General features: G+C 35.4%; 97 protein-coding genes and 1 pseudogene (1 of these 98 only partly in view). 32 read left to right on the plus strand and 66 right to left on the minus strand.

The annotated features are described in order from the left end of the window. The 6 genes from rbsA to AC3WTI_RS25525 form a co-directional block, all read right to left on the minus strand. On the minus strand, positions 1-1,074 hold the 5' portion of the coding sequence (gene rbsA, locus AC3WTI_RS25500; protein WP_071759404.1) for a ribose ABC transporter ATP-binding protein RbsA. It extends 411 nt beyond the left edge of the window; 1,074 of the gene's 1,485 nt are visible here — the first part of the coding sequence; the start codon lies at positions 1,072-1,074; its stop codon lies beyond the left edge, outside the window. A gap of 18 nt (positions 1,075-1,092) precedes the next feature. Further along, on the minus strand, positions 1,093-1,488 hold the full coding sequence (gene rbsD / locus AC3WTI_RS25505) for a D-ribose pyranase (protein ID WP_087955402.1): 396 nt from the start codon (positions 1,486-1,488) through the stop codon (positions 1,093-1,095). Then, on the minus strand, positions 1,485-2,381 hold the full coding sequence (gene rbsK / locus AC3WTI_RS25510) for a ribokinase (RefSeq protein WP_087955403.1): 897 nt from the start codon (positions 2,379-2,381) through the stop codon (positions 1,485-1,487). The genes rbsD and rbsK overlap by 4 nt, the downstream gene beginning before the upstream one ends. Positions 2,382-2,394: 13 nt before the next feature. Next, complete coding sequence (gene rbsR, locus AC3WTI_RS25515; protein ID WP_142286453.1) at positions 2,395-3,387, minus strand: ribose operon transcriptional repressor RbsR; 993 nt, start codon at positions 3,385-3,387, stop codon at positions 2,395-2,397. 116 nt (positions 3,388-3,503) lie between these two features. Further along, positions 3,504-5,117, minus strand: coding sequence for an MDR family MFS transporter (locus AC3WTI_RS25520; protein ID WP_048525035.1), 1,614 nt, complete (start codon positions 5,115-5,117; stop codon positions 3,504-3,506). A 19-nt stretch (positions 5,118-5,136) separates the two neighbouring features. After that, a complete protein-coding gene (locus AC3WTI_RS25525; RefSeq protein WP_087955405.1) occupies positions 5,137-5,595 on the minus strand; it encodes a MarR family winged helix-turn-helix transcriptional regulator in 459 nt (152 codons plus the stop codon). A 272-nt stretch (positions 5,596-5,867) separates the two neighbouring features. Between AC3WTI_RS25525 and glpT the strand changes: the two genes are divergently transcribed. From glpT to opp4A, 6 genes are all read left to right on the plus strand, one after another. Next, positions 5,868-7,217, plus strand: coding sequence for a glycerol-3-phosphate transporter (gene glpT, locus AC3WTI_RS25530; RefSeq protein WP_087955406.1), 1,350 nt, complete (start codon positions 5,868-5,870; stop codon positions 7,215-7,217). Positions 7,218-7,501: 284 nt separating this feature from the next. Next, positions 7,502-8,521 (plus strand): ABC transporter ATP-binding protein, encoded by a 1,020-nt coding sequence (locus AC3WTI_RS25535; protein WP_000795376.1) that lies wholly within the window; start codon positions 7,502-7,504, stop codon positions 8,519-8,521. After that, the gene (locus AC3WTI_RS25540) at positions 8,508-9,434 is read left to right on the plus strand and encodes an ABC transporter ATP-binding protein (RefSeq protein WP_001196373.1); all 927 of its coding nucleotides are present in this window, start codon (positions 8,508-8,510) and stop codon (positions 9,432-9,434) included. Before AC3WTI_RS25535 ends, AC3WTI_RS25540 begins: the two co-directional genes overlap by 14 nt. Before the next feature lie 14 nt (positions 9,435-9,448). Then, a complete protein-coding gene (gene opp4B / locus AC3WTI_RS25545; RefSeq protein WP_087955407.1) occupies positions 9,449-10,414 on the plus strand; it encodes an oligopeptide ABC transporter permease in 966 nt (321 codons plus the stop codon). A 17-nt stretch (positions 10,415-10,431) separates the two neighbouring features. Then, positions 10,432-11,337, plus strand: coding sequence for an ABC transporter permease (locus tag AC3WTI_RS25550; protein ID WP_087955408.1), 906 nt, complete (start codon positions 10,432-10,434; stop codon positions 11,335-11,337). A 12-nt stretch (positions 11,338-11,349) separates the two neighbouring features. Then, complete coding sequence (gene opp4A, locus AC3WTI_RS25555) at positions 11,350-13,125, plus strand: oligopeptide ABC transporter substrate-binding protein (RefSeq protein WP_087955409.1); 1,776 nt, start codon at positions 11,350-11,352, stop codon at positions 13,123-13,125. Between the two features lie 100 nt (positions 13,126-13,225). Here opp4A and AC3WTI_RS25560 read toward each other — a convergent pair whose 3' ends face one another. From AC3WTI_RS25560 to AC3WTI_RS25575, 4 genes are all read right to left on the minus strand, one after another. Beyond that, the gene (locus tag AC3WTI_RS25560) at positions 13,226-13,351 is read right to left on the minus strand and encodes a DUF4027 family protein (protein WP_000738295.1); all 126 of its coding nucleotides are present in this window, start codon (positions 13,349-13,351) and stop codon (positions 13,226-13,228) included. Between the two features lie 211 nt (positions 13,352-13,562). Next, entirely contained in the window at positions 13,563-13,985 is a 423-nt protein-coding gene (locus tag AC3WTI_RS25565) for a universal stress protein (protein ID WP_087955410.1), read from the minus strand. A 65-nt stretch (positions 13,986-14,050) separates the two neighbouring features. Beyond that, positions 14,051-15,502: a SulP family inorganic anion transporter gene (locus tag AC3WTI_RS25570; protein WP_087955411.1), complete on the minus strand. Its 1,452-nt coding sequence runs from the start codon at positions 15,500-15,502 to the stop codon at positions 14,051-14,053. A gap of 157 nt (positions 15,503-15,659) precedes the next feature. Then, positions 15,660-16,907: a cell wall-binding repeat-containing protein gene (locus tag AC3WTI_RS25575; RefSeq protein WP_144488458.1), complete on the minus strand. Its 1,248-nt coding sequence runs from the start codon at positions 16,905-16,907 to the stop codon at positions 15,660-15,662. 174 nt (positions 16,908-17,081) lie between these two features. On the opposite strand from AC3WTI_RS25575, the gene AC3WTI_RS25580 reads away from it, so the two are divergent. Beyond that, entirely contained in the window at positions 17,082-17,759 is a 678-nt protein-coding gene (locus AC3WTI_RS25580) for a response regulator transcription factor (RefSeq protein ID WP_087955413.1), read from the plus strand. An 11-nt stretch (positions 17,760-17,770) separates the two neighbouring features. Continuing rightward, positions 17,771-19,156, plus strand: coding sequence for a sensor histidine kinase (locus AC3WTI_RS25585; protein ID WP_087955414.1), 1,386 nt, complete (start codon positions 17,771-17,773; stop codon positions 19,154-19,156). 168 nt (positions 19,157-19,324) lie between these two features. On the opposite strand, the gene AC3WTI_RS25590 is transcribed toward AC3WTI_RS25585, so the two are convergent. Next, the gene (locus tag AC3WTI_RS25590) at positions 19,325-19,849 is read right to left on the minus strand and encodes a dihydrofolate reductase family protein (protein ID WP_097841291.1); all 525 of its coding nucleotides are present in this window, start codon (positions 19,847-19,849) and stop codon (positions 19,325-19,327) included. Between the two features lie 107 nt (positions 19,850-19,956). On the opposite strand from AC3WTI_RS25590, the gene AC3WTI_RS25595 reads away from it, so the two are divergent. Next, positions 19,957-20,898, plus strand: coding sequence for a helix-turn-helix transcriptional regulator (locus AC3WTI_RS25595; protein ID WP_087955416.1), 942 nt, complete (start codon positions 19,957-19,959; stop codon positions 20,896-20,898). 42 nt (positions 20,899-20,940) lie between these two features. Here AC3WTI_RS25595 and AC3WTI_RS25600 read toward each other — a convergent pair whose 3' ends face one another. The 15 genes from AC3WTI_RS25600 to AC3WTI_RS25670 form a co-directional block, all read right to left on the minus strand. After that, on the minus strand, positions 20,941-22,359 hold the full coding sequence (locus tag AC3WTI_RS25600; RefSeq protein ID WP_087955417.1) for a DUF4367 domain-containing protein: 1,419 nt from the start codon (positions 22,357-22,359) through the stop codon (positions 20,941-20,943). Next, positions 22,325-22,882: an RNA polymerase sigma factor gene (locus AC3WTI_RS25605; protein ID WP_000869298.1), complete on the minus strand. Its 558-nt coding sequence runs from the start codon at positions 22,880-22,882 to the stop codon at positions 22,325-22,327. Before AC3WTI_RS25605 ends, AC3WTI_RS25600 begins: the two co-directional genes overlap by 35 nt. A gap of 159 nt (positions 22,883-23,041) precedes the next feature. Then, the gene (locus AC3WTI_RS25610) at positions 23,042-23,479 is read right to left on the minus strand and encodes an HIT family protein (protein ID WP_253621477.1); all 438 of its coding nucleotides are present in this window, start codon (positions 23,477-23,479) and stop codon (positions 23,042-23,044) included. 59 nt (positions 23,480-23,538) lie between these two features. Next, positions 23,539-23,916: an OsmC family protein gene (locus AC3WTI_RS25615; protein WP_253621476.1), complete on the minus strand. Its 378-nt coding sequence runs from the start codon at positions 23,914-23,916 to the stop codon at positions 23,539-23,541. After that, a complete protein-coding gene (locus tag AC3WTI_RS25620) occupies positions 23,891-25,318 on the minus strand; it encodes an amino acid permease (protein ID WP_253621475.1) in 1,428 nt (475 codons plus the stop codon). The genes AC3WTI_RS25615 and AC3WTI_RS25620 overlap by 26 nt, the downstream gene beginning before the upstream one ends. Before the next feature lie 204 nt (positions 25,319-25,522). After that, positions 25,523-26,167, minus strand: coding sequence for an amino acid ABC transporter permease (locus AC3WTI_RS25625; protein WP_087955421.1), 645 nt, complete (start codon positions 26,165-26,167; stop codon positions 25,523-25,525). Continuing rightward, positions 26,168-26,824, minus strand: a complete 657-nt coding sequence (locus AC3WTI_RS25630) for an amino acid ABC transporter permease (protein WP_087955422.1) — start codon at positions 26,822-26,824, stop codon at positions 26,168-26,170. It abuts the gene before it with no gap. Between the two features lie 100 nt (positions 26,825-26,924). Then, positions 26,925-27,752: a glutamine ABC transporter substrate-binding protein GlnH gene (gene glnH / locus AC3WTI_RS25635; protein ID WP_492304474.1), complete on the minus strand. Its 828-nt coding sequence runs from the start codon at positions 27,750-27,752 to the stop codon at positions 26,925-26,927. 12 nt (positions 27,753-27,764) lie between these two features. Next, positions 27,765-28,667 carry an amino acid ABC transporter ATP-binding protein gene (locus AC3WTI_RS25640; RefSeq protein ID WP_142286455.1) on the minus strand — a complete coding sequence of 301 codons (903 nt, stop codon included), beginning with the start codon at positions 28,665-28,667 and terminating at the stop codon, positions 27,765-27,767. Beyond that, the gene (locus AC3WTI_RS25645; RefSeq protein WP_087955424.1) at positions 28,630-30,090 is read right to left on the minus strand and encodes an alanine/glycine:cation symporter family protein; all 1,461 of its coding nucleotides are present in this window, start codon (positions 30,088-30,090) and stop codon (positions 28,630-28,632) included. Before AC3WTI_RS25645 ends, AC3WTI_RS25640 begins: the two co-directional genes overlap by 38 nt. 158 nt (positions 30,091-30,248) lie before the next feature. After that, entirely contained in the window at positions 30,249-31,220 is a 972-nt protein-coding gene (locus tag AC3WTI_RS25650; RefSeq protein WP_097841292.1) for a phosphotransferase enzyme family protein, read from the minus strand. A 164-nt stretch (positions 31,221-31,384) separates the two neighbouring features. Continuing rightward, the gene (locus AC3WTI_RS25655) at positions 31,385-31,984 is read right to left on the minus strand and encodes a TasA family protein (RefSeq protein ID WP_087955426.1); all 600 of its coding nucleotides are present in this window, start codon (positions 31,982-31,984) and stop codon (positions 31,385-31,387) included. A 245-nt stretch (positions 31,985-32,229) separates the two neighbouring features. Beyond that, positions 32,230-36,471, minus strand: a complete 4,242-nt coding sequence (locus AC3WTI_RS25660; protein ID WP_492304475.1) for a S8 family serine peptidase — start codon at positions 36,469-36,471, stop codon at positions 32,230-32,232. 403 nt (positions 36,472-36,874) lie between these two features. Beyond that, positions 36,875-37,516, minus strand: coding sequence for a response regulator (locus AC3WTI_RS25665; RefSeq protein WP_087955428.1), 642 nt, complete (start codon positions 37,514-37,516; stop codon positions 36,875-36,877). Position 37,517: 1 nt separating this feature from the next. Continuing rightward, positions 37,518-39,350, minus strand: coding sequence for a GAF domain-containing sensor histidine kinase (locus AC3WTI_RS25670; protein ID WP_097840603.1), 1,833 nt, complete (start codon positions 39,348-39,350; stop codon positions 37,518-37,520). Between the two features lie 352 nt (positions 39,351-39,702). Here AC3WTI_RS25670 and gerKA point away from each other — a divergent pair, with 352 nt between their 5' ends. The 3 genes from gerKA to gerKC are packed head-to-tail and all read left to right on the plus strand — an operon-like array spanning position 39,703 to position 43,397. Then, complete coding sequence (gerKA, locus tag AC3WTI_RS25675) at positions 39,703-41,205, plus strand: spore germination protein GerKA (RefSeq protein ID WP_087955430.1); 1,503 nt, start codon at positions 39,703-39,705, stop codon at positions 41,203-41,205. Next, entirely contained in the window at positions 41,186-42,292 is a 1,107-nt protein-coding gene (locus tag AC3WTI_RS25680) for a GerAB/ArcD/ProY family transporter (RefSeq protein ID WP_087955431.1), read from the plus strand. The genes gerKA and AC3WTI_RS25680 overlap by 20 nt, the downstream gene beginning before the upstream one ends. Next, positions 42,273-43,397 carry a spore germination protein GerKC gene (gene gerKC, locus AC3WTI_RS25685; protein WP_087955432.1) on the plus strand — a complete coding sequence of 375 codons (1,125 nt, stop codon included), beginning with the start codon at positions 42,273-42,275 and terminating at the stop codon, positions 43,395-43,397. The genes AC3WTI_RS25680 and gerKC overlap by 20 nt, the downstream gene beginning before the upstream one ends. Before the next feature lie 32 nt (positions 43,398-43,429). On the opposite strand, the gene treC is transcribed toward gerKC, so the two are convergent. From treC to treR, 3 genes are all read right to left on the minus strand, one after another. Then, on the minus strand, positions 43,430-45,091 hold the full coding sequence (gene treC, locus AC3WTI_RS25690; RefSeq protein ID WP_087955433.1) for an alpha,alpha-phosphotrehalase: 1,662 nt from the start codon (positions 45,089-45,091) through the stop codon (positions 43,430-43,432). A 13-nt stretch (positions 45,092-45,104) separates the two neighbouring features. Continuing rightward, complete coding sequence (treP, locus tag AC3WTI_RS25695; RefSeq protein ID WP_097840604.1) at positions 45,105-46,532, minus strand: PTS system trehalose-specific EIIBC component; 1,428 nt, start codon at positions 46,530-46,532, stop codon at positions 45,105-45,107. Positions 46,533-46,671: 139 nt separating this feature from the next. After that, positions 46,672-47,382, minus strand: coding sequence for a trehalose operon repressor (gene treR, locus AC3WTI_RS25700; RefSeq protein ID WP_087955435.1), 711 nt, complete (start codon positions 47,380-47,382; stop codon positions 46,672-46,674). Positions 47,383-47,831: 449 nt separating this feature from the next. On the opposite strand from treR, the gene AC3WTI_RS25705 reads away from it, so the two are divergent. Then, positions 47,832-49,229, plus strand: coding sequence for an amino acid permease (locus tag AC3WTI_RS25705; RefSeq protein ID WP_087955436.1), 1,398 nt, complete (start codon positions 47,832-47,834; stop codon positions 49,227-49,229). A gap of 32 nt (positions 49,230-49,261) precedes the next feature. Here the strand turns inward: AC3WTI_RS25705 and AC3WTI_RS25710 are convergent, their stop codons facing one another. After that, on the minus strand, positions 49,262-50,965 hold the full coding sequence (locus AC3WTI_RS25710) for a putative bifunctional diguanylate cyclase/phosphodiesterase (RefSeq protein WP_097840605.1): 1,704 nt from the start codon (positions 50,963-50,965) through the stop codon (positions 49,262-49,264). Between the two features lie 495 nt (positions 50,966-51,460). Continuing rightward, positions 51,461-51,793, minus strand: a complete 333-nt coding sequence (locus AC3WTI_RS25715) for a cobalt transporter (RefSeq protein ID WP_087955438.1) — start codon at positions 51,791-51,793, stop codon at positions 51,461-51,463. A gap of 437 nt (positions 51,794-52,230) precedes the next feature. Between AC3WTI_RS25715 and AC3WTI_RS25720 the strand changes: the two genes are divergently transcribed. The 3 genes from AC3WTI_RS25720 (at position 52,231) to AC3WTI_RS25730 (ending at position 56,668) form a co-directional block, all read left to right on the plus strand. Next, positions 52,231-53,760, plus strand: coding sequence for a cardiolipin synthase (locus tag AC3WTI_RS25720; protein ID WP_087955439.1), 1,530 nt, complete (start codon positions 52,231-52,233; stop codon positions 53,758-53,760). Between the two features lie 127 nt (positions 53,761-53,887). Further along, a complete protein-coding gene (locus AC3WTI_RS25725) occupies positions 53,888-54,781 on the plus strand; it encodes an ATP-binding protein (protein WP_087955440.1) in 894 nt (297 codons plus the stop codon). Positions 54,782-54,784: 3 nt separating this feature from the next. Beyond that, entirely contained in the window at positions 54,785-56,668 is a 1,884-nt protein-coding gene (locus AC3WTI_RS25730) for a vWA domain-containing protein (protein WP_087955441.1), read from the plus strand. Between the two features lie 39 nt (positions 56,669-56,707). On the opposite strand, the gene AC3WTI_RS25735 is transcribed toward AC3WTI_RS25730, so the two are convergent. Genes AC3WTI_RS25735 through AC3WTI_RS25745 form a run of 3 tightly spaced genes read right to left on the minus strand, consistent with a single transcriptional unit; the run spans position 56,708 to position 59,385 of the window. Further along, the gene (locus AC3WTI_RS25735; RefSeq protein ID WP_087955442.1) at positions 56,708-57,130 is read right to left on the minus strand and encodes an NUDIX hydrolase; all 423 of its coding nucleotides are present in this window, start codon (positions 57,128-57,130) and stop codon (positions 56,708-56,710) included. A gap of 54 nt (positions 57,131-57,184) precedes the next feature. After that, complete coding sequence (locus AC3WTI_RS25740) at positions 57,185-58,150, minus strand: L-threonine 3-dehydrogenase (protein WP_144488460.1); 966 nt, start codon at positions 58,148-58,150, stop codon at positions 57,185-57,187. Positions 58,151-58,194: 44 nt separating this feature from the next. After that, positions 58,195-59,385, minus strand: coding sequence for a glycine C-acetyltransferase (locus AC3WTI_RS25745; protein ID WP_000095906.1), 1,191 nt, complete (start codon positions 59,383-59,385; stop codon positions 58,195-58,197). Positions 59,386-59,597: 212 nt separating this feature from the next. On the opposite strand from AC3WTI_RS25745, the gene AC3WTI_RS25750 reads away from it, so the two are divergent. Continuing rightward, positions 59,598-60,329 carry a class I SAM-dependent methyltransferase gene (locus AC3WTI_RS25750; RefSeq protein ID WP_097840607.1) on the plus strand — a complete coding sequence of 244 codons (732 nt, stop codon included), beginning with the start codon at positions 59,598-59,600 and terminating at the stop codon, positions 60,327-60,329. A gap of 31 nt (positions 60,330-60,360) precedes the next feature. Here the strand turns inward: AC3WTI_RS25750 and AC3WTI_RS25755 are convergent, their stop codons facing one another. The 3 genes from AC3WTI_RS25755 to AC3WTI_RS25765 are packed head-to-tail and all read right to left on the minus strand — an operon-like array spanning position 60,361 to position 63,254. Then, on the minus strand, positions 60,361-61,182 hold the full coding sequence (locus tag AC3WTI_RS25755; protein WP_087955445.1) for an ABC transporter ATP-binding protein: 822 nt from the start codon (positions 61,180-61,182) through the stop codon (positions 60,361-60,363). A gap of 12 nt (positions 61,183-61,194) precedes the next feature. Continuing rightward, complete coding sequence (locus AC3WTI_RS25760) at positions 61,195-62,253, minus strand: FecCD family ABC transporter permease (protein WP_087955446.1); 1,059 nt, start codon at positions 62,251-62,253, stop codon at positions 61,195-61,197. Next, on the minus strand, positions 62,250-63,254 hold the full coding sequence (locus AC3WTI_RS25765) for a FecCD family ABC transporter permease (protein ID WP_097840608.1): 1,005 nt from the start codon (positions 63,252-63,254) through the stop codon (positions 62,250-62,252). Before AC3WTI_RS25765 ends, AC3WTI_RS25760 begins: the two co-directional genes overlap by 4 nt. A 162-nt stretch (positions 63,255-63,416) precedes the next feature. Between AC3WTI_RS25765 and AC3WTI_RS25770 the strand changes: the two genes are divergently transcribed. Both AC3WTI_RS25770 and AC3WTI_RS25775 read left to right on the plus strand, forming a co-directional pair. Continuing rightward, the gene (locus tag AC3WTI_RS25770) at positions 63,417-64,382 is read left to right on the plus strand and encodes an ABC transporter substrate-binding protein (RefSeq protein ID WP_087955448.1); all 966 of its coding nucleotides are present in this window, start codon (positions 63,417-63,419) and stop codon (positions 64,380-64,382) included. Between the two features lie 381 nt (positions 64,383-64,763). After that, entirely contained in the window at positions 64,764-66,149 is a 1,386-nt protein-coding gene (locus tag AC3WTI_RS25775; protein WP_087955449.1) for a peptide MFS transporter, read from the plus strand. Between the two features lie 40 nt (positions 66,150-66,189). Here AC3WTI_RS25775 and AC3WTI_RS25780 read toward each other — a convergent pair whose 3' ends face one another. Beyond that, positions 66,190-66,369: an acid-soluble spore protein H gene (locus AC3WTI_RS25780; RefSeq protein ID WP_087955450.1), complete on the minus strand. Its 180-nt coding sequence runs from the start codon at positions 66,367-66,369 to the stop codon at positions 66,190-66,192. Between the two features lie 191 nt (positions 66,370-66,560). After that, positions 66,561-66,848, minus strand: a complete 288-nt coding sequence (locus tag AC3WTI_RS25785; protein WP_000081429.1) for an ArsR/SmtB family transcription factor — start codon at positions 66,846-66,848, stop codon at positions 66,561-66,563. An 821-nt stretch (positions 66,849-67,669) separates the two neighbouring features. Between AC3WTI_RS25785 and AC3WTI_RS25790 the strand changes: the two genes are divergently transcribed. After that, complete coding sequence (locus AC3WTI_RS25790; protein ID WP_087955451.1) at positions 67,670-69,289, plus strand: L-lactate permease; 1,620 nt, start codon at positions 67,670-67,672, stop codon at positions 69,287-69,289. Positions 69,290-69,328: 39 nt separating this feature from the next. Here the strand turns inward: AC3WTI_RS25790 and aspA are convergent, their stop codons facing one another. The 3 genes from aspA to gloA2 form a co-directional block, all read right to left on the minus strand. Continuing rightward, complete coding sequence (gene aspA / locus AC3WTI_RS25795; RefSeq protein ID WP_087955452.1) at positions 69,329-70,762, minus strand: aspartate ammonia-lyase; 1,434 nt, start codon at positions 70,760-70,762, stop codon at positions 69,329-69,331. Between the two features lie 172 nt (positions 70,763-70,934). Beyond that, positions 70,935-72,233: a hemolysin family protein gene (locus tag AC3WTI_RS25800; RefSeq protein WP_087955453.1), complete on the minus strand. Its 1,299-nt coding sequence runs from the start codon at positions 72,231-72,233 to the stop codon at positions 70,935-70,937. A gap of 106 nt (positions 72,234-72,339) precedes the next feature. Continuing rightward, positions 72,340-72,726, minus strand: coding sequence for an SMU1112c/YaeR family gloxylase I-like metalloprotein (gloA2, locus tag AC3WTI_RS25805; RefSeq protein ID WP_087955454.1), 387 nt, complete (start codon positions 72,724-72,726; stop codon positions 72,340-72,342). 91 nt (positions 72,727-72,817) lie between these two features. Between gloA2 and AC3WTI_RS25810 the strand changes: the two genes are divergently transcribed. The 3 genes from AC3WTI_RS25810 (at position 72,818) to AC3WTI_RS25820 (ending at position 76,697) form a co-directional block, all read left to right on the plus strand. Further along, positions 72,818-73,996, plus strand: coding sequence for a NupC/NupG family nucleoside CNT transporter (locus AC3WTI_RS25810; protein WP_087955455.1), 1,179 nt, complete (start codon positions 72,818-72,820; stop codon positions 73,994-73,996). 187 nt (positions 73,997-74,183) lie between these two features. Continuing rightward, the gene (locus tag AC3WTI_RS25815) at positions 74,184-75,200 is read left to right on the plus strand and encodes an LCP family protein (RefSeq protein ID WP_301290537.1); all 1,017 of its coding nucleotides are present in this window, start codon (positions 74,184-74,186) and stop codon (positions 75,198-75,200) included. Between the two features lie 234 nt (positions 75,201-75,434). Then, on the plus strand, positions 75,435-76,697 hold the full coding sequence (locus tag AC3WTI_RS25820) for a VanW family protein (protein WP_087955457.1): 1,263 nt from the start codon (positions 75,435-75,437) through the stop codon (positions 76,695-76,697). A gap of 49 nt (positions 76,698-76,746) precedes the next feature. Here AC3WTI_RS25820 and AC3WTI_RS25825 read toward each other — a convergent pair whose 3' ends face one another. Both AC3WTI_RS25825 and AC3WTI_RS25830 read right to left on the minus strand, forming a co-directional pair. Then, positions 76,747-77,019 carry a hypothetical protein gene (locus tag AC3WTI_RS25825; protein ID WP_048525081.1) on the minus strand — a complete coding sequence of 91 codons (273 nt, stop codon included), beginning with the start codon at positions 77,017-77,019 and terminating at the stop codon, positions 76,747-76,749. A 15-nt stretch (positions 77,020-77,034) separates the two neighbouring features. Further along, positions 77,035-77,553 (minus strand): RNase A-like domain-containing lipoprotein, encoded by a 519-nt coding sequence (locus AC3WTI_RS25830; protein WP_000822712.1) that lies wholly within the window; start codon positions 77,551-77,553, stop codon positions 77,035-77,037. 377 nt (positions 77,554-77,930) lie between these two features. On the opposite strand from AC3WTI_RS25830, the gene AC3WTI_RS25835 reads away from it, so the two are divergent. Continuing rightward, positions 77,931-78,479: a TVP38/TMEM64 family protein gene (locus AC3WTI_RS25835; RefSeq protein WP_087955458.1), complete on the plus strand. Its 549-nt coding sequence runs from the start codon at positions 77,931-77,933 to the stop codon at positions 78,477-78,479. Positions 78,480-78,542: 63 nt separating this feature from the next. Here the strand turns inward: AC3WTI_RS25835 and AC3WTI_RS25840 are convergent, their stop codons facing one another. From AC3WTI_RS25840 to AC3WTI_RS25850, 3 genes are all read right to left on the minus strand, one after another. Beyond that, positions 78,543-80,234 (minus strand): M4 family metallopeptidase, encoded by a 1,692-nt coding sequence (locus AC3WTI_RS25840; protein WP_253621474.1) that lies wholly within the window; start codon positions 80,232-80,234, stop codon positions 78,543-78,545. A gap of 167 nt (positions 80,235-80,401) precedes the next feature. Next, on the minus strand, positions 80,402-80,527 hold the full coding sequence (locus tag AC3WTI_RS25845; RefSeq protein ID WP_000738188.1) for an NprX family peptide pheromone: 126 nt from the start codon (positions 80,525-80,527) through the stop codon (positions 80,402-80,404). Between the two features lie 2 nt (positions 80,528-80,529). Beyond that, positions 80,530-81,801 (minus strand): helix-turn-helix domain-containing protein, encoded by a 1,272-nt coding sequence (locus AC3WTI_RS25850; RefSeq protein ID WP_087955460.1) that lies wholly within the window; start codon positions 81,799-81,801, stop codon positions 80,530-80,532. 199 nt (positions 81,802-82,000) lie between these two features. Here AC3WTI_RS25850 and AC3WTI_RS25855 point away from each other — a divergent pair, with 199 nt between their 5' ends. Beyond that, positions 82,001-83,464 carry a nicotinate phosphoribosyltransferase gene (locus AC3WTI_RS25855; RefSeq protein ID WP_087955461.1) on the plus strand — a complete coding sequence of 488 codons (1,464 nt, stop codon included), beginning with the start codon at positions 82,001-82,003 and terminating at the stop codon, positions 83,462-83,464. Positions 83,465-83,697: 233 nt separating this feature from the next. On the opposite strand, the gene AC3WTI_RS25860 is transcribed toward AC3WTI_RS25855, so the two are convergent. From AC3WTI_RS25860 to fdhF, 7 genes are all read right to left on the minus strand, one after another. Beyond that, positions 83,698-86,064 carry a heavy metal translocating P-type ATPase gene (locus AC3WTI_RS25860; RefSeq protein ID WP_087955462.1) on the minus strand — a complete coding sequence of 789 codons (2,367 nt, stop codon included), beginning with the start codon at positions 86,062-86,064 and terminating at the stop codon, positions 83,698-83,700. 21 nt (positions 86,065-86,085) lie between these two features. Continuing rightward, the gene (locus tag AC3WTI_RS25865) at positions 86,086-86,463 is read right to left on the minus strand and encodes an ArsR/SmtB family transcription factor (protein ID WP_000918377.1); all 378 of its coding nucleotides are present in this window, start codon (positions 86,461-86,463) and stop codon (positions 86,086-86,088) included. Between the two features lie 267 nt (positions 86,464-86,730). After that, complete coding sequence (locus tag AC3WTI_RS25870) at positions 86,731-88,146, minus strand: amino acid permease (protein ID WP_087955463.1); 1,416 nt, start codon at positions 88,144-88,146, stop codon at positions 86,731-86,733. A 103-nt stretch (positions 88,147-88,249) separates the two neighbouring features. Continuing rightward, entirely contained in the window at positions 88,250-89,383 is a 1,134-nt protein-coding gene (gene ald, locus AC3WTI_RS25875) for an alanine dehydrogenase (protein WP_001219741.1), read from the minus strand. A 369-nt stretch (positions 89,384-89,752) separates the two neighbouring features. Beyond that, positions 89,753-91,624 carry a glycerophosphoryl diester phosphodiesterase membrane domain-containing protein gene (locus AC3WTI_RS25880; protein WP_087955464.1) on the minus strand — a complete coding sequence of 624 codons (1,872 nt, stop codon included), beginning with the start codon at positions 91,622-91,624 and terminating at the stop codon, positions 89,753-89,755. Positions 91,625-91,780: 156 nt separating this feature from the next. Continuing rightward, positions 91,781-92,263 (minus strand): helical membrane plugin domain-containing protein, encoded by a 483-nt coding sequence (locus AC3WTI_RS25885; RefSeq protein ID WP_001040528.1) that lies wholly within the window; start codon positions 92,261-92,263, stop codon positions 91,781-91,783. Positions 92,264-92,275: 12 nt separating this feature from the next. Beyond that, entirely contained in the window at positions 92,276-95,212 is a 2,937-nt protein-coding gene (gene fdhF, locus AC3WTI_RS25890) for a formate dehydrogenase subunit alpha (RefSeq protein WP_087955465.1), read from the minus strand. A 303-nt stretch (positions 95,213-95,515) separates the two neighbouring features. On the opposite strand from fdhF, the gene fdhD reads away from it, so the two are divergent. Together fdhD and AC3WTI_RS25900 are read left to right on the plus strand one after the other, a co-directional pair. Beyond that, a complete protein-coding gene (gene fdhD, locus AC3WTI_RS25895; RefSeq protein WP_087955466.1) occupies positions 95,516-96,322 on the plus strand; it encodes a formate dehydrogenase accessory sulfurtransferase FdhD in 807 nt (268 codons plus the stop codon). 225 nt (positions 96,323-96,547) lie between these two features. Continuing rightward, entirely contained in the window at positions 96,548-97,054 is a 507-nt protein-coding gene (locus tag AC3WTI_RS25900) for a GNAT family N-acetyltransferase (RefSeq protein WP_000405875.1), read from the plus strand. Between the two features lie 382 nt (positions 97,055-97,436). Here the strand turns inward: AC3WTI_RS25900 and AC3WTI_RS25905 are convergent, their stop codons facing one another. Beyond that, a complete protein-coding gene (locus tag AC3WTI_RS25905) occupies positions 97,437-97,559 on the minus strand; it encodes a hypothetical protein (RefSeq protein ID WP_001068392.1) in 123 nt (40 codons plus the stop codon). Positions 97,560-97,888: 329 nt separating this feature from the next. Between AC3WTI_RS25905 and AC3WTI_RS25910 the strand changes: the two genes are divergently transcribed. The 3 genes from AC3WTI_RS25910 to AC3WTI_RS25920 all read left to right on the plus strand — a co-directional run bounded on the left by AC3WTI_RS25910 (position 97,889) and on the right by AC3WTI_RS25920 (position 100,747). Beyond that, complete coding sequence (locus AC3WTI_RS25910; protein WP_000238949.1) at positions 97,889-98,560, plus strand: response regulator transcription factor; 672 nt, start codon at positions 97,889-97,891, stop codon at positions 98,558-98,560. A 65-nt stretch (positions 98,561-98,625) separates the two neighbouring features. After that, complete coding sequence (locus tag AC3WTI_RS25915; RefSeq protein WP_087955467.1) at positions 98,626-100,089, plus strand: HAMP domain-containing sensor histidine kinase; 1,464 nt, start codon at positions 98,626-98,628, stop codon at positions 100,087-100,089. Positions 100,090-100,234: 145 nt separating this feature from the next. After that, positions 100,235-100,747, plus strand: a complete 513-nt coding sequence (locus tag AC3WTI_RS25920) for a GNAT family N-acetyltransferase (protein ID WP_000351212.1) — start codon at positions 100,235-100,237, stop codon at positions 100,745-100,747. 34 nt (positions 100,748-100,781) lie between these two features. Here AC3WTI_RS25920 and pdxR read toward each other — a convergent pair whose 3' ends face one another. Continuing rightward, positions 100,782-102,182, minus strand: a complete 1,401-nt coding sequence (gene pdxR, locus AC3WTI_RS25925; protein ID WP_097840611.1) for a MocR-like pyridoxine biosynthesis transcription factor PdxR — start codon at positions 102,180-102,182, stop codon at positions 100,782-100,784. Between the two features lie 120 nt (positions 102,183-102,302). Between pdxR and AC3WTI_RS25930 the strand changes: the two genes are divergently transcribed. Both AC3WTI_RS25930 and AC3WTI_RS25935 read left to right on the plus strand, forming a co-directional pair. Next, a complete protein-coding gene (locus AC3WTI_RS25930) occupies positions 102,303-103,229 on the plus strand; it encodes a DMT family transporter (RefSeq protein WP_087955469.1) in 927 nt (308 codons plus the stop codon). A 115-nt stretch (positions 103,230-103,344) separates the two neighbouring features. Beyond that, complete coding sequence (locus tag AC3WTI_RS25935; RefSeq protein ID WP_000719652.1) at positions 103,345-103,869, plus strand: DUF4871 domain-containing protein; 525 nt, start codon at positions 103,345-103,347, stop codon at positions 103,867-103,869. Between the two features lie 297 nt (positions 103,870-104,166). On the opposite strand, the gene AC3WTI_RS25940 is transcribed toward AC3WTI_RS25935, so the two are convergent. The 10 genes and pseudogenes from AC3WTI_RS25940 to AC3WTI_RS25985 all read right to left on the minus strand — a co-directional run bounded on the left by AC3WTI_RS25940 (position 104,167) and on the right by AC3WTI_RS25985 (position 115,218). Then, complete coding sequence (locus AC3WTI_RS25940; protein WP_087955470.1) at positions 104,167-105,366, minus strand: NAD(P)-dependent malic enzyme; 1,200 nt, start codon at positions 105,364-105,366, stop codon at positions 104,167-104,169. A gap of 59 nt (positions 105,367-105,425) precedes the next feature. After that, on the minus strand, positions 105,426-106,772 hold the full coding sequence (locus tag AC3WTI_RS25945; protein ID WP_087955471.1) for a 2-hydroxycarboxylate transporter family protein: 1,347 nt from the start codon (positions 106,770-106,772) through the stop codon (positions 105,426-105,428). Positions 106,773-106,894: 122 nt separating this feature from the next. After that, a complete protein-coding gene (locus AC3WTI_RS25950) occupies positions 106,895-107,602 on the minus strand; it encodes a response regulator (RefSeq protein WP_029437405.1) in 708 nt (235 codons plus the stop codon). Then, positions 107,599-109,203 (minus strand): sensor histidine kinase, encoded by a 1,605-nt coding sequence (locus tag AC3WTI_RS25955; protein ID WP_087955472.1) that lies wholly within the window; start codon positions 109,201-109,203, stop codon positions 107,599-107,601. Before AC3WTI_RS25955 ends, AC3WTI_RS25950 begins: the two co-directional genes overlap by 4 nt. Before the next feature lie 78 nt (positions 109,204-109,281). Continuing rightward, positions 109,282-110,229 carry a methyl-accepting chemotaxis protein gene (locus AC3WTI_RS25960; protein ID WP_441296275.1) on the minus strand — a complete coding sequence of 316 codons (948 nt, stop codon included), beginning with the start codon at positions 110,227-110,229 and terminating at the stop codon, positions 109,282-109,284. Beyond that, positions 110,221-111,264 (minus strand): annotated as a pseudogene (locus AC3WTI_RS25965) (HAMP domain-containing protein); the annotation flags it as partial. The gene AC3WTI_RS25960 and the pseudogene AC3WTI_RS25965, both read right to left, overlap by 9 nt. 247 nt (positions 111,265-111,511) lie before the next feature. Next, the gene (locus tag AC3WTI_RS25970; protein ID WP_253621473.1) at positions 111,512-112,228 is read right to left on the minus strand and encodes a C39 family peptidase; all 717 of its coding nucleotides are present in this window, start codon (positions 112,226-112,228) and stop codon (positions 111,512-111,514) included. A 43-nt stretch (positions 112,229-112,271) separates the two neighbouring features. Beyond that, entirely contained in the window at positions 112,272-113,093 is an 822-nt protein-coding gene (locus tag AC3WTI_RS25975; protein ID WP_087955475.1) for a transporter, read from the minus strand. A 206-nt stretch (positions 113,094-113,299) separates the two neighbouring features. Beyond that, positions 113,300-114,535, minus strand: a complete 1,236-nt coding sequence (locus AC3WTI_RS25980) for a sensor histidine kinase (RefSeq protein WP_142305804.1) — start codon at positions 114,533-114,535, stop codon at positions 113,300-113,302. Positions 114,536-114,546: 11 nt separating this feature from the next. Then, entirely contained in the window at positions 114,547-115,218 is a 672-nt protein-coding gene (locus AC3WTI_RS25985; RefSeq protein ID WP_087955477.1) for a response regulator transcription factor, read from the minus strand. Positions 115,219-115,343: the final 125 nt, after the last annotated feature.

The following is a 115,343-nucleotide window of genomic DNA, read 5'->3' on the forward strand; positions in this document are numbered from 1 at the left end:
ACTTTCTAAATTCGGTAAAGCTAAATTTTCTCGAATTGAGAAATCTAACACTAATCCTTCAGATTTTCTATCCTCTGTAATAAAAGCTATTCTTTGTCTAATCGCATCTATCGGACTATCAATCTTTACTTCTTGTCCATTTATGAAAATTTGGCCAGAATCTAAAGGTTCGTATCCAAATATCGCTTTCATAATATCTGTACGGCCAGCTCCCATCAAGCCAGCAACACCAAGGATTTCACCTTTTCTCACTTGAAACGATACATTTTCAAACTTCCCTTTTTTCGTTCCATTACGCATTTCAAAAATAACATCGCCAATTTGACTATTTCGTTCTGGGTAACGTTCACCAATGCTGCGCCCCACCATCATACTCACTACTTCATCAAACGATGTTTCCGGAATGGATCTCTTTCCGACGTATTCCCCATCACGTAAAATTGTAATGGCATCACAGATTGAAAAAATTTCTTCCATTCGGTGTGAGATATAAACGAACGAAACGCCTTCTTTACGTAATTGATTAATAACAGTAAACAACGTTTCAATTTCACGATCTGTTAATGCAGCTGTAGGTTCATCCATAATAATAACGCTAGCATTTGTCATTAACGCTTTTGCAATTTCGATAATTTGCTGTTGTCCAACCGATAACTCTCCTGCCAACATAGCACCTTTTACATGTAACCCTAACTTCGCCAGTTGCTGCTGCGCAATCGCATTCATTTGACGCGTACGCAAAATACCTGTCTTCCCATACATCAACTCTTTACCGAGAAACATATTTTCAGCTACTGTTAAATTCGATAATATGTTCAATTCTTGATGTATAAATGCAATGCCGTACTCTTCAGCTTCTTTCGCATTTTTAAAAGTTCGTTCTTGTCCATCAATCGTGATTGTTCCACCATCTCTTTTATATACACCTGTTAAAATCTTCATGAGCGTTGATTTCCCCGCTCCATTTTCTCCCATCAATGCATGGACTTCTCCTGTTTCAATCATAAATTGTGCACTCTTCAAAACAGGATTGCCATTGAACGCCTTTGAAATATTTTTCATTTCAATACGCATTCTCATCACTTCCCTTTATTAAAAAATCACGCCTGCATGTAAAATTACATTGGCATAAGGAGTAGCCTCTCCTGTACGAATAATTGCCTTCGCTTTCTTTGTATGCTCTTTAAATTGTTCATGCGATACATATTCAAACGCTGGCTCTATTAATTTCATCTCAATCTCTTTATTTACTTCCGCATTAGTGTTAATGACTTCTTCTGCTAACGTTACTTTTTCAATTGCCATATCATCAGCTACCACCTGCAATACGTCTAAAAAACTAGGTTTTCCAAGCTCAACTGCTAAATCAATTCGCTTTACTCCGTCAGGAATTGGTAACCCGCAGTCTGCGATTACAATCGTATCTGTATGCCCCAGTGAAGCAAGAACAGATGCAATCTCACTGTTTAATACACCGTGCTTTTTCATCCGACAATCACCTGCACTTCACGTACTTTATCTCTCGTTGGCATACCACCTTGCGCCCCAAGCTTCGTTACAGAAAGACCACCAGCAATATTTGCAAAACGAATTGCTTTTTGAAGTGTTTCTCCTTCAGAAAGTGCAACTGCTAATGCACCATTGAATGTATCACCAGCTCCAGTCGTATCTACTACATCAACAGCAATGCTAGGAACATGGACAATCTCCGTACCATTATGGAAACGAACACCGTTAGAACCTTCTGTCATCAATAGTTTATTTGGATATTTAGCTAGTAACTCTTCAATTGGTGATGTGAAATCATCTAATACGATGCGGCACTCATGTTCATTTGGCGTAATATAAGTTGCCTTTTCTAATATATCTTCTGATAACACTTGTGCTGGCGCTGGATTTAACATAACTGGGACTTTGTGTTCCTCACAAATGGCTAATACATATTTTACTGTTTCAAGTGGGATCTCTAGTTGAAGAACAACCATATCTGCTTTTATAAGAAGATCTTTTGAACGATCTACAATCGACTCGTTTACAAGAGCATTCGCCCCTTGCACGACAACAATACTGTTATCCTCTTCTGCTAAAACGATATGAGCAATTCCTGTCGCTGTATCTGTAACCGGTACCACATAGTCGATAAAAACACGTTCGTTCTCTAAATTTTTCCTCACTACAGTTCCATAATTATCGTTTCCTACCGCTCCAACCATTGCTACATTTGCGCCTAATCTAGCTGCAGCAACCGCTTGGTTCGCTCCTTTTCCTCCTGGAATTGTATGAAAAGCTTCACCAATTACTGTTTCTCCTGCTTTCGGACGCTTTTTTGAAACGGCCACTAAGTCCATTGAAATACTACCTACTACTGCAATATTTGGCATCTGTTTCATCTCCTTACTTCGTTGTATTTCGTTCTATAATTTCAATCGGTAAACGATAGTGTTTCTCTTCTAATATGTTTCCTTCCATCTGCTCTAACAGCAGTTCTGTTGCAATTTTCCCCATCTCATAAATTGGCTGTGCAACAGTTGTAATAGATGGATACATCATCTCTGTTAAAGAAATTCCATCGAATCCGATAATTTGTAAATCATCTGGAATAGAAATCCCCTTTTGAAGTGCAGCCTTTACAATACCTATTGCAATTAAATCATTACCGGCAACAATTCCATCGATATGTGGGTACTCTTCTAATAACTCCACCGCTACACGCTCACTATTAGCTGGATCAAATGTACTCTCTGCAATCATATAAGAAAGATTATTTTGCGTAATAACGTCTATAAAGCCTTCAAATCGTTCATTAGCGGTGCTTACGTCACGCGGTCCGCGAATATGCGCAATATGTTTACAGCCTTTATCTATTAATAACTTTGTCGCTGCCTGACTTCCCGCATAGTTATCTGCATACACAGCAGGTATACGCTCATTAAACATACGGTCAATTGCAACAACTGGTACTGACAAATTCATGTAATTAACGCTATTTTGTGGATTTGTTGCTACAATAAATCCGTCCACATTATTTTGCCTAAGTACATCAATATATTGCTTTTCTTTTTCTAAACTTTCATCAGAGTTACAAAGTACAACTGTGTATCCTTGCTTATGAGCTACATCTTCTACGGCACGCGCAACTTCTGGAAAGAATGGATTCACGATATTTGGAACAACTAAGCCAATTAAACGAGATTTTTTATTATACAGTGAACGCGCTACTGTACTAGGTTTATAATCTAGCATCTCAATCGCTCGTTCTACTTTCTTTAATGTATCTTCATGAACATATCCATTTTTATTTAACACTCTGGAAACGGTCGCAACAGATACTCCCGCTAATTTTGCAACGTCTTTAATCGTACTCATTCTTTTCTCTCTCCATTTCATGTAACCGTTTACAGAAAATAATATAACGTATTTCTAGAAATACGTCAATCATTTCTCACGAAAAAGCTTTTAAGGTTATACTCAAAAAAGCACCGCCATAAGGCGATGCTTTTTCATTACGAATAGGATACAGTTTGTTCTTTCTCCTCTGTAGCTGGCTCTTCAGCATCTTTTTTACGATCTGACAATTTAATCTTCTGTAAGAAAATCGTAAAGATAGCGCCTACCACGATAAATACTAATCCTGTTAAGAATACAGTATGAAGTGAGTCTACTAAAGAATTTTTCAAAATTGGTACAATGCTGTTAGCAAACGCTTCTGGCATTTGTTTTAATGCCTCTGGACTAAATAGCATCGAATATAAACCTTGTGGATCTGTATGAATCATATCTTTAAATTTCGTTACCATTTGTCCCGCTTCTTTCGGGAACGTATCTAATACAGGTACTAAATTCTTTGTTAATGTTGTACCTGAAGTGTTATTCATAATTGATCCTAAAATTGTAATACCAAATGTTCCACCAATTTGACGGAAGAACTGACTTGATGATGTTACGACACCAAGGTCTTTTTTCGGGAAGCTTTCTTGTAATGCTAATGTTAATGTTGGCATTACAAGACCCATGCCTAAACCGATAACCATCATATAAGACGTTGCAGTTAATTTAGTTGTGTGCATATCCATCGTTGTTAATAACCAGAATCCTCCAGCCATTATAAGCATTCCTGTAATAATTTGTGGTTTTACACCAACTTTTAATACAAGTTGCCCGCCGATAATACTCATCACAATCATTGTAATCATCATTGGCGTCATAATTGTTCCTGATTCAGCAGCACTTACTCCTACAATTCCTTGCATGAAGAATGGTACGAACATAATTGCACCGAACATTCCAATGCTCATAAAGAATCCAATCGCATTCAGTAATGTAAATGTGCGATTTTTAAAGAAATGCATCGGTAAAATCGGTTCTTCTGCCTTCGTTTCAACGATAATAAAGCTAACGATACCAATTAGAGCTAATGCAAATAAACCGATAATTTGCCAAGAATCCCATGGGTAATCTTTTCCGCCAAACGTTAATGCAAGTAATAAACTTACAACACCGAGAATCATCGTGAAAATTCCAGCGATATCAATTTTAATTGGTCCTGTTTGTTTATGTGATTTTAATCCCATTGCAATAAAGATTGTTGCTAAAATACCAACTGGTAAGTTAATGTAGAATACCCATCTCCAGTTCACTGCGTCTACAATCCAACCACCAACTTGTGGTCCAATTACAGAAGCAAGACCGTATAACGCACCAAAAATACCTTGCCATTTTGCACGTTCTTTTCCCGTGAACATATCTCCGATAATAATCATAGCCATTGGCATCATAATACCGCCACCAAGACCTTGAATACCACGGAAAATAATTAATTCTGTCATACCATTTGCCATACCACATAACGCCGAACCAACCATAAAGATAACTAGTCCTGTTATATATACGTTACGACGGCCAAGTAAATCCGCTAATTTACCTGCAATTGGTACAACTGTCGTTGATGTTAACATATAAGCCGTTGTTAACCACGTCATTAAGCTTAATCCGCCTAGTTCACCGACGATACGCGGCATTGCTGTACCAACGATTGTTCCATCTAATGCAGCAAATAGCATCGCGATTATTAAACCAATTAACAGCAACTTTCTATTTATGTTTTCTTGTTGCTCCATGTAATCTCCTCAATTCCTCTTATTTATTCTCTTTTTTCTCTTGTGACCCGCAAATAATTGTTTCTAACTTCTCAAAGAGGCGTAACAAGTCTTCTCTTTCTTGTAATTCTAAATGTGAGAAGTATTTTGCAAGGTGCTCATTACGAGCGATCATTGCCTCTTCTACTCTAGATTTCCCCTTTTTTGTTAACTCAATGACGACAACACGACGGTCATCTTTGTCGTGATAGCGCTCTACAAGCTCTTGGTCAATTAGGCGATCAATCATCACTGTAATTGCACTAGGCTTTACATACATCTTTTTTGCTAATTTTGTCGCCCTTGAAGCTCCATAATGATCTAAAATCTTTAAAATATAAAACTGCGGTGGTGTAAGTCCTGTTGCTTGCATTTGTTCTAATAACTCCGTCTGCATTTTCTTTCCAATCGAAAAGGCAAGAGCTTGAATTTTATCGATATGCGTCATATCATTTGGCATGTTATCCACCTCTTATTTAAACAATGAAATATTTAACGTATTTAAATATTAATCCCGCGAACAAAATCCGTCAACACTTTTTATTTATAAAAACGTTTACAATTTTGTCACAAAGTTGTATAATTTTCGACGAAGTTAATATTGACAGTCACGGAGAATCGGAGTACACGGCTATGAATCATAAAAAAGGAAACTTTTTTATATTTCATGGCCTTTTTATATTCTCTCTGCCTTACAACACTTCGAATTAATTAGGGGAGGATTTTCATTTTATGTTTTTCACACAATTCTTTAAACCTGCGCCCCACGCGGAACGCTTACCAGCTGATCGCGTTGATAGTGAATACCGTAAATTACGTTTACAAGTATTCTTAGGTATCTTCATCGGTTATGCAGGTTATTATTTTGTTCGAAAAAACTTTTCACTAGCAATGCCATACTTACTCGAACAAGGCTTTAGTAAAGGGGAACTTGGGGTTATCCTTTCAGCAGTTTCTATCGCTTACGGATTAAGTAAATTTCTTATGGGTATCGTATCCGACCGTTGTAATCCTCGCTACTTTTTAGCAGCTGGGCTATTTTTATCAGGTATCATTAATATTATTTTCGGCTCATTTTCTTTCATTACAACGAGCATTATACTTATGTTTGTACTTCAGTTTTTAAACGGATGGGTACAAGGTATGGGATGGCCTCCTTGTGGCCGTACGATGGTTCACTGGTTCTCTATTAGTGAACGTGGTACAAAAATGTCTATTTGGAACGTCGCTCATAATGTCGGCGGCGCACTTATGCCTTCTCTTGTAACATTAGGGTTATATTTCTTTGCAAATGACTGGCATAGTATTTTTTACTTCCCAGGTATTCTTTCAATTTTAGTTGGTATTTATGTGTTAATTACGATGAAAGATACACCTCAATCTTGCGGATTACCTTCTATTGAAGAACATACTGGAGAATATCCACCAGATGAAAAAGTACAAGACCGAGAACGTGAACTTTCGGCAAAGGAAATTTTATTTAAATACGTACTAAACAATAAATTTTTATGGTACATCGCTATCGCGAACGTTTTTGTTTATTTCGTTCGCTACGGTGTTGTAGACTGGGCTCCTACTTATTTAGTAGAAGAAAAAAGCTTTACTCATAGTAGCTCACGTACAGCTTACGCTCTATATGAATGGGCTGGTATTCCGGGTACACTTCTTTGTGGCTGGATGAGTGATAAACTATTTAAAGGACGCCGCGCACCTGCTGGTATTTTATTTATGGTTGGTGTATTTATCGCCGTTCTTGTTTACTGGTTAAATCCTCCTGGTAATCCAATGGTTGATAGTATCGCACTTGTCGCGATTGGATTTTTAATTTACGGACCTGTTATGTTAATCGGTCTACATGCACTTGACTTAGCACCAAAGAAAGCGGCTGGAACTGCAGCGGGATTAACTGGCTTCTTCGGTTACTTAGGTGGAGCTGCTTTCGCTAGTGCCGCTATGGGCTTTATCGTAGATGCATTCGGATGGGATGGCGGGTTCATCTTATTACTTGCATCTTGTGTACTTGCAATGTTCTTCCTTGCTCTTACTTTAAAAACAGGCTCTGCAAAACAAAAGCACGCTTAAATACTAATATTATTCTTATCAAAAAAAGAGAGACTGTTCTTTCCAGAACACCTCTCTTTTTTCTACATATAATACCTTTTTCTTACAAAAGATTTATTCTCCTAACCTATATATGTTAGCGTTTTCAAATTACTTCAACTACTAATACAACTGCATTCAATTTTTGTATAAAAAGATTTTTGAATATTTTATTAACTTTTTCTTGTCAAACATTGTCAATTTATATTAAAATAACAACAACATACAAAATATTTAGTCTTTTCTGAAAAGATGGAGGGATAGCCATGAAGAATCCACTTCTTCGCATTGAAAACTTACAGACTTCCTTTCGCATACAAGATCAATATCATGCAGCAGTTGATGATGTGTCGTTAACAGTCCATGAAAATGAAATTGTCGCGATAGTTGGTGAATCAGGTTGCGGAAAAAGTGCACTTGCCCTTTCCATTATGCGACTGCATAATGAAGCAAATACAAAATTACAAGGGCAGCTTAACTATAGAGATAAAGATTTACTGACTATGTCAGCCGCAGAAATGAACAAAGTACGCGGATCCAACATCGGTATGATTTTCCAAGAACCTCTTACAGCACTTGATCCTCTTATGACAGTTGGAAAACAGATCGAAGAAAACTTAGACTACCACACAAGTCTTTCAAAAGTTGAAAAGAAAGAACGCACCCTAGAACTACTTCATCAAGTTGGTATTCCAAAACCAGAACTTACATATAAACAATACCCACACGAATTATCTGGCGGAATGAGACAAAGAATTGTTATCGCAATTGCAATTGCTTGTAACCCAGCACTCATTATTGCGGATGAGCCAACAACGGCTCTTGACGTAACCATCCAAGCACAAATTTTAGACTTACTAAAATCTATTCAAGAACAAACGAAAATGGGCATTATTTTAATTACTCATGATTTAAGTGTTGTCGCAGAAACAGCCGATCGTATCGTCGTTATGTACGCTGGACAAGTTGTAGAAACAGGAAAAGTTGAAGAGATTTTTAACAACCCTCTTCACCCGTATACTCGTTCTCTATTAAACTCCATTCCATCTGCGTACGCTGAAAAAGAAAAATTGCATGTAATTCAAGGGGTGGTCCCTACATTGGCGAAGCTTCCTCGCACAGGTTGCCGTTTCCAAGCTCGAATTCCATGGATTAGACCGGATCAACACGAGGAAAATCCAATTTTACATGAAGTAAAACCAGACCATTGGGTACGTTGTACTTGCTACAAGCATTTCAACTTCCAAGATAAGAAAGGAGATGACGTAACTCATGGCACTGCTTAAAGTAGAGGATTTAAAAGTACATTTTCCAATTAAAGGTGGTTTCTTCGGCCGCACATTAGATTACGTGCGTGCTGTCGATGGTGTAAGTTTTGAATTACAACCTGGTGAAACATACGGAATCGTTGGTGAATCAGGAAGTGGCAAATCAACAACTGGTAAAGCAATTATGCATTTAACGAAAGCAACAGAGGGCAGCATTCATTTTAATAATAGAGATTTAACAAAGTTAAGTCGCTCTGAGCTACGTGAACAACGAAAAGATATTCAAATGATTTTCCAAGATCCATATTCATCATTAAATCCGAAGAAACGTGTTCTCGACATTATTGCTGAGCCTCTTCGAAATTTTGAGAAGCTCTCACCTGATGAAGAACGTAGAGCAGTTCAAGAATATCTTGATAAAGTTGGTCTAAATCCAGAGTCAATTTATAAATATCCACATGAATTTTCCGGTGGGCAAAGGCAGCGGATTGGTATTGCACGCGCTCTTACATTAAAACCGAAGCTTATTATCGCTGATGAACCAGTATCAGCACTAGATGTTTCTGTACAAGCTCAAGTATTAAACTTCTTGCAAGATTTACAAGCTGAGCTCGGACTAACGTACTTATTCATTAGTCATGATTTAGGTGTAATTCGTCATATGTGTGATCGTATCGGTGTTATGTATCGCGGACGTATCGTCGAAGAAGCAACTAGTGCAGAAATATACAGCAATCCGCAACATATTTATACGAAGCGCCTAATATCAGCCATTCCTGATATTCGTCCTGAAAACAGGGAGAGACAGCGTAAGCTCCGTCAACAAGTAAGCTCTGAATACGAGAAATCATACGAAAATTATTTCAATGAAAACGGTCGGGCTTATGATTTAAAACCAATCTCGCCAACGCACCGTGTGGCATTACCATAAGGGAGTGATAAAACATGTGGAAGTTTATATTACGGAGATTTTTAGTAATGATCCCGCAATTATTCGTGTTAAGTGTACTTGTCTTTCTATTAGCTAAGGCAATGCCAGGCGATGCCTTAACTGGCAAAGCAATGAATCCAAAAGCGGATCCAAAAGTAATTGAAGAACAACGTGAAAAACTTGGATTAAATGACCCAGTTACAACACAATATGTTCGCTGGATTAAAAATGCCGTCCAAGGTGACTTCGGTATTTCCTATGCACATAAAATGAAAGTAACTGATTTAATTGGAGAACGACTTGGAAATACAGTATCTTTAGCACTTGTCATTCTTATTCTTACTTATTTAATTGCCATACCACTAGGAGTTATAAGTGGGCGGTGGAATGATACATGGGCTGATCGACTCATTACCATTTACAACTATCTAGGATTTGCTACACCACTATTTATATTTGCATTAATTATGCTCTTCCTATTCGGGTTTAAGTTTGCAATATTCCCAACCGGTGGTAGCGTAGATCCTCAAGTTGCAACAGGTACATTTGCTTACTATTTAAGCAAATTGAATCACCTTCTCTTACCAGCTTTATCCGGCGCATTAATTGCAACAGTTGGTACTGTTCAATATTTACGAAGCGAAATTATTGATACGAAACATAAAGATTTTGTTCGTACAGTAAGAGCAAAAGGTGTTCCAGAATCAAAAATCTATTCTAGACATATTTTACGAAATTCATTCTTACCAATTGCAGCCTTCTTAGGCTATGAAATTACAGGATTGGTTGGCGGTGCCATCTTCTTAGAAAGTATTTTTAGCTATCCAGGCATTGGACAACTATTTATACAATCTATCTCTCAACGCGATTTTAGTGTAATAACTGCACTCGTTATGTTTACTGGATTTGCAACGTTACTTGGAACTCTCCTTTCAGATATTATTCTAAGCATCGTCGATCCACGTATTCGTATTGATTAAAGAAAGGAGCAGACGTTATGTTAGCAAACCCTGAAAAACAAACTGAAGTTGTTCATTACGAAAAAAGCCCTTCTGGTTTCTCTATTATGTGGCGAGAACTTCGTAAAGATAAATTAGCAATGTTTTCACTTGTTTTCCTAGCAATCTTATTACTAGCAGTCTACGCAACATCTTTTATTATGAAACAAGAAGATATTGTACGAGTTGATTTATTCGCTATTTATGCTCCTCCCTCTGCTGAACATTGGTTAGGAACAGATTACGGAGGACGCGATATTTTCGGCCAACTTATTATTGGTACACGTAACTCTTTTACAATTGGATTAGCAATTACTATTCTTTCTTGTTTCATTGGTCTTTCAATTGGATTAATTGCCGGTTATTTTGGAGGAGCAATTGATAATATCATTATGCGCATTATCGACTTCGTTATGGTTTTACCATTTTTAATGCTTGTAATTGTATTTATTACACTTGTTCCTACATTCAATATCTTCACTTTCATTTTAATTATGAGCGTGTTCTTATGGACAGGAAAGGCAAGGTTAATTCGCTCAAAAGTGTTAACTGAAAAAGAACTCGATTATGTCTCTGCATCAAAAACTTTAGGAACACCAAACTGGAAGATCATTCTTTTCCAAGTACTACCTAATTTAAGTTCAATTATCATTGTTAGTGTTACATTAAACCTTGCTGGAAACATCGGTATTGAATCTGGTCTAACGTTCTTAGGATTTGGTCTACCAGAAAGTACACCGAGCCTTGGTACACTTGTTAGTTATGCTAGAAATCCAGATGTTTTACAAGAGAAGTGGTGGATTTGGTTACCCGCATCAATCATGATTTTAACATTGATGCTGTGTATAAATTTTATTGGTCAAGCGCTACGCCGTTCGGCCGACGCAAGACAAAGAAAAGGATAAGGGGTGGAAGAAATGACAAATAAGCCAAAGTTTTTCAAAGTATTAAGTACACTTGCAGTTTCAACATTACTACTTTCAGCATGTGGGGGCAGTGGTGGTAGTGAAAAAACGAGCAGCACAAAAAAAGTAGATACAAATAAATTTAGTACAAATGTTAAAAATGATAAAAAAGAAGTGAAAGATGGTTCATTAACATATGGTCTTGTTTCTAACACACCATTTGAAGGACTTTTGAACTTCGCTGTATATGAAGGAGATCCTGATAACCAAGTCATTACAATTTTCGATGAATCTTTATTATCAAATGACGAAAACTGGGAATACACGAATGATGGCGCTGCTACATATGAAATTTCTAAAGATAAAAAGACAATTACATTAAAAATCAAAGATAATGTAAAATGGCATGATGGAAACCCTGTTACTGCTGAAGATTTAGAGTACTCTTACCTAGTAATTGGTAACAAACAATATGCTGGTTCTCGCTATGACACTCAAATGCAAATGATTGAAGGTATGGAAGATTACCATAATGGAAAGGCTGAAAAAATTTCAGGTATCAAGGTAACGGATCCAAAAACAATTTCGATTACGTTTAAAGAACCAAATCCTTCAGTGAAAACTGGGCTGTGGACATACCCTCTTCACAAGAAATACTTAGGAGATGTACCAATCGATAAATTAGCAGAATCTGATAAAATCCGTAAAAACCCAATTGGTTTCGGACCTTTTAAAGTGAAGAAAATCACTCCTGGAGAATCCGTTGAATTTGAACGTTTTGATGACTATTATGGTGGAAAACCAAAACTGAAAAGTATGGTTTTAAAAGTTGTTAACCCTTCCGTTGTTAACGCGTCCTTAAAAAATGGTGATATTGACATTGCTGAAGTAAGTGCAGATCAATATCCAAATGTAAGTAAATTAAAAAATGCGCAATTAGTCGGTAAAACTGATTTATACTATAGCTATATCGGTTTTAAATTAGGCCATATGGATAAAGAAAAAGAAGAAGTAGTAATGGATAAGGAGAAATTTAAAGATGTTCGTGTACGTCAAGCAATGGCGTATGCTATCGATCGAAAAGAAATTGGTGAAAAATTATATCACGGCCTACGTTATCCAGCTAACTCACCAATTCCACCATCTCTACCAAAATATCATAACAATAAAGCTGGTTCCTATGATAAAGATGTAGAGAAAGCTAAAAAGTTATTAGACGAGGCTGGCTATAAAGATACGAACGGAGATGGATTCCGTGAAGATCCGAATGGTAAAGAATTTAAAGCTAATTTCTTATCAATGAGTGGTAGCGATGTAAGTGAACCACTTGCAAAATTCTTTATTCAATCTTGGAAAGATATCGGCCTAAAAGTAGAGCTTCTTGATGGCCGCTTACATGAATTTAACTCATTCTACGATATGATTAAAAAAGATGATCCAAAAGTTGATCTTTTTGCGGCAGCTTGGGGAACTGGATCTGATCCAGATCCTTCTGGTATTTGGGCTAAAGGGGCAGCGTTCAATTACACACGTTGGGCTACTGACAAAAACACAGAATTATTAAAACAAGGTATTTCTAAAGAAGCTGCTGATGAAAAATACCGTAAAGATGTATACGATAAATGGCAAAAATTAGTTCACGACGAAGTACCATTAATTCCACTTCATTATAAATTTGACTTAAAAGGTGTAAATAACCGCGTAAAAGATTATAAATACACACCAGAAGATCAATACAAGTGGGGTAAAGTTAGCGTAACAAGCGATAAAGCAGAAACAGAGAAATAATAAAATAGCTCCTGGCGCTAAGATACATGCCAGGAGCTATTTTTTATTTACCATCATTCTCTTGCTAGTAATAACAATCAATTCCTTCCTTACTTTAAAATTAAAAGATTTGATGAATCATCTTTATTACAACAGCTAACGTAACAGATGCAGCAAATCCTCCTAAACAAATAAGACCGACACCTTGGCTATATGATAAATTTTGAAATGCTTTCATCTTTTTCATCCTCCCTCTCTCCCCTTCGATATGTTTATTTTACCAATGGAATAATTTTCATAACATCGATTTCACTAACAACTAACTTACAAATTTGTAAGTTAACAATTTCTCTTTAAACTTATATATCTAGTATGCCCGCACTCCCCCTCTTTATACGCAAAAAAAGACCTCGCATTATATCAAGGTCTTGCTTACACTACAGAATATCTCGCTCAATTTATTTAATAATCATTACCGGGCATTTCACTCGTTTCGCTATTTTATGACTAACACTCCCAAGCACCATCTCTTGTAGTGTATTTAATCCTCTACTTCCAGCTATAACAAGGTCTATATCCCCTGTATTTACATATTGAACGATTGTATCTCCAGGATCACCATGTAATATCGTAATTGTATAAGGAATGTCCTCTTGCTTTAATAAACCTTCAATCTCTTTTAATTTATCTTTTCGGCTAGCCGATATTGTTTCTAAATCTGTTTGGCCTTGTATAATATCTGATTTTGCTGTTCTATTATCTACTACGTACACAACTTCAACATTTGTTTCTTCGCTACATTTCGCAATATATGTTGCATGTTCCGCTGCTCGAAGCGCATGTTCAGAGCCGTCACATGCTAATATAATTTGTTTGTACATATGCTGAATCCCCTTTTCGTTATCCTACTCGTATTATATAATAAAGCCCCCTAAAAAGGAGGCTTCTAACTAGCAATTCTTTTATTATAAGTAGCTAAATTTGAAATAATCTTCGAGCTTCGTTCATTTAATCCCGTTATACTTACTTTCACGCCACTTTGTTCATACTTCATGATAGCTTTATCAATTGCTGCTACCGCTGAATCATCCCATACGTGTGCGTGAGTAAAATTCAACTCAACTTCTTTTACACCTTCCTCAAATGTAAAATTATTTATAAAGTCCGCTGTAGATGCAAAGAAAAGTTGACCATGAATTTCGTATATTTTCTTATTTTCAATATATAAATGTTTCACGTGAATCTTTGCCATATTGAATGCAAATAAAACCGCACTAATTACTGTTCCGATAATTACACCTAATGCTAAATTATGTGTAATTAAGACAATCACAACTGTTACGATCATAACAAATGCGTTTCCTTTCGGTACTTTATGAATCGTTGTTACAGAGTTCCAATCAAATGTTCCGATTGAAACCATAATCATAACTGCAACTAAAGCTGCCATTGGAATATGAACGACATAGTCACCTAAAACGAACAGTAATACGATTAAAAATCCGCCCGCTACAAATGTTGATAAACGGCCTCGTCCACCTGATTTAATATTAATAACAGATTGTCCAATCATTGCACATCCTGCCATTCCTCCGAAGAAACCAGCAACAATATTTGCAATACCTTGCCCACGTGCTTCTTTATGTTTATTACTTTCCGTATGCGTCATATCATCTAAAACTGAAGCTGTTAATAAGGACTCTAGTAAACCGATAATTGCAAGCATAACTGCGTACGGTAAAATAATTCCTAATGTCTCAAGTGTAAAAGGCACGTCAGGCATGCTAAAGAACGGTAATTCTTTTGGCAGGCTTCCCATATCCCCGACTGTTTTTAAATGTAATCCGCTCATAAGTGCAATACTTGTCACAATAATAATTGAAATAAGTGTAGACGGTACAGCCGTCGTAATACGTGGAAATACATATATAATTACAAGTCCTAATGCGACAAGTGCATACATTTGCCAAGTTGCATTTTTAAAATGTGGCAATTGCGCTGTAAAAACTAAAATTCCAAGTGAATTTAAAAAACCACTCATAACAGATTTCGGAACAAACTTCATAAATGAGCTCAGTTTGAACACGCCAAAAATAATTTGGACAATCCCCGTTAATATTGTTGTAGCAAATAAGTATTGCAAACCATGATCTTTAACGAGCGTCACCATTAACAATGCCATTGCACCTGTTGCAGCTGAAATCATCCCAGTTCGTCCGCCAACAAATGAAATAGTAACCGCAATACAAAAGGCTGCATATAACCCAACGGTCGGATCCACACCTGCAATAACAGAAAAAGCAATCGCTTCAGGAATTAACGCTAAAGCAACGACAATTCCCGATAGCACGTCCCCTCTCACGTTGGAGAACCAATCATTTTTTATCGTTTGAAACAAAATACCACTCCTCTACTCTTTTATCATTTGATTTTCTCCATAAGAAAATCTAAGCCGACTGCACGAAGGCTATTATATAACGAGTAGAGAGATTTTTGCTATGTAAAAGTTTCCTAAAGAAAAAGACGCTACCTTCATAGCGTCTTCTCTCACTCTATTAATGTCCACCGTGACCTTGACCACTTTCCTGAACAATCTCTAACCTCTCATCCAGTACACCTTGCGTTTCAAATGAAATATCACTCGTACCTCCTAATAAGAAGCCGTGGTTATACGGCCCAAGCGTTGGGTCATCTTTAAACTTCGGCTGAATACTAGCAAGGAAGTCATACACTGGTTGTGAAGCTTTCCCTTCTTCTAACAATACGACAGGTGCGTGTTTACCCATATGCGAAAAAGGGGCTCCTGCAACTGCTAAGTCTGGTGTTTTGCTTGAAACAAATGATAAACCGTGGCCTGGTTTTGTGAACCCCCAGCCGAATTTCGTTTTCTCATCTTTAAACTTCGCAAATGCAACCGAATTTTCTGTTGGAGTCTCACCACTAATACGCGTTACTTTCCCGTATTTACTTAACTCTTTTTCTACTGCTTTTGAAATGATTTTTTCTGGTCCTAACACATATATATTCGCTTTATCTTTTCTCATCTTTAATGCCTCTATCGTCGCTCCTGGCACCTTCTCTTTTTCTGTATATAAAAGCGGTTCTGGCATATGGGAGATCCAATTTACAGCTGGTGTTGTGTATAAACGTCCTTCTTCTTCAGACGAACCGATAATAACACTATTTGGATAGCTTCCTGTTATATCCGCATATTCTTTATCCACATCTTTTGCAAATGTAGCTGGATCTGTTTCTTTTATTTGCTTTACTTTATATTCTTTTAATTGCTCAAGGATAGATGCACCTACATCCCCCATCACCATAATTTGTGTTCCATCTTTCGTTCCGAGCGGATTTAATCGTTTTATTTCTTGTAACGTCATTTCGGGTACCTTTTCTTTTTCTATAAATAAAATTGGCCCGTTATTCGGATGATGAATAAGATCGGCACTCGCAGTACCTAATTGCCACTCGTTTACTGGTACTAAAATAATAGCGCCTGGCTGATTCTCTTTATGCGTTGCTGGCCATATCGTTTGTGAAGTTAATACTGCCATTTGCAAAGGATCATTTGTGTTTAATCTCGTTACATTTTTTAAACTTGTCGTTAATAAATCATTCGATGCACTTTCGTTCATTTCTTTCGGTGCAGTTACCTCCTGATTTATTTTCATTTCCTTTTGCTCTATTTTTTTCTCTTCTTTAGATTGATGATTTTTATGATCCGTGTTCGTTTGTCCACATGCAGCAAGACCAACTGCTGTAATTATTGTTATCCCAAAGACTCGGGTCATCTTTTTCACTATACCGCCTCCGTATGAATCGTTTTTGAGCCAATATGATTACCTAAAATGGAATTTCAACTTTACAATAACAAGCAATTCTGAAGAAATTATGCAGATGCATGATAATCTGCACCATTTCTTCATGATTTTGACTTACAATTTAAGTAATAACTACAAATACGGAGGTACTCTATGGTCGATATACTACTCGTAGATGATGAGCCGAGAATGCTTGAATTATTAACACTTTATCTTACTCCAATCGGATATAACTGCGTATGTGCAGTGTCCGGGGAAGAAGCTATTTCACATATAGAAAATCGAAACTTCAAATTTGTTTTACTCGATATCATGATGCCAAAGATGGATGGGTGGGAAACGTGCAAAAGAATTCGATCCTTTAGTAACGTCCCTATCATTATGGTAACGGCTCGTGATCAAACGGTAGATGTCATTCAAGGGTTAAAACTCGGAGCGGATGATTACGTAACGAAACCTTTCCATGAAGATGAGCTTTTCGCAAGAATTGAAGCTGTTTTAAGGCGAACGAATCAACACGCGCAAATCCAATATCACGGAATTTTATGGGATGAGGCAAAGCATTTCGTCTCTGTCGATAATGAAGAACTTCTTCTCACTCCAATCGAATTCTCTTTACTCGGATTATTTTTACGTCATGTAAACTACGTATTAAGCCGCGATCAACTCATTGAACGAATTTGGGGATTAAATACAAATACAGAAGATCGAACAGTCGATTCACATATTCGTAATTTGCGTGATAAATTACGAAAAGTAAATTTCCCTATTGATCACCATTTAAAAACAGTTTACGGAGTCGGGTATCGATGGATTGATACTTTAGATTAAGGAGCAAAACGATGAAACGAATTTCTATTCAGCTCGGATTTTATTTTTTAATTGTTACACTTTTAATCGAAAGTGTTCTATTTGTCTTGCTTTATTATAGCCTTGTCAACAATAGAGTAAATGAAGAAATGACAGCTTTATTAAAGCGCGGGAATAGTCACCGAGATGTCCTTGAAAAGTATTTTGATAAGCAAACAATCTCCCATGTTGCACTAATGGAATCCGAAGCCGAAACCACTGTTGTTATTACAAATGCAAATAAGGATGTACTAGCTAAATCTAATGAAATTAATACTACTATAAAAAAGCATATTGAAAAGATGCAGACACGGACAGATCATAACGGAGCAATTATAGAAAATCATTGGAAAACATCTAATTATATATGTACAGTTAGCCCCATTATAGTGGCAGGGAAAACGGAAGGCTATGTATATATGTTTCTCGGAACGGAATCAATCGAGGAAATGGTTAACGGGCTAACAAGACAATTTATTATTGCCGGAGTCATTACTTTTCTATTAACAGCCATCACCATCTTTCTCTTATCACGGTTGTTAACAAAACCATTGTTACACATGAAACATGCCACTGAAAAAATGAGTAAAGGCGATTTGTCCGTTTCGTTAACAACTAGTCGAAATGACGAAATTGGTGAACTAGCATCCTCTATTCAAACGCTCGCTAATGATTTACATTATATGAAAACAGAGCGAAGTGAATTTCTAGCAAGTGTTGCTCACGAATTACGAACACCATTAACATACGTAAGAGGTTACGCTGACATTGCTTTAAAAGAAACCACATCTCCTGAGCAACGTTTGCGATATTTATCTATTATAAAAGATGAGTCTGATTACATTACAAACTTAGTTCAAGATTTATTTTCACTTGCACAAATGGAACAACATAACTTTTCTATTCAAGTAAAGGAAGTACATTTACACACATTCCTTACTCGCATAGCCGAAAAAGTTAACGCTATGTATAAAGAAAGGTACATTAAAGTTTCTTTCTCTTGTCCTCCTACACTACTAGTAAAGTTAGATGAACAGCGATTTGAACAAGTGATAATAAACATTTTAAATAACGCTTATAGACATTCAAAAGAACATTCTCATATAAACATTTCTGTTATAGAAGAACATAAACGTATTTCCATTATAATTGAAGATGAAGGCGAAGGTATTCCGTCTGAAGACCTCCCTCACATTTTTGATCGTTTTTATCGAGTTGATAAAGCAAGATCACGAGCTACAGGCGGAACTGGTTTAGGACTATCTATCGTAAAAGAAATTGTAGAACTACACGGCGGGAATATTACTGTAACGAGCGAAGTTGATCACGGTTCTTGCTTTATCATTTCATTACCTTCTATAAAGAAACACGACTACTGATGGTAGTCGTGTTTCTTTATCATTTTACTTTATCCCGCTTTAATGGGCAGTAAGACCCCCACCTCAAAATGCAGAGAAAGCAAAGAAGTTAGGTGGGGGATCAACTGCCCATAAAAGTCCGATTGGTGAGGGCTAATAATCAGTGGGGATGAAGAAAACCCCCACTGATTAAAGTTTTACTTTATAATATAAATTTACAAATTGCCCAAAACGTTTCGTATCCGTTAGAGTTAAATTAATTTCTGGATTCTTGTCTTGAAATAACGGAACTCCAGAACCTAATATATGTGGTGTAATCGTAACAACATATTCATCAATTAGATTATTCTTAAAGAACTCTTTCAGTAAACTTCCTCCACCGACCATCCATATTTTAGACCCTTCTTGTGCTTTTAGCCTTTTCGTAAACTCCACTACATCTTCATTTACAAACTCAACATGTTCGTTTGAACCTTTTTCTGAGTTAGAAAAAACATAACATTTTTTATCTAAATAGGGGAATGGTTCTATATGCTCTACTACATAAGCGTACGTTCTTTTTCCCATAATTATTGTATCAATCGTTTCATACATTTCTGTATAACCGTTATCTCCCTCTCCTTCTGTTTCCATTAACCACTCTAAATCATCATTTTCTTTCGCAATATATCCATCCAAACTAGCGGCTATAAATAAAACAATTTCACGTGCCATCTCTTTTCCTCCTTACAACGTATATTGATAAAATCACCTTATACACACTATACTAACCTTAAAACATGACAATTCATGTCATATTAAAAAAGAAACGAGTGAGATAGTTGTCCAAAGCAAAACGTTTACTAGACATTCTTATATTCGCTTCTGCGAAAAGAACATTTACAGCTCAAGAAATAGCTGATGAATTTAACATTTCCGTTCGTACTGTTCATAGATATATTTTAGATTTAAGTGATATGGGATTACCTATTTATGCAGAACAAGGTCGCAATGGAGGCTATAAAGTATTAACGAATAAAGTCATTCCCCCTATTTTATTTACGGAAGAAGAAGCGGTCTCCATCTTTTTTGCTTTTCAATCTTTAAGTTACTATCGAGATTTGCCTTTTAACACAGAAATCAATTCCGTTACGCATAAACTGTATAACTCCCTACAACATGATGCGAAAGTAAAAGTTGATAAAATACGTTCTTATATCGCCTTTTGGAATCCGAAGAGAATAATTGATACACCTCTTTTAAACGAAGTGTTAACCGCGGCTATTGAAAATAAAAATTTACATTTTCAATACGAGTCTAAATCGGGGATAAAAACAAAACATGTTCACCCTATCGGTGTATACGCTCATGACGGGCTATGGTACTTACCATCCTATGACTTTAGCAGAAAAAAAGTATTACTGTATCGCGTCGATCGTATTCTTTCTATATTATCAACAGAAGAAAATATAGATACGTTCATGAATTTAGAAGAATGGTTCGGCTCTAACTCTAACTTCATAAGCATTCCTACCCAGTTACATGTTTTATTAACGACAGAAGGCGTGCGCCAATGTAAAAGCGTTCCTTACCTTGAAGAATTCGTGGTAGCCAATGAAGACGGGACAGGATATATACATTCAACAATTGATAAAGGTGAAATTAACTTTATTACCCCTTTATTTTATAGACTTGGAAAAGATGCACGAGTTTTAGAGCCGAAAGAATTGATAGATGGTTTACGTATACGTGCAAAGGAAATTTTACATATGTATGAAGACTAAAAAGCTACTACATATAAGCAGCTTTTTAGTCTAGTTATTTAACTATTGACGAATATCAATCCACCAGCGATATGACGCATTCATATTTTCAGTACTTCCATTCCCTCTGTAATGGAAAGCATCAAGGAAGATGGAATCTAGTTTATCCTCATCTACAAAATAACCTAACTTAACATTTACCGTTTGTCCTGGTCGGATACTACCAATATTGTAAAAGCTTTTTCCCTCTCCGTGAGGTTCTAAATAATCAACCTCGCCCGTCATAATATTTTTCTCGGCAATTCCATCTTCTTCAGCGTATTTCCATGCATTACCTTCAGATTTAAGCAGCTTTATAGATGGATGCATATAGATTTCTTCTGTCGCTTGCTTACCTATATTTTTAACTGTTGTTGTTAAGTAAACAAATTTAGGATGAACTGATTTTGACTCTACTAATTGATGAATTGAATCTTTACCATTTCCTAGCTTATATTTATCCCTTCTATATGGTTTCAATTGTCCAGCTTGATCCAAAGCTTGATTCTTGCTTAGTATCCCTAAGCCCATTTCATAAAAGTTCTCTTGTTTAAAATCTTTGATTGAATCAAAGACTTCAACTTTTTCTATCACATATTCAATTTGACTGTTATCCATAGATATCGTTACTGGAACCTTTTGCCCTATATGAAATAGTCGTTTGCTATCCTTCTTCAAAGGAATTACCTTAGTTGTTTTACTTTCTTGGCTAAAATACTTTTTATCATAATCGCTTATATATGATGACTTTTCTTTTGACGTGGGCTCAAGTGAAATGCTCCCTAGCACATCTATCATTTGTTCTTCATTTACATCAGATCCGATATAGCTTTCTAACATAATCCCTTCTTTCTCAAAAAGGAGAAAGACCTTCCTATCAAACATTATATTGTTATTTCCAGCTTCTTTATGAACAATTACTGCTTTCTTACCACCTATCTCTTTTTCTTCGTAGCTTTTTGAATATAAAGTTTGAAATTCCGCATTTTCCCCTACTCTCCAAAGACTAAATGAAAAGCCTCCATTTGCGTCGTTATCTTTAAATGAATACTTCATAGCTGAATCATCAATTGCTTCCATATTTTCTGGCAATTTACCAACCTTCAACTTATACCACTGATCACTCTTTTTCGAATCCTTATTTGTTAAGGAAACATTTACTTCATAATTTTGTTTTTGAACGATCATATTATAGACTTTCACTGCTCCAAAAACGGTTGTCGGCATGCCGATCAATAAGCAAGCAGCAGCGATTAACATACGATGTCTTTTACGCTTTTTCTGCGGTTGTCCATCTTTCAGCTTCATTTCCTCCATAAACAATTTCTTTTTGCGCGTATATGTATGTGAAAATTCATGTTGTTCTTCAAGTTTATCAAAATCATCTAAAGCAATTTTTTCAGCAAGTTCATATATTTCTTTGGAGTTCTTTGAATTCGTCATGTTGTATACCTCCTATCATATTTTGGACTCGTTTTCGAGCCCGTTCAAACTGCTTACGGACATTGACTTCCGTTATCCCCATAACACTTGAAATTTCTTGATACGTTAAGTTATAAAAGACTTTGTACTTAAACACCTGTCTGTTAGATTCATTTAACTCTTTTAGTAATGCATCAATTTGAACCTCAGACATTTTACGTTTTTCCCACTCTTCAATATTTTCATCTACTGCTTCTATCGATTCTCTTTCATATTCTTCTAAAAATGTTTCATGTCGTTTATTTTTCCGGTAACTATCAATCGCCTTGTTTTTCGCAATCCTCAAAATGTAGCGTTTAAGCTCTTGAGTATTCAAACTATGGAGCTTTTCCAAGTTCTTATAAAGAGTAATAAACGTCTCTTGAACTGCATCTTCAGCTTGCTGAATATTATTTAAAATAGAATAAGCTACGTAATAAATTTTTTGTTCGTACAACTCGTATAGCTCTTCCATCTTTTCATAATCGGTGTTTGTAACTTTCATATAATTCCTCCTCTCACTCTATATAACGAATGGACGATATAATTTGTGACACTATAAAATCTATTTATATATAAAATTTAATAAAAGAATAAACAAAAGCCCAATTTCTCTATTTTAACTGAGAAATTAGGCTTTTTAATATTAGAATTTCCCTGACCGCTACGCCTTTTCAGTAAACAGCATTTGCTCGATCACTTCTTTTAACAAATGCTTTGTCTCTTCCAAGTTATGATTCTGCTTTTCTCCTGGTTGTATCGTATAAAACTCAGCAAACGAGCGCTCTTTATATCTTGGCACGACATGCATATGATAATGCGTTAACTCGTTAAAGATTCCACCATTTTGGCAAATCGTAATTCCATCCGGTCTATATAATAGCTTAATTGCTTTTGCAATCAGTTTAGAAGCATCCATAATTGCTTTTGCTACAACATCATCTAATTCGTCTACTTCTACAACATGCTGCTTTGGCACAATTAAAGTATGACCTGAATAGAAAGGTTCATGATCTAAAAAGCATGTTACATACTCATCTTCATATACTTTATATATGTTTTCCTCTTCGCTTGCTAATTTACACCCTAAACATTCCATCATATTTCCCCCTTTATTAAAAACATAAAAACGTGAGATCTGTATTCTCACGTTTTTATGTTTCACTTTATTAGTTCAATTGTTTCCGTAACTTTTATACTATCTTTTACAGATTGAACAATCGTACAATTTTTAACTGCAAGCTGCAGCGCCTTGTCCAACTGCTCCTCTGTAATGTTTTTTACTTTAATTTTATAGTGCAAATGAACACTTTCAACTGGTTTTGATAAAGCTTCACTTCTACCAATTTCCATTTCAATTGTAAACGTATCATATGTAATACGTTTCTTTTCTAAAATTGTTCGAAAGACAATTGCACTACATCCTGCGATAGAAGAAACGAGTAATTGTAACGGTGAGTACCCGTTTTCTTTTCCAATCGCTAATGGACCATACGATAAATCTGCCTCAATATCATCGTGTTTGATTGTTAGTTTCATTTGCTTTTTCCATCTCCACTTTCATCGGTTTCTGCCGTTTCTTATTTATATAATAATATATGTAGCAGAAAATGATAAATGGAATACCACAATATAACGCCATTCTTTGTTCTGGAATAAACGCTAAACTAATAACAACGATACTATTTGTAATTAAAGCTAAAATAGGAACAATTGGATATAACGGTGTTCTATACTTTAAGTCCTCTAACTTTCCTCCGCCTTTTATATGCTGACTTCTAAAGCGAAGTTGCGATAGAGCGATAATGATCCAACTTGAAACAGCTGATAAACCAGCTATAGATAATAAGTACATGTATACTGTATCTTCTGCAAGGAAACTTGTGAATAAAGAAAGGCCAGCTACTGCAATCGTTACAACTAGTGCAGTAATTGGAATACCACGCTTATTTACTTTCTGGAACGATGTTGGTGCCATTCCTTCATTTGCAAGTGACCAAAGTATGCGAGTTGCCGCATATAATCCTGAATTCGCTACAGATAGTAACGCAGTAATAATAACGAAGTTCATAATATCAGCTGCGTATGGAATACCAATTTTATCAAATACGACTACAAATGGACTTTCAATTACCCCTGCTTCTTTCCAAGAAATTAATCCTACTAAAATCGTCATTGTTAAAATGAAGAATAACATAATGCGCCATACTGTATTACGAATTGCACGTGGAATTGTTTTTTCTGGATTTTCACTTTCTCCCGCTGCAATCCCGATTAACTCTGTTCCTTGGAACGAGAAGTTAACTGTAATCATCGTAAGTAATACGGCAGCTAGTCCATTCGGGAATAATCCACCATCGCTTACAAAGTTAGAGAAAAGAGGTGCTGCTTCTTTTCCGTCATATGATATAAATCCTAGTAATGCACTACCACCAAGAACAACAAATGCAAGAATTGTAACTACTTTAATACTAGAGAACCAAAATTCTAATTCAGCATAACTTTTCGCTGAAATTGCGTTTGAAGCATATAAAATAACGCCGAATACGAGACACCATACCCAAACATCAACATGTGGAAACCATCTTTTCATCATTAAACCGATTGACGTTAATTCTAATCCTACTGTTACTGCCCAGCCAAGCCAATATAGCCAGCCAATCATAAAGCCCGTTCCTGGTCCAATAAACTTCGTCGCATACTTTTGGAAAGAACCTGAAACTGGCATTGCTACCGTTAACTCTCCAAGACAAAGCATTGTTAAATACATAATAAATCCGCCTACTAAATAGGAAAGGATGGCTCCCCCTGGTCCAGCCTGATTAATGGTGTAACCTGAACCTAAGAAAAAACCAGTTCCGATTACACCACCTAGTGCGATCATAAATAAATGTCTACTCTTCATCGTACGATGTAATTTCTCATTCGTTTGTTGCTGCATCTAAATCCTCCCCCTACCGATACCCCTATATCTTGTTAAAATTTTCTGATAATAAAAATATACACGAAAGCGGTTACAATTTCTATATAAAATTAAAACTTTTCTGATAAAATAATATAAAAAATCGAATTATCGTGAGATTCAGATTCTAATTAGAGGAAAATAAGGTTAAACAAGGAAAAACCTTTACATATATTGTAAAGGTTAACGAAGTTCTAATCTTCTCGATAAAATTGATAAACTATAATTTACGATAAAGTACATACAAGCTACTACTATAAACGTTGGAATCATATAATTTACATTCTGTCCGCTAATAATTTGAGCATTATGCATAAGCTCTGGCAGTGATATAACAACTGCTAATGCTGTATCTTTCAGCAATGAAATAAACTGACTAACAAGCGGCGGAACCATTCTTCTTAACGCTTGTGGTAAAATGATATGCCAAAGCGCTTGAACATACGTTAATCCTGAAGATCTTGCGGCCTCAATCTGTCCTTTTTCAATCGATAATAGACCACTTCGAACAATTTCAGATATCATTGCTGCTTCAAATATTGTTAAAGCAACAATTACAGCTGTTATAATTTCTAATTTCAAACCTGCTTCTGGAAGTGCAAAATACGTGAAAAATATAATTAATAGTAGTGGTAAGTTTCGAATCACTTCAACGATAATTCCTAATACTTGTGAGACGACAGGGATTTTCATATAGCGCAATATTCCTATTACACTACCAATAATAAAGCTAAGTACAATTGCTATGAGCGCTACCTCTAACGTTATAAGTAATCCTTTTAATAAAAACAGAATATGATCTCCTGTAATTGCTCCCTTAAAATCCATTTACACCGCCTCCTTTGCTAAGCGTTTTTCTAAATAACGCACTAGCATACTGAGCGGAATTGTTAATATTAAATAAAACATCCCGACAAATATATAGACGTCGAACGTAACAAATGTCTTCGTTGAAATTAAGTCTCCTTGATACATTAAATCCATACCAGCGATAATTCCGAGTATGGAAGAGTTTTTTACTAAATTGAGAAATTGATTTCCTAAAGGAGGGATTACAATTTTCATCGCTTGGGGTAAAACAACATAATACATTCCCTGTACATACGTTAATCCTGAAGACCGCGCCGCTTCCATTTGACCTTTTGCAACTGATAAAATACCAGCGCGAATGACTTCTGCAATAAATGCTGCCGTATATACGGTAAGCGTAACTGTTCCTGCTACAAAACCATTTAAAGTAATTCCTATTACAGGTAAAGCGAAATAAAATATAAATGCGATTAATACGAGTGGAATATTTCTTACAAACTCTACAAAAGCTGATCCTATCCAATTTAAAATACGAATAGGTGCAATGCGCATTACAGCCAAAATTACTCCCAAAATAAAGCTGCCTATTAACGCAATTACACTAGACATAACTGTATATTTAAAGCCCTCTACATACATATCAATGTTATTCGTTAATATAGAAAAATCAGGCACATATTCTCCCCTCTTTCTTTACAAGAAGAGGATGAGCATACCTCACCCTCTTGCTATTTATCAATGGGAATACAGCTCCATTAATTAAAATATCACTTTACTATTCTTGCTTTTGTCCAATCCACTTCTCATACAATTTGTCGTACTCCCCGTTCGCCTTCATATCTTTTAGCAAGCTATTAATCTCTTTCGTTAAATCATCTGCACCTTTTTGCACCGCAATCCCGTACGGCTCATCCGTGAAAATTTTCCCTACAACTTCATAATTCGAATCTTGTTTTGCCATGCCGTAAAGAATTGCATTATCTGTCGTTAAAACATCGCCTTTCCCTGCTTTTAACGCCGTAAATGCCTCACTGTAATTTTCGAATTCTAATACAGTCGCTTCTGGTGACTTTTGACGAATATTATTTGTAGACGTTGAACCTTTTACCGCTAACACTTTCACACCTTTTTTCACATCATCAATGCTTTTTATATCGCTTCCTTTTTTCACAAGTAACGATTGTCCTGCTTTAAAATATACATCTGAAAAATCTACTTCTTTTTTACGTTCTTCTGTAATAGTCATTGTTGCGATAATTGCATCAATATCACCGTTTTTCAATAGTGGAATACGCGTTTTAGACGTTACTTCTTTTAATTCTAGTTTCTTTTCATCTCCAAAGATTTTTTTCACAAGCGCCTTTGCGATATCAACATCAAATCCTTCTACTTGCCCTGTTGAAGGATTTTTCAAGCCAAATAAGTTCGTATCATTCTTCACTCCAACTACTAGCTTCCCGCGCTTTTTAATTTGCTCAACGGCCCCACCTTGCTTTGTATTCGTTTCTTTCGCCTCATCTTTTTTACTTCCGCACCCGGCAACGACAAGTACGAATAAACATGAAAATACGATTAACGTAAACAACTTTTTCATTTTAAGCATAAAACTCCTCCTTTAATGGTTTAACACTCGACTTAAAAATAGACGTGCTCTTTCTTGTTCAGGACTTGCAAAAAATTGCGCCGGTGTTGTATCCTCAATGACCTTGCCATCATCCATAAATAAAATCCGATCTGCTACTTCTCGCGCAAACCCCATTTCATGCGTGACAACGACCATCGTCATCCCTTCTTTAGCTAGCGTTTTCATAACATCAAGTACTTCCCCAATCATCTCTGGATCAAGAGCAGACGTAGGCTCATCAAATAACATAATTTCAGGCTGCATCGCGAGTCCTCTAGCAATTGCTACCCTTTGCTGTTGTCCTCCAGATAATTGATGCGGGTATACATTAGCCTTCTCCGGTATTCCTACTTTCTCTAAATAAAACATCGCCGTTTGCTCCGCTTCCTCTTTTGAAACTTTATTTACTTTAATCGGTGCTAGTGTAATATTTTGAAGAACCGTTTTATGTGGATATAAATAAAAATGTTGAAAGACCATCCCAATATTTCGGCGTAATTCATTCATATCTGTTTTGGCATTGTGTACCTCCGTATTTTGTACAATTAACTCTCCGTCTGTAATTGTCTCTAACTGATTTATGCAACGAAGTAACGTGCTTTTCCCTGACCCTGAAGGCCCAACAACTACCACCACTTCACCTTTTTTCACTTGCACATTAATATCTTTTAAAACTTGAAAGCTGCCATAATATTTATTTACATTACGAAACTCTATCAACATACTCCCCCCTTCCATTAACAAAGCATGTACATTCTTTTTATATTCAAAAATAGGCAAAAAAATAACTGCCTGCCTCATTTTGCCCATAAAAAAAGCAAAGGGATTTTCCCTTTGCTTTTTCATTTCTATTCTATTAAGATACTTCTTCTTTCTTATCTTTTCCGTATTCATGCTCCCAAAAGTCAGCGTTTTTAATTCCTAATGGCCCTGGATCAAATACTGGATCTTTTCCTTCTTTTTTCTGCTTTTCATAATCCTTTAAAGCTACTAATGCGGGTTTTTGTAGTAGTAAAATCGCAATGATATTTACCCATGCCATAATCCCTACACCAATATCACCTAAAGCCCAAGCTGTTGCTGCTGTTTTTATACAGCCGTAAAATACAGCTCCTAAAAATACAAACTTTAGTACCATAGACATCCAAGGACGATCTTTATCACGATTTAAGTACGCGATATTCGTTTCTGCAATGTAGTAATACGCCATAATTGTTGTAAAGGCAAAGAATAATAGCGAAATTGCAACAAAACCGTTTCCAAATCCAGGGAAAACAGATTCTACCGCTGCCTGTGTATATCCTGGTCCTGGCTGAGCACCATTTAATTTATTTACGATAAAGTTTTTTCCGCTTGCATCAAATACGTTATACATGCCCGTAATAATCATCATAAATGCTGTTGCTGAACAAACAAATAATGTATCAATGTAAACGGAAAATGCTTGCACTAAACCTTGCTTAGCTGGATGTGATACTTCCGCAGCAGCTGCTGCATGTGGCCCAGTTCCTTGCCCTGCTTCATTGGAATAAATACCACGTTTTACTCCCCAAGAAATTGCTAAACCGATAATACCACCGAAAGCAGCCTCTAATGCAAATGCACTTCTTATAATTAACATGAATGCTTCTGGCAATTTTTCAATATTCATAGCAACAATAACGCAAGCTACTAAAATATAACCAACTGCCATAAACGGTACGACAACTTGTGCCACGTTAACGATTCGCTTTACGCCACCGAAGATGATAATAGCTAATACTACAACTAATAAAGCCCCTGATACGGTAGTGTTAATTCCAAAAGCTGTTTCTAAACTTACAGCAATACTATTTGCTTGCACACCTGGCAATAAAAGCCCCGTTGCAATAATTGTCGCTGCAACGAATACTAATGCATACCATTTCACACCTAATCCTTTTTCAATGTAATAAGCAGGTCCACCGCGAAATTGTCCTTGATGTTTCGTCTTATATATTTGCGCGAGTGTTGATTCTACATAAGCTGATCCTGCTCCTAAAAAGGCCACTGCCCACATCCAAAATACAGCTCCTGGTCCACCGAAGGCAACCGCTGTTGCTACTCCGGCTATATTCCCTGTCCCAACGCGTCCTGATAACGAAAGTGCTAACGCTTGGAATGAAGAAACACCAGCCTCTGATTTTTCTCCTTTAAATGTCAGCTTCACCATTTCTCCCACATGCCTTACTTGTAAAAACCTCGTTCGAACGGAAAAATATAAACCTACTCCTAAACATAAATAAACAAGTGCGGGACTCCAAACAATACTATTTATCCAATTGACGATAGCTTCCAATATTCCCCCTCCTTCTTTATAAAGAATTTTCAGAATATATAAAAATTATAAATGTATACCGAATCTATGACAATATTATTTTAATAAAACAAACATATTTTTGTATAAAAAAACAAAGTATATATTTATTTTATATACTTTGTTTTGAACAAAATGTATTATATATTCACAATCGCTTCTTTACTTATAATTCTTTCATATAATTCTTCACATAATTTCCGGAAGTTATCTGGAATATCTTTCCCTTTAAACTTCTTTTGAAGCGTGCCATATAAACCTATATCACGTAAACGTAAAAATAGCGGTAACGATTCATACCAACTATCCGCCAGCTTATGTTCATATTCGTATCCTTTTCTTAGCACCTGTAACTGTTTACGAGCGAATGTCGTCTTCTCCTCCGCTGTCCATGGTGCAAATAGAACAGAGTAGTAGAGAACCATCGCTAAATCATGTATAAAGTAATTATAAGCCGCATCATCAAAATCAAAGATTGTTAGCTCTTTTCCATCATAATGAAAATTACCTGGATGAATATCACCGTGCATAAGGCCGAACGTTTCTCTTTCAACTGGAAGAGCCTTTATCTCATCCATTAATACAGTAGCAATCTTTTTCACTTGATCATCGTCTAATTCATTCACAATCCCACTCTCATCTTCTTCCCACGTATCACGATAGCCTGTTTTAGGATAGTTCATTGTTAGGCGATGAAGTTGGCCAATCGCTTTTCCCCACGCTTCAAAGTAAGTCTCTCCCCAATAAGGCGATTCTTCTCCTTTTACTTGCTCACCTTTTGCATATGTAAATAAAGAAGCAAAAAAGAAAGTTTCATCCTCTGCTCTAATTTCTTCTACAAGATTTTCAGACGTTGAATACAGAGGTCCTGCTACCTTTGCTCCATTCTCCGCAACATACCGTAAAAAATCTAGTTCCGCTTCGACTTCTTTTTTTGAACGATGAGAAGAGTGGGTTAAACGTAATACGTAATCTTCACCACGATCGCCCTTCGCCTTAAAAATATAATTTTCAAAATCTCCAAGTGGCTTCTCTTCCACTGTTACATGAAATACCTTTGCTGCTCTTTTTAAAATCTCTTTTGTAAAAACTCGTTCTACTGCTATTTCCATATGTATCCCTCCTATATCTCTTCTTAATTCGACACAAATGTGAGAAGTACTGCTATGAATAATCTAAAAACAAAAAAGGTTGATTCATTAAATCAACCTTTACACTATTAAAAGTTCTATTTATCAATTCTTCATCAATTGATTCTCGTATATAACATTTATTTTTACTTCTCTTCACCTTTTGTCTGCATTGAATTGAAAGTCCAATTTAATTTTAATGAATCTCCTTGAAATATATTTTGCTCTTCATCATTATCTACAAATGTGAACATTACATAGAAAGTATCATCCTCACCAGGAGCAAGTCCATTTCCTTCTCGGTCTACAACACCTTTTTGTACGAGATTAGGAATACTTCCGTTTTGCGTAGCTACCTTTAATTCAGATAATGTAGTAGACCAAATTGGAACCTCATTTTTATCCAAATTCCACAAGAAATCAACACGGATATGATCACCAAAATCAGCATTTCCATTATCTCCTTTAGCATCGATTACACTGTAATCTGTCAGAAGTTTCACATCTCCTATTGCTAAAGTTCCTTTGTTTACTAATTGAAAACCACGCTCCATTTCATCACCTGGTTTAATATTGTCGACATTAATAACAACTTCAGGATTCACACTCAAATCTAAAGTACCCGCTGCAAAAGTGTTTTGTGATACTTCCTTATCACTAAAATACGCATATGTTCCCCCGCCAATTAAAGATACGCCAAGTGCTGCAGTTACAACACCCATACCAAGTTTTTTCTTCATACTCATTTCACAAGTCCCCCTATTTTTAAAGTTCAAACTACAAACCTTATTTCCATCCCACAAATAATAATTAAACAACAACCTTGCCCCATATCGAAAGCTAACTTAGTTTAAACTAATTACCTCATGTACCCAAACGACTATTACTTTCAAAATGACCGGTAATATTACCGTGAATCATTACCGGTCATTTGTTAGCTAATCTCATTTCATTTACTATTCATTGTCTGATTGCATTGAAGTTTGTCCACTTATTTTTTGGGTTCTAAGCCAATAGAGCGTAAGATTTTATCTAATGTCACTGGCCCTACATTTTCTTTCGGTTTCTGATTTCCTTTAGCATCTGGACCCTTTTTCAAGAAGTTTTTCTCAATAAAACGAATATCTGTTTCATCTACAACACCATCTTGATTTATATCTCCATCTTTTACAGATACTTTTCCTTTTCCATACGATAAAGCTGCTATTCTAGCATCTTGAATATCTACCATTTTATCGCCGTTTACATCACCTGCAAGGTTATCATCCATGTCAGCTCTAAAGTTTTGTCCCACTAATTCACCGTCTTGCATCTTCCCTATTTTTGTTGTTAATTTACTATTTAAATGACCTGGCATTTCTACGAAAATATCATATTCTTTATCGCTTACTGGAACACTATGAATCTCAAATTGCCCATTTTCATTAATCGTTCCTGTATATTTCTTTCCATCCTTGCCAACTGCGTACACCTTTGCTCCTAGTTTTGTATAGTCTTTCTTACCTAAATATCCCTCTTCATTCAAGAAAGCTTCCGGACCAATATATCCTGTAACCGTTGAATGTTTTGAAACAATAGCAAAAGGTTTATCTTTAAACACAGGAATCTCATTGCCTTCTGTTGCACCAACTTTTGTATAAGAGAACTTATCTACTCCAAATGCAGTTAAATCATTAAAGTATTCATCACTCGTCATCTCGAATGTAACATCTAAAAATGGTGTATCTCCATCTAATCCTTTAAATTCTTTTCCTTCCAATGACGCGCCAACTTTCACCTTGTTTTCCCAAGCTCCTTCCTCACTTATCTTTGTATCTTCTAATTTAAGGTTAAGTCCATGTTGTTTTACATATTCCGTAAGTGCTGGATTTGGTTTCACGTCCGTAAATTTAAATAACTGCTTGTAATAAGGAATTTCAAATGTACCTGACATAAGCTGTTTTACATTATTAAGATTCAAAGTTAACGTAATTTTCTCTCCTAATTTGATTTTATCTTTGTCATAACTTGGAACAGCGTATTCTGTACCTTCTTTTACAAAGACATAATCTTTATATCCAGTTGCCATATTCCCTGCAGTTGCGAGGTCATATCCAAATAATTTTAAATTTAACGGCTCATTTATTTCCTCTGGAAGTACTCCAAATTTAAAATCACCATTTGCTTGAATTGTATTCAACCAACCTGATGGGAAGGCTGAGTTTTGATAATATACGATTTGATTCGCTTTTTGATCATACTGCAAGCCTTTTGCCTTTAATGCATCTACTGTAGAATCATAAATATTACCATGCACCCATAATGCACGTTGGCCGTCTTCTTCTTTAAACATGGAATCATTGACTTCGTGTATACCAGGTTGTACATCCTTAAATTTCATTTCAGGTATTACATTATCAATGATAATGCTATCGCCTTTTGTATAAGATTTTCCTTCTTTATCATATCCAACGAAGTTCAATTCGTAATCTCCATCAGGCAACATAACAGGTTTATCCCCAATTGGATGAGCTGGATCTCCTGTGAATGGAAGTACATACCCTCCCATACCAGAAAACATCATATACTCAACATTTGGTGTTAGGCTACTTGCATTAAGTGTACCAACGACTCCTAATGCCTTCCCTGTCTTTCGGTCCTTCACAACTGCATCAATGGTTTCAAGAGGACTATTTAATTTAAATGTCAAAGGCGAACTAGGTCTTTCCATAAATGGATGGAATTTAGATGTATCTGTTGCCATTGCATCTCTCAGTAAATCCACAGACGCAATCCCTTTTTCTGTGAATTTAACTGCAAAGGGTACTTGATATACTTCTTTTTCATTGTTTTTATTTGAAAGATGAATATATCCCTCATATCTACCGAATTCAGCGTTTTCTGGGATGATAATTTCAGGGCTAATTTCCCCTGATGTACCAGGAGCTACTTTAATAGAATCTTGTACGTTTAGCTTCACACCATTCTTCGCTGCATCTTGCACACCTACACTCGTAGGTGAAAACTCTACTTCTAATTTAAACTCTTTCCCATCTGTTTTACTGCTGTTCTTAATTAGGACTTTTCGGCTATCTTTAATAGGCCCAATTTCAATTTGATTTTTATACCCGAATGCAATAGAACCTGTTTTTTCTTCAATTTCTATTTCTTCATCATTTACAACGTTTGATGTTTTATCAATAACCTCGATAGCTGTATCTGCATGAACCGCACGATACGCATCAATTCGACCTGATCCTACTTCAAATACAGAACGCTCTTCTTTTAAGTCAACCGCGGTATTCATAAGCGCTTCTTTTACTTCAAATGGACTATAGTTTGGATGCTCTTGTAAAATGAGTGCTGCTACCCCCGCAGTATGAGGAGTTGCCATAGATGTACCTGACATACGTCCATACGCTACCGGATAATTTTCTCCATCCTTTGGATCATTAATATATTCAGGAACAGTTGAGAAAATAGACACACCTGGCGCTACAATATCCGGCTTAATATCATCTGTTTTCGTTGCAGGACCACGAGAGCTGAAATCAGCTAAATGATCTCCCTCTGTTTTTATATTACTAAGCTCACCGAATGTTAAAGCCACATCCCCTTGGGCAGCTTTTGCTTGTAATTTCTCACCATCTACTTTTGTTAAGCGGAACGATGGAATAGATGAAGTGCTTTCTCCAAGATAACTTGTGATTTCACCATCAACATTGTTATATACAATTACAGCCTTTGCACCTGCTTCCTTTGCATTCTTAATTTTTTCATCAAATGTAATCTCACCGCGTTGGATAAGAGCTATTTTTCCTTTTACATCTTTTCCTGTAAAATCAACTGATCTCCCAATTCCTGCATGTACAACTGCTAAAGATTGACCTTTTAAATCTTCAAGCTTATCAGTAAAGCTTTTTCCAAGTAGCATCATCTTATCCACATGTAAATCACCTACAGAGGCAGAAAACGTTGGGATAGTCATCGCAGCGTCACTTGCTCCAACTGTAATTGGAAGTGCCGCCGCACTAGGTGATCCAAGGGTACCTTCACCTGGACCACTATTACCTGCAGCTACTACTGTAACAACACCAGATAACATGGCATTATTCACTGCCACAGAAGTAGGATATAAAGGATCATTAATAGCCGCACCTAATGATAAATTGATAACATCCATATCGTCTTTCACTGCTTTATCAATCGCAGCAAGGATACCACTTGTTTGCCCACTTCCATACGGCCCCAATACACGATATGAATATAAATCTACATCTGGAGCAACGCCCTTAATCGCATAATCTACATTATTCTTTTTGTCTGCAGAAATTGTCCCCGCTACATGAGTACCATGGGATGTATAATATGCACTTCCATCATAAAACTCAGGATAGCCTCCAGAATTTTGCCAATCCTTATACGTTGTCTCCATCGGATCAGCATCATTATTAACAAAGTCCCATCCCTTTATAGAATTTGGATCAATTTTGCTTGGATCTTCACCTTGCTTTGCACGATATCCTTTATATGCATCTTTTAAATCAGGGTGGTTATAATCAATACCTGTATCCAGTACCCCCACCTTAATTCCTTTACCTGTTATTTTTTCATCGTGTAGCTTGTCCACACCAATTTGTGGCACACTATCTGCCATTTTTGGCTCGACACCCGCCTTAGCTGTTTCTTTTGGCAAATCGATTTTGACCTCACGATCTTCCCATACACGCTTAACCATACCGGTACGAACTAAATCTTCAATCATGTTCGCAGGTATAGAAATCGCTACACCATTAAAAGCATTCTTATATTCTCTTGTTATTTTGGCAGCTTTTAAATTTGTCCCTTTCTCTTTATTCTTTTGAAGCTGTTCAAGCTCTGCTTTAAATCCTTTATGTGATGCTTCTACCTTTTGTTCCGCATTTGAAAGAGCTACCTTTTTCCCTTTAGCCGCTTGTTTTAATACTTCAATTTTGCTAGGTGCTTGCTTAAATTCTATAATCACATTCACATTATTAGGACTTGCGGTATTGATACCTGGCGAAATAACAAAACCCGGTTTTATATCTAACGTTTTTAAGGCATTACGTTGTTCCTTTGTAAGGCCTTTTAAGATAGCATTTGCATCATCAATTCCAGTTAAAGTAGATGTATTTACCTCTTCCGCTAATACGTTATATGGAATTCCTTGAGACAATAACATTCCAGCTGTTAACGTTCCAATAAGAATCTTTCCAAATTTCCCTCGTTTCATATTGCATCTCCCCATTTTTAATATTATTTTTTGAAACAAATTGATTCTTAGATTCCCATTTAGCATTGGAAACTCTATTAATCTTAATCTTTTGTATCATGAAAGATTTCCAACACTACAACCATCCCCATACCTCATATAGCTAATCACTCACTTTACTCTTTCTATAAGAGCCCCCCATCATTTATTTTCAACACAATATTTTTACAAAATGAATTATTAATAAGGTTAAAATGTAATTCTATTTTTATTATTCCACATTTAGATTATTCTGAAAATTGAACAAAAGGAGTATCTTTTCTCTAAGGATTCTATGCCTACATAGTACAAAAGAACTATCTTGTCCTTTATTCTTTGTGATACAGAATAAAGCAACACGATAGTTCTTTGAAAGATTTCTTATTTAATCTAGCGGAACCAATTGATTTCGGACTGCATAAATCACTGCTTGCGATCGACTTTTTACATTTAGCTTTTTAAAAATTTTATTGATGTGAATTTTAACTGTTTTATCACTAATATACAGAGCTTCAGCAATTTCTTTATTACTAAGTCCTTTTACTAATTCAAAGAGAATTTCCTTTTCACGTTCCGTCAGTTCATTTTCATTTGATTCTACTTTCATTTTTTGCTGATGATATGTAATTAATTTTTTAGTCATACGCGGATGAATTACTGAATCGCCTCGATATAACATTCGAATCGCTGTTACTACCTGCTCCGATGATGAATCCTTCAATAAATAACCATCAGCACCGGCCTGAAGTGCATCCATTAAATACTCATCATGCTCATACATTGTAAACACAAGTACTCGGCAATTCGGATATTTTTTTTTCACTAACTCTGTAGCTTCAATTCCATTTTTCCCCGGAAGATTAATATCCATCAAAATACAATCTGGTCCGCATTCTTCTACTTTTCCCAATACTCCATCCCCAGAGCTAGCTTCTCCAACCACTTTCATATCAGATTCATCCTCTAGTATGCTCCGAATTGCGTCCCGTAAAAAAGCATGATCATCTACGACTAATATTTTAATCATTTTACGCACCCCTTGTTTGTGAATCTGGAATTAACAGTGTAATTTCTGTCCCTTGCCCTACAGAACTATCAATCTGTAAAGTAGCCCCCAATTGTTCAGCTTGTTCATTCATATGTAATATACCATAATGTGGCTCATTCTTCGTTTTAACCATAGACTCAAATAATGAAAAACCAACTCCATTATCCTTAACCCTTAAAAGCACGTGCTCACTTTGATAACTAAGTAAAACATCAGTCTTTTCTGCTTTTGCATGTTTTACAATGTTTTGCAAACTCTCTTGTAATGTATCAAAAATAACTCTTTCTTTTGAAAAACTAAGCGCACGTGCATGACCTCTTTCATGATATGTAATATCTAGTTCATATTCTTGTTTTAAAAATTTTATTTTACTTGCTATCGCCTCCTTAAGCCCTAATTGTTTTGTCGGATATGGTTTTAAAGCATAAATAGAATAGCGAACTTCTCCTAGGCTTCCTCTTAAATCTTTTATACTTTTCTCAACTACTTGTTGCATATCTATTGGTTTATCACGATATTTTTTTTGTGCGGATTCTAATTGATATATCACCCCGGCCAATGTTTGCGCAATACCATCGTGAATTTCGCGTGCTATTCTATTTCTTTCTTCTAAAATCATTCTTTTTTCTTGTTCAGAAATCAGTATCCTTGTTTTAACTACGTTAGCTAATTGGTTAGAAAATGTAGCTAACGACTGTACATCTTCCGGAAAAAAACCTGCAGTTCTACTTTTCCCTGCAACAAACATCCCAACTAGTTCACCATTTACAATAAGAGGAAAATACACAAGTGAGCGTATGACACTATCAAATATTTCATCTTCAGGAGCCGTACCAATTTTCCAATCATTAAATACTAGATTTTTAGAGAGTTCCTCAAACGCCTTGTTTTTTTCTGAATGATCAGAAATATGAGGGCGGACTTTCCCATCTTTTAATAGAATATTCCAGTTCCCATCATCTTTTGTCCATATTACATATGCTTGTATGCCGAAAAAACCTTTAAGTGCTTGTTTAATATGCTTTAAGTTTCCTCCGGTTAATCCTCGACTAATTTCGGTCGTAATAAGAAATAACTCATATAATCGTTCCTTCTCCATCTTTATCCGTATAGAAAAAGAACTAATAATTGAAGCTGCTACAAGTGGAAAAAAGAAAAACAGTACTGTAACCTCGTTTACTTCCACACTATATGTACTAATTAATACATGCATCAGTGCTGCATAAGAAAAACCAAAAGTTTCGCAAAGAAATACAGTTACAGTTTTTTTATACCACTGATAGATTGAATATGGTTGCGGAAGGAGTATCATTAACAAATCGTAAAAGCGGTTGTTGAAAAAACAAAAAAACACACAAAATAATAACAAAGATATTAAATTTTCATATAGAACTGACATATCTATCTCGTTAATTAATAAGGACATACATTTATTTGAAAACCATTCGGCCAAGATCAAACTAAGCGCATGCTGAGTACTATTAAATAACATTCTTTGTATCGGCGAACGACGATGCAGGTGAATAATTAGTGTTACGAGTACAATAGCAATAATAGTTATATGGATTCCAAACTGCCAACTCATAGCGTAAATTATCGGAAAGGTAAGCGAGCTCGTTCCTCTCCAAAATCGTACAGGAAAATACTCTGCAATCCCCATAAATATTAATAACAATATTAATATCGTTGGATAAGAAGGGATTTTAATTTCAAGTAAAGATATAGTTATAGTAATCAAACCAAGAAAAGAAATGAAATAAAGATAAGAACTAGCAATCTTTTCTCTCATAAAGATAGAATTTATATCCTTCAAAACAACCCCTTCTTTCTTTATAAAACTTCATTTTCTCTATTATCCAATAAAAAACCGGCACTGGCAAAATGGAATAACCTCCACTAGCCAATCACCGGCTGTGTACTGTACCTAAAAAGGCAAGACACAATACTAGTATTATAAATCGCTTTTCTTAAATTTCCTATTCATCGAATGATGTAATTATACATACCGCTAGGTTTACCACCTTATAGTACAAAAGATATATATTAATATCTCAAATATATACTTTCTTTCCATCCCCCTACTTTTTCTAAATAATCCAAGCATAATTTTCTCACAAAAAGCAAAAATTAACAGAAATAATTTCAATGTAAAGGAGATGGAAAGTATGACCGAACAAAAAAGTTCACAACAAGATAATAACAAAAAGCATATGTTTCCATCACTTCCGGAGAACATTAATTACATTGAAAATAAACTTTTCCATTCTGATGATATAAAAAAATTAGATCTCCCTTTTCAAAGCGGAAAAGGAACGATCTTATATATAGAATCTTTATCAGATCCAAATTTAATTCATCAATTAGCTCTTGAGCCATTATTAACGCGGTCTGATTTATCTTTAGAGAAAGCTTTTTCCACGTTAAATATGAAAAAAGAAACAAATTTAAATTATGGTGTACAGCTCTTATTACAAGGTAAATCATTATATTTCCATGAACATGTCGATAGTTTTTGTATTTTCGAAACAGCTTTATCTTTAAAAAGAGATATAACCGAACCTGATAATGAGGGAGTTGTCCGTGGACCGCATAACGGTTTTGTAGAAGATTTAGCAACTAATTTAACCTCTATTCGTAAACTCATTAAGAGTCCAAATTTAGTTGTTAAGTATTTTACAATCGGTGAAGAAATGCACACGAAAGTGGCAATTGCTTATATGCAAAATATAGCGAATGACGATTTAGTTACAGAAGTGAAAAGAAGATTAGAAACGATTAAAACGGATGCACTTATGTCACCAGGATACATACAAGAATTTATAGAAGATACGTCTTTCTCACCATTTCCGCAGCAATTAAATACAGAGCGTCCAGATAGAACTGTTGCTAATTTAATGGAAGGACGTGTTGCCATTTTATCTGACGGAGATCCAACAACGCTCATCGTACCTGTTACTTTATTCGCTTTTTATCAATCACCAGATGATTATAATAACCGCTGGATTGTCGGCTCTTTCGTCCGAATGATTCGGTTAGTAAGTTTTTTAATTGCCTTTCTCTTACCAGCTTTATATATTGCAACTGTCGCTTTTCATCCGGATGTGTTGCCGCTCGAACTTGTGTATACAATTAAAGCTTCACTAGAGAAAGTACCTCTTCCTCCTATTTTTGAAGCTCTCTTAATGGAATTAATCTTTGAATTGTTACGAGAGGCTGGTATTCGCTTGCCGAGCCGCGTTGGACAAACAATCGGTATTGTAGGTGGTTTAGTAATTGGGGATGCAATTGTAAAAGCTGGGCTCGTTTCTTATACGATGATCATCGTAGTAGCTTTAACTGCAATCTCATCTTTTCTCGTTCCATCAAATGATATGAGTTCAGCAGTTCGGATTCTTCGTTTTCCATTAATGCTCCTTGCTGCCATATTCGGATATGTAGGAATATCATTCGGTCTCATTATAACTTTCGTTCACTTATGTCAGCTTCATTCATTTCATACACCATATCTTTCTCCTGTTGCCCCGATGCGGATTAAAGATATGAAAGATTCATTTGTAAGACTACCAATTTGGTCATTTTGGGAACGACCACATGATCCAAAACCGAAAAAAATGCAACGCCAACATGTAACGAGAGAGGATGAGGACGGTGACAAACACGCAAAGTAAAATTTCACTTGTTCAATTTACCTTTTTCGTTATTCAATGCCAAATTGGAGTCGGTATACTATCTCTACCTAACCGGCTTCATCCGATAGCAAAAGGTGGTGGATGGATTTCTGCACTCATCGCTGGATTGGCAATTCAACTTATCATTTTACTTATGTGGCTTTTCTTAAAACGATTTCCTGATGCAGATATGTATGAGAGTGTTTGTATGCTATTTGGTAATAAGTTTGGAAAACTATTAGGTTTTGCTTATGTTTTTTATTTTATCCTTATCGGTATGACGGTCATGTTAAATGTTTGTAATGTCATTAAAGTTTGGATATTACAAGCAACTCCGTGGTATGCCATTCTCATGCTATTTACAATAGCTTGTTGTTATGTAGCTTATAATACGTTTAAAGTCATCGTACGATTTTATGTCATGACCTCTATTCTCATTTTACCTATGGCGCTTTTAATTGCCCTAGGGCTTTCCCGAGCTGATTTTTCTTATATTTTTCCCATTACAGAGGCTGGATGGTGGAATATTATTCAAGCATCGAAAGAAACAATTACAGCTATGTATGGTTTTGAAATCTTTCTCATCGCATTTCCTAAAGTAAATGGGAGTTCTGTGGCAAAACTGAAGGCAATTTCTATCGCTAATGGATTTGTGACTCTCTTTTATGCTTTTACTGTTTGGATTTGCTTTATCGTATTTAGTCCAAAACAAATTGAACTTATCCCAGAACCAGTTGCTTACTTATTACGTTCCTTACATATCGGGATTATAGATCGAACTGATTTACTATTCATACCAATTTGGATGATAACTGTTGTAGCTTCTATTGCGAGTTATTATTACGCTGCTTCAATCGGAATTAGACATATATTCAATCTTGCTAATCATAAAAAAGCTGTTCCAATCGTTGGTATTATTGCTTTTAGTGTAGCCTTATTTATAGATACACCTGAAGAATTAAAAGTAATTGCAACTTTCACTGATAAGTTCACCTATACTTTCATCGTTGTCCTCCCTCTTTTATTTCTACTTTATTCAGTAATAAGAAAGAAGAAAGGAGAACAATATGTTCCAAAAAAGAGTTAAATTACTTTTTATATTATGTACTAGTTCCCTCCTTTCTGGCTGTTGGGATCAAGAACCATTAAGAGAAGCGAGATTAGCTTATAGTATTGGATCAGATATTACAGAAGAGAATAAACTCCAGCAAACAATCGAGCTCGTAAAAAGTTCAAACGGAGAACAATCTTCATTCGAGAATGAAATACATTCAGCAACCGGGCATAACATAAGGGATACAAGCGATGCCCTAAAAAAAAATGTGACTGGGAATATTCGCTATTTTAAATATGGTGTTCAATTACTAGGAACCAAAATTCTAAAAAAAGGTATACTACCCTATTTAGATGTCAGTTTTCGGGACCCAACAAATCCAACTGCTTTAGTAAAGCTTATTGCAGTAGATGGTGAAACGTCCGAGGTACTCGAAAAAAAGAAAGTAGGAAATTTATTAATTGGAGATTTTTTAAAGAAAAAAGTGAAAAGCTTAGAAGATATGAGTGTATTTCCAAAAGAAACTTTAGAAACAGCTGCTACAAAAATGTTAGATCCCGGTAAAGACTTTACCCTCCCTTCTATAAAAATAAAAGGAAAAGAAGTAGTTACAAATGGGTTAGCTTTATTTAACAATGATAAATTAACTGGGCATTTACCTTTGAAACAATCTGTTTTATTCGTGTTATTAACCGGAAAAATGGGAACAAGTGCCCGTATAACCCAAAAACTTACTAGCGATGAATCAGAGAAGACATCTGATTATTTAACAATGGAAATTAGCAATCGAAAGTTAAAACGAGACTTAAAAATAACAACAGATAAAAAAGGAAATGTTTATGCTCACATTAAGCTTCAATTAAAAGTTATCGCTCTTGAAGCTCCGAGAGATAATCTTTACAAAATGGACGAAAGAAAAAAACTAAATAAAGAACTGTCTAAACAGCTTACGAAAGAAGCTAAAAAAATAACGAAAAATTTACAAAAGGCAAATTGTGATGCTTTCGGAATTGGTAGACACCTTATCGCATATCATCCTGACTTATGGAAGAAAAAAAATTGGAATAAAGATTATGCAAAAGTAAAATTCAAATCAGAAGTAGACGTAAATATTTTATATAGCGGTGTCTTAAAATAAAAAGGTTGTATGCCGCGCGGGCATACAACCTTTTATTTCGTATATCGATAGACAATCGATTCATATGGTCTTAAGTTTAGATTTGTAATATCCTTGCTGGAATCTTTATAATTCGAAAGTAGTATTTCTTGTTTCATTCCATTTAATCGAACATGGGCTGGTACTGAATACGTTATTTCTTCTCCGTAGAAGTTATTGATAACAAGCAGCACTTCACCCTCTGTAGTACGAGTATATGCCCAAACCTTAGCATGATTTTCATCTAAAATAGCATATTCTCCTTCTGTAATAACATCATATGTTTTTCTTAGCTCGATTAGTTTTTTATAATGATAAAATACAGAATCTTTATCTTCTAATGCCTTCTCTACATTTATTTCTGTAAAGTTTTCAGCCACTGAAATCCAAGGTGTACTCGTTGTAAAACCACTGTTCACCTCTTCATTCCACTGCATCGGAGTACGGGAGTTGTCACGAGATTTTTGTTTTAAAATCCCGATAATCTCTTCTTTTGATAATCCTTCTTCTCGCTTCATATCGTATATATTTAACGATTCAACATCGCGATATTGCTCGATGGATTCGAATTTAGGATTTGTCATACCGATTTCTTCGCCTTGATAAATGTAAGGTGTGCCCTGCAACATATGCATAGCTATAGCTAACATTTTCGCAGATTCATTTCGGTACGTTCTATCATCACCGAAGCGTGACACAATACGAGGCTGGTCATGATTACACCAAAATAACGCATTCCATCCCCCGCCCTTTTGCATTTCAATTTGCCAATTAGACATAATCTCTTTTAATTTAATGAAATCAAAATCCGCTTTCGTCCACTTATCTCCATTCGGATAATCTACTTTTAAATGATGAAAACTAAACGTCATACTTAATTCATTGCGCTCAGGATTTGAATATTTAATACAATTATCAATTGTCGTAGATGACATTTCTCCAACTGTAATTACATCTTTCCCTTCAAAAACATTTCGGTTCATCTCTTGTAAATATTCATGAACACGCGGACCATCTGTATAATATTTACGGCCATCGCTTGTCGTCGTACTTCCATCATCATCTAAGAACTGTTGATCTTTTGAAATTAAATTAATAACATCTAATCGGAATCCAGTTACCCCTTTATCCAGCCAAAAACGCATCATATCATATACTTCTTCACGAAGTTTTTCATTTTCCCAATTTAAATCGGCTTGTGTCTCATCAAATAGATGCAAAAAATATTGCTCTGTCTTCTCATCATATTTCCAAGCAGATCCGCCAAACTTAGATTGCCAATTATTTTTTTCATCACGCCAAATGTAATAATTACGATATGGGCTATTTTTATCTTCCTTCGCTTCCTTAAACCACTTATGCTCCGTCGAACTATGATTTACAACGATATCAAGCATAATTTCAATGTTACGTGCCCTTGCTTGTTCCAAAAGCTCTTCAAACTCTTCCATCGTTCCGTAAGATGGATCAATGCTGTAGTAATCACTTACATCGTATCCATTATCATTTTGTGGTGATTGGTATATCGGTGTTAACCAAATATAATCTACTCCGAGTTCTTTTAAATAATCTAGTTTCTCTGTAACCCCTTTTATATCACCGGTTTCTTTATTGTAATAGCTATTAAAGCTCTTCGGATAAATTTGATAAACTACACTTTTATGCCAATCCTTCATGTTTAACTTCCTCCTACTTCTGTTTTACTCGTTTTGCAAATAACCATGTTAACGTAAATGGGATTACAACTGCGATAATCATTCCGACAATAAACATCGGAATCGATTTCGGAATGATAGAAATAAATGCTGGTAATCCGCCAATTCCGATAGCTGGTGCTAATACACCATTTAACGTAATAAATATAGCTGCAATAGCCGATCCTATAATCGCTGCATAGAACGGGAATTTATTTCGTAAGTTTACACCAAACATAGCTGGTTCTGTAATACCGAAATATGCTGAGATTGCTGATGTAGATGCCATGCTTTTATCATTTTGATTTTTAGAAATCCAAAACATCGCAAGCGCCGCACTACCTTGCGCAATGTTAGAAAGGGCAATCATTGGCCAAATGAATGTACCACCGTGTTGTGCAATTAATTGTAAGTCGATAGCAATAAACATATGATGCATACCTGTAATTACGAGCGGTGCATATAATGCTCCAAACAATATTGCTCCAACTACTGGTACTGTTTCATATACACCTACTAATCCAGCTGTTAATAAATCTCCAATATGACGTGTAACTGGACCAATAATTCCTAGTGCTAACACACCTGTTACGACAATCGTTGTAATTGGTACAACTAATAGTTGAATTGCATTTGGTACATGCTTCTTCAAGAAAATTTCCACTTTACTTAATACAAATGCAGCTACTAAAACCGGCAAGATTTGACCTTGATACCCTACCTTTTCAATTTGAAATAATCCTAAAATATCGAAGTACTCAATCTTGTGTCCGTCTAAACCAGTCGCTGCTTTTCCGTAATCCCACGCGTTTAATAAGGCTGGATGCACAAGCATTAATCCCATAACAATCCCTAATATCGGACTACCACCAAAACGCTTCGTTGCTGACCAACCAACAAGTGCTGGTAAGAATACGAATGCTGTATTCGCCATCATATTAATTAAATCCCAAAGCCCACTTAAGTTTGGATACACATCTAATAAATTTTTACCTTCAAAAAATAAGTCCTTCGCTCCTAATAGGTTGTTAATTCCCATTAGTAAACCAGCTGTTACGATTGCTGGTAATATCGGCATAAATACATCTGAAAATACTTTTACAAACTTTTGAGCTGGATTTAACTTTTGATTTCCCGAATCTTTTACGTCAGCTACTGTTGCTTCCTTCATGCCTGCAAGCGTTATCAATTCAGCATATACTCGATCAACATCTCCTGGACCGATTACAATTTGAAATACCCCAGCGTTATGAAACGCTCCCTTCACTAATGAAACAGACTGCAATTTATCGTTATCTATTTTACTTTCATCTTTTAAAGCGATACGGAGTCTCGTTACACAGTGTGCAGCTTGTTCAATATTGTCTTTCCCACCAATATACTGCAACACTTCCTCTGCTGTTTTACGATAGTCTTTCCCCATATTCCCGTCCCTCTTTTCTTTTTTTGATACCGTTTACAATTACATATTAACTCGTATATATAAGTTAGTCAACACTCGTATATACGAGTTTGCGATTTTTTTATAAAAAAAGAGATGAAACGTTATTACGTTCCATCTCTTATTTTCTCCGCGCCACATCCGAAAAATGAAAAATATCTAAGCGGTGGCGGGATTCTGTATATTCGAACTGACTTCCATCATAAAAATGCGTAAAGTTTTTCACGACAACAACATAGTCTGTTCCATTTAAATCTAAATACTTTCTATCGTCCTCTGTACATGGCTGTACTTCAATTACTCTCTGCGAATAACTAATATGAAGACCTAGTTCTTTCTCAATGTATTTATAAATGGACTCCGCTGCAATTTCACTCGTTAACCCAGGAATATATTCCGATACAAAATGGTTGATATCCAAAATTACTTTTTCTCCATCAATATTCCGTACGCGTTTAATATGATCTATTTCCGTTTTCTCTTTCACATTTAATAGCTTTGCAACTTCTTTTGTCGCGTTTACTTTCTCCATTTCCACGACTTCTGTAATACAATGGCGTCCTAAACGTTCATTTTCTTCTTGGAAACTTACAATACCACCAAAGTTGAATTCAATGTTTTTTCGCTTTAAAACAAAAACACCTTTTCCATGTATTTTTTGAACATATCCACGCTCTTGTAATAAATCTACAGCTTTTCTTACCGTACCGCGGCTTGCTTCATACTGCTTCATTAATTCAGTTTCTGATGGGATTTTGCATCCCTCTTTTAATTGTTTATTATCAATAGACTTGCTGATTGCTGTATAAATTTGTTCATACTTACTCATCATCTACAATAGCCCCTTGTCACCTTCTAATTCTATATGTATTATACCACGCTACACTCTTCTGCCAATCTCTCACTTATTTTCCAGTATAGGAAAAATACAGGTAAATATTTAATCTCTAAAACGTATTTTTATAAAAATTTTTATATTTTTCTTTTCATTCAAAAAAACATGTAGTATACTAACTTCAAAATCAGAGGAGAAAGGGAGCAAAGAACTATGCTTACTTATACAACAATTGTAGTTACATTTGCACAAAAACATCATCATCATACGTAACCCTTGAAACCTAGCGGAAAAATTACGCGTAGGTACAAGGGTTATTCCCGTTGTACCTACGTTAGGCGAAGAGCCATGTAGGTATTTTTTATCTACATGGCTCTTTTTTTATTGCCAAAATGCTAGTAAAAAATGATGTTTAAGCAAAACTTACTACAAAGGAGTTAACAAAAATGGAAACGAAAAAATGGGGATTATGGATTTTAACAGCTTTTGTGATTGGAAATATGGTTGGCGGTGGCGTATTTATGCTTCCAGCGAATTTAGCACAAGTATCAGGTCCCATGGGTTCTACACTTGCGTGGAGTATTACAGGTCTTGGTGTATTTATGATTGCACTCGTATTTGGAAATTTAGCAGTTCGCAAACCAGAATTAAAGGCAGGACCACAAAGTTACGCTCAAGCAATGTTCCCTTCAAAAAAAGCGGGTAAAGTTGCAGGATATAGTATGGCATGGGGATATTGGGCTGCGAACTGGGCCGCAACAGCATCTGTTATTATTTCCTTCGCTGGATATTTATCAACATTCTTTCCAGTTTTACAAAGTAAGCAAATTCTCTTTTCAACGAACGGATTTTCACTAGAACTCGGCAAAGGATTAACCTTCCTCGTATGTAGCCTTATGTTATGGGGGATTCAATATATTCTTTCTCAAAATATTGACCGAGCTGGAAATATGAATCTACTTGCTACCATTGCAAAGATTATTGGATTTACAATGTTTATTGTCATTACGCTATTCATTTTCAATGCATCAAATTTCGGAGACGGTCAAACATTTATGAATGAAGCAGGACAATCCATTTCTTTAGGTGGACAAATTAATTCAGCTGCTATTGCAACACTTTGGGCGTTTATCGGTATTGAATCAGCTGTCATGCTTTCTAATCGTGCCAAATCTCAGCGCGATGTAAAAAAGGCTACCATTTTCGGATTAATTATCGCTCTTCTTATTTACATGTCAATTACTCTACTTACAATGGGCGCTCTCCCGCAAGATGCTTTAAAAGAGTCTCAAAAACCATTAGTAGACGCATTAAATTTAGCAATTGGCAATAAAGGCGCATATATCATGGCTTTACTTGCACTTGTATCTTTATTTGGATCTACAGTTGGCTGGATTGTTGTTAGTTCAGAAGTACCTTATCAGGCTGCAAAGAATGGACTTTTTCCTAAGTTTTTCGCGAAAACAAATAAAAAAGGTAGTCCTTCAAAATCATTATTTATTACAAATGTGATGACGCAGATTTTCTTGTTCTCAACGATTTCTGGTACCGTGTCAGAAGCTTATAATTTCGCTATCGTTGTAGCAACACTTGCTTATTTAATTCCATACCTTGTTTCTACGCTGTACCAATTCAAACTGGTTATTACAGGAGAAACGTATGATATAATGCCTGGCTCTCGATTAAAGGATGGGATTATTACTACATTAGCATTTGTATACTCTATTTGGGTTATCAAAACTGGAACTGCTGATTTAAAAACGTTCTTCTTAGGAATCGGATTGTTCGTATTAGGTCTTATTCTTTATCCTGTACTAATGAAAGACTCACAAAAAATGAATTAAAAAAGGGAGAAGCTTCTGGCTTCTCTTTTTTATTAGAAATCTATAATTAACTTTTCTTTTAACTCTCCTACCGATAAAGGTTTCGCATAATAAAAACCTTGTACATAATCACAATCCATAGATTGTAATAAGCTTTCTTGCTCTACTGTTTCTACCCCTTCAGCAACTACTGCTAAATGTAAGCTATGGGCAATTTCAATAACAGACTTTACAATCGTTCGCTCTGGCTGTGCGTGATCATAATGAAATTCACGAATAAAATTACGATCAATTTTCACTATATCCAGTGGCAGTTGTTTTAAATAGTATAAGGAAGAATAGCCCGTTCCGAAGTCATCTAAAGCAATTAAAACGCCCATACTTCTTAATTCTTGTAATGTAGCAATAATATAATCAAAATGACGAACAGCAATGCTTTCCGTTATTTCTAAAATTAAACGATTTGGAGAAAAGCCGGTTCTCTTTAAAATACTACGTACAGATAAAATAAAATGCTTTTGCATTAATTGTTGTATAGATAAATTCACAGATAACTTTAGTCCTTCTTCGTACTCTGGCAATGTTTTAAATAAGCGACATGACTTTTCTAATACCCAGTCTCCTAATTTTATAATAAGTCCAGATTCTTCAGCTATAGGGATAAATTCGCTTGGGGAAATAGGCCCTTCTTCTGTCGTACAACGTACTAAAGCCTCGATACCAGTATATTTCTTCGTTTTTAAATCAATAATAGGCTGCAGCGCCACATCTAACTCTTCATCACGAATTGCCTTTTGCAAAGCAAATTCAATTTTCATTCTACGATTTATTTTCGCACGTAACTCATCTGTAAAGAAACACGCGGCATTTCTACCTTGTTCTTTTGCACTGTACATAGCTAAATCCGAATTTTTCAATAGCGTTTCCACATCTTGTCCATCTTTCGGATATGAGCAAAGTCCTAGACTAGCTGAAATGTATACTTCATGCCCTTCAAGCATGAATGGTGCCTGAAAACACGACAACACAGATGTCGCTAGCTGCCTCATTTCATCTTGCGTATGATTTTTTGTTAACAACACAAATTCGTCGCCCCCCAGCCTAGCCAGAACATCTTTCTCTCCTAGCACATAATGCAACCGTGAAGCAACTTCGCTTAAAAGTAAATCCCCTATCATATGACCTAACGTATCATTTACAAATTTAAAACGATCTAAATCAAAGTAAATCATACCAAATTCTTTTTTGCCTGCAATCATCTCGTTGACAGTCGTTATTAACTGTAGTCGGTTAGGCAAACTCGTTAAAGCATCATGATACGCAAGCTCCCTATAACGGCTTTCGCTTAAACGCAACCTCTGTTCTGCTTCTTTCCTACTACTAATATCATTTCGGATCGCAATAAATTGATATGGCTCTCCTTTTTCATTTAAAAATGGAACAATTGTTGTTTTAACCCAATAATATGTCCCATCTTTTGCTCGATTTCGAATTTCACCTCTCCATACTTTTCCGCTCAAAATACGCTTCCAAAGAATTTGAAAAAATGTTTTTGGGTGATATCCTGAATTTAAAATACGATGATCTTTCCCTATTAACTCTTCTCGTGGATATTTGGAGATTTTACAAAACTTATCATTTACATATGTAATAAGACCATTTCGGTCTGTAATCGCAACAATTGAAGACTCATCTAATGCTAACTTTAAATCTCGCAATGAAGAGTCATATAATGCATGACCTCTTTGTTCTAGCATGCGCATCTCTCCTTGCTTCCTATCTGACTAAAACACAACTTGTTTATTTTCATAGAAATAGAGATATTTCATTTCCTAATAATCGCCCTTTACATAAATCACATTTTGAAATATGCCGATTAAAATAACATAATATTATTTGTAATAAAAAGCAATATAATACCGTTTCAATTATAAATAGTCGTTTCTTATCGCTATAATTAGCTTACTTTATTATACCTTATTCATTCTCTTATATTGCCTTATAACTAGCTCTATACAACACTAGTTTCCCACTATTCCTGCTTATATCTAACCACTTTACTTTACTAGCGAAATAGAAATTCGAGCACATTATACAACTATTCACGAATAATAATATAAAAATTAAAATTAGTATATATGTTTTAAAATTACAATAACAAAATATTAACATATTTTCACCTTTATTTTGGAAATATTTTATAAATAAGTACTTTATTAAACTAAAAAAAGAGGAAAGCCTCTTTTTTTAGTTTAATACGGATATGGTGTTTGCTGATAACCCGGATATGGCGTTGGATATGGTGCTGGGTATGGTGCTGGATAAGTTACCGGATACGGTGCTGGATAGTAGCCTCCACCTGCACCCGTTAACGCGCCAGCTGTAAGCCCACCTAACACACCTCCAGCAAAACTTCCAGGGAAAAATCCACCGCCCCATGAGCCGCCACCCCAGCCCCATCCGCCTCCGTGATGGTGGTGATGATCATGGTGATTGTGTCCGCCATGATTGTGATGTCCGCCATTATGATGGTGCCCTCCATGATTATGACGATAATACAATCCATTATTGTCTATATAATTCATGTTTCCCCTCTCCTTTTCCATTTTCTCATCTTAATAGATATTGTACGAATAGTACGAACCTAGCTGGTAACCTATATTAAGAAGAATCTGTATAATACGGATAACCATACCTTAGACTTCATCATGCATCTGCTACAATTCTAGAATATGGCTATCTCTCTTCCTATATATAAGAGGCAAGGGTTTTGTCTCTCTTACACTGTTTATTAACCAGCAATTAGCTGGATAATAACGTAACAATATACTGTATGTAGGACAAATGCGGAAAGCATGGGGAAAATGACTATATTTTGTAAAAAAAACAAAACACTTTATAATAAGAATGTCGAATTATACCTTTTTATCCCACTTTAATGGGCAGTAAGACCCCCACTGATTAAAGTTTCACTTTATATAAGAAATTTATATTTAAGAAAGATTAGAGGAATTTTATAAAAATGAAGAAGCCTATCGTTCAATTATTATTGGTATTTACAATTATCTCTATCGTACTCTTACTTTTAGATACGTCTATCCTCTCGCTATATACCTTTGTCGGTGCATTATGGTCTCTTACAATCGTAGGGATATCTTTCGTTATTTTTATTGAAAATAGATCCCCACAGAGTACTTTAGCATGGTTTTTAGTATTAGCACTTCTCCCTGTTGTAGGTGTGCTTTTATATGCACTGTTCGGGCGTAGTCGTTGGAGAAGAAAAAAACATCTACATCGTTCAGAAGAGCAAAGAAAATTATTCCGTGAAATATTAGAAGGAAGACGAGTAGAATTATCACTCACAGTCCCCTTACATGAACGTTCTACACATTTAACAAAAGTCGTGCAAAAATTTGGAGGCGGACCTGCCGCAGATAAAACAACTACAAAGCTTTTAACAAATGGTGATCAAACATTCTCAGAAATTTTGCAAGCTATCGAGCAAGCAAAACATCACATACATATTCAATACTATATTTATAAATCTGATGAAATTGGTACAAAAGTTCGAGATGCTTTAATCAAAAAGGCAAAAGACGGTGTTATTGTACGCTTCCTTTATGATGGACTCGGAAGTAACACTTTAAGAAGACGATTTTTACAACCTATGAAAAAAGCTGGTATTGAAATTGTAGAATTTGACCCTATTTTTTCAGCTTGGTTACTTGAAACTGTCAATTATCGTAACCATCGGAAAATCGTTATTGTAGATGGAGAAATCGGTTTTACTGGTGGACTCAACGTCGGTGATGAATATCTTGGCCGTTCAAAAAAATTTCCCGTTTGGCGTGATAGTCATTTAAAAATAGAAGGAAAAGCGCTATATAAATTACAAGCAATCTTTCTAGAGGACTGGCTTTATGCATCTAGTGGATTGAATACTTATTCCTGGGATCAATTTATGAATAGACAATACTTCCCAGGTAAAGAAATTTCAAGTGCAGAAGGTGCCGTTCAAATTGTAGCGAGCGGACCGAGCTCAGATGATAAAAGTATTCGCAATACATTATTAGCCGTTATGGGATCTGCCAAAAAATCGATTTGGATTGCTACACCATACTTTATCCCAGATCAAGAAACGTTAACATTATTACGTTTAAGTGCAATATCTGGCATAGATGTACGCATTTTATATCCTGGTAAAAGTGATAGTATTATTAGTGACCAAGCATCTCAGTCCTACTTCACTCCACTTTTAAAAGCCGGTGCCTCCATTTACAGTTATAAAGATGGTTTTATGCATGCAAAAATTGTACTTGTTGATGATCAAATTGCTACAATCGGAACAGCAAATATGGACGTACGCAGCTTTGAATTAAATTATGAACTTATTAGCGTACTATATGAATCAGAAACCGTTCATGATATTAGACGTGATTTTGAAGAAGATTTTAAGCATTCCAATGAAATTAAATGGAACGCATTCCAAAAAAGAAGTATCAAAAAACGAATATTAGAGTCTTTTATGAGGCTCATCTCTCCTTTACTGTAAGCAATCAATGTAATATTGATTGCTTTTTCTTTTGTATTTCTCCCCTTTCCTTTTCTTTGCATACCATATTAAAACAAGTTATCATAAGATGTATTACTTTATGAAAATAATGTTAGGTGGGAAATACATGTTAGAACAATTTCATATACATGCTGATTTAAAACAACAGCTCTCAAACATTCACGAAAAGAATAAACAAGAATCTGGTGAAAATGCACATTTAATCGGTACCAAAATATATAAAGCATCTGATAACAGCATTATTGAAGATGCTATTACAGCACTTCTTCTTGGCAAAAACATTCTATTAAAAGGACCGACGGGTAGTGGTAAAACAGTACTAGCGGAAACTCTTTCTTCTTTATTCCAAAAACCAATGCATAGCATTAACTGTTCTGTTGACCTAGATGTAGAAGGTATTTTAGGATACAACACACTACAAACGAAAGATGGCGCATCTGAAGTTACATTCGTTAACGGTCCTCTTATGAAAGCAATGAAGAACGGTCATTTCCTATATATTGATGAAATCAATATGGCAAAACCTGAAACGTTACCACTTCTTCACGGTGCATTAGATTACCGTAAAATGATTACAAACCCGTTTACACAAGAAGTCGTATACGGTGATAACGAGTATCGTGTAATCGCAGCAATTAATGAAGGTTACGTTGGAACAAGCGAACTAAACGAAGCATTAAAAAACCGTTTTGTTATTATTGAAGTTCCTTACATTCAAGGTGATACATTAAAAGAACTATTATTAGCTGAATCAAAATTAAATGATGTTGCAACAATCGAAAAGTTCGTTGCATTTGCAAGCGACCTTATGCCTTTAGCTCGTGATGGACGTGTAAGTGAAGAAGCAGCAAGTATTCGTGGCATTATCGACGCATGTGATTTAGGTGTATATATTCCTGTTATGCGTGCAATTGAACGTAGCATTATCGCAAAATTAAACGATGAAACAGAACAAATGACTGTCCGTGAATTAGCAGAAAGTTATTTCTTTGAGGGATAATTCATGAGACAAATTTTTAGTGACAAAAAAATTGATGCGTCGCTGTTTCTACAAATGGAAAACTTAATGTATGCTCTTCTAAAAGAAGACGATGCCTACCTTGAGTATGGCTATAAAGCATACTACGACGAAATTGAAAAAAAGGTTGTCATTAGTCACTTTTGGGATGATCGAAAAGAAGAGGATACAGTAATCGGATTAAAAAGCGAAGTGTTTTTAAAAGCACTTGGTAATAAACATTACTCGGACATGACTTTAATTCGTTCTTATGCGATTGAATTACAAGAATCACCCTTAAAAAAGTTTTTAACACAATTATTTGTTCTATTAGAAGATTTACGTGTTGAGGAAATTGTAAAAAACTTACGCCCTGGCACAAAGCATATTTTTAAAAGAAGAAAAGAAATGTATCGCAATTACTTCGGCTCACAAAATGAAATCAATCGTGTTCGTAACTATCACGGTGATGGTCTATTTTGTCTCTGCTATCTGTCATTAACGAGCGATAAATATGAAATGTTTAATAATGAATACTTCGAGCAAATTGAAGCAATTTTGCATGAAACATTCCAAGCTCGTAATACAGAAGATATTATGTATATCGTTGAGAAAATTCGCTATCGTTTAGAAGGCCTTCTTGAAAGTGATATGCTTAATAATTATTTCGGACATGCTCCACTTTATTTATCTGTCATCGCAGACGAAAAGAACTGTCGCGTCGAAGATTTAGCAAATGATGATACACAACTCATAGATGACGATGAAAATAAAAACAAAATGGATGAAAGTTTCTCTACATGGCATCGTGAAAATAAAAATAACGAAAACGAGAACTTTTTACGCTTTGAATTAGAAAGCGGAACAAAAACAAATATGATGGGCAATACTGCTCGCGAATCAGAAGATGGCGACCAAGCACTTGGTTCTGTACAAGGTACTTCTCAAAAAAGTACACAATCTAACTTTGATGGTGCTGATACAGAAGAAGCAAGAGCTTCACACGCTTCTAGCCAAAACGACGGTGCATACGGTAAGTATAACGTTGGTGCCTCTCATACATTTAAAGAAGCTCGCAAAGCAAATAGCGATGAGAAAAAAGATTACCAAGTTATCAAATCAGTCGTTAATAAAGATGTAAAAGAATTAAAGAAAATTATCGAAAAAACGATTGAAAATAAAACGAATGCAAATAGTGATAAATATTACGGAAGACTTCGTAAGAAATTCCTTCGTATTTATACTGAAAAGCAGCCGCGCATGTTTTATAAAAAAGGACAAGAATCACAAGAACTCGATGTTGCATTCCAACTACTAGTGGACTGCTCTGGTTCTATGTATAACAAAATGGAAGAAACGAAAAAGAGTGTAGTCCTATTCCATGAAGCGTTGAAATCTTTAAAAATCCCGCACGCTATTAGCGGATTTTGGGAAGATGCCTCTAGTGCTAAACCTGAAGATAAGCCGAACGTGATCCATGAAGTTGTAACGTATAAAAACTCAACGTTACCAAACGTTGGGCCTGAAATTATGCAGCTTCGCGAAGAAGAAGATAACCGCGACGGATATATTATTCGTATCGTTTCTGAAAAGCTTGCGAAAAGACCAGAAAAGCATAAATTCTTACTTGTCTTTACAGATGGTGAGCCTTCTGCGTTAGACTATCAACAAGACGGTATTTTAGATACGCACGAAGCTGTCAAACTTGCTCGTAAAAGTGGTATGGAAGTAATCGGAATCTTCATCGAAGAAGGCGAAGCGAAAGAAGCAACTTATCAATTAATGAAGAACATTTATAACCATCACTTCTTAGTTGCAAATCATGCTGAAGATTTACGTCTGAAAATTAAACCGCTATTGAAAAAGTTATTACTGAAGACGATCGAATAGAAAAACAGGAGCGTTGTCGCTCCTGTTTTTCTATTTCAATCACTTTGTTTCTGGTTGAAACTTGTATGGAATGGCTACTTCTAATAATGCCTCAAATCCTCCATCGTAGAATGGGAATCGTTCATTTGCGATCCTTTGATCCACCCACTCTATTGCAGAAATTTCTTCTTCATCTTCTGCAATAAGTTCACCTGTTACTACATTTGCTCGGAATGTAAACAATAGTGCATGATTCCCTGATTCTTCAAAGAATTTTTCATTGATTGCAACAAGTCCACCTGCCACGGCAGTTAAACCTGTCTCTTCTTTTACTTCCCTTACTAGAGCTTCCCCTAACGTTTCACTCTTTTCAACAGCCCCGCCTGGCAATGACCAAACGTTTTGTTCTACATTATGTACCATTAATATTTTATCTGTTTCCTCATCATGTATTAGTGCATATACGACGTCAACTCTTTGCATGTTGCTTTTCTCCTTCAATTAAAAGGGCCGATTCCTAAGAATCGACCCTTCCTATTAATTCATCACTAACTCAGCTGTGAGCTTTTTTTTTAACTTAGCCAACATGTCCGTTGTCATTTTGTCTAAATCGTATTCTGCTTTAAAGCCCCACTCGTTCATTGCTGCTGTTGCATCAATAGAGTTCGGCCAGCTATCAGCGATTGTTTGACGAGCAGGATCTACAGCGTAATCCATTGTAAACGTCGGAATGTGTTTACGAATGGATGCTGCGATTTGCTCTGGCTCAAAGCTCATTGCTGTAATATTGAACGCGTTTCTATGCACAAGTTTACTTGGATCAGCTTCCATTAATGAAATGATCGCTTGTAAAGCATCTGGCATATACATCATATCCATGTATGTTCCTTCTGCAATGTATGAGGTGTATGCGCCTTTTTTAATCGCCTCATAATAAATTTCAACTGCATAGTCAGTTGTTCCGCCTCCTGGAGGAGCTACGTAAGAAATTAAACCTGGGAAACGCACACCGCGCGTATCAACGCCAAATTTTTGATGATAATAATCACATAACAATTCTCCTGCTACTTTGTTTACCCCATACATCGTAGTAGGACGCTGAATTGTATCTTGTGGCGTATTATCTTTCGGCGTTGATGGACCGAATGCACCGATAGAACTTGGCGTGAAAAACTTACAGTTTAATTCACGAGCTGCTTCTAATGCATTTACAAGTCCTCCCATATTTAAATTCCATGCAAATAACGGATTTTTTTCTGCTGTTGCTGAAAGTAAAGCTGCTAAATGAATAATTGTATCTACTTCATTACGCTTTGCGATATCATGTAGTTTTTGTCCATCTGTTACATCTAACGTTTCAAATGGACCAGACGTTACTACTTCACTATCTGTTTCACGAATATCTGTTGCAATAACATTTGATGCACCGTATACATCACGAAGTTTCATTACTAGTTCAGAACCAATTTGCCCTAAAGAACCGGTTACTAGAATTTTTTTCATTTTCCCCACTCCTCATTTGCAAGCTATTCAAAAGATGCCCTTACTTAAATGATGCCCATTTCTTTCCCTACTTTTTCATACTTACGAATTGCTTCATCTAACATTTCTTTCGTATGAGCTGCTGTAGGCATATTACGAACGCGTCCTGTTCCTTTAGCTACAGTTGGGAACACGATAGATTTTGCATATACGCCTTCTTCATTTAGACGTTTACTAAATTCTTGTGTTAACACTTCGTCACCAATAATACAAGGTGTAATTGGCGTTTCACTTTCTCCAATGTTAAAGCCAAGTTCTTTTAACCCTTGTTTTAAATAACGACCATTTTCCCATAAACGATCGTGCAACTCTGTGCTTTCCATTAAAATTTCAATTGATCGCATACATGCAGCTGCATCAGCTGGTGTTAATGCTGTAGAGAATAAGAATGGACGTGAACGAACTTTTAACCAGTCAATTAAGTTTTGTTTCCCTGCTACATATCCACCAATTACCCCAATTGCTTTTGATAATGTACCAATTTGGAAATCAACTTTATCAGATAGACCGAAATGCTTTACAGTTCCTGCACCTTTTCCAAGTACACCTGAACCGTGTGCATCGTCTACATATGTCATTAAATCTAATTCTTCTGCAATCTCAACAATTTCTGGTAATTTCGCAACATCTCCATCCATTGAGAAGACACCGTCTGTAATTACCATTAATTTATTGTAAAGACCTGATTCTTTCGCTGCGATTGCTTTTTGGCGTAAATCTTCCATATCCGAATGTTTATAAACAATAATTTTTGCTTTTGATAAACGACTACCATCAATAATAGAAGCATGGTTTAATTCGTCTGAAAGAATCGCATCATTTTTATCCATAACGGCTGAAATCGCTGCCATATTACAGTTAAATCCTGATTGGTAAGCAATTGCTGCTTCTGTATGTTTAAACTTTGCAATTGTTTCTTCTAATTTAATATGCAAATCTAAAGTACCGTTAATTGTACGAACAGCCCCTGCTCCAACACCGTACTTATGAATAGCACCAATTGCTGCTTCTTGCAAACGGCTATCTGTTGCTAATCCAAGATAGTTGTTTGAAGATAAGTTAATATATTCTTTTCCGCCAATTGTAATGATCGGTCCATTTGAACTCTCAAGCGGATCAATTACGTTATAAAGCCCCTTTGATTTTAAATCCTCTAAATTTTCTTCTAAAAATTTTGCAAGTGTTTTACTAGACATTGTGAAGCCTCCCATCGTTCATGTAAGCGAATTATTGTCTTAATAGTTCTAATAATCCCTCTACTAGCTTAACACGTTTTCAGAATTTATTATAGAAAAATAGCTTAAAGTAACCGCTTACAATTCTAGATTATATATGATTCATTACAAGAAATCTATCATTTACTTTTCATATTTGGTAGAATAAAAAAATATTTAAGGGGGCTTCAATCATGGCATTTACTGAATCTGATGTATATAATAACGAAGCATTTTTTAAACAATATATGAAACGAAGATACCGAGAAAATAGCCCAAATGAATCACTTGAAAAACCAGCCTTCTTTCAACTCATTGGTGATGTGAAAGGAAAGAAAATCCTCGATTTAGGCTGCGGTGACGCAAAATTCGGCAAGGAATTATTAGAAAAAGACTGCCACTCTTACACTGGTATTGAAGGCTCTGAACTTATGTATGAAAAAGCTAAAAAACAACTAGAAAATAAAAATGGGACCGTCCATTTTTTAAACCTCAAAGACTACACATACCCTCCTGCTACTTTTGACTTAGTAACATCTAGACTCGCCTTACATTATATTGAACATCTTCCTATCATTTTTCAAAACGTGTTTCAAACTTTAAAAATAAACGGAACCTTTACCTTTAGCGTTCAACACCCTATTATTACTTCTTCATTTGAAAGCTTGCAAACGAGCGGAAAAAGAACGAGCTGGCTCGTCGATGATTATTTTAAAACGGGAAAACGCGTTGAACCTTGGATTGATCAAGAAGTTATTAAATATCATCGTACAACGGAAGAGTATTTCACATTGTTACAACAAGCTGGATTTACGGTTACAAACTTAAAAGAAGCTACACCAAATCAAACTTATTTTCAGATTGAAGAAGAATATGAACGTCGGTTACGAATTCCCCTCTTTCTCTTATTCTCTTGCCGAAAATAAAAAAGACGATGAATCCTCATCGTCTTTTTCATTATCTCATTACTTGAGCAACCTCTTTACGTACACGTCTTCCTTTTCCATGAGGAATACAAAGTGGCGTCCCAAATAACGGATCCGTACTGATTTGACATTCCATTCGGAATACATCACGTACTAGCTTCTCATCTACTACTTCTTCCGGCTTACCTTGTGCATATATTTGTTTATCTTGAATGGCTACAATGTTGTCTGCATAACGGCATGCTAAATTTAAATCATGTAATACCATAACAATTGTTCTTTGTTCTGTTTCATTTAATTCAAATAATAAATCTAACACTTCAATTTGGTGAGTCATATCTAAATATGTAGTAGGCTCATCCAGTAAAATAATATCTGTATCTTGTGCAAGCGTCATTGCAATCCAAGCACGTTGACGTTGTCCACCTGAAAGAGCATGCACATCACGCTCAGCAAATTCTGTCATACCTGTTGCAGCAAGTGCTTTTTGTACCATTTCCTCATCTTTTTCTGACCATTGTTTCAGCCATGTTTGATATGGATAACGCCCTTGCTTTACAAGTTGCAATACTGTAAGCCCTTCTGGCGCTTGCGGTCCTTGCGGTAAAATTGCCATTTGACGAGCAATTTGCTTCGTTTGCATATTTTGAATGGCTTGATTATCTAATAAAATGTCACCAGTTGTTGGCTTTAATAATCTAGCTAGTGAACGTAATAAAGTTGATTTCCCGCAACCGTTAGAACCGATAAAGATTGTAATTTCGCCTTTTGGAATCTCTAAATTCAACTCATCAATAATAATTGTTTCATCATAAGACAACGTCAAACGTTTCGTCTCCAATGCTTTTTGCATATTCATCTCCCTTTATGAATTCCGACTTTTATAAAGTAAATAAATAAAATAAGGTGCACCAATTGCTGATGTAAATACCCCTGCTGGAATTTCAAGTGGTGTGAAAACTGTACGCCCAATTAAATCTGCAGCAAGTACTAAAATTGCACCAACAATCGCCGCAACTGGGAGTAATGCACCGTATAAAGAACCAACTAGTCTTCGTGAAATATGAGGCGCCATTAAGCCGACAAATCCAATTCCTCCGGCAAAGGCAACTGCGCCACCAATTAAAGCTGTACTAAGTAATAACATGAATACGCGTGACTTCGTTAAAGGAACACCAAGTCCTACCGCAATATCATCCCCTAGCTCTTGCGCATTTAAATGTCTAGCAGCTATAAATGATACTACTGTTAAAATAAGAACCCACGGCGCAAGTACCATGACGTTTTGCCATGAAGAACCGTACACAGTACCTGTAATCCATATATTTGCTTGACTCGCTTGATAAATTGGCGCAAGCAACATAAACAAAGTCGTTGCCGCTTTCGTTAATGCCCAAAACCCAACACCAATTAAAACAAGACTAATTGGTGATAACCCATCATTTCTCCATGCAAATAAATATACAAAAAGCGCTACAATCGTTGCCCCAGCAAAGGCTGCTAACGGCATATAATGAATGCTTACGGTTAGCGCATTATTTTTATCACTAAATATAGCTAAAAATAAGACAACTGCAACACTTGCCCCGCCCGTAATCCCGATAATATCAGGGGAAGCAAGTGGATTTCGAACAAGACCTTGTAAAATACATCCTGCTACAGCAAGTGCGATTCCTACAAGGATAGCAATCAAAATACGCGGCATACGAAACTTATTTACAACCATATTTGACATCGCATCGCCATTTCCAGTAATCGCTTGCCATACATCATAAGGAGCAATTTTCATATCTCCCATACCTGCACTCGCAAAAAATAATCCTATTAAAACAACTAGTAAACTGAATAAGACGAGACAAGCTCGTTTATACATTAAAAACGAGAGCCTGCCTTTTCCTATACGAAACGGAATATACTTCTTCATTTGCTAAGCCCTCTCTTACGTGCAATATAAATAAAGAATGGGGCCCCGATAAATGCCGTCATAACCCCTACTGGTACTTCTTGTGGCATGATGACATATCTTGCAGCTATATCTGCTAAGATTAATAGTATCGCACCTAACAAGCCGCTATACGGTACTCTCCACCTATGATCTACTCCAACTAGAAATCTGGAAAAATGCGGGATAACAATACCAATAAATCCAATTGGACCTGCGACCGCAACTGAACCACCAGACAGCAGGACAATAATAAGTAATACGAATGATTTCATTAAAATCGTTCGTTGTCCAAGCCCTTTTGCAACGTCTTCTCCCATCATTAATGTATTTACTTTTCCTGCTATCATAAGAGATGCGATCCAGCCCACTAATAAATAAGGGAATACTGATTGTAAAATTTCTAACTTTCTTCCTTGCACAGACCCGGCAAGCCAAAATAATACCTCTTCAAGCGCCTTTTCATTTAAAACAAGTAGCCCTTGTGTTAATGATGAAAATAACGCACTAATTGCGACCCCTGCTAATGTCAGCTTAAGTGGCGTTGTCCCTTCTTTTCCTAAAGAGCTAGAAGCGAATACAAGTACAGCTGCAATTGCTGCTCCTAAAAAGGCAATCCACGTGAAAGCTGATAATGATGTCACTGAAAAAATAACAATTGCTACAACTATGAAGAAAGCAGCACCTGAATTTAATCCAATAAAATCTGGAGAAGCAAGTGGATTCTTCGTTAAAGTTTGCATAAGACAACCAGCAATGGCTAAACTAGCACCAACACTAGCTGCAATTAACGCCCTTGGTAGACGCACATTTTGAATAATAATATGTTCATTGGAACCATTAAAATGGAAAAAAGCATCTAACGCTAATTTCCCACTCGTATTTGTATATCCGAAAATAATACTTCCCCAAATACAAATAATGACTGCAATGATTCCAACAAATAATCCAATCCATTTTGCTTGATTTGTTTTTAATAACATGCAGCGTTTCCCCTTCAATGTATATTGATACGTTGTAAGTGTATTTCAACTTAATTCGCATTGTCAACGGTAATGAGAATTATTTTCATTGACAATTAGGCCATGAAGTATTACTATCATCCTTGCTATCGAAAAAACTTCTCAGTATGTAGGGGGTACATAATGAAATTGACTCAAAAGAAATCGTTTACAGTATTTGTATTTTTACTAGCCTTTTCATTACTTTTAAGTGCTTGTGGAAAATCAAATACGAAAGAAGAAACAAAAGAAAATACGAAAAAAGAAATGATTACGGTGGAACATGCAATGGGTAAAACAGAAGTTCCTGCTAACCCAAAACGTGTAGTTATTTTAACAAACGAAGGAACTGAAGCTTTACTTGAACTAGGTGTGAAACCAGTTGGGGCTGTAAAATCTTGGACTGGTGATCCATGGTATCCACATATTAAAGATAAAATGAAAGATGTAAAAGTTGTTGGTGATGAAGGACAAGTGAACGTAGAAACAATCGCCTCTTTAAAACCAGACTTAATTATCGGTAACAAAATGCGTCACGAAAAAGTGTACGAGCAACTAACAGCAATTGCACCTACTGTGTTCTCTGAAACGCTACGTGGTGAATGGAAAGATAACTTCAAATTTTATGCAAAAGCATTAAATAAAGAAAAAGAAGGTCAAAAGGTTTTAGCTGATTACGATAAAAGTATGAAAGAATTAAAAGCCAAACTAGGCGATAAAGTAAATCAAGAAATCTCTATGGTTCGCTTCATGCCTGGTGATGTTCGTATTTATCACGGTGATACATTCTCTGGTGTTATTTTAAAAGAACTTGGATTTAAACGTCCTGGTGATCAAAATAAAGATGACTTCGCAGAGCGTAACGTATCTAAAGAACGTATTTCTGCAATGGATGGCGATGTATTATTCTACTTCACATTCGATAAAGGAAATGAGAAAAAAGGCTCTGAATTAGAAAAAGAATATATCAACGATCCGCTATTTAAAAATTTAAATGCAGTGAAAAACGGTAAAGCATACAAAGTTGATGACGTTATTTGGAATACAGCTGGTGGTGTAATGGCTGCTAACCTACTCTTAGATGATATCGAAAAACGCTTTGTTAAATAACATTTTTCTAACCAGCTCCCCTTCTATGGAGCTGGTTATTTTTCAATTCACTTAAATGTCACATTATTTCGTTTTGTATTTTTATTCCCAATATGTTATATTATAAAAGTAAATAGAATATATTTTCTTTATATCAGAATAAATATTTTAATCTAAATTTTCTGATTAATCACTATTTTATTTTCTTTTAGAATTCAATTATTACATTTGAAAACGCTTATCATCTCGTTTTCAGGGCAAAATACAATAACGGTCGAAGTGAAATAGAACTTTTTTAGGAATTTTCTTTCTATTTCCATATAATTCTATTGACTTCTAAATATTTTGTAAATTAAAATGATTACATAAATATCCGTTATACAGGATTAGGGGGAAACAAAAATGGATGCAGCTTTAAAATTAGACAAAGCTGGAGAGCAACAATCACCAAAAAAACATCCACCAGGATTGTACTTGTTGTTCTTAACAGAAATGTGGGAAAGATTTAGTTATTATGGAATGCGCGGCCTTTTAGTTCTTTATTTAACGACTGCTGCGGTTAGTGGCGGGTTAGGATTTGATAAGGCGTTTGCAGTGCAATTATATGGTACTTTTACAGCAGCAGTATATTTCATGCCAATTATAGGTGGATGGCTAACGGATCATTATATTACAAGACGTCATGCCATTACCCTCGGCGGAATTATTATGGCAATCGGCAACTTTGTACTATTCTCAATGAATACAAAAACAGGACTATTTCTAGGATTAATACTATTAGTTATTGGTAATGGATTCTTCAAACCAAATATTTCTACACTGTTAGGTGAATTGTATGGTGAAAATGATTCACGTCGTGACAGTGCATTTACTATCTTCTATATGGGTATTAACGTAGGTGCTTTCTTCGCTCCACTTATTTGTGGATTTTTAGCAGAAGATTTCTTTAAAACAAGCGTTGATGGCGTTATGGTTATGGGATATAAATACGGATTCTTAGCAGCTTGTATCGGTATGATTATTGGACAAATTGTTTTCAACTTATTAGCTCCTCGCTACCTTGGTACAGCAGGAACAACAGTTGTTGGTAAAAAAACAAAAAATCAACCTGCAATCGAAAAGAAACCTTTAACAAAACAAGAAAAAAATCGCACTTGGGCAATTGTAATTTTAACTTGTTTCGTAGTATTCTTCTGGGCAGGCTTTGAACAAGCTGGTAGTTCTTTAACACTTTATACAGATAAATTTGTTGATCGTACAATTTTTGGATGGGAAGTTCCAACATCTTGGTTCCAATCCGTTAATCCAGCGTTCATCGTACTCCTTGCACCATTCGTATCTATGCTATGGTTAAAACTTTCTAAATCAAAGCGTGGCGATTTAAAAATACCAACAAAAATGGCATTTGGTATGATTTTACTAGGTATAGGTTACCTTGTTTTAACATTAGCGGTTCTAAAAACTGGAAGTAGTGAAGCTGATATAACTGTTAAAGCAAACTTATTATTCATCGTTATCACTTATATGTTCCATACAATTGGCGAACTATTCTTATCACCAATCGGTCTATCAATGGTAAGTGCAATTGCACCTGTTAAATTAGCATCATTACTAATGGGAGTATGGTTAGCTGGTTCAGGTATGGCTAACTGGTTAGCTGGTAAACTTGCTTCCTTTACACAATCATTAGGCTATCTTGAAGTATTTGCAAGTATCGGTATTATTGTTATCGTCTTAGGGTTTGTACTTCTTCTCTGCTCTAAAAAAGTTGCAAGTATGATGGAATAACACAAAAAAGACGCTTCTAAAATTAGAAGCGTCTTTTCTATTACTTCTCCTCTAAAGCCGTCACGTTCACGCGAACGCTTTCTCCGGGATTAGATACATCATACACTTGAGCAACTCCACTCTGCTCGTCGCAGCTCTCAATCCATACTGGTACGCCCTCATATGTAACGTCAATTCTACTTGAAGAAGATAAGATTTGTTTCACACGTTTTACATCCATACTACTATTCCTCCTTTTCCTTACTACACTCCTTTCTATCTTTTCTTTTCCCTTTAGAATATATTCCATCTAGCAGCATGTTAATTGATAGCCTTTTCTTCCTTACATGCTAATATTTTCTCTCCTATTACCTTTCTGACAAATAAAAAAAGACGTATATCCCACACGTCTTTTTCCATAATATTCAAATTTTAAGAAAATAATGTTTTTACAACTTCACTTACTTTATCATTATGAATTTGATAATACACTTCTAGTCCTCGTCTTTCAAAGCGCACTACTTTATTTTGTTTTAATTTCGTTAAATGTTGTGAAACCGTTGATTGCGGAATTTCTAATACTTCCTGTAATTGTGTTACATTACAAGTTCCTCGTTGCATTAGTTCCATTACTAGGCGTAAACGCAACGGATGCGCTAACGCTCTTAACATTTGTACATCTTCTTCTGAAATACGACATTCGAATTGATTTTGGCTCATAAAGTTCCCCTCATTTTCGTTTTTATTTTCTTTTTATTTATTTATATATCTGTTCTTATATTTCCTGTTACGACATAACTTTATCAACTTATAAAGCCGAAAATTTTTTCCATCTTAACCAACAAAGAACTCAGGAAAAATTCCTTGCTGATTTTGAATATTATACTATATGATATAACGAAAAAGCAAAATAGCGGGCTGCAAATACTTTGCTTGCAAACGTTGTTTTATCAGGCTTTTTGTTATATTTTCACCTCATTGCAACGTGCAGTAATGATATCGTAAAATACCATCTATAATTGATAACCTTTCGTAAAGTAGTTGGAGTATATTTAACCTCTTTGTTACACTAAAAGGAATTTTCAGTAAAAAAAGATACCTTAACATTAAAAATTAACTTATTGCTTTTTCATCCTTATTTAATAGCTTGAACTGTGACGGAATACTTCCTATTAAATACATTTACTGTCCCCTTTCTGAATTAACCAAATGAGACAAGCTGTACCACCCTAGCAAATATTACATACTTCTACACTCTCTCATATTCGGTGCAAAGATAGCCTCTACTATAGACTGTAGGATGAATAATCAAAGAAAAGAATATGTAAATAATTTATCTAGCCCGCTCAAATCCATTTGAGCGGGCTTTTTGTCTACTTTATGAACAAAGTATTTCTTTTAACACTATTATGGAATAATTATACTTTTTTACGTTGACAATAGTGTTGAAGGAGAATATACTAAGCATGTAAGTTGATTGTGAATAGTTTCACAAATAATGTGAATTTCTTCACATAAAATAGATAGGAGTTGTCATTATTATGAGTACTTGGACACAAATTTATGACCCATTAAACAATATTTGGTTATCTGCACTAATCGCAGCACTTCCAATTTTCTGCTTCATCATTTGTTTAATGGGACTGAAAATGAAAAGTTATATCGCTGGTCTTTACAGTGTGATCGTCGCTATTATTCTTGCTATATTCGTTTATAAAATGCCAGCAACAGTAGCTGTAGCATCTGCCGGATTCGGTGTTTTATCTGGATTTTATCCAATTTGTACTATCGTTATCGCAGCAATTTTCCTTTATAAATTAACTGTTAAAACAGAGCAATTCAATGTCATTCGTGATAGTATTTCAAGCATTACAAATGACCAACGTTTACAAGTATTATTAATCGCTTATTCTTTCGGTGCTTTCTTAGAAGGCGCAGCTGGGCTAGGGGTTCCAGTTGCTATTACAGCTGCATTACTTGTAGGTATGGGCTTTAATCCATTAAAAGCAGCAGGTATTTGTTTAGTAGCAAACATCGCTGGTGGTGCTATGGGTGCTATGGGTATCCCTGTTACAGTACCAGCACAATTAACTGAACTAGACGCATTAACTATCGGTCGTCAAACTGTTCTTATTTTACCATTCATTAGTATTGTTTTACCTTTCCTACTTGTTTCAATGGTCGATGGAATTAAAGGTATTAAAGAAACTTGGCAAGGTATTCTTGTAAGTGGTATTTCTTTCGCAATTACTCAGTTCGTCGTAACTTATTTCTTAGGTGCAGAACTTACTAATATTTTCGCAGCCGTTGTAAGTATGGTCTCTCTTGCATTATTCTTACGTGTTTGGCAGCCAAAATCTTCTACTAAAGAAGAAAAACAAGAAGAGAAAGAAGCTCATACATTCAATCAAATTCTATATGCTTGGTCTCCATTCGTATTCTTAACTGCATTCGTAACAATCTTTAATTTAAAACCAATTAAAGCTTTATTTGCTCCAGACGGCGCACTAGCAAACTTAGTATTTAACATTCAGTTCCCTGGTCTTCATAATGCTGTTATGAAAACTACTCCAATTACAAAAGCTGATACACCTTTCGCAGCTGTTTTCAAGTTTGATGTATTCTCATCTACAACTACTGCAATCGTATTAGCAATTATCGTTTCACTTATCGTATACCGCGTAAAAGGGAAAATGGTTAAAGAATTAATGGTTGAAACAATAAAAGAACTAAAAGCTCCAGTATATACAATCTGTAGCGTTATCGCTTTAGCTTACGTAGAAAACTACTCTGGTATGTCATCTACACTTGGACTTGCATTCTCTTCTACTGGTAATGCATTCCCTGTTCTTTCTCCAATCTTAGGATGGATTGGCGTATTCATTACAGGATCAGTGGTATCAAGTGGTTCATTATTTGCACCGCTTCAAGCAGTAACTGCAGATCAATTAAACATCGTTCCTTCTACTCTTGTTGCATTAAACGTAGTAGGTGGTACAATGGCAAAAATGGTTTCACCACAATCTGTAGCAGTTGCTTGTGCAGCAGTTGGACTAGTTGGTAAAGAATCTGTCCTATTTAAAACAGCAATGAAATATAGTTTAATCTTCTTAGCTATCATTAGCTTACTTCAGTTAAACGCTGTATTTAATATCTTTTAAAAATAAAACCCCGATCCAAGTGGATCGGGGTTTTTCACATTACATCTTCTTATTCTTTAATAAAGAAGCACCGGCAATTTCAGGGTGTGTCATTTCGAATGGATCTAAAATAATATCCAATTCTTCTTCTGTCAGTACACCATGTTCTAAACATAACTCCCTAACAGATTTTCCTGTTTCAATTGCTTCACGTGCAATACGAGATGCTGCTTCGTAACCAATATGAGGGTTAACTGCTGTAATAATTCCAACACTTTTCTCAACATATTGCTTCAGTAATTCTTCATTTGCTGTAATTCCTTTAATACAATATTCACGGAATACACGGAATCCGTTATTCATAATACTAATAGATTGAATTAAATTAAATACGAGTACAGGCTCCATTACGTTTAACTCTAATTGTCCTGCTTCTGATGCTAAACAAATTGTATGATCATTACCAATTACTTGGAAAGCAACTTGATTGATTACTTCTGCCATAACAGGGTTTACTTTCCCTGGCATAATAGATGAACCTGGTTGACGAGCTGGCAATTGAATTTCCGCCAATCCAACACGTGGACCAGATGCCATAATACGAAGGTCATTCGCAATTTTAGACATATTCATCATACATACTTTTAATGCCGCAGATACTTCTGTGTATGCATCTGTGTTTTGCGTTGCATCAACTAAATGCTCTGCACCAACAAGTGGGAATCCGCTAAACGTTCTCAAGTGTTTAACCACTTGTTCAATGTACATAGGATTTGCATTTAATCCCGTACCAACAGCTGTCGCCCCCATGTTCACTTCATATAAATGTTGGCGAGACTGTTTAATTCTCTTTATATCACGCTCAAGCACGCGGCTATACGCTTCGAATTCTTGTCCAAGACGAATCGGAACAGCATCTTGTAAATGTGTACGTCCCATTTTAATAACGTGATCGAACTCTTTTGCTTTTGCACGGAAAGCTGCATGAAGTTCTTCCATTGTAATAAGAAGTTCTTCTAACATCATAAGAGTTGCAATATGAATTCCCGTTGGAAACGCATCATTCGTTGATTGAGCCATATTCACATGCGTGTTTGGACTAACCTTTGCATACTCACCTTTTTCATGTCCCATACGTTCTAACGCTCGATTAGCGATTACTTCATTTGTATTCATATTAATAGAAGTACCAGCACCGCCTTGGATTGGATCTACGATAAATTGATCATGGAATTTCCCGTCAACAATTTCTTGTGCTGCCTCTGCAATTTCATGTCCAATGTCTTTCGCTAAGTAACCAGTATCCATATTTGCAAGTGCCGCCGCTTTTTTCACAATTGCCATTGCCGTAATGAGTGACGGATGAATGCGATATCCTGTAATCGGGAAGTTTTCTACAGCACGTAATGTTTGTACGCCATAATAAGCTACACTTGGTACTTCCTTTTCACCTAAAAAGTCTTTTTCTATACGTATATCCTTCGTTGCTATCATTTTTATCACCTATACTTTTCATTCTAAATCCTTATCTGAAAAATTCGCCCTATAAAAATACGAGTATCATGCAGAAGAATTTTTCAGTATCCACCTTCACTATATAGCACCTTTTTTGAAAGCGCAAACATTTATTTTTCTATATATACCTTTTATAAAAAAATATAGAAAATCATTCTTCTACCTTCTTTATTTCCACTCGTTTAATTTGATGCATATCCTTTTCAAGAACTTTAAAAGAAAAGCCGGATTTTTCAATAACATCTCCTTCAGCGACGATTTGCTTTTGTACCATAATCCAGCCACCAATTGTATCTACATCATCAGCGATTAAGTGTATGCCAAATAAATCATTTACTTCACTAATAAGCACTTTTCCCTCTACGATTTTACACCCTTCACTTATATGCTCTATAGGTGGGTGCTCGTCTTCATCGTATTCATCTCGGATTTCTCCAACAATTTCTTCTAAAATATCTTCTAATGTAACAATCCCCGCTGTACCACCATATTCATCATATAATACAGCTAATGGGATTCGTCTTCTTTGCATTTGTAGGAGCAAATCATGTATAGGAATATTTTCTAGTACTTCAATAACTGGCCTTGTATATGGCGTAATCGAGCACTCCTCATCTCGATTACCATCCATATAACGAATAAATAAATCCTTTACATTAACCATCCCAATAATTTCATCTTTATCTTCACCAAATACGGGATACCTCGTATATTTTTCTTGTGCGATTATTTTAATATGTGTTTCAAATAGTTCGTCCTCATATAAACCTACAACTTCCGTACGGGGTACCATTATTTCCTTTGCGACTCTATTATCAAATTCAAAGATGTTATTTACATATTTAAATTCCCTTTGATTAATCTCTCCGCTCTCATAACTCTCAGATAAGATTAATCGTAATTCTTCCTCCGAATGAGCTACTTCATGTTCAGAAGCCGGATGTAATCCGAATAAACCTGTTACAAGCCTTGCTGAACCATTTAAAGCCCAAATAAACGGATACATTACTCGGTAAAAATAAATAATTGGCTTCGATAATAATAAGCTAACTTGCTCTGCCCTTTGTATAGCAAGCGTCTTCGGAGCAAGCTCACCAATGACAACATGTAAAAACGTAATCACTGCAAAGGCAATAATAAATGAAACGGTACTTGCAATTGCAGGAGAAAAGTGTAGTTTTAAAAACAACGGCTCGAGTAAATGTTTTATAGTCGGTTCGCCTAACCACCCAAGCCCTAAAGCAGTAATTGTAATACCTAACTGACATGCTGATAAATACTCATCTAAATTTGAAGTTACTTTTTTAGCTGCCAATGCTCCACGTCGTTTTTCACTAACGAGTTGGTCAATACGACTGCTACGCACCTTAATAATTGCAAACTCAACAGCTACAAAAAAACCTGTTAATGCAATAAGGATGGCCACCATCAATAATTTTATAATATCCACATATACCCTTTAGCTTTCTTAGCTAAAGTTACACCTCCTTTAAAAAGAAGTTTCACTTTAGTTTCTTCATTTACGCAAAAGCAACCCTATATAAAATTCACCAATTTCAAACCTCATACAATTCTAACGGTAAACCGTCAGGGTCTTGGAAAAAGACGAATTTTTTTCCGGTTATTTCATCGATACGTATCAACTCAGTCTCAACACCAAATTGCTTTAAATGTTTCACAGCCTCTTCAATATTTGTAACAGCAAATGCTAAATGTCTAAGACCAACCGCTTCTGGGAAGCTTGGGCGATTAGGCGGACTTGGAAATGAAAATAATTCAATTTGATACTCTCTCCCTACACATAAATCTAACTTATAAGAATCTCGTTCTTTTCTATATACTTCATTTATCGCTTTAAAACCTAATATTCGAGTATAAAAATTCTTTGACAGTTCATAATTCGAACAAATAATTGCAACGTGATGCACTCCACATATATTCATGTTCTCTCTATTCCTTTCTTTACCAAAGATGCATATTCTCCCTTGAAATGAAAAACATATATAGCAGAATATCTCTTTTAGGGGGCTTACTATGAAATTTATTACTTTTTTCGTGGGACTTATCGTTGTTTTCTTCCTTGCTTATATTGCTAGCAACAATAAGAAACATATTAAATTTAAACCAATTTTCATCATGCTTATTATACAGTTAATTTTAACTTATTTATTATTAAATACAGAAGTCGGTCTCATACTTATTCAGGTCATTTCCAGCCTGTTCACAAAGCTACTCGAGTATGCTGCTGATGGTATAAACTTCGTATTTGGCGGTCTTGCTAATAAAGGTGAAATGTCCTTTTTCCTTACTGTCTTATTACCAATTGTCTTTATTTCTGTCTTAATTGGTATACTGCAGCATTTCAAAATACTACCATTTTTTATTCATTGGATCGGTTACTTCCTTAGCAAAATAAACGGTCTCGGGAAATTAGAATCTTACAACGCTATCGCCTCTGCCATTGTCGGCCAATCAGAAGTTTTTATTACGGTTAAAAAACAATTAGCTCAAATTCCAAAACACCGTCTTTATACACTTTGTGCTTCTGCCATGTCAACCGTATCTATGTCCATCGTAGGTGCCTATATGACAATGATTGAACCTAAATATGTAGTAACCGCACTCGTTCTCAATTTATTTAGTGGTTTTATTATCGTACTCATCATTAACCCTTACGACGTGAAAGATGACGAAGATATTTTAGAAATTAAAGGCGAAAAGCAAAGCTTTTTTGAAATGCTTGGAGAATACATTCTAGATGGTTTTCGCGTAGCAATCGTTGTCGGCGCAATGCTCATCGGATTCGTCGCATTAATTAGCTGCATTAATGACCTATTCCTTATTATATTCGGCATTACTTTCCAGCAATTAATCGGCTACGTATTTGCGCCTGTCGCATTCCTTATCGGTGTACCAAGTTCTGAAATTGTCGCAGCTGGTAGCATTATGGCAACGAAGCTTGTAACGAATGAATTTGTAGCAATGATGGACCTTAATAAAATTTCTAATAGCCTTTCTCCTCGTACAGTTGGTATCATTTCTGTTTTCCTCGTTTCTTTTGCCAACTTTTCTTCTATCGGCATTATTTCAGGTGCGGTAAAAGGATTAAACGAAGAACAAGGAAACGTCGTTGCCAGATTTGGCCTTAAATTACTATACGGAGCTACTCTCGTTAGCATTTTATCTGCAATTATCGTAAGCATTATGTTGTAATTAGGTAAAATTTTATCATTTTCTTATCCCTATCTTTTGTATACAATAACGAATAGATGTCTTAATAAATAATCAAGACATCTATTTTTTATACATGTACAATCGCTTTTATTTAGCGTACAATATTTTTTATGTGTTTGAATATGCTTCTAGATGTATACACTTTGATAGTTTTAAAGGAGAAAAAATGATGAAATCCGATATGAACAAAGATACCCGAGCCAAAAAAGGACACTCAAAGAAAAAACGCCTCCTTTGGTTCCTTCTTATTCCATTACTGATTATAGCACTAGGAACAGGAGGCTACTCCTTCCATATATACAGTAAAGCGAAGTCTGTGTTAAGTAATGCCTATTCCGAACTGAGCCGCGGGGATAAATCCAGCAAACGTGAAAAAGCCGTTAAACCTATGACTGATAACATTTCTGTACTCATTATGGGTGTCGATGAAAGTGAAATCAGGGACAAAAATTACGGAAAAGCAACTCGTACAGATGCACTATTACTTGCCACGATTAATAAAAACGATAAATCTGTTAAGCTTGTCAGTATTCCACGTGACTCACGTGTCTACATTAAATCACGTGAGAAATACGATAAAATTACACATGCGCACGTATTCGGTGGGGTAGATAGCACAATTGATACGGTAGAGAACTTTTTAGATGTTCCAGTTGACTACTATGTAAAATTCAACTTCAAATCATTTATCAAAATTGTTGATTCCCTTGGTGGTATTACTGTCGACGTTCCAGTAGAGTTTACAGAACAAAATAGTAAAGACGAAGCAGATGCAATTCACCTGAAAAAAGGACGTCAACATTTAAACGGAGAAGAGGCATTGGCATTAGCTAGAACTCGTCATATCGATAGTGATTATATGCGCGGGCAAAGACAACAACTTGTTTTAGAAGCTATTGCTGAAAAAGCACTATCTCTTAATTCCATTAATAAAATCGGTGGCCTATTAGACGCAGTTGATAAAGACTTAAAAACAAATTTAACTTTTGATGATATGATGACAATTGCGAAAAATTCAATGGGTTCAAACTTAAAAATGGACAAATTGCAAGTAGAAGGTACTGATAAATATATAGGTGGTATTTATTATTACGTTCCAAACGAAAAAAGCGTCAATAATATTTCGACAACACTACAAGAGCATCTCGGTGTTACGAATAAAAATGAACATAAAAAATTATAATAAAAAGGCTGCTAGATCTTTCTAGACAGCCTTTTTATTATATTTTTCAACATATTTCTCGTACATATTGTGACAAAAAGAGACAATTATTACAACAGTGTAACATTTTTTATAAAAACATTACACACACAGTGGAAAGAATAGTATACTAGTACGTACATAATGTTATTTTCATCATTTTTATACAAAAAATGTAATACATATATTTATACAAAAATTTCTGGGGGGAAATAAATGAAGCTAAGTAAAATACTGATCGGTTCTGCAATTGCTGGAGGCATATTACTTTGTGTAGGCGGTGTTGGTGGATATCAATATGTATCCAAACTAAATAATCAATTAGATACTACTGCACTACCAAATACTACATTTGAAGGTATTTCTCTCGACGGAAAAAATAAACAAGATATTCAAGCCATTATTAATCAAAAGGTAACCGAATTAGATCAAAAATCACTTACCTACATATCACAAAATGATAAACAAACGTACACATGGAAAGATTTAGGTGTAAATTATAAAGAAAAAGACCTTATCGACAAAATCTTTAAAGAACAAGAAGGAAACGCAATGAATCGTTACAAAATGCGGAAGCAAGCGGAAAACGGTGAATTAAAACGTGACTATAAATTAACACCTCAATTAAATACAACTGCTTATGAAAGCTTTATGAAGGATAAATATAATGAAACATTAAAAAATCCTGTTAATGCAGAATTAAGTATTGAAGGCTCTACAGTAAATATTAGCCAAAGTCAAAATGGAGAAAAAATCGATAAAGGAAAGTTAACTGATTTAACGAGGCAAGCCATTACTTCTAGCACATCTGACATTACATTACCAGTTACACTATTAAAACCTGAACGTTCTACAGAAGATATACAAAAAATGGGAATTAAAGAAGTAATCGCTGAATATTCGACTCCAATGGCTGGCCGTAATGGGAATCAATCCTTTAACGTAAATAAGTCAGCTAATACTTTAAGTGGCGTTATTGTCGCACCTGATGAAACGTTTAGTTTTAATGGCCGCGTTGGCGTAACGGATGCTGCACATGGCTATAAATCCGCAGCAGTATTTTCACAAGGTAAAGTGATACAAAGTGCAGGGGGAGGCGTTTGCCAAGTTAGTAGTACTTTATATAGCGCAGCTTTAAGAGCAGATTTAGGAATTGTTTCTCGAAGCAATCATTCTATGCCCGTAAATTATTTACCACTTGGGCAAGATGCAGCAGTAGCAGATTATGGTCCAGATTTGAAATTTAAAAACAATACAGGCAATCATATTTATATTCAAGCTTTTTCAAACGGAGGTAGTATTACTACACGCATTTTCGGTACAAATACTGGTAAAAATGTTGAAGTTTCTTCTCAAGTAATTAGTAGAACTAACGATAAAATAACAGCAGTTACGTATAAAAAAGTAACACAAAACGGTGAAGTAATATCTAATGGACAAATTTCAAAAAGCGTATATAAAAGCGCTCCAAAACAATAAGACACTAGCGAACGGATAAGTTTCAAAAAATAAAAAAGGCGTGATTTACTCACGCCTTTTTCTTTTGCAATAATAATAAAAAGGTTGCAAGATGGTCTTTCGTTTCTTCTAACGACCACATACGATTCCCTTGCTTCGCAGCTAATACGCACGCTTCTTCCCAAGCATCCTTTTTCTTCATATATAATAATTCATCGCGTAATTTCAAAACAATTTCTTCGTCTTCTTGCTCTATAAACTCTTCCATCACGCCTACTATTTCATCCTCATGAACACTTAACGTACAGTACGATTTAAGAAAGTATTGTAATGTCGTATACATATGTACTCCCCCTTCTTATTTGTCAGATGGATAAGAAGTAATAATCTTATATCCTAAATCTCCTGACTTATCTCTCGCTAAAACCGTAACAGTTTTTACTAGCTTGTCTTTTACATTCATATTTTTCTTTATTACCGTTTTTCCAACCGGGAATGAATGCGTTGTATTTAATACGAGACGAGCCTCTTTAGAATTTTTTAACCAATCTTGAATTTCCTTATCATGCTGCTTCAAACTATCTTTTACAGCTTTCGTTGCTGTTTCCTTATCATAGTATGTACTTGCCGCTGATACTTTATCTGTCTTCAAGCGATTCTTCAAATCCTCTTCTGATTTGCCTACATGTCTTTCAATCGTATGACCATTTTTAGGTGGCCCTTCCATTTCATCTAAAATATTATCACTAATTTTTTCTACTGATGTCGATTGATTCCCTGTCTGTTTCTCTGTTTTTTGTTCTTTTCCTGCACATCCACTTAAGATCAGCATTAGTGCCAATAAACTACTCAAGAAAAGACTACTTATTCGTTTCATCATATCACCTCTTTCATGATTATTATCGTAACTCCACTAAAAGTCAATTTCACACCGAAAAAATATACACATTTTTTAAATTCCTCACCACTTTTCATGAAACCACTATTTTTGACCTCTCTATAAATATACCCCTATATTTTTCTAATTATTTCCCGAGTTAATTCATCCCTAAAACCACCGAATAAACCCTATATTTAAAGGGTTTATTCGGTGGTTTATTAAAAATTAAAATATACCCCCTATTTTATATACCTAATACCCTTATAAGGTATATAAATGGTGTTTTATCGACGTTTTCTACATTATGTAAATTTGCACTTGCCTATACAATGGAAATATGGTGTAATGCAAAAAAAGATAAAGGATTTTAAACAATGGCTGAAACAATTCAAAACTTCTTAACAGACTATTATTCAATTGCAATTCCACTGAGTATCTTAATTAACATCGTCATCAGTCTTTTAGGTGTTATCCCTAGTATTTTTTTAACCGCTATTAACATACAGCTCTTTGGCGTAGTAAACGGCACAATCATTTCGATCATAGGTGAAGCCTTAGGTGCTATTATCTCGTTTTATATTTATCGTATAGGCCTTCAAAAGTTCACTCACGATAAAGTAAATAAGTACCCAAAGGTAGAGCGTCTTCTTTATGTACAAGGCAGGGAGGCCTTTCTACTCGTCCTATCGTTCCGCCTCATTCCTTTCATTCCGTCCAGTATCGTGACTTTATTTGCGGCTCTAGGCAAAATGTCATTACTATCCTTCAGTATTGCCAGTACAATAGGTAAAATACCGGCTTTGCTAATCGAAGTATATTCGGCTTACCATGTCATGAATGGAACGAATGAAGCGAAGTGGATTGTAACAATCGCAGGGTTTGTTGGATTGTTTTATTTGTGGAAAAGATGGAGAAAAAAATAAAGAAGGAGCCTATGCTCCTTCTTTATTTTTGAAGTATTTTATTAATATTAGTCTCTTAAATCTTTAGTTTACACCAACAGCACTATATGATTGCTTCACTGCTGCTACTTCTGCAGAATTAGCACCATATAAATCAGCTGCAGCTTGTACTAAACCAGCACGAGCTTGACTAAACGTAGTAGATTGAGTGAAATATTGCGTGTTTGCACGGTAATAAATCGCTCCTACCTTATCTTTACCAATACCACTTACAGTAACACCGTAATGTGTACCTCCATTAGCTAATAAATAAGCTGCTTTGTTAATAATACCGCTATTCGTATGAACGCCGCCGTTATCACCAGAACCAGTGTAGCGCTTAGAATAATGGTCTGGATCACCATACTTCGTTGGATCACTCATAGAACGAAGTGCATCTCCTGCTTTACCAGGCGTGTAAATATCTTCACCAATTTCCCAATCTGGGTTACGATTATCATAATACTCTACTAATGTACCAAAAACATCTGAAATCGCTTCATTTAATGCTCCTGATTCATTTTGATAAATTAAATCTGAACTATATTCCGTAACAGCATGCGTTAATTCGTGACCAATTACATCGATACCACCAGATAATGAAGTGAATGTTACACCATCACCATCTCCGTAAACCATTTGTGAGCCATTCCAGAACGCATTATTATACTTACTTCCGTAATGAACTGTTGATTTTAATGGTGCTCCTGCATCATTAATAGAGTTTCTATTAAATGTAGCTTTATAATAGTCATATGTTTTACCTGCATAGTAGTGAGCATCAACTGCTGCTGCATCATACGCTGCATTGAAAACATTATCTGCATCTATCCATAACGTTCCTGGCAACGTAGTACGATTTTTCGCATCATATGTAAAAATCGTTGCTCCGCGCGTATTATCTTGCAAGTAGTAAGATGATCCAGATAACGTTGTATTAAGCGACTTTGTATCTCCTAATACACCTTTACCAGTTCCTACTTTATTCGTCCCTGTTACAGCTGGCTTTGCCTCCTGTTTAGGTGCCTCTTGCTTAACTGGTGACTTATCTTCATTTGCTACATGATCAAGTTTATTATATTTATTTAACACTTTACCGCTATCTGCTTCAATGAAATAGTAGTAGTTTCCTGGGCTTGGCTCTAAGAAGTTTAAATTTACAACGTATGCATATGTTGTTTCCTCACCGTTTTGATATACATATAAGTCCGCTTTTGGTTCTACCTCATATTTAGGTGTAACCCCTAAATCTTTTTGCGCAATTTCAATTGCTTTTGCGCCTTCGATCTTATTTTTATTTTTCAACTTGTCCTTTTTGTCTAAATCAGGCGCAACTGTTCCAGACAATACTTTTAAAGAACCATCTTTACTTACGTGAGCTACTTGCGTAGAACCCCATACAGGTACTCCTTCATACACTTGTTGTAAACGTAATACTGTTGAATCAGTTATAGCATCCTTCTTCACTTGTTTTACTTTGAAAGAATCTTGCGCACTCTTTTCCCCTAGCTTGTAATCACCTTTTGCTGCGTTTAAGTAATCAAACACAACAGATTCTGCTTTCTTACCAGTTGCTCCAGTTAAATCACCAGAAATAAACTCCGGTGACTGCACCGTTTCATTGTACTTCTTCGTAGAGAGCACATTTTTAGAATCCGCAAATGCAGAGCCTGTCCCTCCAAATGTTGTAACTACCATGCCTGTCGCTAACACTAACGCTAAACTTTTCTTTTTCATGAACCTTCCCCCTAATAAAAATTTTTTTGAAAAAGAGTAGTTTCATATTAGCATTATGTTTTCACTATTAATATACTAAAAATTCAAATAATTATTTTCTCAAGTATTGTAGAATTTTGGGGAACAAATATTGAAAAACCCCTTTCCGATTGGAAAGGGGTTTTTTATTAAGAATTAATTACTTCTATTACTTCTTTAGCTTGACCATACATATCTCCAGTCCAAGCATATTGAGGTTCTAACACTACTAATATAGCCACTAATGCTAATGCACCAAAAATCATTTTTTTCATATTCATCTTCCTCCCTTTTCTTCTAATAAATTAATAGTTAGTCTATAATATCGATTACTTTCTTGGAATTCTAATACTTCCTCATGATATTTTGCTAATTCTAAATATACCTTTTTTAAATCTTTTTTATTTTCCTCTTGCTTAAAAAATGTTAAAGCTTCTGTTTCTAAAAACTTTTTATACACCCCCTTCTCTTCAAAATATTTATATTGAAGTATTAAAAGTGTATATAACATACTTTTATACTTCTCATCTCTTTTCGCAACTTCTATCCCTTTATTAATCCACTCTTTTACTTCTTCAAATTCCTTCAATTCAATACATTGCAATGCAATCTCATATACAGCATCAATGTAATCTAAATCTTCTTCCTTCTTGTATTGTAAACATTGTAAATAATACTCTTTCGCTTTTGCATAATCCTTTAAATGGTAATGTAAATACCCCATGTTATTTAGAGCAATCGCTGTTATGTTATCTTTATCCGCAAAAGAATTAGCCTCTCTTAAAATATGTCTATAGATCCCTAAAGCTTCGTTATATTGTTTCTTCTGTATATAACTTAACCCTATCAATAACTGGCAATTAATCACATGACGAAATTTATATTCATTCTTAAAGCCTTCCATAGCTAAATGAGCAAAATGTAAAGCCATATGTTCTATTTCTAATTCATTATAAACGAGCGCTAAATTATAATAGATTCCAGTTTCATAATAACCTTGTTCTTTCGCCATCACTTCAGTTTGAACTAAATAGTCTAAGGCCGTTTTATATTTATGCTGTAAAAAATAATATAGGCCTTTACTATACGTATATAATAATTTCTGAAATGGCGAATACTTTTTGTACATTTTTTTTAATCTCTCTAATTCTTCTTCAACAGCAGGAAAATCTCGTTTCATAATTAAATAACGCGTATAAAGCAGTTTATAATAATTTATAATTTCAAAATCCAAAACATGCTTCATTTCACCTTGTAATTCTTCATATATGCGCTCTACTTGTGGCTTGTCCAAATGAACCAATGCATTTAACCATTCATCCAGCTTCCCCTTCACATCCTCTTCTACATCTCTCAAATCCGTCACGGCAATTTCTAACCTTGTGCAGAGCAATTGTAGAATTTCTTCTGATGCTTCGATCTTTCCATTTTCGATTTTACTTAAGTATGAGACAGAACAAATGCCCTGACATAATTCTTCTTGTGTCATTTTTTGCTGTAGCCGTTTATAAAAGACTTGTTTGCCTATTTTTTCTAATGTTTGTTGCATTGTCCTCCTCCATTCTCATTACCCCCATTACTCTAATAATACATAAAATCTTGAGAAATATAAATTGATAAATGTTAATTTTCTAAAAAATATGCAATATTTCATTTTTTTCCCTCTTGACTATACTTTCATATCCATTCTTTGCTACGAGCGATGAAAAATTGGTATACTATAACCAAATTATGGAGGTGTTTTCGCGATGACTTATTATAAAGACGATAGCTATGCCTTACATACAGATTTATATCAAATTAATATGGCTTATACATATTGGAAAGATGGTATCCACAATCACCGCTCGGTGTTTGATCTATACTTTCGAAAACTTCCATTCGAGAACGGTTATGCTGTTTTTGCTGGTCTTGAAAAGATTGTAGAGTACATAGAAAACTTCAGCTTTACCGAAAGCGATATCGCTTATTTAGCAGAATTACAATTTGAAGAAGAATTCCTTCATTATTTAAAAAATATGAAATTCACTGGGACAATTCGAAGTATGCAAGAAGGTGAAGTTGTATTTAATAACGAGCCTTTATTACGTGTGGATGCACCGCTCGGTGAAGCACAAATTATTGAAACTGCCCTGTTAAACATTGTGAATTACCAAACATTAATTGCAACAAAAGCAGCTCGTATGAAGCACGCTGCAAATAACGATGAACTTTTAGAATTCGGCACAAGACGTGCCCACGAGTTTGATGCTGCTCTTTGGGGCACACGCGCTGCCTTTATTGGTGGTTTCTCATCTACGAGTAACGTACGGGCTGGGAAGCGCTTCGGAATACCCGTAGCCGGCACACACGCTCACTCTTTCGTTCAAGCATATCGCGATGAATATGTCGCATTTAAAAAGTACGCTGAAACTCATAAAAAATGCGTCTTTCTCGTTGATACATACGACACTTTAAAATCAGGTGTTCCAAATGCGATTCGCATCGCGAAAGAGTTTGGAGATCGTATCGATTTTTATGGCATTCGTCTTGATAGTGGTGATATGGCTTATTTATCAAAAAAAGCAAGAATGCTACTAGATGAAGCTGGGTTTACAAATACAAAAATTATCGCTTCTAGCGATTTAGATGAATACACAATTATGCACTTGAAATCTCAAGGAGCAAAAATTGATGTATGGGGCGTTGGAACAAAATTGATTACGTCCTTTGAACAACCTGCGTTAGGGGCTGTATATAAACTAGTTGCGATTGAAGATACTGATGGAAAGTTAAATGATACAATTAAAATTTCATCTAACCCTGAAAAAATTACGACTCCAGGACTGAAACGAATTTATCGCATTATCAATCGAGTTAATGATCATGCAGAAGGCGATTATATTGCATTAGATTCTGAAGAACCAGGAAAAGAAGAACGATTAAAAATGTTTCACCCTGTTCACACGTATATAAGTAAATTTGTAACAAACTTTGAAGCCCGCGAACTGCATAAAGACATTTTCGTTAACGGCGAAAGAACATATGAACTACCAGACATATTCGCCATTCAAAAATACAATGAACAGAGTCTCGCGCTATTTTGGGAAGAGTATATGCGAACTTTAAATCCCGAAGAGTATCCTGTCGATTTGAGTCAAGAATGCTGGGATCATAAAATGAATTACATTCAAACTGTTCGAGAACAAGTTGAAAAAAATATACAAAAATAAAGTGAAACTTTAATCAGTGGGGGTTTTCTTCATCCCCCACTGATTATTAGCCCTCACCAATCGGACTATTATGTATCTTTATGGAAAATATATTAAAATAATAAGACAAATATTTTTTATTTGTAAATTTTAATATTACGTTATTTATTTATAAAATAATACTTGTTATTATTTTATTGAGTCAATTTCAACAAAATAACCTAAAAAAGAGGACGCAGATTGCGTCCTCTTTTTTATAAATCTTTCACTCGTAGTACACGCATTGCATTTAACACTGCAAGTAGTGTCACACCCACATCTGAGAAGACAGCTTCCCACATTGTTGCAATACCGAAAGCACCAAGTAATAACACTAACCCTTTTACACCTAATGCAAAGATGATATTTTGCCATACAATGCGTCTTGTACGTTTTGCAATGTGTACAGCTGTTGCAATTTTTGAAGGCTCATCAGTCATAATAACGATATCCGCCGCTTCAATGGCTGCATCTGATCCTAAACCACCCATTGCAATACCAACATCTGCTCTTGCTAATACCGGTGTGTCATTAATACCATCACCAACGAAAGCAACTTTTTCTTTTCCGTGCTTCGCCGCATCAATTTTTTCAATCTCTTCTACTTTTTGTTGCGGTAATAGTTCTGCGTGAACTTCATCTAAACCTAATTCTTTACCTACAGCTTCACCAACTGGTTTTGCGTCACCAGTTAACATGACTGTCTTCTTAATACCTAATTCTTTTAACTTTTGAATTGCTTGTTTTGAATCTTCTTTTACCTCATCAGAGATAACAATATAACCTGCATATTCTCCATCTACAGCAACGTGAACTAATGTACCTACTGTTTCTGGTTGCTTAAATGTAATGTTTTCTTTTCTCATTAATTTAGCATTACCTGCAAAGATTTCTTTTCCTTGCACTTTAACGACTGTACCGTGACCAGAAATTTCGTTATAATCATCGATTATTTTTTCATCAATTGATTTTCCATATGCATTTCGAATCGATTGTGCAATTGGATGGTTGGAATACACTTCAGCAAATGCTGCATACTCTAATAATTCTTCATTTGTAATGCCTTCACTTGGTTCCATTTTTGTAACTTTGAAGACACCTTTTGTTAATGTTCCTGTTTTATCAAAAACAATATATTTCACATCATTTAAAGCTTCTAAATAGTTACTTCCTTTTACTAACACACCACTTTTAGATGCACCACCGATGCCGCCAAAGAATCCAAGAGGAATAGATACAACTAACGCACATGGACAAGAGATTACTAAGAACACTAACGCTCTATAAATCCAATCTGCAAATGTAGCTCCTTCTAAAATAAGTGGCGGTATGAACGCCATAATCGCTGCTGTAATAACTACAACTGGAGTGTAGTAACGTGCAAATTTCGTAATAAAGTTTTCTGTCGGCGCTTTTTTACTGCTTGCATTTTGAACTAAATCTAAAATTTTTGATACAGTTGATTCGCCAAACTCTTTTGTAACTTCAATTGTTAACACACCATTTTGATTCACAAAACCACTTAGTACATCATTTCCAACTTCCACTTCACGTGGTACAGATTCACCAGTCAATGCTGAAGTATCTACCATTGATGTACCTTCAACTACTTTTCCGTCTAACGGTACTTTCTCACCAGGTTTCACGATAATATAATCACCGATTTGTACATCTTCTGGTGATACTTGTTTCGTTTCATTTCCAACCTTTACATTCGCGTAATCAGGACGAATATCCATTAATGAAGTAATTGATTTTCGAGAACGGTTTACCGCAATACTTTGGAATAGTTCCCCTACTTGGTAGAATAACATTACTGCAACGGCTTCTGGATATTGCTGAATCGCAAAAGCTCCTAGTGTTGCAATTGCCATTAAGAAGTTCTCATCGAACACCTGGCCACGAGTTATATTTCTTACCGCTCTCCAAACGATATCTCCACCTATTAATAAATACGCAAGAACGAATAACGAAATCGTTATCATTTGTGGTAAGCCAGCTAGTGCAGCAATTGCTGTCAAAATTCCGCCGACCACTAATCGTCCTACCATCTTTTTCACATTTGCTTCACCGTGGTCGTGACTATGTCCGTGGTCATGACCACCCTTTTCTTCACGAACAACTTTCACATCTGGTTCTAACTTTTGAACGACATTTGTTATATTTGCTACAGTCGCTTCTAATTCTCTTTTATTCGCTACTTCAACTCTTAATTTCTTTGATACGAAATCAACAGTTGCTTCTGAAACGGTTGGCATTGCTTTCACTTTATTTTCAATCTTCATCGCACAGTTTGCACAATCTAAACCTTCTAATATAAACACTTCTTTTGCTGCTTTTGTGTTTTTTTCTTCTTGTACTTTAATGTGCGGTTCTAATTTTGTAACGAGTTGTTTTGCTTCTGTAACAACTTCGCTTTCTTTATTTTGTGCTGTTTCTAAAATCATTGTTTTTGTCGCGAAATTTACAGAGCAAGAATTTACTCCTTCTATATTTCCAACACCTTTTTCAATTTTCATTGCACAGTTCGCACAATCTAAACCTTCTAACATCAGTTTCTTTTTCACTAATGCTTCAGCCATCGTTCTCCCTCCTCGCGTTTTTTATTCTTCCTCGTTTACGTGTTCAAACGCTTGCTCGAAGATATGAATTACGTGCTGGTCAGCTAACGAATAATAAACGACCTTTCCTTCTTTACGATTCTTTACAAGTTTCGCTTGCTTTAACACACGGAGCTGATGTGAAATAGATGATTGTGTCATTCCTAATAAATACGCCAAATCACAAACACACATTTCAGCTTCAAATAAAGCATGTAATATTCTCGTACGTGTACGATCGCCTAATACTTTAAATAATTCTGCTACTTTACTTAAACTTTCATCAGTTGGAATTGTTTGTTTTACTTGGTCAACAACTTCTTCATGAATTATCGTTTGAGAACATGTCTCTTGTGGTGTTTCTACTTTATTTCCAGCCATTATAGCTCACCTCTTTATTTGAACATATGAACAATCATTCATATATCTTATACTCTTATTATATGAGCGACTATTCATATGTGTCAATGAAATCTCATACATTTTTTCGAACATTTTGTTCACATTTTAATAAGGCTTACACATATTTTCCGCATCCATTACATTCTCATACAAAAAAGAATGTACATTTTATCCAAAAGAAAAAAGCCTTGCGCGCTCCCTAGACGCACAAGGCTTACCATACTTATATCCCTTTTAATTAAGCTTTTAATTAGCTTGTTCTAAATTATCCTGCGAACTTCCATCGTCTTTTAAATGACTATGTTTTTTCGAATAAACAAAGTATACAACTACTCCAATTGCTAACCAAATACCGAAGTAGATCCATGTTGTTAATGGTAGGTTAAACATTAAGAATAGACAACATGCGATAGAAATAAGCGGCAGCGTTGGTACAAGTGGTACCACAAAGCCACGTTTTAAATTCGGATGTGTTTTACGAAGAATAATAACTGACACACCAACCATCGCAAATGTTAATAACGCTCCAATATTCGCTAAATTCGACAATTCTTTTAAATCGACAAATCCAGCAATTAAAGCACTACCAATACCTGTTAACCAAGTTGAGAATACTGGCGCTTCTGTTTTCTTATTAATTTTCGCAAATGATTTTGGTAATAAACCATCACGGCTCATCGCGAAGAATACACGTGTTGTTGCATAAATGTAAGCAAAGATTACAGCCATAATACCAATTACAGCTCCAACTGCGATTACACCTGCTACTTTATCTTGTCCTACAACCTCTAACACATATGCCATAGCTTCTGGTACATCTAATTCTTTATAAGAAACCATACCTGTCATAACAAGACAAACTACAACATAAATGATTGTACAAATAACTAACGAAGCAATAATACCAATCGGTAAATCACGTTGTGGATTTTTTACTTCTTCAGCAGAAGTTGCTAATGCATCAAATCCTAAGAAAGCAAAGAATACTGCTGCCCCTCCGGCAAAGACTCCGCTAATACCGTATGGCATAAATGGTGTCCAGTTTTCTGGTTGTACGTAAAACGCACCAACTGCAATGAATAAAACAACGATACCAATTTTAATTAATACCATTATGTTATTCACACGCTTACTTTCTTTCGTACCTCTTGATAGTAACCAAGTTAAAACTAATGTAATAATGACTGCTGGTAAATTCACGATCCCACCTTGTGATGGAATCTTTAACAGCTCTGTTGGAATTTCTAATCCAAATCCACTCACTAAGTTATTGAAATAACCTGTCCATCCACCAGCTACTGCGGCAGTTGTTACGACATATACGGATAATAATGTCCATCCCATTAGGTGGGCAATAAACTCACCAATTGTCGCATATGAATATGTGTATACACTACCTGAAACCGGGAGTGTAGATGCAACTTCTGCATAACATAATGCTGCAAATCCACAAACAATCGCTGCAATCATGAATGAAAAAATAACTGCTGGACCAGCATCTCTTGCTGCTACTAATCCTGTTAATACTAGAACTCCTGTACCAATTATCGCACCAATCCCTAGCATTGTTAGGTCGAATGCCCCTAGCGTTTTCGTTAAAGTTTTACTTTTACTTTCCCCTAACAATTGCGTAACGGATTTCTTTTTAAATAGGTTGGCCACGATGTATGCCCCCTTTTGCCAAGAAGAGCTAAGAGATCTTCACTCTTAGCTCTTATCATGTTGGTTTATATATTGTTCGATTTTGTTTTGTATAATGCTTCTATTAGCAAGATACTGTTTCTGCTTCTAATAATTCTTTAGCACCTTTGTACTCTACACCGTGAGCTTCTGCAACTGCTTCGAATGTTACATAGCCATCTAATGTGTTAATACCTTTTAGTAATGCAGAGTTGCCTAGGCAAGCTTCTTTGTAGCCTTTGTTAGCAATTTGTACTGCATATGGTACTGTTACGTTTGTTAATGCAAGAGTTGATGTACGTGGAACCGCACCTGGCATGTTTGCAACTGCATAATGAACAACGCCGTGTTTTTCGTAAGTTGGGTTATCATGAGTTGTAATACGGTCAGTTGTTTCGAAAATACCACCTTGGTCAATCGCGATATCTACAACAACAGAACCTGGTTCCATTGATTTAATCATTTCTTCTGTTACAAGTTTTGGCGCTTTTGCACCAGGGATTAATACTGCACCGATTACAAGATCAGACTCTTTTACAGCTTCTGCAATATTGTAAGGATTAGACATTAAAGTTTTTACTTGGTTTCCGAAAATATCATCTAATTGACGAAGACGTTCTGCACTTAAGTCGATGATTGTTACATCCGCACCTAGTCCAACTGCAATTTTAGCAGCATTTGTACCAGCTTGTCCACCACCGATGATTGTTACTTTACCACGTTTAACCCCTGGAACACCTGCAAGTAAGATACCTTTACCGCCTTTGTTTTTCTCAAGGAATTGTGCACCAATTTGTGCAGCCATACGACCAGCTACTTCACTCATAGGTGCAAGTAATGGTAGAGAACGGTTTTCTAATTGTACTGTTTCATATGCAATTGCAACAACTTTCTTCTCGATTAATGCTTTTGTTAATTCTGGTTCTGGAGCTAAGTGTAAGTATGTGAATAAGATCAAACCTTCACTGAAGTGTTTGTATTCGCTTTCAATTGGTTCCTTAACTTTCATAACCATTTCCATGTTCCACGCTTCTTCAGCTGTATCAACAATTTTTGCTCCCGCTTCAACATACTGAGCATCTGTGAAACCAGATCCTAAACCTGCACCCTTTTGAATGAATACTTCGTGATTGTTACGAATTAAATGTACAACACCTGCTGGTGTCATTGCCACACGGTTTTCGTTGTTTTTAATTTCTGCTGGTACCCCAATACGCATAATGAAATGCCCCCTTATAATTAACAGAAAAAAGAAAGTCTTTTTTCTTTTTGTAATAATTAATAACTTATGTCCTTATTCTAGCATAACTTAAAAGTTATGAAAACGCTAACATATCATTTTTTTAAAGTTTATATATTTAGAATAGTGTAAATATATGGAACATTGATTCTATTAGCATCTTCGTTACATCTCACTATCTATCACTCTATTTTTATTATACTCCTGAAAAATAAGCCTCAATCATTTATTATTCGACAATAATGTAACAATGTAAAAAACAACAATGATGCCGTATACATATACAGTTATTAATTTGCACAATACTTTAGGGATATATTCTTTTCATAAAAAAACAGCTGCTAGCATTTAGCCAGCAGCTGGGTAACTTATAAATAACTTAGAAAATAAATCATCTGTTGTTTCCGTAATTTTATCAAACAGATCACTTTCTTCCGCTTCTTGCTCTTTTAACATCTTAATTGTTTCACGTGCATCTTCAGGGTAATCGGTAATGATACCATCTACGTTTAATTTATAATATCCCTTTAAACTTTCCATATCATTTACTGTCCATACGTAAATTGGCTTATTTAACTTCCTTGCTTCTTTTACTAACTTCTTGTTTAACATATATTCTTCTGCTACGTAAAAATCAGCTTTCACATTTTTTAAATTAGCTCTACTTGCATACAGTATATATCCGACTTTTATATCTGAATTTGCACGCTTAAACTCTTTAATAAGCGGGTAATGTAACGTTTGAATGACACATTGTTTCTCAAATTCATTATCTTTAATCGCTTTTAATACTTTGTTTACGAAATCTTTTTCGCCACCGTGAAGCTTCACTTCAATATTAAGCTTGATTTTCCCCTTTGCCAGCTTAATGATTTCATCAAGTGTACTTATTTGTCCTGAAAACCCATCTTGACTAAGGGTAAGCTGTCTTAACTCGTCCATCGTTAAATCTGACACATGAACATTGGCATTAGCAAGACGTTTTAGCTTCAAATCATGTATAACTGCTAGTTCACCATCTTTCGTTTGCAGTACATCAATTTCAGCATAATCTGCTTTCGCATCAATAGCTCCCTGCACAGCTTCTTTCGTATTCTCTACACCTTTTGAAATATAACCACGATGAGCCATAATAATCGGTTCTTTATATGTGTTTGTAATAAAGGTCACAATAAAGGCAACTACCATTCCCGCCGTAATAATTCCTACAATATATACACCAATAAATTTCCAACGATGTTTTTGGAAGAAGCATTTATCTGCTTTTGTTTTCGAATAATCTAATCCTTCTTCTAATAAAACATCTTCGACCGGAACCTTTTGTAAATACAATCTTGTTAACGCCATAATATAGAACGGCGTCATAATAAAGCTAAATAGATACAATGTACTTGTTAAGAAGACTGAAATAGTTGACTCTGCTAGTAGTGCAAATGTCCCTTCGGGGTTTGTAAATTCATATACTCCCCACAGACAAAGCAAATAAATTCCTACACATAAAAGAAAGACGATTCCTACAGATATGAAAAAACCTACTAAAAAGAACAATACTTTAAAGAAGCTTTCTTTTACTAAGTTTGCGCTTTTGCGTGCTGCCGTGCGGAACGGCTTCTCCTCTAAAACGATAATAGGTAAAACAAAAATCCAACGAAGATTTAAATAGGCAACTACAGCAAAGAAAGTATAATACCCAACTTGCCCCATCGTTGTCTTAAATAGTTCACCTGTAATAAAATTAGGAATTTGGATCTCTGGAATCAATGCAGATTTATATCCCATACTTAATAGTGGTAATAGTACAACTGCATACAAAACAAATCCAGGTAAGCAATATGTAAACAGGGAAGGTAAATACGTTACTGTTTTATACAGAATTGGACGTAATCTCACCTTTTGCCTTTTATGAGCGAAGTACGAAATGATAATAAGTACTGCAAACTCTGTAAAGATAAGAAACAATGCCAATATAGATAAAACTACAATCGCCAAAATCCCGTATGGCGTTTTCAAAAATGCTAATAACTCATCATTTGTTGCATTTGCATATCCACCAAAGTACAACAACTTATTGAAAATAATACCGAAAAGTGGGATAAACACAATCGCTGCTAACAATTTATAAGCAAGTTGGAATGTTAACACATTCCAAAAAGCAAATCTAACAGTTTGAAAGGAATGTCTCATTACTCCTGGTATAGATAGTCTTTTACGGTGTTGCATATATTCCTCCACATTCTAAAACGATATTTGAGATGGATTCCACATTTCCATTTCTAATCCATCCCTTTAATAATAATATATTCCGCTTAACATGAACACTCTTATACATATAACGAAAAAAGTGATGGCTACTTCCCATCACTTTTTCATTTCACTCTATTTTTTCTCTAATCCTTGTCCAAATGCTTTCAAGAAGCTAAAACCGAATGTAATGGCTCTATTTATATCTGGATCTTTTAACACTTTAAAGAAATCCATCACTTTTGTTTTTTTACCACTCTTTAATTCATCTGTTGCAAATTGCAATCCAGTGACTAAACTCGATGTGATTTGCTTCGTTACTTCTGGGTCAACTGAGGATAGCGCTTCCCCCGCTCCCATCATGTTGTTGAGTGCATTTTTAACTGGTTCACGATTTAATTGCTCCACAGCAATTTTTGAAACATCTTCCTTCGCAGCAAGTAAACTAATCGCCGCATCTAATATACCCGCCTTCTGCAACTGTGCTAAAAGCTGCATCGTTTCTTCTACTGCTTCGCGATTATTAGATAGCTCATTTAGAAGTTCATCTGCTACTTGCTGCTTCTGCTCTTCCTCTGTTACAACTTTCTTTTTTATTAACGTAATTTCTTTCGCCACTATCTCCGCCCCCTAGTCCACAAGTGATACGTATTGTTTTCTTTGCCATTTTTGCTCAATTTCAACACCATTTTGCGGATTACGCTTTTTATCTCGCGGGTTTGAAGATGGTAACGGACGATTTCCTTTTTCACGTAATACACGCATTTTCACCATCGTTTGTTTATACGCCGGTGTACACGTATACAGATCTGTTGCCGTCCCAGTTAAAATATTAATCGCTTCTTCATTTATCGTTGCATGCATCGGTAAATATAGTTCTTTCCCCGTTACACGATCAGTAATAAGCGCTTGTACTTTAATTTTTCCAAATGGTGATGCTAATTCTACAAGCCCACCATCTTTCACATTGCGCTCTAAGGCAAGCTCAGGTGAAATTTCAACGAATACTTCAGATACTTTAGATAAAATACCAGCTGATTTATTCGTCATATTCCCTTCATGGAAATGTTCTAGCATACGTCCATTATTTAAAAGTAAATCATACTCATCTGGCGCTACAACCGGTGGCACCCATTCATCTAATGATAAACGAGCAAGCTTATCTGGGAAGTTAAATCCGTCTACATATAATAACGGTGTATCACTACCATCATGACTACCCCAACATAAACTATTCCACCCTTCTAGACGGTCGTACGTTGCTTGAGAGTATAACGGTGCAAGTGACGCGATTTCGTCCATAATTTCACTTGGACTTTCATAATTCCAATCCCCGCCTAGTGCACGAGCAACTTTTTGTAAAATCCACCAGTCTGGTTTTGAATCACCTAGTGGTTTCAATACTTCATATAATCTTTGAATACGGCGCTCTGTATTCGTAAACGTTCCTTCTTTTTCTAAGCTTGGTGCTGCTGGTAAAATAACATCAGCAAAACGTGCTGTTTTTGATAGGAACATATCTTGCACAACGAGGAAGTCTAAATTCGATAAAATATGTTGCACATGGTTCACATTAGAATCGACTAAAGCCATTTCTTCACCCATGACATACATACCACGTAGTTTTCCTTCTTCCGCCGCAAGTAACATTGCAATATTATTTAATCCTGGTGCTTTCGGAATTGTTGTGCCGTATGCTTTTTCAAACTTCGCACGAAGCGCATCATCTGATACTGCTTGATAACCAGGCAGCCAGTTTGGTAATGTTGCCATATCACAAGCACCTTGTACGTTATTATGCCCTCGTAATGGATATGCACCTGCACCAGGACGACGATAGTTACCCGTAACAAGCAGTAAATTTGAAATTGCTGCAGACGTTGTACTTCCTCCTGTATTTTGCGTTACACCCATTCCCCAAAGTATACAAGTGCCATCTGCTTCATATACCATACGAGCCATGTCTTTCAGATTTTCTTTTGAAATCCCCGTAATTTCTTCTGTATAATCAAGCGTATATTTTTCTAACATGTTGCTATATTCAACAAAGTTCTTCACATTTTCAGCTAAAAACTTTTTATCGTGCCAATCTTGATCAATAATATATTTCGTAATACCAGCAAGCCATACGTAATCCGTACCTTGACGCGGATGAATAAATAAATCCGCACGCTCTGCCATTTCATGTTTACGTAGGTCTGCTACAATTAGTTTTTGTTCGTGTAATTTATGCGCACGTTTTACACGCGTCGCAAGTACAGGGTGTCCTTCTGTTGGATTCGCACCAACTATAATAACAAGGCCTGCTTCAGCTATATCTTTCACTGTTCCAGCATCCCCGCCCATACCAACAGTTTTAAATAAACCGTCTGTCGCCGGAGATTGGCAATAACGGGAGCAGTTGTCCACATTATTCGTTCCATATATTTGACGAGCTAGTTTTTGCATAAGATAGTTTTCTTCATTTGTTACTTTCGAAGAAGAAATAAATCCAAATGCATCGCTGCCGTATTCAGATTTAATATGCTGCATGTTAGAAGCAACAACTTCTAATGCTTCTTCCCATGAAGCTTCAACAAACATATCTCCTTGGCGAATTAATGGCTTCGTAATGCGATCTTCACTATTTACAAAGTCCCATCCGAATTTACCTTTTACACATGTGGAAATACCATTAACCGGTGCATCTGAAACAGGTTGCACTTTTAATATATGGCGATCTTTCGTCCATACTTCAAAGGAACAACCGACACCACAAAATGTACAAACGGTTTTTGTTTTATTCACTTTCGTCTTACGCATCGCAGCCTCTACTTCTGAAACCGCTAAAATACTACTATATCCAGGCTCTACATCCTTTACAAAATCAATCATCGGATCTAACACATCTGGTTTTAATCCTGTCATGAACCCAGCTTCGCCTAACATTGATTTTTCCATTAACGCATTACACGGACATACTGTTACACACTGCCCGCAACTTACACAAGATGAGTCATTTATACTTACACCATGATCCCATATAACACGTGGACGATCTAAGTTCCAGTCTATCGATATAGTTTCATTAACCTGTAAGTTTTGACATACTTCTACACACTGTCCACAAGCAATACATTGATTTGGATCATATCGATAAAATGGATGTGACATATCCACTTCACAAGCACTTACTTTCGGCTCATACGGATATTTCTGTTCTTCAATTCCCATCATATGTACTGTGTTATGGACTTTACAGTTACCATTATTGTTATCACAAACAGTACAATACAATAAATGATTCTCTAATATTCGATCCATTGCCTCAGTTTGTGCCTCTTTTGCACGCTGAGACTGTCTTTCAATATGCATGCCGTTCTCGAGTTTCGTTGAACAAGCACGCATTAACTTTCCATTCACTTCTACAATACACGTATCACAAGTTTGAATTGGATCTACTTCTGGTACGTGACAAATTTGAGGATGTTCCAAATTACTCTCGTTAAATAATTGTAGTATCGTCTTGTCACCCGATGCGGCAAATTCTTTACCATCCACGGTTACACGGACTGTCTGTTCTGCCATAGTTTCCCCTCTCCTTACAACCAACTGTACAAAATACGATTATGAATCCGTTTTCAAAATTACATTACTGTACATATTTTTGAAACGCTCTGCCCAAATACTTTTCTTATGAAGTCGATTCTAGATGTTATAAGGTATAACTACGAAAGCTTGAAAATATTACTATTCTACAGTTCTATTATATCGTACATATACAATAATAACCAAAATAATCTGTGATCTTCTTGCTAATAGGTGTTTTTATTTTCCCCATTGTTTTATGATAAATATGGGAGAGAAATACATTTAAAAGGGGAATTTAATATGGGGCCTACGCAAGAGACTTATACAGTTGTACGCTATCAATCTGGTACATTTTCAAAACAACTTGATGAGATTGTTACAGAATCTCCTATTACTATTAAATTAAATGGTGCAGAGTATGTAACAGTCGTATGCACACCAAATTACATCGAAGATATGGTAATTGGTTTTTTAATTTCTGAAGGAATTATTTCTTCCTATAAAGATATTGAAGAAATATGGGTTCAAAAAGATAACGGAATTGTCCATGTAACCTCATCAAAAGTAAACCCACTCTATCAAAATTTATATAATAAACGATACATCACTTCTTGCTGCGGAAAAGGTAGACAAGGTTTTATTTTCGTAAACGATGCGGCAAAAGCAAAAGATTTACATGATATACATGTGAAAATTACTCCTGAAGAATGCTTTCACTTAATGAATACGTTACAACAATCTTCCACTACCTTTCACCAAACCGGCGGTGTTCACAATACCGCACTATGCGATCGAAACAATATCCTCCTATCAAGAATGGATATTGGAAGACATAATGCATTAGATAAAATATATGGCCACTGTTTGCGCAACGATATATCCGTTAAAGGAAAAATCATTGCATTTAGCGGGCGTATTTCATCCGAAATTTTACTCAAAGTTTCAAAAATCGGATGTGAAATTGTTCTATCTAAATCCGCTCCAACAAAACTAGCATTGCAACTCGCTCACGATTTAGGCATTACAGTCGTAGGATTTATTAGAAATGACTCTTGTAATATTTACACGCATCCACATCGAATTGATGGTTATCAATCGAATAACTAAAATAACTCCTCAATCGAGGAGTTATTTTAGTTATGAAAATGTAATATATTAAACACTTGAATAGTTAATAAAGTTAATATATAATTTCATTACATATTAAAAAACAAAACATTGTAGCATATATCTTTTCATTCTTTTACAAATTAAAAGAGACTGCTCACAAAACACATACACAATCTTATAAAAGGTTCACTTTATTTGAAATCAACCAAGGAGGTTACAACTATGGAAATTCGCTTATTAACGACAGAGGACGCAGAAATATATTTAAAAGTTTGTATGGAAGGTTTAACGAAGAACCCGGAAGCTTTTAGCTCTTCTTATGAAGATGTTCTTAAACATGAGGATCCTGTAGCTGCTATGGCAAAACGATTAAGCAATCCGGATAAGTATACTCTAGGTGTCTTCAAAGATAACGATTTAATCGGCATTGCTACTTTAGAAACAAAGCCTTTCATTAAACAAGAACATAAAGCAAAAATCGGTTCCGTTTTTGTTTCCCCTAAAGCACGTGGCCTTGGAGCAGGACGAGCTCTTATTAAAGCAATTATTGAAAATGCCGATAAATTACATGTAGAACAACTTATGCTCGATGTTGTAGTTGGTAACGATGCAGCAAAAAAATTATATGAGTCATTAGGTTTCCAAACTTACGGCGTACAAGAGCGTTCATTAAAACATAACGGTCAATATTGGGACGAAGAACACATGGTTCTGTTCTTAAATGATTAATACTTCAATATAAAATGAAACTTTACTCACTAGGAGAGTTTTCCAAAAGCATCTTTTTATTAAGAAAGATGCTTTTTTCATTACAACAATGTAATCTTCATGTCACCTTTATCGATCGTACCAAACCTTTCCATTCATTATACTAAAAATATAAAGTGAAACTTTACTCAGTGGGGAGCTACATCCCACGCTAATCGCATGTACTTGATATGTAGAGGAGAATGTGACATGAAACAAAACAAACGAGCTATGCTTTTAATATTTACTACAGCAATTGTAACTTCTGGATTAGCAATTTTACCTTGGTTTATTATATAAAAATATTCCCCCTAACAACGAAAAAAGCTTATTGCTTCTTAAGAAGCAATAAGCTTTTTTTATATTATAAAATCCCCAAAATTTTATTTACACAACTTATAATAATAACCATAGATACGGCAACGCACATGACAACCGTATTACGATCTTGCTTTTCTTTTTTTGAAATTTCTTCTTTTGGATTCATGTGTATGATCTCCTTTTAAAAAAAGTGTGAGATAGGAAATTTTTCTTATCCGATGCGAGGTGAATACGAAAACCCTCTCTATCTCACATACACAATAGAATGGAATTGTCATTTTATAAATAAAATGACATGACGTTATGTCGCAACATAGGGTATTTTGTGTCGCTACGTTTTCTATTATAAAAAATAGTTGTGCAAAACTAGTGCATTTTTTATGTCAATTACTCTGAGCGAGAAATAACTCTTCCACTCAATCACATAAAAAGAGTTTTTTATTATTTTCATGTAAACTATACAAATAGAATGAACAGTTTGGGGTGCACAAGATTATGGTAAAAATTTTATTAGTAGACGATGAAGAACGTATGTTACGATTATTAGATCTGTTCTTAAGTCCTCGTGGCTATTTTTGTATGAAAGCTACCTCTGGCCTTGAAGCACTAAAGTTAATAGAACAAAAAGACTTCGATATTATTTTGTTAGATGTAATGATGCCGAATATGGATGGATGGGATACTTGTTATCAAATCCGTCAAATTTCCAACGTTCCAATCATTATGCTAACAGCTCGTAATCAAAACTACGATATGGTTAAGGGTCTTACTATGGGCGCAGATGACTATATTACAAAACCATTTGATGAGCATGTATTAGTTGCACGAATTGAGGCTATATTACGCCGTACAAAGAAGGATGGATTCGTTAGCTTCAATGGTATTGAGTGGGATAAAACGAAACATACCGTCACAGTATATGATGAAAAAATCTCACTAACTCCTATCGAGTTTTCGTTGCTTGGACTATTTTTACAAAATACAAACCGTGCTTATAGCCGAGATGATTTAATTGAAAAAATTTGGGGTTATGAAACAGACATTGAATATAGAACAATCGATTCACATATTCGCAATATCCGTGATAAACTACGCAAAAAAGGATTTCCAGTTGAAAATTACTTAGAAACTGTCTATAAAGTCGGATATAAATGGAAAAGTGAATAATTATTTCGGTCAGTGAGCAATAGTATATCACTGACCCTTTATATGAAATAAGGTATGGTGAGAAAATGAGTAAACTTTCACTTAAAATTGGGACATACTTTTTAATATTAGCTTTATGTATCGAAACAATTGCTTTCGTATCTTTTTACAAAAGCATTTCAACAATGCGGATTGAGGAAGAAACACTTGCTCTTTTAGAAAAAGGTAATCGCTATAGTAACAAAATTACAAGACGTTCCAAGTGGAGTACACATGCTCAAGAAAAGACAAACATCGAACGTGCTGAATACAATAAAAATCCTAACCGTCCTATATACCCAGAGTTCGATATCGCGGATGAGGCTGAACACTTAGTTGAATCAGAATCAATTGCTAACTCTGATATAGCTATCATTATAACGGACAATAATGGAAAAATCATTTCCACTTCAGAACCTGTAACAAAAACTATGCAAAAACAACTTACTTGTAAAACAGAACAAATCCCCCAAAATGGATTAATCGTCGAGAAGAACTGGAAAAAATCAAAATTCATCACAACGGTAAGCCCAATTAATACAAGAGAGTTTCAAGGAAAATTATATATGTTATTAAAAACATCTTTCTTAGAAAATATGTTACTTAAACTCATGAACCAATTTCTTATCATTAGTGTTTTGACAGTTATTTTAACAACTATTTCTGTCTTTGTTTTTTCTCGTGTTATTACAGAACCGCTTATAAAAATGAAGAGGGCAACAGAAAAAATGTCAAAATTAAATAAACCAATTCAATTAGGTATTAAACGGAATGATGAACTTGGAAGCTTAGCAAAAACGATTGAAGATTTGTCCAGTGAACTGACTTATATGAAAAAAGAAAGAAACGAGTTTCTCGCTAGTGTTGCTCATGAATTATTAACCCCATTAACCTATATGAAAGGTTATGCGAAAGTGGCAAAGAGAGACTCTTTAACGAAAGAAGAGCGTGAAGAATACTTGCAAATCATTGAGGATGAAACAGATAGTGTAACCGATCTCGTTCAAGATTTATTTATGCTTGTACAATTAGAACAACACCAGTTTGTTATAAAAAAACAAAAAGTGCTTCTTAGATCTTTTTTAGAGCGAATGGTTGAAAAAACAAAAACAACATTAACGAATAAGCAAATGCAACTCCATGTATATTGTAAAGATGATTTAGAAGTTTGCATAGACGAAAGACGTATGGAACAAGTTATGTTAAATTTATTACACAATGCTTATCAACATTCGCTAGAAAACACCACTATTACAATACGCGTACTCACAGAAACAAATTCTTTTACAATAAGTGTACAAGATGAAGGTGAAGGTATTCCTGAAGAAGATATCCCGCATATTTTCGATCGTTTTTATCGTGTTGATAAATCCAGAACGAGAGCTACTGGAGGAAAAGGTATCGGGCTAGCTGTTGCGAAAGAAATTGTGGAATTGCATAACGGTTCCATTCTAGTAACAAGTAAATTAGGCGTAGGAACAAACTTTATAATCGAGCTACCTTTTGAATAATATGTGTGTGAAAACACCAGTAGTAGTAAACACTACTGGTGTTATTTTGTTCATAAAATCAGCTCATATAAGCTAAGCTTTTGAAATTATTCTTATTTCAATATAAAATAAAGGTACATTTGCAAAGATTTGGAGGGTGATATAATTGGATATCCATGTATTAACAAAAGACGAAGCGGAAATTTACTTAGAACTTCGTGTAGAAGGATTAAAGCAAAACCCTGAAGCTTTCAGCTCTTCTTATGAAGATATTATTAATAAAGAGTGCGCGATTGAATATAAAGCACAAAAATTAGCACAAGATGAAAACTATACGCTAGGTGCATTTAAAGATGGAAAATTAATCGGGGTTGCGACACTGGAAACGAAACCATATGTAAAACAAGAACATAAAGCTAAAATCGGTTCTGTATATGTGTCTCCAAAAGCACGCGGACTTGGAGCAGGAAAAGCACTTATTAAAGAATGTCTTGAACTTGCTAAATCTTTAGAAGTAGAACAAGTTATGCTTGATGTTGTTGTTGGCAACGATGGAGCAAAAAAACTTTATGAATCATTAGGATTTAAAACATTCGGTGTGCAAGAACGTTCATTAAAATATAACGGACAATATTGGGACGAAGAGCATATGGTCTTATTCTTAGATGAAAATAAATAATAAAAAACATCCTCTCGTGTATGAGGATGTTTTTTTATTTTTTTCGAAACCACGCCGTATTTAATAGTTGAATCGCTTGCGCAATTTCTTCTTCTGATAAAATCGCAAATCCAAGTAAAACTACATTTTCAGGTGCAGTACCGTCTTTATAGTATGTAGAAACAGGATATATTTTAATACTATATTTTGCTGCTTCTTGAATTAGTTCCTCTTCTCGCATTCCATTATGCACTTTTAATAAAATGTGCAATCCCGAATCTTCTCCTATCACTTCAAGACGATTAGAGAAATACTTTTCTATTTCAAAGACGAGTCGATCCCTCTTTTTCCGGTAGACGACACGCATTTTATGAATATGTTTTTCCCAATAGCCTTCATTTAAAAACTTTCTAATCACTTCTTGGTCCATTCTTGAAACACTTTGTGTATAAAACAAATATTCCTTTTGATATTTTCGAATTAAATTTTTCGGTAATACTATATAGCTCATCCGTAATGAGGGCAACAAGGCTTTTGAGAGCGTCCCCATATAAATAACTTTCCCATCTGTATCTAAACCTTGTAGTGCCGGAATTGGCTTTCCTGAATAACGAAATTCACTATCGTAATCATCTTCAATAATATACCTGTCTTCTTCTTTCTTTGCCCATTGTAAAAGCTGCGTCCTTCTCGTAATAGGCATAATCATTCCATATGGAAACTGATGAGAAGGAGTTACAAAGACAACATTTGCATTGCTATTTTCTAAATCTGCCATACAAATTCCGTCTCTATCTAAAGACAACATTTGAACCTTCTTCTCTCCCTGTTCAAAAACGACCATTTTCCTATGATAACCTGGGTTTTCAACTGCATAATTACTTCCCTTCAACATTTGAAAAAGTAACTTCACTAATACTTGTGTTCCCGCTCCTAATACAATTTGACTAGCTGAGCAACGCACACCTCTAGATTCATACAAATAGCTCGCAATTTCCTCCCTTAAGCTCAATTCTCCTTGAGGGTGTCCAAGAAAAAGCAACTCATTATTATGTGGCTGCCATACATCATTTATAAGCTTGCGGTACGTATTGAACGGAAACGTATTCGTATCAACTCCTGTTTGGGTGAAATCAAATGTATAGTTTTCCTCCCTAAACGGAACCTCTTCTACTTTCGCTTCACTTCCTTCTACATAAATCATTTGTTCAACTTTACATACAAAATAACCTTTTCTCGATGCCGACTCAATATAACCTTCTGCAAGTAATTGCTCGTAAGCCGCTTCTACTGTATTCTTACTCACTTGTAAATAGCTCGCCAGCTTTCTTTTTGCAGGTAATTTTGTAAAAGCCGGAATCGTTCCATCTTTAACTTCTTTTTTTATATACTCATACAATTGCACGTACAATGCCTTTTTACTATTCATATTTAAATTAGGCGTTAATTCTAACATAATATCTGACCCCTTAATAAAACTAAAATCTGATACTTTTTACAGTACCAGAAGTTATATATAATTCCTTGTATCATGTCACACATAAAAAATCAAATACTCGAGAGGGGATGCATGATCATGAACAACAATAGACGGATGGGACTCATTATGATTATTACAGGAGCCACCTTATGGGGATTATCTGGTCCGATGATTCAGTGGCTATTTCAACATACTAACGTATCATCAATTGATTTTTTAACAATTCGCTTGTTGCTTGCGGGAATATTTATTTTATCTTTCTTACTTATAAAGAAACAAAACATATTTCAAATTTGGAAACATCCTAGACATTCTATACAACTTATTATTTTCTCTATCCTCGGCATGCTCGGTGCGCAATACGCCTTTATTGAAACAGTTCATATTAGTAACGCGGTTACAGCGACATTATTTCAATTTCTTGGCCCTGTCCTTATTACCATTTATGTCGCATTTGGACAAAAAAAATTCCCAGCGGCTATGCAACTGCTCGCAATTATAACGGCACTAACGGGAACATACTTTATTATTACAAATGGGTCCATTGAAAATATTGTTTTATCGAAAGAAGCCATTATTTTTGGGCTATTAACAGCAATTGGATTTGCATTTTATACCCTTCATCCAGCCTCTCTTATTAAAGCATGCGGAACAACTGTAGTAATTGGCTGGGGGATGTTAATCGGTGGCATCACTCTGCTTATTTGTAATCGCTCGTTTGAATGGGATCAGCTTTCACAAACTTTTACACTAAAAACTTTTTCTATGCTTATACTTATCATCATAAGTGGCACTCTTTCTTTCCTCCTTTATATCGGTAGTCTGAAATATTTAGCAGCAACAGAAACGAGCATTTTATCTAGCATTGAACCACTTGTAGCTGCCATCGTTTCAATCGCTTGGCTAAATGAATCCTTTGGAGCCTATCAATTATTAGGCGGCGTATGTATCGTTCTTTCTGTTATCTTCTTAACGATGCCGCAAAAAGAGAATCCACCTTCCTTTTCAACTGAACAAATATAGAAAATGTCAAAAGAGGTCGTACAAAACTTACGACCTCTTTTTATACTTTAAAGGAATTGTCCCGCTTTCTAGCAAATACAATTACACTAACAATAAAAATTAGGAGTGTGGCACCATGAAAAAAATCGGAACTATGCTACTTTTCTCCTTTCTCATCGCTGGATGCTCGCAAGCTCAACCCGATTCCGAAGTACCCAAAAAAGAAGCCATCTCAACATCATCCAATCAAGTTAATGCACCTTCCTTCTTTCATCTTAGTGTTTTAAAAGATGTGAATTGGGAAGAAGCTCCATCCTTCGTAGATGGAAAAATACCTTTAAAAGGCATCGAAGGAAAAATCGCAATGGCTGATACCTCTATTATCTCAAATGAACAAAATGAAATAATGTGGTACTTTTTAGATTCTGAAAGACCAACTGGAAAACTCTCTATTATTGCACTAAAACAAGGGTCAGTAACACCAACACCAGTCCTCTTTCAACAAGAAAATTCCAAACAAACTTGGACTGCTTCAAATGCAATAGATTCTACTACAAACGAAATCCCTCTCACTATATCGCTACCTTCATCTGGATTATGGTTATTAAATCTATATATGAATGAAAGATATTATGATCAATTTGTAATTACTGCTGAGTAAAGTGACAGAACTAAAGTAGTTTCTTACAACAATGTAATTTCTACGTCATATACTTCGATAGTTGAAATCTCACTCTTCTCTTATACTTAAAGTAAGAAATGACACGAGGAGAGATGAGAGATGAAAAAAATGATAGAAGTGATTGTAGCAGTAACTGAGGTTTTAGTAAATGGTAAACAAGTTGCAATGGAATTAAATAAATAATGAGGAAACATAAATAAATAATGTTACACTTCTTCATTATTTTGATTTCTTATCTCAAAAAAGCAGTGCCTTTTTAGGCACTGCTTTTAGCTATTAATAACTTGGCGTTTCTGTAATTCGTGCCACACCTGAATCAATGGCTGCTTTCGCTACTGCTTCTGCAACACTTGGAACAACTCTTTTATCTAATGGATTTGGGATTACATAATTCGCATTACGTTCTTCGTCCGTAATGATGTTAGCGATCCCATATGCTGCCGCTAATTTCATTTCTTCTGTAATATCAGTCGCGCGCACATCTAACGCACCGCGGAATATTCCTGGAAACGCCAATACATTATTGACTTGATTCGCATAATCCGAACGCCCAGTTCCAACAACAGCTGCCCCAGCCTCTAATGCATCCTCAGGGAAAATTTCTGGAATTGGATTCGCCATTGCAAACACAATTGCTTTCTCATCCATCGTCTTTACAAGCTCTTTCGTTAGTACATTAGGGGCAGATACACCGATAAAGATATCAGCTTGATGAATTGCTTCTTTTAACGTTCCACGCACATGTTCTCGATTTGTCTTTTTTGAAACCTCAATTTGCGCTTCATTCATCCATGCTTCCCCTTCACAAACAATACCTTCTAAGCTAACTAACGTAATGTGCTTTGCACCAGCCTTTAATAATAATTTTCCAATTGCAATTCCTGCCGAACCAGCACCGTTAATAACAATTTTCACATGATCCATTTGTTTGCTAACAACTTTTAATGCATTAATAACAGCTGCTAAAACGACAATAGCCGTTCCATGTTGATCATCATGGAACACAGGAATACTTGTTTCTTCTTTTAATCGTTTTTCAATTTCAAAACAGCGTGGTGCCGCAATGTCTTCTAAGTTAATTCCTGCAAACGTAGGCTCTAAATTTTTCACAAGGGTAACGATTTCATCCACATCAGTCGTACCTAAACATAATGGGAAAGCATCTACATTCGCAAATTTCTTAAATAAAATACTCTTCCCTTCCATAACAGGCATAGCTGCTTTCGGTCCAATGTTCCCTAAACCAAGTACCGCTGTTCCATCTGAGACAACTGCCACCATATTACCGCGTGCTGTATAGTCATACACTGTTTCTTCATCTGCTGCAATTGCTTTGCAAGACTCCGCTACACCTGGTGTATATGTCAGACTTAGATCATCCGCTGAGTTTACTTCTACTTTACTTGTAATTTCAATTTTTCCTACTAATTCTTTATGCAATAACAATGATCTTTCATTAATTTGATTTTCTAACATACTTATAATCTCCCCTTAATTTGACAAGCTAGCTATATGAATATAGCTAGCTTGTTTGATCATGAAAACATTTTTAATAAAATTGTCGCTGTTACAACCATTGCTGCCCCGCCTAAACGAGTCGAAATTTGCGCAAACGGCATTAATTCCATTCGATTTGAAGCTGATAAAATAGCAACATCTCCAGTTCCACCTAAACCACTATGACATCCAGTTACAATTGCTGATTCAACCGGATACATTTTCATCACTTTCCCTACAAGGAAACCTGACGCTACCATTGTAAGAACAACTGATGCGCACACGACAACATATCCTACTGAAAGAACTGCTGCTACGTCTTTTAGCGGAATATATAGCAATCCTAGTCCAACCATTAACGGCCAAGTTAAATTCTTCGAAATGAATTTATATAGATGGAATGCTCCTTGCTCCATTTTTGCTGGCATTAATTTAAAGTATTTCACAAGTGCTGCTGAGAAAATCATAATGATCGCCCCAGGAATACCGATGAACTTAGAAGCAAATCCTCCGAAGATGAAGAACGTACACGCAATTAATAAACCTGCTCCCATTAATGAGAAGTCAATTGGTTTCTCTGTATTTTGTTCTTTTAATAATTCTGCTTGATTGTCTGTTTTCACTAATACACCGTTACCACTAAGCTCCGGTTTCTTCTCACCTAAACGCTTCATATACCCTGCACTTACAATTGCGAACATATTTCCAATAATAGCTGCTGGAATAAGCTGTGATACAAACGTTGCTGATGATTCATTTAAAATATCACTATAAGCTAGCGACAATGGTAAAATCCCTTCCCCGATACCACCACTCACAATTGGTACGATGATAAAGAAGAATGTTTGCTTCATTTCAAATCCAAATAGTGAACCAACCAATAATCCTACTACTACAGAAGCTAACGTCCCTACCACTAAAGGTATAAACATACGAACGAAACCTTGCACTAATACTTTACGATTCATTCCTAAAATACTTCCGACTACTAAACAAGAAATATATAAATATAAAAAGTTCGATTTTTTCATTAACATAGTCGCAGCTTCCATTGAAGCTGGATTCATCCAGTTAAAAAATACAAGTAATGATGGAATAAATAACGAAAGTATTGCTGGACCACCGATATTTTTTAAAATTGGAATTCTCATCCCAATGTCTCCTAAGAAAATACCCATGATCATAATAACTGCAAATCCACCAATCATATCTGCTGGCAATTTATTATATACAGATGCCCCATAAATAATAGCAGCCAATACTACATATAACGGTAAAGGTATAACACCGATTTTCACATTCATAATTTTAGAAGCGAAAGATTCTCTTTGTACTTCATTTCCTCTAGAAAATGATACCGCTTCCACATCCTTTTGAATTCCCATATGGCACCCCCTTGTTTTCTTAATAACAATATTAAAACGCTTTCAATAGTAAAAATAGTTTTTGTAAGTTTTGTAATTGATTTTGTAATTAAAAAAAGTATAAGCGACTTAAAATAAGTCGCTTATACGTAAAACTCTATTTTATTTTGGTCAATACATCTTAATTTACTCACCGGTCTCCCTACATGTTGATACACCATTTCGTTTTCTAACACTCCAATTTCAGTCAAAAACATTACATACTTTCGAATAGAAACCCTTGAAACACCAACTAATTGCGCCATTTCCTCTGTTGTAAATGCTTGTCCATTTAGCGACTCGATCTTCTGCCAAATTAATTGCATCGTTTGCTTCGTTAATCCTTTCGGAAGCTCTTTAGTGACAGTAGGTTCTCTTTTTTCTTTTTGCAAAATTAACGAATCTAATTCCGATTGACTAATTTTTTGTTGTTCTTTCATGAAAGTAAGTTTTTCTCGATATATAGTTAACGCCTCTTTAAATCGTTCAAATGTAAATGGCTTAATTAAATAATCTACTACGCCATATTGTAATGCTTTTTTAATACTCCCCATATCATGTACAGCTGAAATCATCATAATATCGATTTCTTTTTCTTGGTTCCGAATATACATTAAAAGCTCAAATCCAGTCTCTTCAGGCATAAAAATATCAAGTAATACTAAATCTACTCTTGATTCCTCTAATACTTCTATCGCCGATTTTACCGAATTAACTGCTTGAACAAGTTCAAACCCTCCTACTTGCTCTAAATAATGCGTATTTAACATTGCTACCATCGGGTCATCTTCTACAATTAAAACTTTAATCATATTTGCCTCTCATCCCTACCTTTAGGTATTTCAATTGTTATCGTTGTTCCCTTTCCTACTAATGAATACACATGAATTTCCCCATTTATTCGCTGTATACTTTCTGTTACAAGATACAAACCATAACCACGGTTATCTCCCTTTGTGGAATAACCTTTCGTAAATAATGCCCCTATTTCTTCTTCTTGTATACCTTTTCCCGTATCTTGTACTGTAATAATTAGTGTATCCCCATATTGTATCTCAACTTCAACTTGCTTCTTTTCACAATTCGCCACTGCCTCTAATGCATTATCAATTAAATTTCCGACAATCGTAATCAGTTCATGAGTAATACTTTCATCCTCTATTTCTGGCATGTAAGAATCTTCACTTATAATTAATTTTATATTCTTCTCTCTAGCATAGCTAAGTTTCCCGAGTAAAAAACCAGCAAATACTGGACTTTTTATTCTTTTCATAATCCCACCAATTTCATATTGATGCTCTGATACCATACCGCTTATATATTTCTGTAACTCTTCATACTGCTTCATGTGTGTAAGCCCTAATACGACATGCATTTTATTCATAAATTCATGCGATTGTGCCCGTAATGCTTCCGCATATAACCTAATACCAGTTAATTCTTCTGCTAATTTTCTAATCTCTGTTTTATCACGAAATGTTGCAATCGCACCAACTATTTCTCCTTTTACATATAAAGGAACACGATTCGTCACAATCGTAATTCCATAAATATTTTGTTCTTCGTTTAATTGTACTTCTCCCGTTTGTAATACTTCTTTTATACGTGAATTAGGCATATACAACTCAACATCTTTACCAATAAAATCTTCTTCAAGACCACTTTTCTTAAACAATCGTTTTGCCTCATTATTTATTAAAGTTACATTGGCCTCTTTATCTACAGCAATAATACCTTCCTTTACAGATTGTAACATCGTATTTCTTTCTTCAAGAATTTTCGCTATCCTGTGAGGTTCAAGACCGAATAAACTTTTCTTTATATGTCTAGCTAGCAATATTGCTCCTATAATTCCGACTAGTACTCCAACTCCGACACCAATATAAATGATATGTCTACTTTCCTTAACTCTCTCTTTTACATTATCTGCTGAAATACCAACGGCCACCGCTCCAAGTTGTTCACCTGTTTCAGAAAATACAGGTACAAACACTCGCATTGAAATACCTAAAGTCCCTTCTGCCAGCGATACATGTTCCTTTCCTTTCAATGCAGGCCCTTCATCTCCCCCAATAAAATGATGACCTATTTTTTGAGGATTTGGATGTGACTTTCTTATTCCATTCATGTCCATAACTACAATAAATTGAACACCTGTGTTTTTTAATATTCTATTTGTATACGTTTGGATTGCAGCAGTATCCGCTTTCCCAATTAAACCATCGATTACAATCGAATCATTCGCCACAATGTGTGCAATTGTTTTTGCTTTCTCTGCTTGGCTATCCTCCGTTGTCCGTTCTACATTATGACTAATTAATATATCTGTCACAAGTAAAGAAAAAATTACAACTGTACAAACTAACAATGTAATCGTTTTCCATAAATTCCATAGTCTTTTTCTTTTTTTCATCCCGTTAATGACTCCCCTAATTGCTGAATAGAAAAATAAGTAAGGTGATATTATTTTCACCTTACTTATCTGCTGTTATTATACTTTAAATTTACTAGTCATCGCTTGTAGTTCTTCGGCCATCTCAGCTAAATTTTGTGAAGCTGAACCAATTTCTTCCATTGAATTCATTTGTTCTTCTGTTGAAGCAGCAACACTTTGTATACTAGCTGTATTCTCTTCTGCAGCCGCTGCAATTTCATCAATAGCATTTGTCACTTCATTTGCATCTCCAGCAATTCTCTTCGTTGTTTCTACCATTTGATTCACTTGAGAAACAATATGTGTAGTAGAACTTAAAATTTCCTTAAAACTTACTTTCGTTTTTGTTACAACATCAAGGCCTTGTTGGACTTCCCCATTCACATTATCCATCGCCTTAACAGTATGTTCAATATCAGCCTTAATTTCTGCAATTAAATTTGCAATCTCTCCAGATGATTCTCCGGACTGCTCCGCTAATTTTCTAACTTCATCTGCTACAATAGCGAACCCTCGGCCCTGCTCACCTGCTCTTGCTGCTTCAATAGCCGCATTTAAAGCTAAAAGGTTCGTTTGAGTAGCGATATTTTGAATTGCTTCAGAAATAGCCCCTACCTGCTTAGATTTCTCATCAAGAAGTTTAATAATGGCATCTGACTCGGATACCGACCTAGAAATAGACTGCATTTGTTTTGCTGTTTGTTCAACCAATTCCTCCCCTTCTTCAGCTCTTTCTCTCGCATGCAATGAGGAGATAGAAATTGATTCTGCACTTCCAGTTACATCTTGAATTGCTGTATTTACTTGTTGTAATGTAGCCGCACCTTCTTCAACACCTTGACTTTGTGATTCAGCCCCACCTGATACTTGTTCCATTGCAATTGTAATTTGATCTGTCGCATCATTTGCTTGCTGTACGCTCGCTGTTAACTCTTCAGCCGATGCAGCGACATGTTCTGCTGAAAAACTAATTTGAGTAATCACATCTTGTAAAGAGGCAGACATTTCATTAAAGGAATTCCCTAATTTCCCTATGTCATCCTTGGAATGGATTGTAATTTTCTCTGTTAAATCTCCCTTACTAATTTTATGTGCCGAGTCAGCTATTTTTCTTAATGGTCTTGTAATAGATTTTGTAATGAAATAAATTAATACACTACCAAATACAATAGCGATAGCAATAACAATAAAAGTCTTATAAAATACTGGATTCGCAGCTTGGGTAATTTCTTCATCAAACATAACTCCAACTACTTTCCAGCCCGTTTTCTCATTTGTTGCAAAGATTAAATTCTTTTTATCATCTTGTTCTGTATAAGAGACATTTCCTTGTTTTTCTTCATAAATCGGTTTAATCCAAGGGTCAGTAACTTTTGCACCTGGTTTTCTAGATGGATGACTAACAATTTGCTTATTTTGATCTAAAATAACTGCATAACCTTTTTCACCAATGTTAATCATTTTGGAAATTTTCAAGATGTTATCTAGATTTAAGTTAATTCCTATAACACCTTTACCATCTTTTACTTCTTTTGCAATTGTCACTACCATATTTTTTGTAGATGCTGATTGATATGGTGCAGTAACAATTACTTTCCCTTTATTTTCATGTGCTTCTTTATACCAAGATCTATCTGTTGGATTATACCCATCATCCATTTTGATAAATGGTTCTCTTATAAACTTTCCTGTCTGCGTTCCAATATAAATACCTTCTACTTCTGGATGAAGTTTTATATATTGCGCTAACTTTGTTCTTACTATTTCTTCTTGTCCGTTTGGATATGTATCCTCTGTTAAGATGTCTGCAAAGTATGCTGCATCAACAAATTTCTCTTCTATATTTTGAGAAATAACAGTATTTAAAATCGAAATGTTTTCCTTTGCTTTACCTGTGATTTGTTGTTCAAAATTTGTTTTGGCAGTTTGATATGAAACACCACCGATAATAAGTCCTGGTATAGTTAAAATTAGAAAAAATGAAATGATTAATTTTTTCTTGATACTCATACATTTAACCCAGTTAAATATTTTTCGCATAATAAGCCTCCTTTATGTAATGTGAGTACTTGTGTAATTTTATACAAATAACATATATAAAACAATATATAATGATAACATGTAATTTTTTTGTCAATTATGCATTTTTACATATTCACTACTTCTAAAGATTTAAGCATAAAAAATAAGAGAACTTCAGCTTATTATATATGCTGAAGTTCTCTTATTTCGTAACAAAAAGCCCCCACAAAAACTCCTCTTACAATTCCTTACATCCCTTTCCTTACTAATTGCTTTTCACATAACTAATCGCCTGACTCCCCATTTGCATCCATGCCTTTTCAAAACTTTCTCTCGGTACTTTTACATCTAAACTTTCATTAAGAGGATCTCGAATATATACAAATTCCTTATCATATCCAATAAGCACTACACAATGTTCATTATACGTAATAGAAACATCTCCACTATTTGTTTCCCATGTAGTAAATTCATCTTCATCTAACGGCGCGAATGTTGCATTTGTAATCATGACTACCGGTTGCTCTAATTTTACACTCTTATAAAGCTCTTCTATACTCTTCCCTGTTAAGTCCACAGCTTTGTTAGGTAAATACTTTTTCGCTAATTGAAAAAGTGGTCCATGATATACACCATATCCTGATTCAGAAAAGGTATAAATATTTCCTACAAATCCTTCATTCGGATTCCCACGTACACCATCGTTCATAAAATCAACTTTCTTTATTTCGTTTGCTAATTTCATCTTATCCACTGTAATACCTGCGTATTGTAACATCATCGCTAAGCTCGTCACTTCGCAGCCTCTATCTAGCTCTGGTAATTGCTGAATCAAAGGTACATTTGATAAGATGACCTTTTCATCATTATTACTAAACCCCGCTTCTTTTCCGCTTCGTATATGGAAGAATGTTAACTTCTCCACATACTTTGTAATTCCATTTGTATATACATTCCACGCTACTATAGCTAGTAATACCATACATATATACCACTTCCATCTCCGTATCACTCTCACGCCCTTTTTAGTTCGTTAAATAAGAATAAAACGCGTCAGCATCCGTGCGAATCACCGGTACAAAATTTAGTTCTTTTCCTTTTTCAGGTTGATCTTTTTTTATTTTTTCGGCTAATTCTTGAACGTTCATATTCGTTTTATCCATATTAAGCTCATCTGCCATTTGTAATACTTTTTGCTCATTAATTTCTTTTAATACTTGATATATATCTTTACCATACAAATCAATATGATATTTTTTTGCTTCTTCCTGTACTTTTTGTTCATACACTTCTTGTGCTAACGTTTCTATCTCTTTTCCTTTTTGGGAAATACCTAACTTCCCTGCTTCCTCTCTTACTTTCGTTCCATAGATTTCTTCCTCAATGTCCTCTATTTCTTTTCCATTTGTCAAAATGCCCAATTTATCCGCTTCATCGTTAATTTTAATCGTATTAATTTGATTAATTAAATTTACAATCGTTGTATTCTCTATAGATATGCCTAGCTTTAACGCTTCTTGCTTTATTTTTGTTTCATAGATTTCTTCTGAAAGAGTTCCAACGTCTTTTCCTTCAATCGAAATTCCTAACTGTTCTGCTTCCCTTCCTACTTCCGTCTCATGGATTTCTTTTTCTAGCGTGATTTGTTCTTTCCCTTCCGTTTCAATCCCTAGATTCTCCGCCTTTTCTTCGGTATGTACCGCATGTATCTTCCCATTATTTAATTGTTCTTTGCTGCGCTGCTTGTAATCTGTCTTTCCTTTTGATGTTTCAGAAGGAGAGGCACCCCCTAATATACTTAAACTCATTACTCCAATAGTGAATACCGTCATCATTTTCTTTTTCAAAATTAATTCCTCCCTCTTACACTTTCTTTTCCATCATTCCCTATACATAATCGAAATAACGTTATGATCGATATAATCTACTCAAATACCTTTTTATAATCGCTTCTTCATACGGCGAACTTTCTGTATATCATACATGTTATAAATAGTTTCTTAACTTTCCCTTAAAAAAAGACGACCTTGTAAAAACAAGATCGTCTTCTCACTTATATTCTTTGGTTTTTAGGAAGAATCACTTCAAAACAAGTGCCCTCTCCCCATTTGCTCTCTACTGATATTTTCCCATAATGCTTTTCTACAATCCAATTCGCAATTGAAAGGCCTAATCCCGCTCCTTCTGACACACTTCTCGCTTTATCTCCTTGATAAAAACGATTAAATAGTTTTGGGATATCCTCATCTTTCACTCCTATCCCATCATCTTTCACTCGTATACGAATCGAACTGTTCGTTTGCATACAATCGATTTGAATATGATCACCTTCATTCGTATACTTCATCGCATTGTCTAACAATATGACCATCATTTGATGAATTCTCTCTCTATCACCCATAAATGATATATCATGCTCTACTTTCAATATCATCTCTTTTTCTTGATAGGAAGCAATCTCCTTATATGGATCTACTATTTCTTCTAACAATGTATCCATTTCAAATATTTTCTTATCCATCTCAATTTGATTAGAATCCGAACGTGCTAACAATAATAAATTAGCTACAAGCTTAGACAATCGTCTACACTCCTTTGAAATCGTAGAAATATCCATCGCTTTTTCTTCTATTGTCGCAGATGGTGATTGAAATAATATATCTGTTTTGGATTGAATAACCGCAAGTGGTGTCCTTAATTCATGCGATGCATCCGACACAAATTGCTGCTGTTTTTCCCATGAATTTTGAATGGGTACGAGCGCCCTACCGGCTAAGAAAAAGCCGAAGCCTATTGCAAATAGGCTTCCTACGCTACAACCTATAACAAGAATTAAAAATAAAGTATTTAACATGTCTTTTTCAGCTGTTATATCGCGTACGATTTGAACTATTTTTCCACTTTGTTGAAATGCAAACGTCCTAAAATATAGTCCTTGCACTTCTATATCTTGCAAAGTTCCTAATTTTTTTGGCGAAAACTTTTCCAAATTCCATTCAAAAATCAAACGTCGTTTACCGTTTTCAACACCTATCTCCACTGCGTTCCCACTCCAAGTTAACTCCATTATCCTTGGATCCCCAATTGGCGGATATCCCCTCATTTTTTTAGGTGGTTTTTTATCATCTGCATTCTCTCTATGCTGAACGGCTTTTTCTATTGATTCATTTACTCCACTATAAATACGCTTATATGTGTACGAATAAATAATACTACCTAATACACCTATCAAAATGATAAATACTAATGAATTCAATATAGTCAATCGAATGCGCGTCTTCTGAAACATACTTCCCTTTTTCATTGTTCTTTTAATATATATCCAATACCTCGAACGGTTTGAATATCTTTCTGATAACCGAATGGCTCTAATTTTTTACGTAAATGATGTACATATACTTCTACAATTGCTACTGTCGTATCTGAATCAAATCCCCAGACACGATCAAAAATTTGTTCACGCATTAAAATCTTTCCGCTATTTTGAATAAGATACTCTAGTAGCTCATATTGTTTTAATGTTAGCTTCATACTTTGTCCATCTACTTGAACATCTTTATCTTTTCCGAACAGTTCAATCCCTTTATAGCGAATAGTCTGCTTTGTTGTTAAACTACCGCTTCGTCGTAATAAAGCACGAATTCTCGCTTTTAACTCTGGAGCCTGAAATGGCTTAACGATATAATCATCCCCACCAAAGTCCAAGCCTTTCACGCGATCTTCTAAAGAATCTCTCGCTGTCAAAAATAAGACAGGTGTTTCAATCTTTTCATCACGTATTTTTTGAATTACTTCAAACCCGTCCATTTCTGGCATCATCACATCAAGCAAAATAGCATCATATATATTTTGTAACGCTAGAAATAATCCATCTTCTCCATTCAATGCTGTATCTACTTCAAATTCATCGCATAATATTTGGACAATGGACTCTAATAAAGAAGCATTATCTTCTACTACGAGTAAGCGCATATTTTCACCTTCCACCATATTGTTCAATTCTATTTATAATTACATTTTAACGTTTTTTTCGATATAAAATTGGGAAGATTTATTATAAAAACTCTTCCTTAAATTTAGCTTAATCAAAAATTGAA

It is taken from the genome of Bacillus sp. EB106-02-03-XG38, from assembly GCF_058792175.1.

Excerpts from the sequence above, each read along its gene's own strand:
- rbsD (WP_087955402.1), bottom strand. The coding sequence starts at position 1,488 with ATGAAAAAGCACGGTGTATTAAACAGTGAGATTGCATCTGTTCTTGCT.
- rbsK (WP_087955403.1), bottom strand. The coding sequence starts at position 2,381 with ATGCCAAATATTGCAGTAGTAGGTAGTATTTCAATGGACTTAGTGGCC.
- rbsR (WP_142286453.1), bottom strand. The coding sequence starts at position 3,387 with ATGAAATGGAGAGAGAAAAGAATGAGTACGATTAAAGACGTTGCAAAA.
- AC3WTI_RS25520 (WP_048525035.1), bottom strand. The coding sequence starts at position 5,117 with ATGGAGCAACAAGAAAACATAAATAGAAAGTTGCTGTTAATTGGTTTA.
- AC3WTI_RS25525 (WP_087955405.1), bottom strand. The coding sequence starts at position 5,595 with ATGCCAAATGATATGACGCATATCGATAAAATTCAAGCTCTTGCCTTT.
- glpT (WP_087955406.1), top strand. The coding sequence starts at position 5,868 with ATGTTTTTCACACAATTCTTTAAACCTGCGCCCCACGCGGAACGCTTA.
- AC3WTI_RS25535 (WP_000795376.1), top strand. The coding sequence starts at position 7,502 with ATGAAGAATCCACTTCTTCGCATTGAAAACTTACAGACTTCCTTTCGC.
- AC3WTI_RS25540 (WP_001196373.1), top strand. The coding sequence starts at position 8,508 with ATGGCACTGCTTAAAGTAGAGGATTTAAAAGTACATTTTCCAATTAAA.
- opp4B (WP_087955407.1), top strand. The coding sequence starts at position 9,449 with ATGTGGAAGTTTATATTACGGAGATTTTTAGTAATGATCCCGCAATTA.
- AC3WTI_RS25550 (WP_087955408.1), top strand. The coding sequence starts at position 10,432 with ATGTTAGCAAACCCTGAAAAACAAACTGAAGTTGTTCATTACGAAAAA.
- opp4A (WP_087955409.1), top strand. The coding sequence starts at position 11,350 with ATGACAAATAAGCCAAAGTTTTTCAAAGTATTAAGTACACTTGCAGTT.
- AC3WTI_RS25560 (WP_000738295.1), bottom strand. The coding sequence starts at position 13,351 with ATGAAAAAGATGAAAGCATTTCAAAATTTATCATATAGCCAAGGTGTC.
- AC3WTI_RS25565 (WP_087955410.1), bottom strand. The coding sequence starts at position 13,985 with ATGTACAAACAAATTATATTAGCATGTGACGGCTCTGAACATGCGCTT.
- AC3WTI_RS25580 (WP_087955413.1), top strand. The coding sequence starts at position 17,082 with ATGGTCGATATACTACTCGTAGATGATGAGCCGAGAATGCTTGAATTA.
- AC3WTI_RS25585 (WP_087955414.1), top strand. The coding sequence starts at position 17,771 with ATGAAACGAATTTCTATTCAGCTCGGATTTTATTTTTTAATTGTTACA.
- AC3WTI_RS25590 (WP_097841291.1), bottom strand. The coding sequence starts at position 19,849 with ATGGCACGTGAAATTGTTTTATTTATAGCCGCTAGTTTGGATGGATAT.
- AC3WTI_RS25600 (WP_087955417.1), bottom strand. The coding sequence starts at position 22,359 with ATGACGAATTCAAAGAACTCCAAAGAAATATATGAACTTGCTGAAAAA.
- AC3WTI_RS25605 (WP_000869298.1), bottom strand. The coding sequence starts at position 22,882 with ATGAAAGTTACAAACACCGATTATGAAAAGATGGAAGAGCTATACGAG.
- AC3WTI_RS25610 (WP_253621477.1), bottom strand. The coding sequence starts at position 23,479 with ATGATGGAATGTTTAGGGTGTAAATTAGCAAGCGAAGAGGAAAACATA.
- AC3WTI_RS25615 (WP_253621476.1), bottom strand. The coding sequence starts at position 23,916 with ATGAAACTAACAATCAAACACGATGATATTGAGGCAGATTTATCGTAT.
- AC3WTI_RS25620 (WP_253621475.1), bottom strand. The coding sequence starts at position 25,318 with ATGCAGCAACAAACGAATGAGAAATTACATCGTACGATGAAGAGTAGA.
- AC3WTI_RS25625 (WP_087955421.1), bottom strand. The coding sequence starts at position 26,167 with ATGGATTTTAAGGGAGCAATTACAGGAGATCATATTCTGTTTTTATTA.
- glnH (WP_492304474.1), bottom strand. The coding sequence starts at position 27,752 with ATGCTTAAAATGAAAAAGTTGTTTACGTTAATCGTATTTTCATGTTTA.
- AC3WTI_RS25640 (WP_142286455.1), bottom strand. The coding sequence starts at position 28,667 with ATGAATACGGAAAAGATAAGAAAGAAGAAGTATCTTAATAGAATAGAA.
- AC3WTI_RS25650 (WP_097841292.1), bottom strand. The coding sequence starts at position 31,220 with ATGGAAATAGCAGTAGAACGAGTTTTTACAAAAGAGATTTTAAAAAGA.
- AC3WTI_RS25655 (WP_087955426.1), bottom strand. The coding sequence starts at position 31,984 with ATGAGTATGAAGAAAAAACTTGGTATGGGTGTTGTAACTGCAGCACTT.
- AC3WTI_RS25660 (WP_492304475.1), bottom strand. The coding sequence starts at position 36,471 with ATGAAACGAGGGAAATTTGGAAAGATTCTTATTGGAACGTTAACAGCT.
- AC3WTI_RS25665 (WP_087955428.1), bottom strand. The coding sequence starts at position 37,516 with ATGATTAAAATATTAGTCGTAGATGATCATGCTTTTTTACGGGACGCA.
- gerKA (WP_087955430.1), top strand. The coding sequence starts at position 39,703 with ATGACCGAACAAAAAAGTTCACAACAAGATAATAACAAAAAGCATATG.
- gerKC (WP_087955432.1), top strand. The coding sequence starts at position 42,273 with ATGTTCCAAAAAAGAGTTAAATTACTTTTTATATTATGTACTAGTTCC.
- treC (WP_087955433.1), bottom strand. The coding sequence starts at position 45,091 with ATGAAGGATTGGCATAAAAGTGTAGTTTATCAAATTTATCCGAAGAGC.
- treP (WP_097840604.1), bottom strand. The coding sequence starts at position 46,532 with ATGGGGAAAGACTATCGTAAAACAGCAGAGGAAGTGTTGCAGTATATT.
- treR (WP_087955435.1), bottom strand. The coding sequence starts at position 47,382 with ATGATGAGTAAGTATGAACAAATTTATACAGCAATCAGCAAGTCTATT.
- AC3WTI_RS25705 (WP_087955436.1), top strand. The coding sequence starts at position 47,832 with ATGGAAACGAAAAAATGGGGATTATGGATTTTAACAGCTTTTGTGATT.
- AC3WTI_RS25710 (WP_097840605.1), bottom strand. The coding sequence starts at position 50,965 with ATGCTAGAACAAAGAGGTCATGCATTATATGACTCTTCATTGCGAGAT.
- AC3WTI_RS25715 (WP_087955438.1), bottom strand. The coding sequence starts at position 51,793 with ATGAATTATATAGACAATAATGGATTGTATTATCGTCATAATCATGGA.
- AC3WTI_RS25720 (WP_087955439.1), top strand. The coding sequence starts at position 52,231 with ATGAAGAAGCCTATCGTTCAATTATTATTGGTATTTACAATTATCTCT.
- AC3WTI_RS25725 (WP_087955440.1), top strand. The coding sequence starts at position 53,888 with ATGTTAGAACAATTTCATATACATGCTGATTTAAAACAACAGCTCTCA.
- AC3WTI_RS25730 (WP_087955441.1), top strand. The coding sequence starts at position 54,785 with ATGAGACAAATTTTTAGTGACAAAAAAATTGATGCGTCGCTGTTTCTA.
- AC3WTI_RS25735 (WP_087955442.1), bottom strand. The coding sequence starts at position 57,130 with ATGCAAAGAGTTGACGTCGTATATGCACTAATACATGATGAGGAAACA.
- AC3WTI_RS25740 (WP_144488460.1), bottom strand. The coding sequence starts at position 58,150 with ATGAAAAAAATTCTAGTAACCGGTTCTTTAGGGCAAATTGGTTCTGAA.
- AC3WTI_RS25745 (WP_000095906.1), bottom strand. The coding sequence starts at position 59,385 with ATGTCTAGTAAAACACTTGCAAAATTTTTAGAAGAAAATTTAGAGGAT.
- AC3WTI_RS25750 (WP_097840607.1), top strand. The coding sequence starts at position 59,598 with ATGGCATTTACTGAATCTGATGTATATAATAACGAAGCATTTTTTAAA.
- AC3WTI_RS25755 (WP_087955445.1), bottom strand. The coding sequence starts at position 61,182 with ATGCAAAAAGCATTGGAGACGAAACGTTTGACGTTGTCTTATGATGAA.
- AC3WTI_RS25760 (WP_087955446.1), bottom strand. The coding sequence starts at position 62,253 with ATGAAGAAGTATATTCCGTTTCGTATAGGAAAAGGCAGGCTCTCGTTT.
- AC3WTI_RS25765 (WP_097840608.1), bottom strand. The coding sequence starts at position 63,254 with ATGTTATTAAAAACAAATCAAGCAAAATGGATTGGATTATTTGTTGGA.
- AC3WTI_RS25770 (WP_087955448.1), top strand. The coding sequence starts at position 63,417 with ATGAAATTGACTCAAAAGAAATCGTTTACAGTATTTGTATTTTTACTA.
- AC3WTI_RS25775 (WP_087955449.1), top strand. The coding sequence starts at position 64,764 with ATGGATGCAGCTTTAAAATTAGACAAAGCTGGAGAGCAACAATCACCA.
- AC3WTI_RS25780 (WP_087955450.1), bottom strand. The coding sequence starts at position 66,369 with ATGGATGTAAAACGTGTGAAACAAATCTTATCTTCTTCAAGTAGAATT.
- AC3WTI_RS25785 (WP_000081429.1), bottom strand. The coding sequence starts at position 66,848 with ATGAGCCAAAATCAATTCGAATGTCGTATTTCAGAAGAAGATGTACAA.
- AC3WTI_RS25790 (WP_087955451.1), top strand. The coding sequence starts at position 67,670 with ATGAGTACTTGGACACAAATTTATGACCCATTAAACAATATTTGGTTA.
- aspA (WP_087955452.1), bottom strand. The coding sequence starts at position 70,762 with ATGATAGCAACGAAGGATATACGTATAGAAAAAGACTTTTTAGGTGAA.
- gloA2 (WP_087955454.1), bottom strand. The coding sequence starts at position 72,726 with ATGAATATATGTGGAGTGCATCACGTTGCAATTATTTGTTCGAATTAT.
- AC3WTI_RS25810 (WP_087955455.1), top strand. The coding sequence starts at position 72,818 with ATGAAATTTATTACTTTTTTCGTGGGACTTATCGTTGTTTTCTTCCTT.
- AC3WTI_RS25815 (WP_301290537.1), top strand. The coding sequence starts at position 74,184 with ATGATGAAATCCGATATGAACAAAGATACCCGAGCCAAAAAAGGACAC.
- AC3WTI_RS25820 (WP_087955457.1), top strand. The coding sequence starts at position 75,435 with ATGAAGCTAAGTAAAATACTGATCGGTTCTGCAATTGCTGGAGGCATA.
- AC3WTI_RS25825 (WP_048525081.1), bottom strand. The coding sequence starts at position 77,019 with ATGTATACGACATTACAATACTTTCTTAAATCGTACTGTACGTTAAGT.
- AC3WTI_RS25830 (WP_000822712.1), bottom strand. The coding sequence starts at position 77,553 with ATGAAACGAATAAGTAGTCTTTTCTTGAGTAGTTTATTGGCACTAATG.
- AC3WTI_RS25835 (WP_087955458.1), top strand. The coding sequence starts at position 77,931 with ATGGCTGAAACAATTCAAAACTTCTTAACAGACTATTATTCAATTGCA.
- AC3WTI_RS25840 (WP_253621474.1), bottom strand. The coding sequence starts at position 80,234 with ATGAAAAAGAAAAGTTTAGCGTTAGTGTTAGCGACAGGCATGGTAGTT.
- AC3WTI_RS25845 (WP_000738188.1), bottom strand. The coding sequence starts at position 80,527 with ATGAAAAAAATGATTTTTGGTGCATTAGCATTAGTGGCTATATTAGTA.
- AC3WTI_RS25850 (WP_087955460.1), bottom strand. The coding sequence starts at position 81,801 with ATGCAACAAACATTAGAAAAAATAGGCAAACAAGTCTTTTATAAACGG.
- AC3WTI_RS25855 (WP_087955461.1), top strand. The coding sequence starts at position 82,001 with ATGACTTATTATAAAGACGATAGCTATGCCTTACATACAGATTTATAT.
- AC3WTI_RS25860 (WP_087955462.1), bottom strand. The coding sequence starts at position 86,064 with ATGGCTGAAGCATTAGTGAAAAAGAAACTGATGTTAGAAGGTTTAGAT.
- AC3WTI_RS25865 (WP_000918377.1), bottom strand. The coding sequence starts at position 86,463 with ATGGCTGGAAATAAAGTAGAAACACCACAAGAGACATGTTCTCAAACG.
- ald (WP_001219741.1), bottom strand. The coding sequence starts at position 89,383 with ATGCGTATTGGGGTACCAGCAGAAATTAAAAACAACGAAAACCGTGTG.
- AC3WTI_RS25880 (WP_087955464.1), bottom strand. The coding sequence starts at position 91,624 with ATGCAACACCGTAAAAGACTATCTATACCAGGAGTAATGAGACATTCC.
- fdhF (WP_087955465.1), bottom strand. The coding sequence starts at position 95,212 with ATGGCAGAACAGACAGTCCGTGTAACCGTGGATGGTAAAGAATTTGCC.
- fdhD (WP_087955466.1), top strand. The coding sequence starts at position 95,516 with ATGGGGCCTACGCAAGAGACTTATACAGTTGTACGCTATCAATCTGGT.
- AC3WTI_RS25900 (WP_000405875.1), top strand. The coding sequence starts at position 96,548 with ATGGAAATTCGCTTATTAACGACAGAGGACGCAGAAATATATTTAAAA.
- AC3WTI_RS25905 (WP_001068392.1), bottom strand. The coding sequence starts at position 97,559 with ATGAATCCAAAAGAAGAAATTTCAAAAAAAGAAAAGCAAGATCGTAAT.
- AC3WTI_RS25910 (WP_000238949.1), top strand. The coding sequence starts at position 97,889 with ATGGTAAAAATTTTATTAGTAGACGATGAAGAACGTATGTTACGATTA.
- AC3WTI_RS25915 (WP_087955467.1), top strand. The coding sequence starts at position 98,626 with ATGAGTAAACTTTCACTTAAAATTGGGACATACTTTTTAATATTAGCT.
- pdxR (WP_097840611.1), bottom strand. The coding sequence starts at position 102,182 with ATGTTAGAATTAACGCCTAATTTAAATATGAATAGTAAAAAGGCATTG.
- AC3WTI_RS25930 (WP_087955469.1), top strand. The coding sequence starts at position 102,303 with ATGAACAACAATAGACGGATGGGACTCATTATGATTATTACAGGAGCC.
- AC3WTI_RS25935 (WP_000719652.1), top strand. The coding sequence starts at position 103,345 with ATGAAAAAAATCGGAACTATGCTACTTTTCTCCTTTCTCATCGCTGGA.
- AC3WTI_RS25940 (WP_087955470.1), bottom strand. The coding sequence starts at position 105,366 with ATGTTAGAAAATCAAATTAATGAAAGATCATTGTTATTGCATAAAGAA.
- AC3WTI_RS25945 (WP_087955471.1), bottom strand. The coding sequence starts at position 106,772 with ATGGGAATTCAAAAGGATGTGGAAGCGGTATCATTTTCTAGAGGAAAT.
- AC3WTI_RS25950 (WP_029437405.1), bottom strand. The coding sequence starts at position 107,602 with ATGATTAAAGTTTTAATTGTAGAAGATGACCCGATGGTAGCAATGTTA.
- AC3WTI_RS25955 (WP_087955472.1), bottom strand. The coding sequence starts at position 109,203 with ATGAAAAAAAGAAAAAGACTATGGAATTTATGGAAAACGATTACATTG.
- AC3WTI_RS25960 (WP_441296275.1), bottom strand. The coding sequence starts at position 110,229 with ATGTCTGCCTCTTTACAAGATGTGATTACTCAAATTAGTTTTTCAGCA.
- AC3WTI_RS25970 (WP_253621473.1), bottom strand. The coding sequence starts at position 112,228 with ATGGTATTACTAGCTATAGTAGCGTGGAATGTATATACAAATGGAATT.
- AC3WTI_RS25980 (WP_142305804.1), bottom strand. The coding sequence starts at position 114,535 with ATGTTTCAGAAGACGCGCATTCGATTGACTATATTGAATTCATTAGTA.
- AC3WTI_RS25985 (WP_087955477.1), bottom strand. The coding sequence starts at position 115,218 with ATGCGCTTACTCGTAGTAGAAGATAATGCTTCTTTATTAGAGTCCATT.